The organism is Streptomyces sp. NPDC001508, assembly GCF_040298665.1.
Lineage (GTDB): Bacteria > Actinomycetota > Actinomycetes > Streptomycetales > Streptomycetaceae > Streptomyces.
In genome coordinates this window covers 1-115,343 of the sequence record NZ_JBEPAP010000015.1, presented here as the reverse complement: position 1 = coordinate 115,343, position 115,343 = coordinate 1, and the positions used below count along the sequence as shown (strand labels likewise).

The following is a 115,343-nucleotide window of genomic DNA, read 5'->3' as shown; positions in this document are numbered from 1 at the left end:
GGCGGGTGTGTTCGCGCGGCAGGTCCTCGACGGTGAGGAGGAGTCCCGCACGGACGCCACCCGCGAGGAACTCCAGGCCCTGGTCGACGCGGGAGAGCGGGCCAAGGACGTCTTCATCCGGTCCAACCTCCGCCTGGTGGTGGCGGTCGCCCGGCGCTACCCGCGCAGCGGCCTGCCGCTGCTGGACCTGATCCAGGAGGGCAACGCCGGCCTGGTGCGCGCGGTCGAGAAGTTCGACTACCGCAAGGGCTTCAAGTTCTCCACGTACGCGACATGGTGGATCCGCCAGGCGATCACCCGCTCGATCGCGGACCAGTCCCGCACCATCCGGCTGCCCGTCCACCTGGTCGAGGAACTGGGCCGCATCCGACGGGTGCAGCGCGAGTTCAACCGGGAGAACGGCCGCGACCCCGAGCCCGCGGAGATCGCCGCCGAGCTGGGTTCCACGGCGGAGCGCGTCACCGACGTGCTCGACTGGGCCCGCGACCCGGTCTCCCTGAACATGTCGGTGGACGACGAGGGCGAGACCCAGTTCGGCGATCTGCTGGAGGACACCTCGGCGGTCTCGCCGGAGCAGTCCGTCCTCACGCTGCTGCGCAGCGAGGGTCTCGACGAGCTGATCGGCCGCCTCGACGAGCGCACGGCCTCCATCATCAAGATGCGCTACGGCATAGAGGACGGCCGGGAGCGCACGCTGACCGAGGTCGGCAAGGAGCACGGCCTGACGCGTGAGCGCATCCGCCAGATCGAGAAGCACGCGCTGCTGGAGCTGAAGAAGCTGGCCCGCCAGACCGGTTTCGACGCGGCCGCGTGAGCGGCGGGAGCCCGAGGTGCGGGGCGCGCGGCTCCTTCGCCGCAGGCGCCGTGCGACCGCCGTCGCCTCCCGCGTGCGCCGGGTGGCGGAAGACCGCGCAAACATGGCTGTGTACCGTCGCTTCAACGCCCCGGACCCCGGGAACAAACCCTCCGGGCCCAGGAGTTGGGGATCGGGGGCCCGACTCCGCACCCCGCGGCCGGCCACAGTCCCCTGAGCCATGTCCCGACGCACTCCCCCCGGCGCCGGGACCTTCCCAGAGCCGGGCTTCGGCGCCTCCCCCCCCGGGCGCCGGAGCCCGGTTTCTTCTTGTCCCGGCCGGCGCGTCGCCCGCGGGCTGTCACGTTTCGTCTCGGCGCGTTTTTGGGTTAGGCGGGGTGGATGTCCGGGTGGGGTCGGCCGGTGGGCGGCGTTGATCTCTGGGCGAGGTGGGCCGGTGTGCGGGGCGGGCCTCCGGGCGGGGCGGACCGGTGGGCGGCGTAGATCTCCGGGCGGGTGGGCTGGTGGGCCGCAGGCGGTGGGTGGGGTGGATGTCCGGGCGGGGTGGGCTGGCGGGCGGGGCGGGCCTCCGGGCGGGGCGGACCGGTGGGCGGCGTAGATCTCCGGGCGAGGTGGGCTGGTGGGCCGCAGGCCGGTGGGTGGAGCGTGCTGGTGGGCCACCCCGTACCTGAACCACGGGGTGGCCCACCGAATGGCAGATTCTGCCACAGGGGCATAGCCTGCCGATGTGAGCATGGCCAGTCCCCTCGATCCCGGCCCCGACCAGGGGCTTTCCGGCCTGCCGGGAGCCGCTTCCGGCTCGTTGACCGAGCGCCGCAAGGCGGAGACCCGTAGGGAGATCGCCCGCGCGGCGGCCCGGCTCTTCGCCGGCCAGGGCCTGCGGGCTACCCGCGCCGAGGACATCGCCCAGGCCGCCGGTATCGCCCCGCGCACCTTCTACCGGTACTTCGCCACCAAGGAGGAGGCCGTCGCCCCGCTCTACGCGGCGGGCGCCCAGCGCTGGGCGGAAGCCGTCCGCACCGCTCCGGCCGACCTCCCGCTGCCCGCGGCCCTCGAACACGCCACCCGGTACGTCCTGACTCCGGGCAGCGGGGTCTCCGCCGCCTCCTGGGAGTGGGTCCGCACCCTGGTTCGCCTCACCCACACCAGCCCCGCCCTGCGCCGGGTGTGGGCCGAGGTGTGCCAGGCGGCGGAGCGGACACTGGCGGACGTCTTCGCGGCCCGACTGCGCCCGCCGGCCACCGATGCTGGGCGCGATGCTGGTCTTGGTGTGGGGTCCGGTGCTGGGCGCGATGCTGGTCTTGGTGGGGGGTCCGGTGCCGGGCGCGATGCTGGTCTTGGTGTGGGGTCCGGTGCTGGGCGCGATGCTGGTCTTGGTGGGGGGTCCGGTGCTGGGCGCGATGCTGGTCTTGGTGCGGGATCCGATGCCGGACCCGGCGCTGGTCTTGGTGCGGGATCCGGCTCTGCACCCGGTGCCGGACCAGGTGCCGGGCGTGACGCCGGGTCCGGTGCCGGAACCGACGCCCGCGGCGGCGCCGCGGCCTCCCCGGAACTGCGGTTCGGCGCGGCCGTGGCGAGTGCGGCGGTGCGGGTGGCCGTCGAGTCGTGGGCCGCGGGCTCGGCGGCGGCCTCGGGTGAGGAGGGCCCCGCGGCGCTCGCCCTGCGCAACCTGGGCGCACTGCACGGCTTCCCGTGGCCGAGGACGTGAGCCGGGTGGGCGGGCGTGCCGGCCGGGTGTCCGGCTGGAGTGAGTGCGGGGCCTGAACAGGTCCCGGGCCGCCGAGCGTTGTGGGGCCGTCTGCGGTCAGCCCGCGGCGCGCGTCAGCCGGGCCGCCAACTCCCGTACGCACTCGACGAGTTCCGGCGGCTCACGGACGGTGAACTCGGGCCCGACGAGGGCCAGCCGCAGTGCGAGCCAGTCCAGGGGCTCGCCGCTGGTGCCGCGTACGACACAGCCCCCGCCGTCGGCCGGCTCCGGCGTGCCGAGCCAGGCGGGCAGGCGCGTGGCGACGACGTCCGCCGGAGCGGCGAAGGCGACCACGAACCCGTACGTCTCCTGCCGCCGGTGGATCGACCGCCGCAGATACTCCGCCGCACCGCCCGTCGGCAGCTCGCGTGGAGTGAACCGTGTCCCGGTCGCGAACGGCTCGCCGACCCGGTCGACCCGGAACGTGCGCCAGTCGTCCCGGTCGAGGTCGTAGGCGACGAGGTACCACCGCCGCCCGGTCGACACCAGCCGGTACGGCTCCGTCAGCCGCCGCGACTGCGACCCGTCCCCGGCCCGGTAGGCGAACCGCAGCCGCTCCCGACCGGCCACCGCCGACGCCATCACGGTCAGCGTCTCCGGCGCGATGCTCGCCCCGTCCCCGCTGGTCAACGGGGTCGTCGCGGACTGCAGGGTGGAGACCCGGTGGCGCAGCCGGGACGGCAGCACCTGCTCCAGCTTGGCCAGCGCCCGCACCGACGCCTCGTCCACGCCCGCCACCGCGTGCCCGGCCCCGGCCCGCAGCCCGACCGCGATCGCCACCGTCTCCTCGTCGTCGAGCACCAGCGGCGGCATCGCCTTGCCCGCCACCAGCCGGTACCCGCCGTCCGCGCCCATGGTCGCCTGCACGGGATAGCCCAGCTCCCGCAGTCGGTCGATGTCCCGGCGGACCGTACGACGGGACACCCCCAGCCGCTCGGCCAGCTCGGCGCCGGGCCACTCGCGGGGTGTCTGGAGGAGGGAGAGCAACTGAAGGAGCCGGGCCGGGGTGTCCGTCGTCATGAGTCCTCCGCGGTCGTGAGCGCCGGCGGTGCGCCGCCGTCATGTCCGCGAGCATGCCGCAGAACTAGGACATGATCCGACCTACTTGCCCCCTAGCTTCCTCCGCATGACCTCCACCGGGACCCACCCCGCACCAAACACAGCGGTAAGCACGCCATCAGACACAGCACCAAGCTCGGCATCAGACACCGCACCAAGCTCGGCATCAAATACAGGACCAAGCACGGCATCAGACATGGCGCCGAGCACGGCACCGACCGCCGTACCGGCCGTCGCATCCGTCTCCGCTCGGCCCGCCGCGGGCGACCGCCGTCGCTGGTACGCGCTGGCGATCGTGATGACCGCGGCGTTCATGGACCTGGTCGACGTCACGATCGTCAACATCGCGATCCCGTCCATCCAGCGGGACGCCGGCGCCTCCTTCAGCCAGATCCAGTGGATAACCGCCGGTTACGCCCTCGCCTTCGCGGCCGGTCTGATCACCGGCGGACGCCTCGGTGACATCCACGGCCGCAAGCGGCTCTTCCTCGTCGGCATCGCCGGCTTCACGTTCGCGTCCGCGCTGTGCGGCTTCGCCGTGAACCCGGAGATGCTGGTCGCCTCCCGCATCCTCCAGGGCGCGATGGCGGCGCTGATGGTGCCGCAGGTCCTGTCGATCGTGCACGCCACCTTCCCGGCGCACGAACGCGGCAAGGTCTTCGGGCTCTTCGGCGCGATCGTCGGGCTGGGCGCCGTGTCCGGGCCGCTGCTCGGCGCGCTGCTGACCGAGTGGAACCTGTTCGGTCTGGAGTGGCGGCCCATCTTTCTGATCAATCTGCCGGTGGGTGTCGTGGCCTTCCTGCTGGGGCGGCGGTTCATCACGGAGTCACGCGCCCCGCGGGCCCTCAAACTGGACCTGGTCGGCGTCGCGCTGGTCACCCTGGGCCTGCTGATGCTGCTCTACCCGCTCACCCGCGGGCGTGAGCTGGGCTGGCCGCTGTGGGGTCATGCGTCGATGGCCGGCGCGCTCGTCGTCTTCGCGGCGCTGGTGGCCTACGAACGGCGCAAGGGCGCACGGGACGGCTCGCCGCTGGTCGAACTGTCGCTGTTCCGGGTGAAGAGCTTCGCGGCGGGCATCGCGGTGCAGACCGTGTTCGGGATCGCGCTCGGCGTCTTCTTCCTGGTGTGGACGCTGTATATGCAGACGGGCCTGGGCTGGAGCCCGCTGCGGGCCGGGCTGACCGGCGTGCCCTTCTCGATCGCCGTCTCCACCGCGGCCGGTCTCTCGGTGCAGAAGCTGGTGCCGCGCTTCGGCCGCGGGGTGCTCCAGGCGGGCGCGCTGGTGATGGGGCTCGGCGTGCTGCTCTATCTCGCGGAGTCGCAGCGGTACGGCCTCGGCATCGCCCCCTGGCAGATGGCGCTGCCGCTGGTGGTCATGGGCGTCGGCATGGGTCTGATCGTCGCCCCGCTGACGGACGCCGTCCTGTCCGAGGTGCCGCGCGAGCACGCCGGTTCGGCCTCCGGTCTGATCAACACCGTCCAGCAGATGGGCAACGCGCTCGGCCTCGGGCTGGTGTCGGTGGTGTTCTTCGGGGTGATCGACGACGGACTGACCCCCGCCCAGGTGGGCCCGGCCTTCGTGAACGCCTTCCAGCATGCGCTGGGCTGGGTGGCCGCCGTCCTGGGCGTCATCTTCCTGCTGATGTTCGCGCTGCCGCGGCGGCCGGCGCAGCACGTGGAAGGGGCCGAGACGGATCTCCCGGCGACGAAGGAGCCAGAACCGGCCCGGTGAACGCCGCCCACGGGCGACCCCCGCCACCCAGGACCCGGCGCCCGAGGCACCGGGTCCTTCGCACGCCACAACCACCCCTTCAAGCCCACGCCCCCGACCCCCACACCCACAAGCACGCACGCACCACGCCCGACGCCCGGCCCGCACCCTCGGGTTTCGGCCACCGTGTCCACGCCTGGCACCACGTCCGGCCCGCGGCCCCCACATCCGGCGCGCGGCCACCACCCTCGGGGCTCGGCCCCCGAGTCCACGTCCGGCACCAAGCCCGGCCTGCGGCCACTACGTCCGGCGCGCGGCTACCACTCTCGGGTTTCGGCCCCCGAGTCCACGTCCGGCACCAAGCCCGACGCCCGGCCACCACGTCCACGCCTGGCACCACGTCCGAAGCACCCGCCGGGCCTGGGGCATCCGCCGAGCCTGGGGGCGTGCGCTGAGTCGGGTGTGCGCTGAGTCGGAAGCGTGGGCTGAGTCGGGCCCCTGACCGAGTCGGGTCCGGGCCTGCGCCGAGTCCGGTGTGCCTGCCGGGTCCGGGGCGCGCGACGACTCCGGGCTCGACCCCCACCTCCGGTGTGCCCGCCAAACGCAGGGCGCCCGCCGAGTCGGGGCGTGCCAGGATGCGCGAGGGCTGCGCCGAGTTCGGGCTCGGCCGCCACGTCCGGCACGCCCGCCAAGCCGAGGGCGCCCGCCAAGTCGTCGGGTGTGCCTGCCGGTCTGGTGCGCCCGCCGGCCCTGGGGCGTGCGCCGAGTTCGGGGTGCCCGCCAAGTCCGGGGCGCCTGTCGAGTCTGGGGCGTGCGCCAATGTCGGAGCGCCCGCTGAGTCGGTGCGCCCGCCGCGTCTGGGGTGTGCGCGAGTCCCGAGCGTTTGCCGGGGCTGGGGCGTGCGCCAGGTCCGGGCTCGGCAGCCACGTTCGGCATGCCTGCCAGGTCTGGTGGGCCCGCCCAGTCGGGGGCGTGCCCGGATACGGGGCCTGCGCCAAGCCCGGTGCGCCCGCCGCGTCCGGGGCGTGCGCCGAGTCTGGAGCGCCCCCGGGCCCGGAGTGCCTGCCGAGGCCGGGCGCCCGCCGGGACCGGGGCGTGCGCCGAGTTCGGGCTCGGCCGCCACGTCCGGCACGCCCGCCAAGCCGAGGGCGCCCGCCAAGTCGTCGGGTGTGCCTGCCAAGTCTGGTGCGCCCGCCGGGTCCGGGTCTGCGCCGAGTCCGGTGTGCCTGCCGCGTCCGGGGCGTGCGCCGAGTCTGGAGCGCCCCCGGGCCCGGAGTGCCTGCCGAGGTCGGGCGCCCGCCAAGCCCGCGGCGCCTGGCGAGTCTGGGGTGTGCGCCAAGTTCGTAGCCCCTGCCGGGTTCGGGTCTGCGTTGCGTTCGGGGGCGTGTGTGGGTGCGGAAGTCTGTTCATGCCCGTTTGGGGTTTGAATCTGTTTACTATCCAGGGATCCGGACGTAGCCTTCAGGGCGAAACAACATGTTCGGGCAAGGTTCGGAGGCACGTGGGCATGTACGCACCGGAGCGGCAGCAGGAGATCCTGCGGCTGGCCCGTGAGGGCGGCCGAGTCGACGTGGTGTCGCTGGCCGAGGAGTTCCAGGTCACCGCGGAGACGATCCGCCGCGACCTGAAGGCCCTCGACCGGGCCGGCCTGCTGCGCAGGGTGCACGGCGGCGCCATCCCGGCCGGGCGCCTCGACTTCGAGCCGGACCTCACCGAGCGCGAGTCGACGGCCGCCGACGAGAAGGACCGCATCGCCAAGGCGGCCCTCGCCGAACTGCCGGCCGAGGGCACGCTGATCCTCGACGCCGGCACCACGGTGGCCCGGCTCGCCGCGGCCATCCCACTGGAGGCACAGCTCACGGTCGTCACGCACAGCCTGCCGATCGCGGCGCGCCTCGCCGACCATCCGGGCATCCAGCTCCATCTGGTCGGCGGGCGGGTCCGGCACCGTACCCGGGCCGCCGTGGACGCCTGGGCGCTGCGCGCCTACGGCGAGATCCGCGCCGACCTGCTGTTCGTCGCCGCCAACGGCTTCTCCACCGAGCACGGTCTGACCACCCCCGACCTCGCGGAGGCGGCGGTCAAGCGCACGGCGGTCGCCGCGGCCCGCCGCGTGGTCCTGCTCGCCGACTCCGCCAAGCACGGCCAGGAACACTTCGCCCGCTTCGGCGACCTGGGCGACGTGGACCTGCTGATCACCGACAGCGGGCTGAGCCCCGAGGACGCCGCCGCCATCGAGCGCGGCGGTACGGAAGTAGTGCGCGCATGATCCTCACCGTCACCCCCAACCCGTCCCTCGACCGCACCTACGAGGTCCCCGCGCTGGAGCGCGGCGAGGTCATCCGTGCCACCGGCGAGCGCATGGACCCCGGCGGCAAGGGCGTGAACGTCTCGCGCGCCGTGGCCGCCGCCGGACGCCGCACGGTCGCCGTGCTGCCCCTGGGCGGGGCACCGGGCGCGCTCGTCGCTGAACTGCTGGACGCGCAGGGCATCGAGGTCGCCCCGGTCCCGGTCGCCGGGGCCACCCGCTCGAACATCGCCCTCGCGGAGGCCGACGGGGTGCTCACGAAGATCAACGCACCCGGTCCCGAGCTGTCCGCGGCCGAGCAGGAACTGCTGCTGGAGACGGTGCGCGGGCAGTCCCGGCACGCGGACTGGATCGCCTGCTGCGGCAGCCTGCCGCGCGGACTCGCACCCGCCTGGTACGCCGACCTGGTCGCGCGGGCGCACGCCGTCGGCGCACGCATCGCGCTGGACACCTCCGGTCCGGCCCTGCTGGCGGCGCTGCGCGAGCGCCCGGACGTCGTGAAGCCGAACGCCGAGGAACTGGCGGAGGCCGTGGGACGCCCCCTGGCGACGGTCGGCGACGCGGTGAAGGCGGCCGAGGAACTGCGCGAGAGGGGCGCGCGGGCCGTGCTCGCGAGCCTCGGCGCCGACGGGCAGCTGCTCGTGGACGGTACGGGCGCCTGGTTCGGCAGCGCCCGCGTGGACGTCGTACGCAGCAATGTCGGCGCCGGTGACGCGTCCCTGGCCGGTTTCCTGATCGCGGGCGGCAGCGGCCCCGAGGCGCTGGCCTCCGCCGTCGCGCACGGCGCGGCGGCCGTCCAGCTGCCCGGCAGCGTGATGCCGACACCGGCCGACCTGGACCCGGCGGCGGTGACCCTCACGGAACGGCCCCCGACGGACCGCGAACTCATGGAGCCGGTGTGATGAGCGGCCGTACGACCCCCGCGCCGACCCACGCCCGCGAACCGGTCCGGAGCCGGCCCGGCGCTTCATCACCGACCGCGCCCACCCTCACCGCCCCCCACACCACCGCCGTCTCCGCCACCCTCGTCTCCACCTCTGCCGTCTCCGCCACCCTCGTCTCCACCTCTGCCGTCTCCGCCACCCTCGTCTCCACCTCTGCCGTCTCCACCACCCCCGTCCCCACCTCTGCCGTCTCCGCCACCCTCGTCTCCACCTCTGCCGTCTCCACCACCCCCGTCCCCACCTCTCCCGTCCACCCGACTCCCCGGGCGATACGCGAGCGAAGGAGCCCGCGATGAGCGACATGATCACCGCGGACCTGGTCGATCTCGACCTGTCCGCCGACACCAAGGAAGCGGCGGCACGCGCCCTCGCCGAGCGCATGGTGGCCCTGGGCCGGGTGACCGACCTGGAGGGCTTCCTCGCCGACGTGGCCGCCCGTGAGGCGCAGATGCCGACCGGCTTGGACGGCGGTATCGGCATCCCGCACTGCCGCAGCGAGCATGTCACCGAGCCGACGCTGGCCTTCGGGCGCAGCGCCGCCGGGATCGACTTCGGTGCGGCGGACGGTCCGGCCGACCTGATCTTCCTGATCGCGGCGCCGGCCGGTGCCGACGACGCCCACCTCACGATCCTGTCGTCGCTGGCCCGGCAACTGATGAACACCGAGTTCACGTCCGCGCTGCGGTCGGCGGCCGACCCGCGGACGGCGGCGGCGCTGATCCGCGGTGACAAGCTGCCGACGGCCGAGCCGACGCGGGCCGCGGAGGACACCGACGGGGTGACCGAGGCCGCCCGCGGCGCCGCCGCCGGTGGCGCGCACGGCTCCGAGGACACCGCTGTGGCGCCGCCGGCGGCCTCCGCCGGCGCCACAGCGGGCAGCACGGGCAGTGCGGTTGACCAGGACGCTCCCGCGTCGAACGCGTCGAACGCGTCGAACGCGTCGGACCAGGCCGCCGCGGACGGGGCTTCCGGCGTGGCGGGGCGACCGTTCCGGATCGTCGCCGTCACCTCCTGTCCGACCGGCATCGCCCACACCTACATGGCCGCCGAGTCGCTGGAGAACGCGGGCCGTGGGGCGGGCGTCGAGGTCGTCGTCGAGACACAGGGCTCGGCCGGTTTCACCCGGCTCGACCCGGCCGTGATCGCGGCGGCCGACGCCGTGATCTTCGCGCACGATGTGCCGGTCCGTGACAAGGACCGCTTCGCCGGCAAGCCGACCGTCGACGTCGGAGTGAAGGCGGGCATCAACCGCCCCGGTGAGCTGATCGCCGAGGTCCGTGACAAGGCCGAACGCGGCGAGGTGACGGCCGCCGCCGAGCCGGGCGGCACCCCGGTCGAGCGCTCCGGCGACTCCACCGAGGGCTACGCCACCAGGCTCCGCAAGTGGCTGATGTCCGGCGTCAGTTACATGGTCCCCTTCGTCGCCGCGGGCGGCCTGCTCATCGCCCTCGGCTTCGCGATCGGCGGCTACAAGATCAACAAGGCGCCCTCGGTCATGGACCACTTCGTGTGGACCCAGGCCGACAGCTGGGGCGCGCTGCTGTTCCAGATCGGCGGTGTGGCCTTCGGCTTCCTGGTCCCGGTGCTGGCCGGCTATATCGCCTACGGCATGGCGGACCGTCCCGGTCTCGTCCCCGGCTTCGTCGGCGGCTCCATCTCGCTGACCATCAACGCCGGCTTCCTCGGCGGCCTGGCGGCCGGTCTGATCGCCGGTGGCGTGGTGCTGGCGATCCAGAAGGTCCGGATCCCCACGGCGCTGCGCGGCATCATGCCGGTGGTGGTGATCCCGCTGATCTCCTCGGCGATCGTCGGATTCCTGATGTTCGTCGTGATCGGCAAGCCCATCGCCTCGGCGCAGAAGGGCATGACGGACTGGCTCAACGGCCTCAGCGGCGCCAACGCCGTCCTGCTGGGCGGCCTGCTCGGCCTGATGATGTGCTTCGACCTCGGCGGCCCGGTCAACAAGGTCGCCTACACCTTCGCCACGGCCGGCATCGCGGTCGCGAGCCCCAGCGACTCCGCCATGAAGATCATGGCCGCGGTGATGGCGGCCGGCATGGTGCCGCCGCTGGCGATGGCCCTGGCCACGACCGTGCGCGGCAGGCTCTTCACACCGACCGAGCGCGAGAACGGCAAGGCCGCCTGGGTGCTGGGCGCCTCCTTCATCTCGGAGGGCGCGATCCCGTTCGCGGCGGCGGACCCGCTGCGCGTCATCCCGTCCTCGATGGTCGGCGGCGCCGTCACCGGCGCCCTGTCGATGGCCTTCGGCGCCACCCTGCGCGCCCCGCACGGCGGCATCTTCGTGGTCCCGCTGATCGGCAACCCGCTGCTCTACCTGGTCGCCATCGCGGCCGGCGTGTGCGTCACGACGGCGCTGGTCGTCCTCCTCAAGGGGATGCGCAGGCCGGCCCCGGCGGGCACCGCGGAACCGGCCGCGAACCCGTCCACGGCACCGGCGCAGACGAAGCAGACGGTGGCCGCGTAGGCGCCGACGCGCCTACCTGTTTGGGGTGTTGTGAGTGATTCACGGCACCTGCGAGATAGATCACTGTCCGGGCCGTAAGGTCCGGACCGTGGTGTCTACTGGAGCGCATGCCTGATGACGTCTCGATCCTCGCGATGCTGGGCCTGACCCTGCTGGTCCTGGCAGCGGTCGCCTGGACGGCCGTGCTGGTGCTCTTGGTGCGCCGGGCCCGCTCCGGGGGCGCCGCCGAGCGTTCGGGCCACGCCCTGTCCGGGCTTCCGCGCCAGCGTCAGGCGGCCCCCCATCTGGAGGCCGTCGAACTCACCCCGGCGGAACAGGACGCGTTCGCGGGCCTGGTACGGCGGCTCGGCCGACGCTGACGAGCGCCGCGCGGCGCACCGGCCCGCCGGGCCCGGGCGCTCTCAGGCCCGGCGGGCCGCCCGGCGCTCCATGGCGGCGCGGGCCGCGTCCTGTGTGGCGTACACCTCGCACATGTGCCGTCTGTCGGGTGTCGCCGTGTGCTCGACCTCCCACAGGGACAGTTCACTGCCGTCGCACAGCAGGAACGCGTGCTCGTACAGCGCGTAGCCGAGTCTTGCCCCGTCGGCCCGCCCCGGGCGGCCGAAGGCCTGGGAGATCTGGTGCGCGAACGCCGTCGTGAGCAGCGCGGCCGTCTCCCGGTCCGGCCGGTCCGCGTTCTCCGCGCGGCGCAGCAGCCGGCGCGCATGGTCCGCGGAGTCGTCCGGGAGGTATGCGTGCCGCGGTGCCGGGACCGGCGGCAGCTGGACCAGCACCGGCAGCGCGAAGTCCGGGTCCTCCGACGGCAGCGGCAGCCGGGCGGTGGCGACGTGCAGCTCCTCTTCGTCCGCGTACACCTCGTGCTGGGGCTCGCTGCCGGGCGCGGTGTTGTGCACCAGCTCCCAGAGCGTGACCGCGGAGCCGTCCGTGAGCAGCCAGGTGTGCCGGTACGTCTCCCGGTGCAGGCCGGCGCTGTGGTGGGCGGAGTGCAGCGAACTGTCGTGCGCCAGCGCGCAGTCGAGCCGCTGTATCGCCTCGTCGGGCAGTTCGAAGGAGTTCAGGGCGCGGCCGAGGAGCCGCGCGAGGTGCTCCTCCGGAGACTCGGGCGACTCGGCGGCTTCGTACGCTGCCGTCTCGTACGGAACGCTCAAGGCTTCTCCCGGCGTTGCTGCATGTCACCTTGTGGGTGCATACCGTAGCCCCTCGACCGGGCATCATGCCCGGGAACCGAGAAAACGTACGCCACGAAAACGCGGGGGCGGCCGGGTAAGTTCCCGTGCAGCCCGATGTCCCGTCAAAAACCGCCGGTCGGAGGGCACTTGCCGCTCGGGTGGCGCCGCCCGCGATCCGCCGGCCCGCCGGCATGTTCCAGCCGCTGAGCCCGTCCTCGGGGCGGACGGTACGGTACGGCAGGCTCCACGGCACCGCGCCCTGCGCCCGCCCCGCGCCGGGCCGCCTACCGGGTGCCGTACAACTCCTCGTACGACGGCCATGCCCCGCCCGCTCCGGCCACCGGCTCCGCGGCCCGCAGAGCCTTCACGATTGCCCGCGTCACCATGTCGGCTCCGGCCGCGAGGATCTCGTTGAGCGCGAGCGGGTTCCCGGCGTCGAGCGGACGTTCCCCCGTGGCCAGCGCGAAGACCGTGTCCCCGTCGTTGAGCAGATGCACCGGCCGAACGGCCCGCGCGATGCCGTCGTGAGCGGTCCCCGCCACCTTCTGCGCCTGCGCCTTCGAGAGGTCCGCGTCGGTGGCGACCACGGCCAGCGTGGTGTTGAGCGGCGGCGCCTGGTTCCGCGCGGCGGCCTCGGCCAGGCGCCGGCCGGCGGCCTCGTGAACGCGCGCCTCCGGATACCTCACCCGCCCCTGGAACAACTCCCCGTAGAGCACACCCGTCCGCGGATCCAGCGCCGACCCCGCGGCGTTGGCCACCACCAGCGCGGCCACCGTGATCCCCGAGCCGAGGACCGTGCTCGCGGTGCCGACCCCGCCCTTGAGCTGCCCCACCACGGCGCCCGTACCCGCGCCCACGCACCCCTCGGGGACCGGCGCGCCAGGGGCGCTCGCCGCGGCGTCCTCGACCGCGGCGCGCCCCGTGGCAGCGTCCGGGCGCGCCCGGAAGTCGCCGCCCCGCCCGAGGTCGAAGACACAGGCGGCGGGCACCACCGGCACGACGTGTGCGGGGTCCGCCCCGACCCGCACTCCGCGCCCGCGTTCCTCCAGCCAGGCCATCACCCCGGACGCCGCGTCGAGGCCGTACGCGCTGCCGCCGGTGAGCACGACCGCCTCGACCGTGCGCACCAGGTTGCGAGGGTCCAGGGCGTCGGTCTCCTTGGTGCCGGGCCCGCCGCCCCGCACGTCCACGGCGGCCACGGCACCGCCCTCGGGGGCGAGGACGACCGTGGTCCCGGTGAGCTGTCCACCACCGGTGCGGGTCGCGTGACCCACCCGCAGCCCGGCGACGTCCGTCAATGCGTCAACTGTCATGCCGGCCAGTCTCCTACCGGAGACGAGCCCCCAGGACGCCGAGGTTACGGGCGGGCACGCTTGGGGGTTGTGGGACGGTGCGGATACGGGCGGGCGGCCGGGCAGATGGCGCCGGGCAGGGTGCCGGGCAGGGCATGCCGGCCGGTGGCTGCCTGGGGTGGCCGAGGGTCATACCCGGTACGTGCTGGGCTGGTCGGCGGGTGCGGCTGGGCCGCCGCCGGGCGTTGGCTGGGCCGGGTGCTCGGCCGGGTGCGGCCGGGTGTCGTTGCTCGGGGCAGGTGCGGCCGGGCCGGGGAGGGAGCTTGGTTCGCCGGGGTCGGGCGGCGGACGTGGCCCATGGCGTCAGGCAGTGGACGTAGCCCATGGCGTCAGATGCTGGACATAGCCCATGGCGTCAGATGCTGGACGTGGCTTGCGGGGGCGGGCAGTGGACGTGGCTCGCGGGGTCAGGCGGGGGAGGTGGCCTGTCTTGCCTTCCTTCCGGGTCCGTGTGGTGTGGCGCGGGCTGTCAGGGCGACTTCTGTCGTCACCGCCAAGGCGGCCACGATGCCCGCCGCGAGCACCGCCCAGTGGCTCAGGAAGGTGCAGCAGATCACCAGCAACGCCGTTATCGGCAGCACCAGTTGCTGGCCGATGCCCGCCTTGAAGTGGCGGGCGTGCAGGGCCCATACCGTCAGCAGGTACAGCGCCGTGGGCAGGGTGACGGCCGCCGAGGCGGACAGGGTCGACAGATGCGCCTTGCCCACCGCCTCCTCGACCGCAACTTCCAGTCCGGCGCCGATCGCGGCCGCCGAGGCGAGGATCACATAGTGGCCGTAGCCCCACAGGAACGCCTCTCTGCTGGAGCGCAGATGCCCGTGGATGGGCACCGCGAAGTAGATCCACCAGGCCGAGAAGACGATCAACAGGCCGCCGGCCGCGATCGGCAGGAGCGTGCTGAGGGCGCCGTGCTCGGCCCCGGCGGACTTCACGGCGACCGTGGCCGCGGCGATCGTCTCGCCGAGCACGATGATCGTGAACAGCCCGTACCGCTCGGCGATGTGATGCGGATGCCAGGTGGTGCTGTGGTGCCGCTCCGCGTACAGCGGCACGCACAGTTCCGCGATCACCATCACCAGGAACACCCAGGGGCGCGCGGGCGTCGGCAGCACCACCAGGCCGAGCCAGCCGACCTGGCAGAGCAGCACGCCGCCGGCGTATCTGAGGGCCGTGGTCCGCTCGGCGCCCTCCGCGGTGCTCGCGGCCCGCAGCCATTGCGCGACCATCGCCAGCCGCATGATCACGTAGCCGACCCAGACCGCGAGGTATTCATGATGCTCGAACGCCCGTGAGATCCCCGAGGCCAGGACCAGGACGCCGGCGATCTGGACGAGGGTGACGACGCGGTAGAGCGCATCGTCGTTGTCGTACGCCGAGGCGAACCAGGAGAAGTTCATCCAGGCCCACCAGATGGAGAAGAACAGCATCGCGTAGTTCAGGATGCCGTTGCCCGCGTGGCCCTCCGCCACCGCGTGCACCAGCTCGACGCCCGCCTGTGCGACGGCCACGACGAAACACAGATCGAAGAGGAGTTCGAGCGGCGTGGCGACGCGGTGCGGCTCACCGCGTCCACGGGCGGTGAGCCGGCGCAGTGGACGGGGTGGCTGCGGCACACCCGCGGAGGCGGGCGGCGGAGTGGAACTGGGCGTCATGCCTCTCAGCACAGCAGAAAACCTCACCGAAATCTTGTGGGCCAGTTCACCTGCGGGCACGGGTCCGGGGAACGGAGGGCCGGGCCCGTACCCTTGAGGCATGACCACCGCCCCCGCCCCCGAGCCGCGCGACCCCAGGGCCGCGCTCGTCTTCGACGACCCGCTCACCCAGCAGTCCTCGGACGACACGGACCGCGGCTGGGGCGAGACCGGTGACGCCGACGCCGCCGCCGACCTGAAGCGCTTCCTCGACGAGAAGCCCCCGCACCACCTGTGATGCGGACCCCGCGGGGCCGCTATCGCCCGTCGGGGCCCGAGGCGCGCTGTGCGACCAACGCGTCGCGGATCTCCTTGAGCACCTCCAGCTCGGTCACCTCGATGACCTCCCGCGTGCCCTCCCTGGCCTTCCTGCGGGCCTCCACCCGGGCCAGATACCTCGCCATGGGCAGCACCATCAGGAAGTAGACCACCGCGGCGGTGATCACGAAGCTCAGCGTGGCGCCGAGGACCGAGCCCCACATCAGCTGGATGCCGTCGGTGCCCGTGCACGACGAGCTGAGGCACGAGCTGTAGTGGTCGAGGTTCTGTGTGCCGATCGCCCCGACCAGCGGGTTGATGATCCCCTTCACCACCGAGTTGACGATGTTCGTGAAGGCGGCGCCGATGACCACCGCGACCGCCAGATCGACGACGTTGCCGCGCATCAGGAAGGCCTTGAAGCCCTGCCAGACGCTCGGTTCCTTCTTCTCGCTCACCTCGGGGACTCTCCTCGTGCGCACAGGGTGTGGAACAAAGCGCTCCGCAACCTACGGCACGATACGGCCATCCTGTCGAATTTCTTCCCTCGAACGAGCGACTTGACAGCGTGTCGTCAAGGCAATGTGTGCGCTGGTTCAGCACAGCGTCACCGCCAGCCGTGCCGTCGCGCTCGCCCCGACGAGGCGGGCCGCCGTGTCACGCGGCACCAGGAGCACGACGAGCGCCCCGCTCTCCGCGGCGCCGTCCAGGGGCTCCGGCAGTCTTGTCACCCGCGCCCCGCGCGCGAGCACGCGGGCCTCGCCGCCCGTGGCGGGATCCTGTGCGGCGACGACGTCGACCCGGTCACCGGGCCGCAGCAGCCGGACGGTGGCGGCATCGGCGATCCGTACCGGCGCCGTCACCGTCTCGACCGCGTCGGGCCGTCGTACGGGCTCGACCGCGGGGTGGCCGCGGGCCCGCTCGGTGCGGTGCGGATCCGTCGTGGCGCGCGGCCCGGCCGCCACGAGCGCGGCGGCGGTGACCGCGATGCCGGCCGCGACGGCGCGCCCGCGGTGCCGGACCAGCCGTTGCAGTCCGTACCGCCCGCCGCGCACCCGCACCGGCGGGAACTGAGGGATCTCGCAGGTGGCCGGCGCGTCGGTGCCCAGCGGGCGCGGGACGGGAAGCGGAGGCGGCAACGACGACGCGGGAGAGGGTGTGGGGAATGGCGGGGGAGAAGAAGCAGAGGAGGGAGGGGAAGGAGGGGAGGGAGGGGAAGGAGGGGACGGCTGGGAGAAGTGCGGGGGAGAGACGGACATGAGGACCACCACCTGCGGCGCGGAATCGGCTTGCGATGCCACGATGACGCCTCGCGCCGCCGCTCGCCGGAGCCGGTGGAAGACGGCCGGCCTGTGGACAACTCGCCCACCCGAACGTGAAGTTCCGGCTACGGCGACCCCACCCCGCACGCCTGCCGCAGTCCGCCCCCGCAACCGCCTACGGCAGTTCGAACCCCGGATCCATCCCACCCAGCGCGCCGGCGCACAGGCAGTCCCGTGCCGCGGTGTCCGGCAGCGCCGCCACCGCGTCGAACAGCACGCCCTGCAGCCGGTCCACATTGGCCGCGAACACCCGCAGCACCTCGTCATGCGAGACGCCCTCGCCGGTCTCCGCGCCCGCGTCGAGGTCGGTCACCAGCGTCAACGACGTGTAGCACAGCTCCAGTTCGCGGGCGAGCGCCGCCTCGGGGTGGCCGGTCATGCCCACCACCGACCAGCCCTGCGCCTGGTGCCACAGTGACTCGGCGCGGGTGGAGAACCGCGGGCCCTCCACCACGACCAGCGTGCCGCCGTCCACCGGCTCCCAGTCCCGGCCGCGGGCGGCTTTCAGCGCGGCGGCCCGCCCGGTGGGGCAGTAGGGGTCGGCCAGGGAGACATGCACCACGTTCGGCACGGTGCCGTCGGGCAGCGGCAGCCCGTCGAAGTACGTCTGTGCCCGCGACTTCGTGCGGTCCACGAACTGGTCCGGGACGAGCAGGGTGCCGGGCCCGTACTCGGGCCGCAGGCCGCCCACCGCGCACGGGCCGAGGACCTGGCGCACACCCACCGACCGCAGGGCCCAGAGATTGGCCCGGTAGTTGATGCGGTGGGGCGGCAGATGGTGGCCGCGGCCGTGCCGGGGCAGGAAGGCGACGCTCCGGCCGGCGATCTCGCCGAGGAAGAGGGAGTCACTGGGCGCGCCGTAGGGTGTGTCCACCTGGATCTCGGCCACGTCGTCGAGGAACGAGTAGAAGCCCGAGCCGCCTATTACGCCGATCTCTGCGTTCGCCATGACGAGCACACTAGCTCGCGGTGAAAACGCCGGGGAAGCGGCGCCGACCAGGGACGCCGAAGACCCCACCGCCGGGGGGCGGCGGGGTCTCGTGGGAGGAGTCTCAGGCGGCGGAGCTGCCGGTGGAGCTCGACGCGGACGCGGCCGACGAGGAGGACGCCGACGAAGACGACGACTTCGGGGAAGCCGACGACTTGGTGTCGGAGGAGGAGTCCGAGGAGCCGGACGCGGCGGGCTTGGCGCCGGGGCTGCTGCTCGAAGAGGAGCCGCGGCTGTCGTTCCGGTAGAAGCCCGAGCCCTTGAAGACAATGCCGACCGCCGAGAACACCTTCTTCAGGCGGCCACCGCAGTTGGGGCACTCGGTCAGGGCGTCGTCGGTGAATTTCTGCACCGCCTCAAGTCCCTCGCCGCACTCGGTGCACTGATACTGATAGGTGGGCACTGTCTTCCTCCTGGCACTCTCAGTCGTTGAGTGCTAACGACGGTCCATAGTGACGTATTCCCGTCGATCAGTCCACCGCGACCGGCGAGCGGTGACCGACGCCACGCGCGACGGTACGGTGCCGGGACGGCGGAACCAGCCGGGAACGCAGTGCCAGCAGGGTGACCAGGGCCAGCACGGTGCCGCCCAGCGGCACCAGGAATCCGGCGCCGTCCCACAGGCGGTCCTCCAGCTGACCGGCGACGGTGACCGCGGTCGCCTGGCCGAGCGCGACCGCGCCGGTCAGCCAGGTGAAGGCCTCGGTGCGGGCGCCGACCGCGACCAGGTCCTCCACCAGGGTGTAGCCGGTGATCAGGGCGGGCGCGATGCACATGCCGACCAGCAGGCCGAACCCGGCGAGCAGGAGCGCCGAATGGGCGGTCCACAGGGCGGCCGCGGTCAGTGCGAGGGCCGTGTAGCCGATCACGAGGCGGCGCTGCGGTGTGGCCTTCCAGGCGAGGGCGCCGCACACGACGCCGGAGAGCATGTTGCCCGCCGCGAAGGTGCCGTACAGGACGCCGTTCAGCCCGGGTTCGCCGATGGACTCGCTGAACGCGGCGAGCGAGACCTGCATGCCGCCGAAGACCGAGCCGATGCCGAGGAACGTCACGATCAGCACGCGCACACCGGGGACGAGCAGCGCGGACGCCTGCCGTACGCGCGCGTGGCCGCTCTTGGAAACCGGCGGCTGGGTGCTGCGGCGCGCGGCGAACAGCAGACCGCCGATGAGTGTCAGCGCGGCCTCCGTGACGAGGCCCGCGGCCGGGTCGACCGTCGTGCACAGGGCCGTGGCCAGCAGCGGGCCGACGACGAAGGTCAGCTCGTCCGTGACGGACTCGAAGGCGGCGGCGGTGGCCATCAGCGGGGAGCCCTGGAGTTTCGCGCCCCAGCGGGCGCGCACCATGGGGCCGATCTGCGGCACCGAGGCGCCGGTCGGCACGGCCGCCGCGAACAGGACCCACAGGGGTGCGTGCGCCAGGGCGAGCGCCGTCAGGGACAGGCCCGACAGCGCGTGCACCAGGACGCCGGGGACCAGCACGGCCCGCTGGCCGTAGCGGTCGGCGAGGCGCCCGCTGTAGGGGGCGAACAGCGCCATGGAGACGCCGGTGACGGCCGCGACGCCGCCCGCGGCACCGTACGAGCCGGTGGTGTGCCGCACGAGCAGCACGATGGAGAGGGTGAGCATCGCGAACGGCTGGCGCGCCGCGAAGCCGGGGAGCAGGAACGTCCAGGCGCCGCGCGTGCGCAGCAGTTGTCCGTATCCCGGGCGGGACGGTGTCGCCGGGTTCTCCGACGGCTCGGTGGTGACCGTGGACGCCACGGCCCGTGCCTTTCTGCCGCCTGGTAGCGCGACCCTTGCCGGGCCGTTCACCTCCGGAGCGCGCTCCTTCGGTTCACGCGCCTCGCGGGGCGCCGAGAGCTGTCCTCTTGCGCGGAACTGCGGTAGATGCCGACGCCCACACCTCGGGGCGTCCGGCCGCCATACGGTCGCGCCAGCTCTGCGTCAGACAGAGTTGGTTCGATCAGGGGTGCCTTCACCATACAGGGGTCGAGGGGGCGCACACCTGTGAAAGCGGGCACCACAAGGCACGTTCGCCTGGCATTGAGGAAGGTGTGAACCGTACGAAACGCGCCCTTAACGCACGCCCACCCCCTTCACGAGCACTCGGCTTCACGAGCACTCGGCACCCTTGGCGCCCCTCACCCCCTTGGCGCCCCCTCACCCCCCTTGGCGCCCCCTCACCCCCCTTGGCGCACCCTCACCCCCCTCGGCGCGCGCTCAGCGTCCCGCCTCCGCGCCGTTCGTGCCCAGCCATCCGGCGAGCTTGCCGCCCTGGGCGACCGCGCGCAGCCGGCGTTCCGCGGCGTCGCGGACGGGGTCGATGGTGACCACGAGCAGTTCGTCCCCGTGCCGCAGCACGGTCGTCGGCATCGGTACGAACGATTTCCCCTCGCGCACGACCAGGGTGACCCCGGCGCCGGCCGGCAGGCGCAGCTCGCCCACCTCGACGCCGTGCATCCGGGAACCCTCGGGGATCTCGAAGGACAGCAGATGCCCGCGCAGCCGCTCCAGGGGCGCCGATTCGATGCCGAGGTCGGCCGCCTCCGTTCCGTCGCCGAGCTTCAGTATGCGCGCGAGCCAGGGCAGCGTCGGCCCCTGGACCAGGGTGAAGACGACGACCAGGACGAAGACGAGGTTGAAGATGCGGCGGCTGCCCGCGACGCCGTTCACCATGGGGATCGTCGCCAGGATGATGGGCACGGCGCCGCGCAGCCCGGCCCAGGACATCAGGACCTGTTCCCGCCACGGCACCCGGAACGGCGCCAGGCTGAGCACCACGCTCAGTGGACGCGCGACCATGGTCAGCGCCAGGCCGATGACCAGGGCCGGCAGGAAGTCGTCGCCCAGGTCGTGCGGTGTGACCAGCAGTCCGAGCAGGACGAACATGCCGATCTGGGCGATCCAGCCGAGCCCTTCGGCGAAGCCGCGCGTGGCGGGCCAGTGGGGCAGCTTGGCGTTGCCGAGCACCATCGAGGCCAGATAGACCGCGAGGAAGCCGCTGCCGTGCGCCAGGGCGCCGGCCGCATAGGCGGTGACCGCGATCGCCATCACGGCGATCGGGTAGAGACCCGAGGCGGGCAGTGCCACGTGCCTGAGGCCCCAGGCGCCGAGCCAGCCCACCGCGAGCCCTATGGCCGCGCCGATGGCCAGCTCTAGGAGTATCTCGCCCAGCAGCACGTACCAGTGCTCGATCGGTCCCGCGGTGGAGAAGGCGATGACCAGGATGACCACTGGGGCGTCGTTGAAGCCCGACTCCGCCTCCAGTGTGCCCGTCACGCGCGCGGGGAGGGGGATTCTGCGCAGCACCGAGAAGACGGCCGCCGCGTCCGTCGAGGACACCACCGCCCCGATGATGAGGGCCTGCCGCCATTCCAGCCCGACCAGAAAGTGCGCGGCCGACGCCGTCACCCCGACGCTCACCGCGACGCCGCCCAGGGCCAGCGTGGAGGCCGCGGTCAGCGAGGGTCTGATCTCCTTCCACTTGGTGCCAAGACCGCCCTCGGCCAGGATCACGACCAGGGCCGCGTACCCGATGACCTGGGTCAGCTCGGTATCGCTGAAGTGGATCTTCGCGATGCCGTCCTGGCCCATGAGGATGCCGATCCCCAGGTAGACGAGCAGGCTGGGCAGCCCGCTGCGCGAAGAGATCCGGACCGCCGCCACGGCGATCAGCAGGACCAGGGAGCAGACGAGCAGGAGCTGGTTGAGGTGGTCGACAGTCAGCAGCGCATCCCTTCACCGGCTCGCGCGCGGGAGGCGCGACGCTCATGTACACGATCGAGGCTGCGGTACTCCGCACCCAACTACTTCATTACCTTACCTAACTCTTGACGCTTTCTTGACGCTGGGCAAGGCAAGATCGAACGTCCGTCCGCGTTGGTTCCCGACTCCGGGTCAAGTGCCGCACGGCCCTGCGCCTATGGTTGCTCCAGCGCTCATTCAAAGTCACAGCCCGACCTGCCGCTCGCGTTAGGACAGCAAGGACAGCGATGCCCCCCAACACCACCGCCACAGCGGCTGCCCGACCCGGCAAGTCCGGCAGGAAGAAGGGGCGCAGAGCCCGACTGATCGTGCTGGTGCTCGTCCTGGCCATCGTCGGCGGCGTCGCCTACGGGGCGTACTGGTCGATCAGCACCGTGCGCGCGTCCTTCCCGCAGACCACGGGGTCGATCACGCTCGACGGCCTGTCCGGACCGGTCGATGTGAAGCGGGACGGCTATGGCATCCCGCAGGTCTATGCCTCCTCCGACGAGGACCTGTTCATGGCGCAGGGCTACGTCCAGGCGCAGGACCGGTTCTACGAGATGGATGTGCGCCGCCACATGACGTCCGGGCGGCTGTCCGAGATGTTCGGCAAGGGCCAGGTCAAGAACGACGAGTTCCTGCGCACCCTGGGCTGGGACCGGGTGGCCGAGAAGGAGTACGACACCAAGCTGTCGGACTCCACGAAGAAGTACCTCCAGGCGTACGCCAAGGGTGTCAACGCCTACCTGGAGGGCAAGGACGGCAAGGACATCTCCCTGGAGTACGCGGCCCTCGGGTTCACCAACGACTACAAGCCCGAGAAGTGGACTCCGGTCGACTCCGTCTCCTGGCTCAAGGCGATGGCCTGGGATCTGCGCGGCAACATGCAGGACGAGATCGACCGCGCCCTGATGACCAGCCGCCTCGGCCCGCAGCAGATCAAGGACCTTTACCCGGAGTACCCCTACAGCCGCAACAAGGCGATCGTCCAGGAAGGCCAGTACGACGAGCTGACCCAGGCGTTCGAGCAGGGCGGCGGCACGAGCGGCACACAGGGCTCCACAGGCACGGGAACGGGCACCAGCACAGGAACGGGCGCGGGGACAGGAACGGGCACGACCGGCTCCACGGGTACGAACGGTTCGACCGGTACCTCCACGGCCGGATCGGGCCTCACAAGCCAGCTGTCGGGCCTCTACAACGTCCTGGACGACCTCCCCGCGGCCGTCGGCGTGAACGGCCAGGGCATCGGCTCCAACTCCTGGGTCGTGTCCGGCAAGTACACGATCACCGGCAAGCCACTGCTCGCCAACGACCCGCATCTGTCAGCCTCGCTGCCGTCGGTCTGGTACCAGATGGGCCTGCACTGCCGCACCGTCTCCGCCAAGTGCCAGTACGACGTGACCGGTTACACCTTCGCCGGCATGCCCGGCGTGATCATCGGCCACAACGGCGACATCGCCTGGGGCATGACCAACTCCGGTGTCGACGTCACCGACCTCTACCTGGAGAAGCTGACCGGCAGCGGCTACCTGTACGACGGCAAGGTCAGGCCCTTCACCACCCGCGAGGAGACCATCAAGGTCGCCGGCGGCAAGTCCAAGAAGATCGTCGTCCGTGAGACCAACAACGGGCCGCTGCTCTCGGACCGCGACGACGAACTGGTCAAGGTCGGCAGGAAGGCCACCGTCGACACCGCCGCCCCCGACCGCGGCGACGGCTACGGCATCGCCCTGAAGTGGACCGCCCTGGAGGCGGGCACCTCCATGGACGCCGTCTTCGCCATGGACCGGGCCGCGAACTGGGACGACTTCCGGTCCGCCGCCGCGCTGTTCGACGTGCCCTCGCAGAACCTGATCTACGCCGACACCCAGGGCCACATCGGCTACACGCTGCCCGGGAAGATCCCCACGCGCGCGGAGGGCGTCGACGGCTCCGTCCCGGCGCCGGGCTGGGACTCCAAGTACGCCTGGACCGGGTACATCAAGCAGGACGAACTGCCCTACGAGTTCGAGCCCGCGCGCGGCTACATCGTCACCGCCAACCAGGCAGTCGTCGACCAGGACAAGTACCACTACACGCTCACCGCCGACTGGGGCTACGGCACCCGCAGCCAGCGGATCACCGACCTGATCGAGTCCAAGATCAAGGGCGGCGGCAAGATCTCGACCGATGACATGCGCCAGATGCAGCTCGACAACAGCAGTGAGATCGCCAAGCTGCTCGTGCCTAAGCTGCTGAAGATCCATGTGAAGGACAAGGACGTCCGCGAGGCGCAGCGGCTGCTGGAGGGCTGGGACTACACCCAGGACGCCGATTCCGCGGCGGCGGCCTACTTCAACGCGGTCTGGCGCAACATCATCAAGCTCGCCTTCGGCAACAAGCTGCCCAAGGAGCTGCGCGTCAAGGGCCAGTGCCTGTGGGTCGCCAAGACCGACAGCACCGGTCCGGTGGACGACGACACCAAGGTGCGCGAGTGCGGCGAGCGGGACGCCGACCAGGCGCAGCCGGACGGCGGCGACCGCTGGTTCGAGGTGGTGCGCACCCTCATGGACAAGCCGGACAGCGACTGGTGGAAGACGCCGGCCTCCAGGACCGGCAACCGGCCCGAGGCGAACAACCGCGACGAGCTGTTCCGCCGCGCCATGATCGACGCGCGCTGGGAGCTGACCTCCAAGCTCGGCAAGGACATCGACACCTGGAGCTGGGGCCGGCTGCACCGGCTGTTCCTGAAGAACCAGACCCTGGGCACCGAGGGCCCCGGCGCCCTCCAGTACGTCCTCAACCGCGGCCCCTGGAAGCTCAGCGGCGGCGAGGCGACGGTCAACGCGACCGGCTGGAACGCCGCCGGCGGCTACGGGGTGGAGTGGGTGCCGTCCATGCGGATGGTGGTTAACCTCGACGACCTCGACAAGTCGAAGTGGATCAACCTCACGGGTGCGTCGGGGCACGCCTACAGCGCCCACTACACCGACCAGACCGACAAGTGGGCCAACGGCGAACTGCTGCCCTGGTCGTTCTCCGGTGCCGCGGTCGACAAGAGCACGAGCGACACCCTGGTGCTCAAGCCGTGACCCGCTGACAGCCGACCCGAAGGGGCCCTCCACGCGCGCGTGGAGGGCCCCTTTGCTCTGCGTTCCGGGGTGGCCGGGCCGTTCGCCCTGTCCCCCAAAGCCGCCGTCAGACGCCTGTGAACCGGCGCACGCCCGACGGTGTCACGACGGCGTGCACGGGCCGGTCGTGCGGCTGTGCCGGGAGGCGCTCGACGACCTCCGTGTCGTACAGGAGCACCACGAGGGCGGGGTGCGCGTCCGCGCGTTCCAGACGGGTCAGCACACGGTCGTAGGAGCCTCCGCCGCGGCCCAGGCGCGTTCCGCGCGCGTCCACCGCGAGCCCGGGCAGCAGCACCACGTCGGCACGTGTCACGGCGTCCGGACCCAGCCGGTCACCCGCGGGCTCGAACAGCGCCATCCGCCCGCCGTGCTGCACGCGCGCGAGGGAGCCCTGCCCGGCGTACGCGCCCCAGTCCAGATCGTGGTCCGGCAGCAGTGCGGGCAGCAGGACGCGGACGCCCCGCGCGTGCAGCGCGTCCAGCAGCGCCAGGGTGCCCGGCTCGCCGTCGACGGAGACGTACGCCGCCACCGTGTGCGCCCGGGCCAGCTCGGGCAGTTCCAGCGCGCGTTCGGCCAGCGCGGCGCCGGCCTCCCTGACGTCATCCGCCGTCAACCTGTTCCTCACCGTGAGGAACTCTCGCCGCAACGTGCGCTTGTCAGGCTCGGCCGGACGTCCTGCGTGATCCACGGTTCGTTCTCGCATCCTTCTTAATGTGCTCATATGAGAGCGAATTAACCGGAGCCACAGTTTCCGCACAAAGGCACCGGATAGGGTTGCGGGCATGACTGAGTCGCACCCCAGGATCAGCAAGGCTGTCATTCCCGCAGCAGGCCTCGGCACCCGGTTCCTGCCGGCCACGAAGGCCACTCCCAAGGAGATGCTGCCGGTCGTGGACAAGCCGGCGATCCAGTACGTGGTCGAGGAGGCCGTGTCGGCGGGGCTCGACGACGTCCTCATGATCACGGGACGCAACAAGCGCCCGCTGGAGGACCACTTCGACCGCAACTACGAACTGGAGTCGGCCCTGGAGAAGAAGGGCGACGCCGAACGGCTCGCCAAGGTCCAGGAGTCCAGCGACCTCGCGACGATGCACTACGTGCGCCAGGGCGACCCCCGGGGCCTCGGTCACGCCGTGCTGTGCGCCGCTCCGCACGTCGGCCACGAGCCCTTCGCGGTGCTCCTCGGCGACGACCTGATCGACCCGCGCGACCCGCTGCTGCAGCGCATGATCGAGGTCCAGGAACGGCATGGCGGCAGCGTGATCGCGCTCATGGAGGTCGCGCCCGAGCAGATCCACCTCTACGGCTGCGCGGCCGTCGAGACCACCGAGGACGGCGACGTCGTCAAGGTCACCGGCCTGGTCGAGAAGCCGGACACGGCGGACGCGCCGTCGCACTATGCGGTGATCGGCCGCTACGTCCTCGACCCGCACGTCTTCGGCATACTGCGGCAGACCGAGCCGGGCCGCGGCGGCGAGATCCAGCTGACCGACGCCCTCCAGCAACTCGCCCAGGACGAGAAGGTCGGCGGCCCCGTGCACGGCGTCGTCTTCAAGGGCCGCCGCTACGACACCGGCGACCGTGGCGACTACCTGCGTGCCATTGTCAGACTCGCATGCGAACGTGAAGACCTGGGCCCGGACTTCCGGACCTGGCTTCGCAGTTACGTAGCCGAGGAGATGTAGCGAGTTGAGCAGCGCCGCGACCCGCCCCGCCGACCCGGACCACCTGTGGACGGTGGACGAGCACCTGGAGGACGTCCTCACCACCGTCCGCCCCCTGGAGCCCATCGAACTGCAACTCCTCGACGCCCAGGGCTGTGTCCTCGTCGAGGATGTCACGGTGCCGGTCTCGCTGCCGCCGTTCGACAACAGTTCCATGGACGGGTACGCGGTGCGGGTCACGGACATCGCGGGCGCGAGCGAGGAGTTCCCGGCCGTCCTGGAGGTCGTCGGGGACGTCGCGGCCGGCGCGGCCGATCCGGTCCGGGTCGGCCCCGGCCAGGCCGCCCGCATCATGACCGGCGCCCCGCTGCCGCCCGGCGCGGAGGCCGTCGTCCCCGTGGAGTGGACCGACGGTGGTCTCGGCGAGGGCCCGGTGACCGGGATGCGCGCCCGCAGCCTGGCCCCGGAGGGCGCCACCGGGCATGTGCGCGTGCACCGCTCCGCCGAGCCACGCGCGCACGTGCGCGCCGAGGGCAGCGATGTGCGGGCCGGCGACCGCGCCCTCGCGGTCGGCACGGTCCTCGGCCCGTCGCAGATCGCGCTGCTGGCCGCCATCGGCCGCGGCACCGTACGCGTCCGCCCGCGCCCGCGCGTGGTCGTCCTGTCCACCGGCAGCGAACTCGTCCAGCCCGACGAACCGCTCGGCGGCGGCCAGATCTACGACTCCAACAGCTTCGCCCTCACCGCCGCCGCCCGCGACGCCGGCGCCATCGCCTACCGGGTGGGCGCCGTCGCCGACGACGCCGAGACGCTGCGCTCCGCGATCGAGGACCAACTGGTCCGCGCCGACCTGCTGGTCACCACGGGCGGCGTCAGCGTCGGGGCGTACGACGTCGTCAAGGAGGCGCTGTCGGACGTCGGTGACGCGGACGAGGCGGGCGGCGGCGTCGAGTTCCGCAAGCTGGCCATGCAGCCCGGCAAGCCCCAGGGCTTCGGCACCATCGGCCCCGACCACACGCCGCTGCTGGCCCTGCCCGGCAACCCCGTGTCGTCGTACGTCTCCTTCGAGGTGTTCGTCCGCCCCGCCATCCGCACCCTCATGGGGCTGACCGACGTCCACCGGCCCCGGATCCGGGCGACCCTCACGGCGGACGCGGCGCTCAGCTCTCCCGCGGGCCGCAGACAGTTCCTCCGGGGCACCTACGCCGACGGCAAGGTGACACCGGTGGGCGGCGCCGGATCCCACCTGGTCGCCGCCCTGGCGCACGCCGACGCGCTGATCGTCCTCCCCGAGGACGCGGAGTCCGTCGAACCCGGCTCCGAGGTCGAGGTGATCCCTCTCGGCTGAGCGGGCCCGGCACCCCGCCGGCGCTCGGCCCGGACGATCCCGTGACCGCCCCGGTCCCGCCCGGCCGGGCGGCCCAGGGACCACCTCGGTCCCACCCGGCGGGGCGGCCCACGGGCCCCCTCGGTCCCACCAGGCCCGATCGCCTCCATGACCACCTGTGTACCGCCCGGCCGGGCGGCCCCGGGACCCGGTCCTGCTCCGGTGCGCGCACCGAGTTGGCGGTACCGTGTCGCGCACGACACACCCGTGCGCCGCACCGCGCCGGGTCCCGACCGGGAGCGCCACACACCATGAGTACGCAGGACCGACTGACGCACATCGACGACGCGGGCGCGGCCCGTATGGTCGACGTATCCGGGAAGGATGTGACCGCGCGCACCGCCCGCGCCAGCGGCCGCGTCCTCGTCTCGCCCCGGGTGATCGAGCTGCTGCGCGGTGAGGGAGTCCCCAAGGGCGATGCCCTGGCCACCGCGCGCATCGCGGGCATCATGGGCGCCAAACGCACCCCGGACCTGATCCCGCTGTGCCACCCGCTGTCGGTGTCCGGTGTGAAACTGGACCTGTCGGTCGCGGACGACGCCGTCGAGATCGTGGCCACCGTGAAGACGACGGACCGCACGGGCGTCGAGATGGAGGCCCTCACCGCGGTGTCCGTGGCCGCCCTCACCGTGATCGACATGGTCAAGGCGGTCGACAAGGGAGCGGTCATCACGGACGTGCGGGTGGAGGAGAAGACGGGCGGCAAGTCGGGCGACTGGAGCAGGTCGTGACCGCCGGGGCCTACCGCGCGCTGGTCGTCACGGCCTCCAACCGCGCCGCCGCCGGCGTCTACGAGGACAAGGGCGGCCCGCTGATCGCCGACGCCCTGAAGGACCTCGGCTTCGCCGTCGAGGGCCCGCAGGTGGTCCCCGACGGGGACCCGGTGGCCGCCGCCCTGCGCGCCGCGGTCGACGCGGGCTACGACATCGTCGTCACCACCGGGGGCACCGGCATCTCGCCCACCGACCGCACCCCCGAGGCCACCCGCGCGGTCATCGACTACGAGGTGCCGGGCATCGCGGAGGCCGTGCGGGCGTTCGGCCGCGCGAAGGTGCCGACCGCGGCGCTCTCCCGGGGACTGGCCGGAGTGGCGGGCCGGACCCTGATCGTCAACCTGCCCGGGTCAAGCGGCGGGGTGAAGGACGGTCTGGCCGTCCTTGAGCCGCTGCTCGTCCACGCCGTCGACCAGATCCGTGGCGGTGACCACCCCCGGCGGGAGGCGGCGCCCCCGCCGGCCGGCCACGGTCGTTCCAGACACGGGGGTGCGAGCTGAACAGCCCATCCTGGCCCGTGGTGCTGGCGGACGGCGATGTCGTCCTCCGGCCCATAAGGCTGCGCGACCAGCGGACCTGGCGCGAGGTGAACCGACGCAACCGGGACTGGCTGCGCCCCTGGGAGGCGACCATTCCGCCGCCCACGCCCAGCGGGCTGATCACCCACCGGCCGACCTACCGCCAGATGGTCCGGCATCTGCGCTCCGAGGCGAACGCGGGCCGGATGCTGCCCTTCGTCATCGAGTTCCAGGGGCGTCTGGTGGGGCAGTTGACGGTCGCCGGGATCACCTGGGGGTCCATGTGCTCGGGACACATCGGTTACTGGGTGGACGAGGCGGTGGCCGGCCGCGGAGTGATGCCGACGGCCGTGGCGCTCGTGGTGGACCACTGTTTCCGCACCGTCGGCCTGCACCGCATCGAGGTCTGCATTCGCCCCGAGAACCGGCCCAGCCGCCGGGTCGTGGAGAAACTCGGATTCCGTGACGAGGGGCTGCGGCCGCGTTATCTGCACATCGACGGTGCCTGGCGCGACCACCTCGTCTTCGCGCTCACGGCGGAAGAGGTGCCCGAAGGGTTGCTCGCTCGCTGGCAGCGGACGCGAGCCCGGCGCAGGACGGACGACGGGAGCGCGCCGAACGGCCCGAGCGCCCCGCGGAATCCGCAGAACACTCCGGGGAATCCCGCGTAGCCGGAAATTGAATGCATGTTCGAAATTGATCGGCGGATGACCGACTCCGGGCATTGAAATGGCGGCAACGGCGGTCCGCTGATCGCATCAGTCGCAAAAAAAGCTGGAAATATCAGCTAGATCGTGCGACACACCGGCCCAATTGGCAGATGGCCTCATGCAAACCCCTCTACGGTGTGAGGCGTGAGCAGCAGCGGCCTCATCTACGCAGTCATCGTCGGGGCCTGGGCCGCCTACTTGGTGCCGATGTGGCTCCGTAGGCAGGACGAGCTGAACGAGGCCCGTCCGACGGAACGCTTCAGCACCGCCATCCGGCTGCTGTCCGGACGGGCGGGGATGGAGCGCCGATACGCCAAGGACCTGCGGTCGCGCTCCGCCCACGAGGGGGAGCCCGACACCGACGCACCCGGCGCCGTCACCGACTCGGTGGACGTCCGGGCCTTTGCCATGCCTCCGCTGCGCCGTCAGGCGCGCGCGCAGGCCGAACCGGAGGTGTCCGCCCCGGCGGCCAAGTCGCCGTCCGCCCCCGCGGTCAAGTCGCCGTCCGTCCCGGCGGCCAAAGCAGCGACGTCCGACCCCGCGGTCGACTCCCCTTCCGCCTCGGCGGCCAAGTCCCCGTCGGCGCCCGCGCGACAAGGTGTCCCGGCCGCGCGGCGCGCCCCCTCGGCGCAGGCCGCCGCGGCGCGCGCCCGGCGCTCGAAGGTGCTCGCGCGTCGTCGGCGCACCACGGTGATGCTCTTCCTCGCCTTCACGCTCGGCGCGATCGTCGCCGCCGTCGGCGGGCTCGCCTTCCTGTGGGCGCCCGGCGTGCCCGCCGTCATGCTCAGCGTGTACATCGCGTATCTGCGCACCCAGGAACGCCGCCGGTTCGCCTACCAGATGGACCGGCGCCGGGCCGAGGCCGCGGCGCAGCGGCTCAGGGAGCGCCAGCCGCGCCGGCGCGCGCCCCTGGACCCGGGCGCCACCGCCGACGAACCGGACGAGGGACCAGAACCGGAGACCGACCCCGGGCTCTCCGCGCTCGCCGCCGACCGACGTGCCCTCGTCGAGCAGACCGACCACGCCGAATGGGTCGACCAGCAGCGCGAACGGCAGCGCCGCCCCGGGCACGGCGACAGCTGGGACCCGGTGCCGGTACCGCTGCCCACGTATGTGACCGCGCCGGTCGCGCCCCGGGCCACGTCCGATGTGGACCTCGCGGCGCCCGATGCCTGGAGTTCCGCGCGCTCCAGCTCCGTGGTCCCCGAGCGGGAGCCGGAGCAGGCCGCGTCCGCGCCCGGTGCGACGGCGGAGGATCCGGCGCATGCCGAGGAGGACAAGCCGGCGGCGGACGGACGTACTGACGCGCGCCGGGCCGCCTCCGCCCGCAGGGCGCGCGAGCGCGGACGCACCCCGCTGTTCGACCAGTACGAGGACGGCGACCGGCCGCGCGCGGCCAACGAGTGACGAACGAGTGACGGCGGTGCCCGCGGCGGTCCGGGAAACCTTCCCGGACCGCCCCGAAACCCGGCCGCCGACCAGTCCGGGAACGGATTTCCAAGCACCCCGAGGGGGATGCTAAAGTTTCACTCGTTGCAAGGGCCTGTGGCGCAGTCCGGTAGCGCACCTCGTTCGCATCGAGGGGGTCTGGGGTTCAAATCCCCACAGGTCCACGCAGCTCAAAGCCCCGGTAGGGATCTCCCGACCGGGGCTTTGACGTGCCGTACAGCAGCGAAGTACAGCAACTACTTCGGATCTTGCTTCCCAAGGTGCTTGCCCAGCTTGCGCAGTGCCCGGCGGGTGGCCTCCGACGGGACGTGCGTGTACACCTCCATGGTTACCGCGATCTTGCTGTGCCGAAGGATCTGCATCGCCACACGAGGATGCACGTCCAGCGCGGCGAGCAGCGAGCCGCACGTGTGCCGGGTGTCGTGCAACCGGATCCGCCGGACGCCGGCGCGGCCCGATCGATCCTCGAACCGGCGGTTGAAGTTGCGCGGCTCGAACGGCGTGCCGTAGCGCGTGGTGAACACGAAGTCGTTGGCCGTCCACAGCTCCCCGGCCGCCTGCCTGGAGACCTCCTGTTCTTTCCTCCGCAGTTGGAGCGCAGTGACGCAGATCTCCGGAAGCGGGAGCGTCGCGGTCGACGCCTCGGTCTTGGTCTCGTCATGGATAAGGCGCCGGTTGATCCGCTGTAGCTGCATCTGCACCGTGATCTCTCCGGCGTCCAGGTTGACGTTCTCCCAGGTGAGGCCGAGCACCTCACCGCGCCGGAAGCCCAGGACCAGGATCAGCACGTATGCCGCGTACAGCGGATCATGGGCCGTGCTCGCCGCTTCGAGGAACTGCCGAGCTTCCTCGACCGACCACGGGTGCCGCTTCGTCTTCCGCGCCGACCGCACCTTGACCAGGCCCGCGACGTTCTTCGAGATCAGCTCTTCCGTCATCGCGTTGGTCAGAGCCGACCGCAGGACCGCGCGCGCATCCTGCACCGTGCGACGGGACGGGATCCGCTTGCAGCACTCGCCGGCCGCGCAGCAGCGCGGTGTGTCCCGCTTCGCATCCAGCCCCTGGGCGCAGCACTGGCACTGTTCCAAGAGGGCGTTCACCCAGCTCCGCACGTCCCGCACCGTGAGCTTGTCGAGCCGCTTCGAGCCCAGCCCCGGCACGATGTAGAGCCGGGTGTGCATCGCGTACGTCTCGGCCGTCTTGGGCTTCAGATCAGGCTCTACGACCTCCCGAAGCCACCGCGCGAGGTACTGCGCCAGAGTCGGCGAAGACGTGGCCACCGGCCCTTCCTTGGCCTCCGCGTGCAGTTTGATCCACTTGTGGTGGACCTCTTCGCGGGTCGGGCCGTACACGTACTTCCGCTTGCGCTTGCCCTCCGGGGTGTCGACCCAGACGTACGCGGCGAAGCCGTTCCGGTACGGGTAGATCGAGCCTTCACCGTTGCCCCGCTTGCCGCTCATGCTGACACCCCCTCAGATGCCGAGGTGACGCGCTGGATGTAGTCGTCCACCCATTCCGGCAGGATGCGCCGGTTGCGGCCGATCTTCACCGAGCGGATCTCTCCGGTGAGCACCAGCATCTTGGTCTTGGAGAGGCCGAAGCCGAGCATGGCCGCAACCTCCGCTGTGCTGTGCCACTTCGGCGTGATCACGGTCATGGTCATGCTGCGAGTTCCTCCCATTCGAGCTGGTCTTGCAGGGCTTCGCGTGCGGTCTCTCGGTTCAGGCGGATCTCCTTGGCGATCGTTGCGGCTAGCCAGGACTCTCCCGGCGTGTGGCCTTGTCCGGCGTAGGTCCAGTGGGCGAGCACGAGCGTGGAGCCCTCCGAGTCGTCGAGGTCTTCGGAGAGCCCGCATTCGCGGCGTTCCTGCCGGGCCCGGTAGTCGGCTCGCACCTGGCGCAGCGCGCTGAGGGTGGTGGAGTAGCGGCGGGACTTCGTGGAGAAGTGCCCGCGGAAGCCGAGCATGTGAGCCCAGCGCGCCAGCATTCGGTCCGGGTACGCGTCGTCCAGGTCCCAGCACGCTTCGATCAGGCGCCGGGTGTGCGCGGGCAACGGCAGCTTGTCCAGCTCCGAGATCTCCCCGATCCGGTGATCCACGGTCCCCGTGGTCTCAGCCGCCTTCGTGGCGTACTTCGCGACGTAGGACGCGACCGCCTGTTCCGTCAGCTCCTCTTGGCCCAGGGCGCCGATCGGTTGCACGTCGACCTGGGAGCCCCACCGCAGCACGCGGGCGGGGAAGTCCCCGGCGGCCGGGACCGGCACGGAGACCCGTCCGGCAGCAGCCCGGATCGCGTCGTCCAGGAGAGCCGTGGTGGCCCACGCCGGCGGGGAGGTATCGGGCCCGTCGGGACCGTCCAGGCGCACCACCGCGTGGAAGTGCACGGCGCCCCGCTTTTGGAACTCGGCGACCTTGCCGAAGGAGACCCGGCACACCTCCCTCATGGCCGACTGGGTCAGGCCCGCACGGGCAGCGATCTCACGAGGCAGGTAGATCGTGAACCGGCGCCACAGGTCCCCGGCGAAGTTGTTGAACAGCACCGCCCCGGCGTAGTCGTACCGGCCCGGCTCCAGCGCCGTCCCCAGCACCGGGTCACCCTCGCTGTGCGAGCTACCGCAGCGGCAGCGCCCAGAGTCCGGCCGGTTGTGCACGGGCCCGAACGACGGCGCGGTCAGGGTCGCGAAGACCCGGGGGTGATCCCGGACCACGGCGGAGACGCCCTTGTTCGCATCGCCGGTGATCCCGGCCCGGATCAGGTGATAGGTGTCGCCCGCGTAGGTCCAGGCGCAGGCAGGGCAACGGGAGGCCCGCCGGTTCCCGCACGCCACCCGCAGCATGCCGCCCGGCTCACTCTCGGTGCTGTAGGAGTACAGGACGTCATTGGTCGCGCGGTCGCGGGTGGTGGTCTGGCCCATGAGTCGGATCGGGTGGGAGCAGCCGCCCGTACGGCGGATCTGCTCTTGCCAGCGGTCGAAGCCGGGCGAGTTCGCCACCCGCAGCAGGTCGGCCATGGTCAGCGGGTCGGTGCCCAGAGAGGCCGCAGCACCGGCCACGGCCTCAGGGGCGACGGGGAACACCGTCACGCGGCACCGCCGTCCTGGCACATCGGGCACGGGCGGTAGCCCTCCTCGTACCAGCCGGATGCGTCATCGATGACCCAGTTGGCCCAGAGCTTGCCTGCGCCGTCGCACTTCGGGCACGGCCCGTCGATGACGATCGGAAGGTTCCGCGCGGCCAGGGCAACCGTGATCCACGAAACGGTGGTCGCTGCCATGGACTCAGCGGTGTCCAGGCGACGCTTCGAAGGGAACCGCGCCTTGTGGCGACGCTCGATCTCCGGAGTCGTCATGTCGCGCAGCCACAGCTTGCGGTGACCCGCCAGGAAGGACGCCCGCCGACGGATCTCTTCACGGCCGAGCCGAGCAACGCCCTGGGCGATCCAGTCGACCAGGTTCCAGTCCAACGGCCCCTGGTAGCGGTAGCGCATCGGCATGTCCGAGGCGTAGAGCGCAACCGCACGTTCCATGTTCGACAGCTCTTCGGCTAACGCGGTGACCGGGCCAGCCTGCGGAGCGTCCAGCGTTGCGGGCATGATGGAACTTCCCTTCACGGGGACGAGGGGGCGGCGGATCTGCTTGGCGGTAGGAGCGCCGCCCCCGGCGATACGACATGTACTGATTCCCGCCCTGTCGCAGCGGCGGGTACAGCTCTATAGTGTTCTAGAGCACCGACACCGTCAAGGGGTGTACTGAAGTGCTTTAGAACAGGAGCTGAAATCATGTCCGGAACATCGCCCGCTCTGCCGCCGTACCGGCGCATTGCCGCGCAGATCAAAGGGCAGATCGAGCGTGGCGAACTTCGTCCGGGCGACCGCATCCCGTCAGTCCGTGACATCGTCCGCGACGAAGGCGTGTCGGTTGCCACGGCAACCCGCGTCGCAGGGGTTCTGCGGGCAGAGGGGTATGCGGAGACCATCCAAGGGATTGGAACGGTGGCGCGTATGCCCAGCAAGATCACGACTGGTCCTGACCGACTCCAGCTCCAGCGGACTACCGGCAGCGGCTTCAGGCCCGGAGAGCGGGTCGAGATCGTCAGTGCCGATGTAGTCCCAGCGAGCGCCGAAGTGGCCGACGCACTCGGAGTCGAGGAGGGTAGTCCCGTAGTTCAGCGACGCCGGCGCTACCTGGACGAAGACGGAGTGATCGCACTCTCTACGTCCTGGTTGCCGAAGGAGCTGGGGGAAGCCGCCCCGGAGCTGACGTCAACGGGACCGTTGCCGAAGATGACGTTCGGTTTGATCGAAGATCGGACGGGGCGTCGAGCGGTCAAGCGGCGGGACGTTGTGTCTCTTCGCTCCGTACCCGAGGACGTCGCACCGCTCCTTGCCCTTGAAACCGGAACCCTGGCCCTGACCATGGCAAACACCTATTGGGACCAGTACGGTCAAGTCACCGAGTTTGCCCGTGACTTCATGGGGCCCGACCGTGAACTTGCTGCCGACTACGATCTTGAGTAGCGACCGGCAGGCGCAGCGGCTGTAGGCCCAGTTACGGGTTTCTCTACCTCATCAAGCCCCGCCGTTCCGGCGGGGAGGGTGATCCGTCCGCCACGGCCCGCAGGTCCAACGGAGCTCCCAGCCGTCGCGCACTCGGGAGAAACAAGACCCGACAGCACCACCATGGGACACATCAGCTCTCCCACGCTTCACGGCCCCCAGGGCTTGAGCCTCCACTCCCGGTCACCGGCCTACAGCGTCAGGGGACCTGGATGGGGGCTCTTGGCCTTCGGCCATCCGGTCGCGCTGGCCTGACGGCACCGGCCGCCGCCGCGCAGATCACTCCCCACGGGCCCGCACGCGGGCCGGCGCGGACCTCGGGGCTCGGGGCTTCGCTCCTGCCTTCGGCCCGCGCGCCCCGGCCCCGGCCCCGCGCCACACTCAACAACCCGGGGGTGATCACGCTTCACGCTCTGGCCCGCCTCGGGCCGATACACCGGACCAAGCCTGATCCCCATCCCTGTCACCACACCGCCAGGCTCGACCTGGAGAGACGGCACAGCCACACGGGACTTCACGCATGATCAGCCACGAACCCAAAAGACAGCCTGATCCAAAAGCAGGTGCGCGACGGCTGGGAGCTCCGTTGGACCTGCGGACCGTGGCGGGTGAGATCGTGGCTGGCTGGGGTGATCGACTCCGTGACTTTAGCCAGCCACTTTGGGGGGAGCCTCGCAGATCATGGCCCCAACGTCGTGCTTTAACGGGCAGGTCCACAGACTGCCCGACGCGCCATCAGCTTACGGGGCCATGATCACTCCCCCCAAAGCAGCTCCCGGCCAAAGTCACTCCATCGATCACGTGGGCAGGCTCATGATGTACGTGGTTTCACGTGAAACGTCGGATTCGATCAATTGGCTTGCGTATAGGGTGAGTTGAGGTGACCAGGTGGCGGGTCAGACCCGCTGCGGTACAGCACGGAAGTACAGCAACCGTGGCAACCGATCGCGACCGTTCGGAACCGCTACCATCCTCGTGAGCAGGGCGGGAGCCCTCAGCGACCTTCGTGCCTGTAGTTCGCATCGAGGGGGCCAGGGGTTCAAATCCCCTCAGGTCCACGCATCATGGAGCCCCAGTCGGCGGTGTCGGCTGGGGCTTCGGTGTGTCTAGAGGGGCTTCGCGTAGCAGTGGCTCGACTCGTGGTGGCGGTAGTAGCCGAACTTGACGCACGGCGTGTAGCCGCTGGAGACGTACAGGGCGATGGCCTCCGGCTGCTTGGTGCCCGTCTCCAGGACCATGCGGACGCGGCCGGCGGCGCGCGCGTCCTCCTCCAGGGCGGCCAGCAGGCGGCGGGCCAGGCCGCGACCGCGCATCTCCTCGATCACGAACATCCGCTTGAGTTCGGCGTCGCCGTCCTCGTTGCCCTCGCCGTTCTCGTCCTTGCTGCGCCAGCCGCCGGTGGCCACGGGCCGGTCGTACTCGTCGTAGGCGATCAGGTACAGGCCCCTCGGCGGGGTGAAGTCCGACGCGTCCAGGACCGTGGCGTCGCCGCCGTCGCCGTAGCGCAGGTGGTACTCGGCCTGGACCTCGTCGTTGAGCTTGACGGCGTCGGGGTGGTCGAAGGGAACGCGGCGTATATTCATGCTGGGCATCGTACTTCTATGCAGAGGGGGGACGGGGTCTCGTCCAGTGTGCCGGTATCGTGCCCTGGTGCTGACAGTGACCTCGGTGAATGTGAACGGGCTGCGGGCCGCGGCGAAGAAGGGCTTCGTGGCGTGGCTCGCCGGAACCTCCGCGGATGTGCTCTGTCTTCAGGAGGTGCGCGCCGAGCCGCAGCAACTGCCCGAGGATGTGCGGCAGCCGCACGGCTGGCATGTCGTGCACGCCCCGGCCGCCGCCAAGGGGCGCGCGGGCGTCTCCCTGTACACCCGGCGTGAACCCGACCGGGTCCAGGTCGGTTTCGGCTCGGCGGAGTTCGACGCGAGCGGGCGGTATGTCGAGGCCGACCTGCCCGGGGTCACCGTCGCCTCCCTCTATCTGCCCTCCGGAGAGGTGGGCACCGAACGGCAGGACGAGAAGGTCCGCTTCATGGGCGAATTCCTCGCCTACCTGAAGCGGTTGCGCGCCCGGGCCGCCGCCGACGGCCGTGAGGTCGTCGTCTGCGGCGACTGGAACATCGCCCACCACAACGCCGACCTCAAGAACTGGCGCGGCAACACCAAGAACTCGGGCTTCCTGCCGGAGGAACGGGAGTGGCTGGGCGCGGTCCTCGACCCCGCCGGCGGCGGTTACGTCGACGTCGTCCGCTCCCTGCATCCCGACGTCGAGGGCCCGTACTCCTGGTGGTCCTACCGCGGCCGTGCCTTCGACAACGACAGCGGATGGCGCATCGACTACCACGTCGCGACGCCGCAGCTCGCGTCCAGGGCCGTCAAGGGCTTCGTGGAGCGGGCGGCCACGCACGCCGAGCGCTGGTCGGACCACGCCCCGGTGACGGTCGTCTACGACCTCTAACCCGGCCCGCTCCTCCGTCAACTCCGTTTGCGCAGGCGTCTGTCCAGGGCCAGGGAGAACTCCGCTTCCAGGACGCTGCGGGCCAGGGGGCGCAGACGGTCGACGCCGTCCTCGGGGACGTGGCGCAGGACCAGTTCGGCGAACATGTCGGCCAGCGCGTCGGCGTGCTCGCGTACCCGCCCGCCCGCGGTCAGCACCTCGGCGAGCGGGATGCCCTCGCGGACCAGGGCGGACGACACGTCCAGCAGTCGGCGGCTGATGTGCACGAGTTCGTCGCCGTCGGTGCCCAGGTAACCCAGTTCCATGGCGGCGGCCAGGTTCTCCGGGGTGACGTCGCCCTCGAAACGGGCGGCGAGTTCCTGCGGGGTGAGGCGGACCGGCTCCTCCTCGCTGGGCCCTTCGACGCCGAGCAGATCGGCGACGTCCCGGCCGTGCTCGAAGGCCTCCGCCAGCTCGGCGATGCCGCTCAGGGTGTGGCCGCGCTCCAGCAGCGCCGCGATGGTGCGCAGCCGGGCCAGGTGGTGGTCGTCGTACCAGGCGATGCGGCCCTCGCGGCGGGGCGGCGGGATCAGCTTGCGTTCGCGGTAGAAGCGCAGGGTGCGCACCGTGATGCCGGCCAGTCGGGCCAGCTCCGCCATGCGGTACTCGCGGGGGCCTTCGTGCCGGTCGCCGCCGTGCCCGTCGCGCCGTCCACCGTCTGCTGCCACCTGCGCAGCCTAGGCCGTACCGCCGGTGACTTCCTTCTCGCGCCCCCTACCCAGCGGTACGCGGCTGCCCTACCCTCCCATTGCGCCAGTGTTCACTGGCGTAATCCGCTGCGATGCCTGGAGGCTGCGGGATGGCCGAGCACGAGCATGTACGGGTGGCGGTGATCGGGTCGGGATTCGGCGGGCTGGGCGCCGCCGTGCGGCTGCGCCGCGAGGGGATCACCGACTTCGTCGTCCTGGAACGGGCGGACGGCGTCGGCGGCGCGTGGCGGGACAACAGCTACCCCGGGTGCGCCTGCGACGTACCGTCCCACCTGTACTCCTTCTCCTTCGCGCCCCACCCCGAGTGGCCACGCACCTTCTCCGGACAGGAACACATCCGCGCCTATCTGGAGCAGGTCACCGACATCTTCCGGCTGCGCCCGCACCTGCGCTTCGACTCCGAGGTGAAGAGGGCGACCTGGGACGCGCGGCGGCTGCGCTGGCACATCGAGACCAGCGGCGGCCCGCTCTTCGCCGACGTCGTCGTCTCCGCCACCGGACCGCTGTCCGACCCTCAGATCCCCACCGTCCCCGGCCTCGACTCCTTCCCGGGCAAGGTCTTCCACTCGGCCCGCTGGGACCACGGCTACGACCTGCGCGGCCGGCGCGTCGCCGTGGTCGGCACGGGCGCCTCCGCGATCCAGATCGTGCCGTCCGTCCAGCCGCTCGTCTCCCGGCTCACCCTCTTCCAGCGCACCCCGCCGTGGGTGGTGCCGCGCGTCGACCGGGCCATCAGTGGCGTCGAACGCGGGCTGCACCGGCGGCTGCCGTTCACCGCACAGGTACGGCGCGGACTGCTGTGGGGCATCCGGGAGGCGCAGGTGCAGGCGTTCACCAAGCACTCCGACGAACTCGGCCTGGTCGAGCGGCTCGCCAAGCGCAATATCGCCCGCGCCGTCAAGGACCCCGCGCTGCGCGCCAAGCTCACCCCCGACTACCGGTTCGGCTGCAAGCGGATCCTGCTGTCCAGCTCCTACTACCCGGCCCTCGCCCGGCCGAATGTCGACGTGGTGGCCGGCGGGCTGAGCGAGGTCAGAGGTGCCACGGTCCTCGCCGCCGACGGCAGCGCGGCCGAGGTCGACGCGATCGTCTTCGCCACGGGATTCCATGTCACCGACATACCGATCGCCGAACGGGTCGTCGGGGCGGAGGGCAGGACGCTCGCGCAGTCCTGGAAGGACGGCATGCGGGCGCTGCGCGGGTCCTGCGCGCCCGGTTTCCCCAACTGGCTGACGATCATCGGGCCGAACACCGGTCTCGCGAACTCCTCCATGGTCCTGATCATCGAGTCCCAGCTGAACTATCTGGCCGACTTCCTGAGGCAGTTGGACGTGCTCGGCGGGCGGGCCGCCCTCGACGCCCGCCCGGGCGCCGTGCGCGCCTGGAACGAGCGGGTCCAGGAGCGGTTGAAGCGCACAGTGTGGAACACCGGCGGCTGCACCAGCTGGTACCTGGACGCGAGCGGCCGCAACACCACCGTCTGGCCCGGTACGACGACCGAGTTCCGGCGGGCCACCCGGCGGGTGGACCTCGCCGAGTACGAGGTCCTGCGGGTGTCCGCCCGTGCCGAGGCCCCGGCGGGGGTGGGGGCGTGAGCCGGCTGACGCGGCTGGCCGCGGGCCCCTACGCGCCGCCCGCGCCCGCCCGGGAGCCGACGCTTGTCTTTGCCGACGGCGCGCGGCCGCACGCCGAGGCGCACGGCCCGAACGACGCACCGCCGCTCCTCCTCGCCCACGGCTGGGTCTGCTCGACCGCCTTCTGGTGCGACCAGCGGGGCCACGGGCGCAGCCCGACGAGCCCCGTCTGCTCGCCCCGGGCGCCGGCGGACGACCCGGAGGCAGCGCTCGCCCACACGCTCGCGCCCGGCGAACGGGCGGTGATCGTAGGGCACTCCATGGGCGGCATGACCGTGCCGACGGCGACCGCGCGGCCCCGCTTCCGCGAGCACGCCCCCGCCATACTGCTGTGCGGCACGGGCAGTTCACGGCTCGTCGCCGAGGCCCGCGTGATTCCCATGCGCGCCGGGCGCGGGCGCACCTGGCTCACGGCGCGCGTCCTCGGCTCGCGCACCCCGCTCGGACCGGTCACGTCGATGGCCCGGCGGATCCTCAAGTACGCCACCACGGGCGCCGGTTACGCCCCGGCCATGGTGGAGGCGTGCGCGCGGATCGTGCACGCCTGCCCGTGCGGCGCCCGGCACGCCCGGTCGCCGGTGCTGAAGCGGCTCGATCTCCACGACGGCGTACGGGAATTGGCGGTGCCCACGGCGGTGATCGCGGGCCGTGCCGACCGGCCCACGGCGGTGATCGCGGGCCGTGCCGACCGGCTCACCCCGCCGGTGCACGCACGGGCCATCGCCGCCGCGCTGCCGCACCGCGCCGGTCTTACCGAACTGCCCGGCCTCGGGCACATGCCCCCCGTGGCGGCGGCCCCCGACCTGGTCACCGGGCGGATCCGGGAACTCGTCACGACCTGCCTCCGGCAGACGCGGAACACGACAGGCGCCGGGAGCACGACAGGCGCCGGGAGCACGACGGGGGCCGTAGAGACGGTGGGTGCCGTACGGACGGCGAGTGCCGTACAGGCGGTGGGTGCCGTAGACACGACAGGCGCCGTGGAGATGCCAGGTGCTGTTGACACGACAGGCGCCGTGGAGACAACTGGCGCCGTGGACGGGGCGGGTGCCGAGGACACGCGGGCCAAGGAGGACGCATGAGCAGGGTCGGCCTCGAAGGACAGGTCGCGGTCGTCACCGGAGCGGCGCGCGGCGTCGGCGCACTGCTCGCCCGCAAACTCTCCGCGCGCGGCGCGCAGGTGGCGCTGGTCGGGCTGGAGGCGGACGCGCTCAAGGACGTCGCCCGGCGGCTGCACGGCACGGGCGGCCACTGGTACGCCGATGTCACCGACCAGGAGGCGATGACCCGTGTCGCCGGCGAGGTCGAGGAGCGGTTCGGGAAGGTCGACATCGTCGTCGCCAACGCGGGCGTCGCCACCGGCGGCCCCTTCGCCGACTCCGACCCGGACGCCTGGCGGCGGGTGATCGAGGTCAATCTGATCGGCTCGGCGGTGACGGCCCGCGCGTTCCTGCCGGCGCTCACCGAGAGCCGCGGGTATCTGCTGCAGATCGCCTCGCTCGCCGCGATCACCCCGGCGCCGATGATGACGGCGTACTGCGCGTCCAAGTCGGGTGTGGAGGCGTACGCGCACAGCCTGCGCGCCGAGGTCGGCCACCAGGGGGTGCGGGTCGGGGTGGCCTATCTGTCCTGGACCGACACGGACATGGTGCGCGGCGCCGACCAGGACGCGGTCATGCGGGAGCTGCGGCAGCGGCTGCCGTGGCCGGCCGACAGGACCTATCCGCCGGGGCCCGCGGTGGACCGGATCGTCGCCGGGATCGAACGCCGGTCGAGCCATGTGTACGGGCAGTGGTGGCTGCGCGGGATGCAGGGCGTACGCGGCTGGCTGCCGGGGCTCATCGGAACGGTGGGCCAGCGCGAGATGCGGCGGTTCGCGCCCCGGCTCCAGGGGTTGCGCACGGGACTCGTCGGCGCGGGCGGTCAGGCCGACGAACAGGAGCGGGCTACGCACGGTAACTGATCGACATGCGCGCCGTGTCCGGCCATGTGAATCTGGTCGGGGCCCACTGAGGGCCCCAACCCCCCTCACCCTCACGGGAGTGAACCCACATGGGTATCAAGGACCAGTTCCAGGACAAGGCCAAGAACATGCGGGACCAGGCCGAGCAGAACATGCGGGAGAAGACCGGCCAGCGCGGTCAGCAGAAGTCCGGCAAGCCGCAGTCCGAGCGTGGCCGCCAGAACCCGCGGGACACGCACGACACCGAGCGTGAGATGCACGACCGCATGGACCAGGACTACGACGCCTGACGCCACGGTCGGCCATCGGCCACAAGGGGCGCCCCGGACGCGGGGCGCCCCTCCGCCTGCCCCGGCCCGCCTCGGTCGGGGACTTCTCGTGGCCGGCGTGGGGCTCAACTCCGGGTCTACGGCCTGCCTGTGGCGGGGTGGCAGCCGTTTGCGGCGGAGTGGTCATGGGCGGGGTGGCAGGGCCGGGCGGGAGCGGTCGGGGATCTCGCTGTGGTCGGGCGGGGTCGCCACGGGCCAGGTGTCCAGCAGATCCATGGCCAGCCGGATCGCCTCGTCCATCTCGACATGGCGGCCCTCGGCCCAGTCCAGGGGCGTGCGCAGGGACTCCACGTCCGGGGCGACGCCGTGGTTCTCCACGGACCAGCCGTACGCGTCGAACCAGGCCGCGTTCATCGGCACCGTGATCACCGTGCCGTCGCCCAGCCGGTGCCGCTCGGTGATGCCGACCACACCGCCCCAGGTGCGCTGACCGACCACCGGGCCCAGCTTCAGCAGCCGGATGGCGGCCGTGATCATGTCGCCGTCGGAGGAGGTCGCCTCGTCGGCGAGCGCCACGATCGGGCCGCGCGGCGCGTTCGACGCGTACGACACGGGCTGGGCGTCGCGGGTCAGATCCCAGCCGAGGATCGTCCGGGTCAGCTTCTCGACGACGAGTTCGCTGATGTGCCCGCCCGCGTTGCCGCGCACGTCCACCAGGAGCGCGGGCCGGGACACCTCCATGCGCACATCGCGGTTGAACTGGGCCCAGCCGGAGCCGCCCATGTCGGGGATGTGCAGATAGCCGCACCGGCCGCCGCTCAACTCCCGTACCACTTCACGGCGTTTGGCCACCCAGTCCTGATAGCGCAGCGGCCGTTCGTCGATCAGCGGGACGACGGCCACCCGCCGCGACCGCTCACCGGGGCCCGCCACGGGGCCGGTGGGGCCGGTCAGTTCGTCCCCGGCGGGGCAGTGGGCGAAGGTCAGCTCCACGGTCGTGCCGCCGGCGCCCGCCAGCAGCGGGTACGGGCCCGCCACCGGGTCCACCGGCCGCCCGTCCACATGCGTGAGCACGGCGCCCTCCCGGATACCGGTGCCGGCCAGCGGGGAGCGCGCCCGTGAGTCGGAGGAGTCACCGGGCAGGATCCGCTTGACCGTCCAGTGCCCGTCCCGGCAGACGAAGTTGGCGCCGAGCAGGCCCTGGTAGCGCTGGTAGTGGGGCGGGCCCTCGTTGCGGCGGGCCGGGGTGACATAGGCGTGGGAGGTGCCCAGTTCGCCCAGCACCTCGCGCAGCAGGTCCGCGAAGTCGTCCGGGGAGGCGACGCGTTCGACCAGCGGCCGGTACTGGTCGAGGACCGCGTCCCAGTCGATGCCGCACATCCCCGGGTCCCAGAAGTAGGCCCGGATGAGCCGGCCCGCCTCCGCGAAGGACTGGCGCCACTCGGCGGGCGGGTCGGCCTCGTGCAGGATGCGGCGCAGATCGATCCAGACCGTCGTGTCGGCGTCGCCGGGCTCGGTGGACGGTACGGCGTGCAGTTCGCCCTCGTCGACCACGACCAGCCGGGTGCCGTCGCCGCTGACCGTGAACCAGTCCAGATGGCCGACGAGTTCGGACCGCTTCGCCTTGGTGATGTCGAAGTGCTCCAGGGTCGGGCGTCCGCTGATGTCGGCCGGGTTGGCGAAGGTCTCGCCCAGCGCGCCCGAGATCGGCCAGCGCAGCCAGACCAGGCCGCCGCCCGCCACCGGGTGCAGCGCCGAGTACTTGGAGGCGGTCACCGGGAACGGGGTGACCCGGCTCTCCAGGCCCTCGACCTCGACGGTCACCGCGTTGCCGTCGCCGGGCCCGCCCTCGGCGGGGTCCAGGCCGCCGGCCGCCGGGCGTCCGTCCGGGTTCAGCGCGAACGGGGAGGGGGTGGCGGACGACAGCGGCACCAGGTAGGGGCGGCAGCCGAGCGGGAAGGACAGGTCACCGGTGTGCACGTCGTACACCGGGTCGAAGCCGCGCCAGGACAGGAACGCCAGGTAGCGGCCGTCCCGGGTGAACACCGGGTTCTCGTCCTCGAAGCGGCCGTCGGTGACGTCGACGATCAGCCGGTCCGCCTGCCCGGTTCCGGGGACGCGGGCCATCTTGATCTGCCGCAGCGAGCGTCCGATCCCCGGGTGCGACCAGGTCACCCAGGTCCCGTCCGGGGCGAACGCCAGGTCCTTCACCGGGCCGTTGACGGACCGGATCAGCTCGATGACCCCGCCACCCCCGGCCCCCATCCACGAGCCACCCCCGCCGTCCCCGGAATCCCCGGCGTCTCCAGCGTCCCCCGAGCCCCCGCCTTCCCCTTCCCCCAAGCCTCCAGCTTCCCCGGCGCCGCTAGCTATCCCGGAGCCCCCCGAGCCCCCGGTATCCCTCAAGTCCCCGGTGGGCTCGGCGGTTTCGGTGGTGTTGATGAGGAGCAGGCGTCCGTCGTGCGCGGCGACGGCGAGGCGTTCGCCCGAGGGGTCCGAGACCAGTTCCAGGACCCTGCCCAGCCCTTCGGGGGCCAGCCGGCGCGGTGCCTGGTCGCCGCTGGCCCTCGGCAGTCGGGCGATCTCGATCCGGTCCTCGCCCTCGGCGTCCGTGACGTAGGCGATCTGCCCGGTGGAGCCCAGCATCGCCGGCAGCCGGACCCGGACGCCCGGGGTGTCCGCGAGGGTGCGGGCCGGGCCGTCGCGGTGGGTGAGCCAGTACAGGCTGCCGCGCACGACGACGGCGCTGGCCCGTCCTGTCTCGTCGACCGAGACGCCGTCCACGTGCTGCGCGGCCGGGACCTGGTAGCGGCGGCGGCCGGCCCGCGGGCCGGACAGCCGCACGTCGAGCCGGCGCGGCACGGCGTGCGGCGACAGGTCGTCGACGAGCCACAGATCGCCCCCGCACTGGTACACCACCCGCGTCCCGTCGCCAGCGGCGTGCCGGGCGTAGAAGGCGTCGTGGTCGGAGTGGCGGCGCAGGTCGGAGCCGTCGTACGCGCAGGAGTAGAGGTTGCCGACGCCCTCGTGGTCGGAGAGGAAGGCGATCCGGCCGGCCACGAACATCGGGGAGTCCAGGTGGCCGCCGAGATCGGCGAGCAGCCGCCGGCCGTGCAGCCACAGCCGGCCCATGGCGCCGCCCCGGTACCGCTTCCAGCCGGCCGGTTCGTGCGGCGGGGTGCCGGTCAGCAGCAGGGTCCTGCGCTCGTCGGCGATGTCGGCGACCTGGATGTCGCTGACCGGGCCCCAGGGGAGTGTGCGGCCCGGGTCGCCGTCGGTGGAGACCTTGTAGGCCCAGGAGAAGTAGGAGAAGGGCTGGCCGTGGGAGGCGACGGCGAGGATGTCGGACGCGCCGTCCGGGCCGGGCGGCGTCCAGCCGCAGACCCGGGTGTCGGCGCTGCCCCAGTACGTCAACTGCCGCCCCGGTCCGCCCTCGACGTCGGCCAGGTGGATCTCGGGTACCAGGCTGTGCCAGGTCGTGTAGGCGATCCGGCGGCCGTCGGGGGCGAAGCGCGGGTGGCCGGTCTTGGCGCGGTCGACGGTGAGCCGCCGGGCGCGGCCCGGACCGTCGAGGGGGGCCAGCCACAGGTCGTCCTCGGCCACGAAGCACAGCAGGTCGCCGCTGAGGTGCGGCAGGCGCAGATAGCTCACCTCACCATGCTTTTCCGCCGTCTGCGCACGGGCAACTTATCCGGAACTGACGGACGTGACCCAGCGCACGTACGAAACCGTTTCGTTTCGATGACGGGGTGCGCTACATTCGTCTCGTACGACACCCTGTCGTTCGGAGCAGGAGGGCGAGAGATATGACTGGGGCATCCAGGGGCGCGGCGACGGCCGCTCCGGTGGAGCCGGTGCTCGCACCGGGGCGTCGCAGTCGGATCACCCCCGAGCGCGAGGCCGAGTTGTACGAGGCCGTGCTCGACCTGCTCCGGGAAGTCGGCTACGACGCCCTCACCATGGACGCCGTGGCCGCCCGCACCCGGTCCAGCAAGGCCACCCTCTACCGACAGTGGGGCGGCAAGGCCGAGCTGGTCGTGAAGGCCATCCGGCACAGCAAGCGGGGCAGCCTCGAAGAGATCGACACCGGATCGCTGCGGGGCGATCTACACGCCCTGGTGGCGGCCGACGACGACTGCGAGATCGAGCGGAACTCCGCCCTGATGCGCGGCATCGCCATGGCCATGCACAACAACCCGGATCTGCGCGAGGCGTTCCGCAACCAGCTCGTGGAACCCGAGATGAACGGATTCCACCAGGTGCTGCGGCGCGCCGTCGACCGCGGCGAGGTCCGCCCGGACTGCCCCGCGCTGGAATTCCTCGTGCACATGATGGTCGGCGGCCTGGCCACCCGAGCGCTGCTCGACGACCAGCCACCGACCCAGGCATTCCTCACGTCGTACGTCGACGCCGTGGTGCTCCCCGCCCTCGGCGTGTCCACCGACTGACCACCCCCCACCTTCCCAGCCCCACCTGACGTCACCGCTCACGTCGTCGGGCCGATCACCTCTGCCCCACGGGCCGATCAGCCCTGCCTCATGGGTCGCTCACCCCTGCCCCACGGGTCGATCACCCCTGCCCTGAAACACCCCACGACTGACCGGGAGTACGCCCTCGTGGCCACGTTCCTCTACAAACTGGGCTGGCTCGCCTTCAGGCGACGGCACTTCGTCGCCCTGATCTGGGTGGCGCTGCTGACCCTGGCGGGCATCGGCGCGGCCGGCGCGCCCGCGGCCGGCAACAGCTCCTTCTCCGTCCCCGGCACGGAGGCACAAAAGGCCTTCGACCTGCTGGAACAGCGCTTCCCCGGCATGAGCGCCGACGGCGCGACCGCCCGCGTCGTCTTCAAGGCGCCGAGCGGCGAGAAGATGACCGACAAGGACAACAAGGCCACCGTCGAGAAGACGGTGAAGGAGCTGGCGGACGGCTCCGAGGTCTCCTCCGTCGCCGACCCGTACACCGGCAAGGCGGTCAGCAAGGACGGCACGATCGCCTACGCGTCCGTGAAGTACAAGGTCTCCGGCATGGAGCTGGAGGACTCCTCACGCGATGCCCTCAACCAGGCCGCCGAGGACGCGCGGGACGCCGGGCTGACCGTGGAGATCGGCGGTGACGCGCTCAGCGCGACACCGGAGACCGGATCCAGCGAGGTCATCGGCATCGCGGTCGCCGCGGTCGTCCTCGTCATCACCTTCGGCTCGCTGCTCGCGGCCGGGCTCCCGCTGCTGACCGCGCTCATCGGCGTGGGCATCGGCGTCGCCACCATCACCGCACTGGCCAGCGCCCTCGACCTGGGCTCGACCACCTCCATCCTGGCGATGATGATCGGCCTCGCCGTCGGCATCGACTACGCGCTGTTCATCGTCTCCCGCTACCGCGCCGAACTCGCCGAGGGCCGCGAGCGCGAGGACGCCGCCGGGCGGGCCGTCGGCACCGCGGGCTCCGCGGTGGTCTTCGCGGGCCTCACCGTCGTGATCGCCCTGGTCGGTCTGTCCGTCGTCAACATCCCGATGCTGACGAAGATGGGCGTCGCGGCCGCCGGCACCGTCGCCGTGGCGGTGCTGATCGCCCTCACCATGATCCCGGCGCTGCTCGGCTACGCCGGCCGCAGGATCAAGCCGGCCGGCGAGAAGAGCAAGCTGCTCGGCGGCCGGCGCAAGGCCGAGCAGCCGCACAAGGCCGGCCGGCCGAACCTGGGCACCCGCTGGGCGAGCTTCGTCGTGCGGCGTCCGGTCGCCGTCCTGCTGCTGGGCATCGTCGGCCTCGGCGCCGCGGCGGTCCCGGCCACCTTCCTGGAACTGGGCCTGCCCGACGACGGCTCCCAGCCGACGTCCACCACCCAGCGCCGCGCCTACGACCTGCTCTCCGAGGGCTTCGGGCCCGGCTTCAACGGCCCGCTGATGGTCGTCGTCGACGCGCGCGACAGCGACCACCCGAAGGCCGCCTTCACCGAGGTCGGTGACCGGATCAAGGGCCTTGGGAACGTCGTCACGGTGACCCCGCCCGCGCCCAACGAGGCCGGTGACACCGCGACCATCACCGTGATCCCGGACTCCAAGCCGTCCTCCACCGGCACCGAGGACCTGGTGCACGCGATCCGGGACACCGGCGCCGACATCACCCGCAGCACCGACGCCACGGTGCTGGTCACCGGCTCGACGGCGATGAACATCGACGTCTCGCAGAAGCTGAACGACGCGCTGCTGCCCTATCTGACCCTTGTCGTCGGCCTCGCGTTCCTGCTGCTGATCGTGGTCTTCCGCTCCGTGCTCGTGCCGCTGAAGGCGGCCCTCGGCTTCCTGCTGAGCGTGCTGGCCGCCCTGGGCGCCGTCGTCGCCGTCTTCCAGTGGGGCTGGCTGTCCGGCCTGATGGGCGTCGAGGAGACCGGCCCGGTCATGTCGATGATGCCGATCTTCATGGTCGGTGTGGTCTTCGGCCTCGCCATGGACTACGAGGTGTTCCTGGTGACCCGGATGCGGGAGGCGTACGTCCACGGGGAGAAGCCGAACCAGGCCGTGGTGACCGGCTTCAGGCACGGCGCCCGGGTCGTCACGGCCGCCGCCGTGATCATGATGGCGGTCTTCGCCGGCTTCATCGGCTCCAGCGAGTCGATGGTGAAGATGATCGGCTTCGGTCTCGCGGTCGCCGTGTTCTTCGACGCCTTCATCGTGCGCATGGCGATCGTGCCGGCGGTGCTCGCCCTGCTCGGCAGGCGGGCCTGGTGGCTGCCCCGCTGGCTGGACCGTGTCCTGCCCAATGTGGACGTCGAGGGCGAGGGCCTGCGCGCCCTGGACGACGACCGGCCCCGGGACGAGGACCGGGAGCTGGTACGCGCCTGACGCGCATCGCCTGACACAGGAACCGGCCGGTGAGGGACCGTGGGGACGGGGCTGCCCTCACCGGCCTCCCTGTGTCCCGGGCGACGCCCGAACCTCGCGGGAGACGGCCCCGAATGCGTTCGCCCGCCGCCGCCCGTCCCGCTACGGTGCACCCATGCCCCCCACGACGCCGACAGCCGCCACTGACGCCGAGGGCTCCGGAGCCCACCCCCGGTTCGCCGCCGCCCTGGACGAACTGGGCCTCAACGACCTGCACGCGCGCATCCGGCGCTTCCCGGACGCGACCCGCACCGCGGCCGAGGCCGCCGCCGCGATCGGCTGCGAGCTGAGCCAGATCTGCAAGTCGCTGATCTTCGCTGTGGACCGGGAGCCGGTGCTGGTGCTCATGGACGGGGCGTCCCGGGTGGATGTCGAGCGGGTCCGGGCGGAACTGGGCGCGCGATCCGTCACCCGGGCCGAGGCCGAGGTCGTACGGGAGACCACCGGGTACGCCATCGGCGGAGTGCCGCCCTTCGGGCACCGGACGCGGACCCGGGTGCTCGCCGATCGCTCGCTGCTCGGCCACGACCTCGTGTGGGCGGCCGCCGGCACCCCGCACACCGTGTTCCCGATGGCCCCGAAGACGCTGATCGCGCATGCCGGCGGCACCCTGGTGGACGTACGCGAGCGCACCTCCTGACCGCCTCCGGCCCGCGGGGACGGCGAGCGTCAGTCCGGCTGCTCGTCGGGCACCCAGCGCAGCACGTCGCCGGGCTGGCAGTCGAGGGTGCGGCAGATCGCGTCGAGCGTCGTGAACCGCACCGCCTTCGCGCGTCCGTTCTTCAGTACGGCGATGTTGGCGGGCGTGATCCCGACGGCGGCGGCGAACTCGCCCACCGACAGCCTGCGCCTGGCGAGCTGCACATCGAGGTCCACGATGATGGCCATCAGATCACCTCGGCGATCTCGGTCTGCAGGTCCGTCGCCCTGCGCAGCAGGCTCCGCATGATCACGACGAGCATGGCGAACGCCGTCCCGACCCCGACGCAGGCCGTGGCGGCGCCCAGGGCGCCGATCACCTCCATGCCGTCGTCCGGTGAGGGGATGGAGGCCAGCGCCAGATGCCCGGTGACCCCGGCCGCCAGCAGCGTCGCCACGAGCGAGGCCCCGATGATGGTGTCGACCCACCGGAAGGCCAGCGGGGTGAAGATCGCGCCGCGCCGGACCATGGCGAGCAGCCGCCACACGGCGACCAGCGCGACCTGGACGCAGGCGACGCCGGCGATCGCCACCGTCACATAGGGGGCGGCGAACGGGCCGTACGGCGGGAACCGGTCGACCTCGTCGGCCGCCGTCGTCGGGATGACCACGATCTGGGCGAAGAGGCCGCCTAAGATCGCCGCGGCGATACCGGCCCGGAGGGCGGCTATGAAGAGACGATGCATCTGTCGATTGTCGATCGGAATCGATCGAAAATCAATCGACTGGTGTGTGTGTCGCACCGGAGCGGGAATCCGCGAGCAGGACGAACCTCCGACCTTCAGAACAGGAGCACGCATGACCGACAAGCTCACCGTGAGCGTTCTCGGTACGGGCATCATGGGCGCCGCGATGACCCGCAACATCGCCCGCGCCGGACACTCCGTCCGCGCCTGGAACCGCACCCGGGACAAGGCCCAGCCGCTGGCCTCCGAGGGTGTGCACATCGCCGCCGACCCGGCCGAGGCTGTGCACGGGGCCGACGTCGTGCTGACCATGCTGTACGACGGCGGCACGGCCCTGGAGGTCATGCGCGAGGCGGCACCCGCGCTGCGCTCCGGCGCCGTCTGGGCGCAGTCGACCACGGCCGGCCTCGACTCCGTCGCCGAACTCGCCGCGTTCGCCCGCGAGCACGGCCTCGTCTTCTACGACGCCCCCGTCCTCGGCACCCGGCAGCCCGCCGAGTCCGGGCAGCTCACCGTGCTGGCCGCCGGCCCCGAGGAGCACCGCGGCACGGTCGCGCCCGTCTTCGACGCGATCGGCGTACGGACCATGTGGACCGGCGACGACGGGGCCGAGGCCGGCGCGACCCGGCTGAAGCTCGTCGCCAACAGCTGGGTCCTCGCGGTCACCGCGGCCGGCGGGGAGGTCGTCGCTCTCGCCCAGGCGCTCGGCGTCGACCCGCACAGCTTCTTCGACCTGATCGCCGAGGGGCCGCTCGACATGGGGTATCTGCGGGCCAAGGCCGGGATGATCCTCGACGGGCAGCTGACGCCGGCACAGTTCGCGGTGAGCACCGCCGAGAAGGACGCGCGGCTGATCGTGCAGGCGGGGGAGCGCGGTCACGTACGCCTGGACGTCGCCGCCGCCACCGCCGAACGCCTCGCCCGCGCCGCCGCGCAGGGCCATGGCGACGAGGACATGGCCGCCGCGTACTTCGCGAGCTTCGACGGCGAGCCCAAGACGCGGTCCTGACGCGGTCCGGCGTGACGTCGCGGCGGGACGGGCGCACCCTGGAATCAGTGGTTCCGGAGGTGGTCCTCATGATGCACAGCACAGTGGGATGGCACGTCGAGATGGAGTTCCAGGAGGACGAACAGCACACGCGGGCGGCGGCCCTGGTGCGCTTGCCCGACGGCACGGAGGTGCGGGCGCACGGCCAGGCGAGCCGGCACCGCACCGACACCAATCAGCCGCGGGTCGGCGAGGAAATAGCGGGCGCCCGCGCCCTCAACGAACTGGCGATGCAACTACTGACCAAGGCCCACAACGAAATAGACACAGCCTCAGGCCACACGTCCCACCCCATCAACGTCTGACCAACAGCGCCCCGCAAGGGGCGCGGGGCTGAGTTGACGCGCGGCCCCGCCGCGCGGGCGCGCCCGGCCACGATGGCGCTGTAGACGAAGGCTGGCAGGTGCCCCCACCAAGGGGCGCGGGGTTGTATTGATGTGCGGCTCCGCCGCGTGGGCGCGCCCGGCCACGATGGCGCTGTAGACGAAGGCTGGCAGGTGCCCCCGCCAAGGGGCGCGGGGAACTGCGCGAGCCGCCACGATGGCGCCGCGGACGAGGGTCGGCAGGTGTCCCCACCACGGGGCGCGGGGTTGTATTGCTGTGCGGCTCCGCCGCGTGGGCGCGCCCGGCCACGATGGCGCGGCGGACGAAGGCGGCCTGGCGGGGCTCCGCCGCGTGGGCGCGCCCGGCCACGATGGCGCGGCGGACGAAGGCGGCCGGCGGGGCCCCGCAGGGGCCTGGCGCGCTCAGCCGTGATGGCGGTGCAGCCGACAGACTCGCTGTCCTCCGCGGAGCGCGCCGCTTACTCCCCGGCGAGAGCCGCCCGCAGTGCTCGTACCAGGGCCTGCGCGCGTGGGTTCGCCGTCACGCTCTGCCGGAAGCCGTTCGTCACATAGCCGAAGGCGATGCCCGACTCCGGGTCGGCGAAGCCGAGGGCGCCGCCGCGGCCGGGATGCCCGAAGGAGGCGGGGGAAAGCAGCGGCGAGGCCGTGCCGTGCAACATGTAGCCGAGGCCGAAGCGAGTGCCCACGACCAGTATGCGGTCGGGTCCGGCGGACCGTTCGCCGCGGGCCAGCTCCATGGTGCGCGGGGTGAACAGCCGTCGGCCGCCGTCCACCTCGCCGATCAGCGCCGCGTAGAACCGGGCCAGGCCGTCCGCGGTGGCGATGCCGTTGGAGGCGGGCAGGGCGGCGGCGCGGTAGCCGGGGTCGTTCTCGTCGGGCAGCGGGGTGATCGCGGCGAAGGCCCGCCGGGTCAGGGAGCCGGGGTCGGCGTACGCCTCGGCGACGGACCGCTTGGGGCGGGTCCGCAGCCCGCCGGCCGCTTCGGGGGCTTCGACGGGTCCGACCCGGCCCACGCGCGCGGCCTGCGCGTCCGGCAGCCCGAGCCACACGTCCGCGCCGGCCGGCCCGGCGATCTCGTCGGCGAGCCAGGCGCCGACGGGCCGGCCGGTGATCCGCCGTGCCAGTTCCCCGATGAGCCAGCTGTACGTCTGCGCGTGATAGCCGTGGTCCGTGCCCGGTTCCCACACGGGCGCCTGGGCCGCGACGGCCGCCGCGCCCAGCTCGGGATCGGCCGCCTGTGCGGGGGTGAGCGGGAGGTCAAGCACCGGGACGCCGGCGCGGTGCGCGAGCAGGTGCCACACCAGCGTGCGCTCCTTGCCCGCGGCCTTGTACTCCGGCCAGTACGCGCCCACCGGCGCCTCCAGGTCCAGCTCTCCGCGCTGGTGCAGCAGGAGCAGCACGGCCGCGACGACGCCCTTCGTGGCCGACCGTACGATCTGTGCGGTGCCGCGTTCCCAGGGCTCCGCCCCGGCCGCCCCGGCTGTCCCGGCTGTCCCGTTCAAGTCCTTGGTGCCGCCCCACAGGTCGACGACCCGGCGCCCGTACCGGTACACGGTGACCGCCGCGCCCCGCTCGCCCAGGTGCTCGAAGTTGCGCAGGAACGCCTCCCTGACCGGCTCGAAGCCCTCGGCTACTGTGCCGTTCACGTCCACGCCCGCACATCCCTTCGGCTCACCTTCGGCTGTGGGTGCAACATCCGCGGTCGGCCTGCGATTCCGGGGTCACCGCCGGGCTGTCGTCACCGACCGCGGGTCGAAGCCGAAGGGCAGCTCCAGGCGGTGGGCGCGCATCAGCGCGTCGTCGGAGAGGAGGTCCCCGGTCGGACCGTCCGCGGCGATCACGCCGTCGCTCAGGATCAGGGAGCGCGGGCACAGCTCCAGCGCGTACGGCAGGTCGTGGGTGACCATGAGGACGGTGACGTCCAGCGCGCGCAGGATGTCGGCGAGTTCCCGGCGGGAGGCCGGGTCGAGGTTGGAGGAGGGCTCGTCGAGGACCAAGATCTCCGGCTGCATCGCCAGCACGGTGGCGACGGCGACCCGGCGTCGCTGGCCGAACGAGAGATGGTGCGGGGGCCGGTCGGCGAAGTCCTGCATGCCCACCCGTTCCAGGGCCGTGCGCACCCGCCCCTGGAGCGCGGCGCCCTTCAGACCGGCCGCTGCGGGGCCGAACGCCACGTCCTCCCGCACGGTCGGCATGAACAGCTGGTCGTCGGGGTCCTGGAAGACGATGCCGACCTTCTGCCGGATCTCGGCCATGTGTTTCCTGCCGACCGGCAGTCCGGCCACGGTCACCGTCCCGGCCCCGCCGCTCAGGATGCCGTTGAGGTGCAGGACGAGGGTGGTCTTGCCGGCGCCGTTCGGGCCGAGCAGCGCGACCCGTTCGCCGCGGCCGATGCCGAAGTCCACGCCGAACAGGGCCTGGTGGCCGTCGGGGTAGGCGAAGGCGAGGCCGGAGACCTCCAGGGAAGGGGGGATCGAATCAGTGGTCACAGGGTCCATCCCAGCAGACAGACGACGAGCGCGGCGAACGGGAGGGTGAGGGCGTACGACCACTGGGCCCGGGACGCGGTCACCTCGTCGATGACCGGCATCGAGCCGGCGTACCCGCGGCTCACCATGGCCAGATGGACGCGTTCGCCGCGTTCGTAGGAGCGGATGAACAGCGCGCCGGCGGACTTGGCGAGCACGCCCCAGTGGCGCAGGCCCCGTGCCTCGAAGCCGCGTGACTCGCGGGCGATCCGCATGCGGCGCATCTCGTCGGTGATGACATCGCCGTAGCGGATCATGAACGACGCGATCTGGACCAGCAGCGGCGGCAGTTTCAGCCGTTGCAGCCCGAGCAGCAGTTCGCGCAGTTCGGTGGTGGCGGCCAGCAGCACCGAGGCGGCGACGCCCAGCGTGCCCTTGGCGAGCACGTTCCAGGCGCCCCACAGGCCGTGCACGCTCAGCGACAGGCCGAGGACGTCCACCCGCTCGCCCTCCGCCACGAACGGCATGAGCACCGCGAACGCGACGAACGGCACCTCGATCAGCAGGCGTTTGAGCAGGAAGCCGGCCGGGATCCGGGCGCGGTGGGCCACCGCCGTGAGCAGCACGGCGTACAGCCCGAACGCCCACACGGCCTCGCGCGGGGTGGAGACCACGACCACCACGAAGGCGAAGGCGGCGGCGAGCTTGGTGTGCGGCGGCAGCGCGTGCACGGGCGAGTGCCCGTGCCGGTACAGCCGATGGGTGTGCCCGGCCCCCATGTCAGACGTCCGTGCCCGCGGGGGAGACGTCCCGGGTGCGGCGCCTGCGCACCGCCCAGAAGACCGCGCTGCCCGCGACGGCGGTGGCGCCGACGCCGATCACACCGGCGAGGCCGCCGGAGAGCCGGGCGTCGGAGATGTCCTTGACGCCGTAGTCGGCGAGCGGTGAGTCGGCCGACGTGTGGTCCTCGGCCTTCTTGTCGATGCCGTGGTCGTGGGCGACCTTCTCCAGGCCGTCGGGGTCGGCGGAGGCGTAGAAGCTGACGAACCCGGCGAGCACGAGCGAGGTGACGAGTCCGGTGATCCACAGGGTGCGGCGCGAGGTCCGGGCGGCGGCCGGGACCGGGGCGGCCGGGGCGTCGACGAGTTCGCCGTTCACCCGCAGCTTCAGCGTCTGCCGCAGGCCCCGGGCCCCGTGCACGAGGTCCGGCCGTACGGCGATCACGGCGCCGACGGTGAGCGCGGTGATCACGGCCTCGCCGATCCCGATCAGCACATGGACGCCGATCATCGCGGTGGCGACCTTGCCGAGGGCCACGTCGGTGGTGCCGCCGATCGCGTAGATCAGGGTGAAGACGCAGGCGGCGGCCGGCACCGACACCAGCGCGGCGACGAAGGAGGAGACGGTGACCGAGCGCCGCCCGCCCGGCAGCACCGCGAGCAGGCCGCGGAAGACGGCGTACGCGACCACGGTGGTCACGATCGCCATGTCGGTGATGTTCACGCCGAGCGCGGTCAGGCCGCCGTCGGCGAACAGGATGCCCTGCATGAGCAGGACGACGGAGACGCAGAGCACTCCTGTGTAGGGGCCGACGAGTATCGCGGCGAGTGCCCCGCCGAGCAGATGGCCGCTGGTCCCGGCGGCGACCGGGAAGTTCAGCATCTGCACCGCGAAGATGAACGCGGCCACGAGACCGGCCAGCGGCGCGGTTTTCTCTCCCCCAAACTCGCGGCGCGCGCCGCGCAGGCTCACGGCGATGGCGCCGGCGGCGACCACGCCGGTGACGGCGGAGGTGGGCGCGTCGATGAATCCGTCAGGTACATGCACGCGCCGATTCTAGGCGCTTGTTGCGAATACCTTGCAAGAGCGAGGTTGTCGTTTATTGCACAGGTGAGATCGGCTCGCTTCCAATGAGCGCATTCTTGGAAATATGCGACATTGAAGAGGAGGCGGGTACTAGCGAATACATAGGATTTCTATCAGTAACGCCGCGTTAGGGGCCGTCTGATGTCCGTAGTCGAACAGTACGCACGAGCCCACATCGTCACGGACGAGGACATCCGCGAGGACGCCCCCGCCGTCCCCGTCATGCTGCGCTACGACCCCGAGGCGGATCCGAGGTCGGTGCGCGTCGGACTGCCCGATCCGCTGCCCGGACCCCATGAGTGGACGTTCGCACGCGCGCTGCTCGAACAGGGTCTGCGGGCGCCCGCCGAGAGCGGAGACGTCCGGGTGTGGCCCTGCGGCCGCGTCCAGGCCGTCGTGGAGTTCCACTCCGCGCACGGGGTCTCCGTGGTGCAGTTCGAGTCGAAGGCCCTGCTCCGGTTCCTGCGGCGCACCTACATGGCCGCCGAACCCGTGGCGCACAGAGCACTGAGCACTGAGCACAGAGCACAGAGCACAGAGCACAGAGCACTGAGCACTGAGCACAGAGCACTGAGCACAGAGCGCTGAGCACTCAGACAGCACTCTGAGCACTTCAGGGCACTGTGCACGGCGCCCCGGGCCCGGTCCCGGCGCCGCCTCAGCCGCCCGCCCGCAGCAGCGCCGCCACGATCGGTCCCGCCGTGTCGCCGCCGTGCCCGCCCGCCTGGACCACGCCCGCGGCGGCCAGGTCCCCGCGGTACGCCGTGAACCAGCCGTTCGGCTTCTTCTGCCCGTCGACCTCCGCCGACCCCGTCTTCGCGCCGTAGTCGGGGCCGAGTCCCGACATCGCCTGCGCCGCCGTACCGTACGCCGCGGTGTACTGCATCAGCTCGCGCAGCTGGGAGAGGGTGCCCGCGGACAGCGTGCGGGACGCGGTGGCCAGCTTGCGGTGGTCGACCGACGGGGAGACCAGATACGGCTGGTGGAAGACGCCCGCCTTCACCGTCGCGGCCACGGACGCCATGTTGAGCGGGTTCATGCGCACCCCGCCCTGGCCGATCAGCGAGGCCGCCATCTGCGCCGCCGACTGCACCGGCACCGAGCCGTCGAAGGTCGGCACGCCGATCGCCCAGTCGTTCCTGGACAGGCCGAACACCTGCTGGGCCTGCTTCGTCAGGTCGTCGTCGTCCAGCTTGCCCGCCTGGCTGATGAAGGCCGTGTTGCAGGAGCGCGCGAAGCTCGCCTTGAACGTGCCGCCCTTGATCTGGAAGTCGTCGTCGTTGTGGAACTTCCAGCCGCCGTACGTGAACGTCTTGGGGCAGGGGTGGGACTTGTCCGCGGCCGCCAGGTCCTTCTCGATGAGCAGCGACGACGTGATGACCTTCATCGTGGAGCCGGGGGCCAGCGAGCCCTGGAGGGCCGTGTTGAAGCCGCGGCTGGTGTTGGCCACCGCCAGGACCTCACCGGTCGAGGGCCGCAGCACCACCACCGAGGCGCGTTGCGACGAGGCGACCTGCCGCTCGGCCGCGGCCTGAAGGCTCGGGCTCAGCGTCGTCCGCACGGTGCCCGGCGTGCCCTTGCTCAGCTCCAGCAGCGTCTTGTCGGACAGCTTCGCCTTCTTCGACTCCTTGCCGCGGACCACCCGCAGTTCCACGCCCGCCTTGCCGCCCGCCAGCTTGCCGTACTTCTCGCGCAGCCCGTCCAGCACCGTGCCGAGGGACGGGTAGGCCGCCGTGGTCAGCTTCCCGCCGTCGCGGTCGAGCGCCGTGACCGGCGGAGTGCCGGACTCGCCGGTGACCAGCCTGTCGCCGTCCTTCAGATCGGGGTGCAGCACGGCGGCGTGCCAGCCGACCACCGGCTCGCCGTCGGAGGCGGAGCGCACCACCGTGAGCGCGCTGTCGTACGTCAGCGGCTTGCTCACGCCCTTGTAGGACACCGTGGCCCGCACGGAGAACGGGACCTCGGCACCGGTGCCGGTGCCCGGGGTGACCTTGACGTTCTTGAGGTGGGCGTCCTTGGTGTAGCCGGTGAGCAGCGCGGTGGCGGCGCTCGCGTCGTCCGTGGCGGCGGCGGCCCGCGCGACATCGCCCCGCTGCCACGCCGTCAGGAAGGCCGTGGCGGCGGTCCGCACCTCGGCCGCGGTCAACGGGCCGGTCTTCACCGCCTTGCCGTCCGCCGTCGCCGACGTCGACCGCGTCCGGTCCTCGGCCGCCGCGCCGCTGTCGTAGAGCGCGTACACCGCGACCCCGGCGCCGATGACGACGACGGCGCACATCCCGCCGAGCACGGCGGGTCTGTTCTTCCGTCGTTCGACGACGCGCCTTCTCTTGCCCACTGCCTCAGTTCCTCCGCGATTTCCCCAGGGTCCCCGTCACCCTCGTCGCCCCCGTGCTCCTCAACGACGGCCACCACCCTAGAGTCCCGTCCTGTACGGGTGACTTCAGCCACCTGTCCGTAGCACGGCTGCGACAATCGGTCCGGCCGCGTCGATGCCGTGGCCCGCGTCCTGGGCCATCGCCGCCGCCGCGATATCGCCCCGGTACCCGGTGAACCAGCTGTTGGACCTGGTCTGTCCGTCGACCTCCGCGGAACCGGTCTTCGCACCGATGTCGCCGCCGAGGCCGGCCATCACGCCGACCGCGGTGCCGCTGGTCGCGGTGCGGTTCATCATCGCGCGCAACTGCCCCACCGTGCCCGCGGGCAGCCCCCGCGCGCGGGCCGGTTCCCGGCCGTCGAGGCCGAGCGGCACGATCACCGGCTGCCGGAAGGCGCCCGTCATCGCGGTCGCCGTCACCGACGCCATGTTCAGCGGACTCATCTGGACCTGGCCCTGTCCGATGAGGGCGGCCGCCATGTCCGGGCCGCCGGTGGCCGGCACCGAGCCGTCGAAGGAGGGGATACCGGTCTGCCAGTCGTCCCGGCCGAGGCCGAAACGGTCCTCGGCCTCCCGGGTGAGCGAGTCGGTCTTCAGGTCGTCGGTGTACTTGATGAACGCCGTGTTGCAGGAGCGGGCGAAGCTCTCGGAGAGCGTCGCGTTCTGGTTCGGGGCGAGGCTCTCCAGGTTGCGGAAGGTCTGGCCCTCCCACATCGCGTCCGGGGTGCAGGGCGCGGGACCGTCGGCCGTGGTGATCCCGTTGTCGATGAGCGTGGCCGCGCTGATGATCTTCATGGTGGAGCCGGGGGCCAGCTTGCCGAGGAAGGCCGCGTTGAAGCCGTCCTCGCGGTGGTTGGCGACCGCCAGCACCTCGCCCGTACTCGGCCGCACCGCCACCACCGAGGACTCCGGGTACGTGCGCACCGCCGTCTCGGCCGCGGCCTGCGCGCTCGCGCTCAGCGTCGTCCGCAGCCGGCCGGCCCGGCCCTCGGCGAGGGTGAGCAGCGGGGTGTCGGCGGCGCCGTCGGCCTCGTGCCGGATCGCCAGCTCCACCCCGGGTCTGCCGCCCGCCTTCGCGCCGTACTTGTCGCGCAGCTCGTCCAGGATGGGGCCCAGGGACGGGTAGGCGTCCTTCGTCAGCACCTTTCCGTTGCGGTCCACCGCCTTGACGGGCGGGCTCGCGGACTCACCGGTCACCAGCGTGTCGCCGGGCCGCAGCTCGGGGTGTACGACGGAGGGCCGCCAGTCGACCAGCGCGCGGTGCGTGCTCCGGCCGCGCACGATCGTCACCTTGCTCTTGTAGGCGAGCGGTTGGGACTTCCCGTCGTACGACACCGTCGCCTCGACCGTGAAGGGCACGGTGGCGCCGGTCGCCGTGCCGGGCGTGATCCGTATGTGCGTGATGTGCGCGTCCTGCGCGTACGCCGTCAGCAGCGGCTCGGCGCCGGCCCTGTTGTCCGTGTACGAGGCCGCCGTCGCCGCCTCGCCCTTCTCCCAGGCGGCGAAGAACTTCCGCGTGGTCTCCCGCACTTCGGCGCCGGTGGGCGGCCCGGTCCGCACGGCCGCGGGACCGCCGCCCGTCCCCCCGCCGCCCTGCACGGCGGACACGATGTTGTACGTCCCGTACCCGGCCCCCGCCGCCAGCACGACGAACGCACCGCCCACGACGGCGGCCTTGGCCCCCCTGCGCATACTGCCGATCCCCTCCCCGTGGCCCCCGTGACCGTCCCCCGAACTGTAGGCGGCACCACGGTGCGGAGGTGAGAGATGTTGTCGGATGGTGTCCGAACGGAGATCGGTCCCGTATCGCCGGGAGCGGCTGAGCCCTCGCCCCTCTCAGACCCAGGTATCGAGCCACATCCGCGCCCGCCAGGAGTCGATGGGGATCGCGGTGCCCGTGTACAGGGGCCAGAAATAGATGAAGTTCCAGGCGATCAGGAGGACCAGGACGCCCGCGCCCGAGGCACCGATCACCCGGCGGGTGTCGGTGGCGCCGGGCGGGCCGACGATCGCGCCGACCAGCATCGCCACCGCCAGGCACAGGAACGGCACGAAGACGATGGCGTAGAAGAAGAAGATCGTGCGCTCCTGGTACATGAACCAGGGCAGATAGCCGGCGGCGATGCCGCAGGCGATGGCGCCCGCGCGCCAGTCGCGGCGGAACAGCCAGCGCCACAGGACGTACAGGATCGCGAAGCAGGCCGCCCACCACAGCAGGGGCGTGCCGAGCGCCAGGACCTCACGGGCGCACTTCTGGCCCGCGTCGGCCGGGCAGCCGGCTGCGCCGGGTGAGGGGGACTCGTAGAAGTACGAGACCGGGCGGCCCAGCACCAGCCAGCTCCAGGGGTTGGACTGGTAGGTGTGCGGCGACGACAGGCCGACGTGGAACTCGTACACCTCGTGCTCGTAGTGCCACAGGCTGCGCAGCCAGTCCGGCAGGAACGTCCAGTGGCCGCCCTTGCCGTCGGTCGCCGCCCAGTTGCGGAAGTAGCCGCCCGAGCCGTCCGCGGGGGACAGGATCCAGCCGATCCAGGAGACCAGGTACACGGCGATCGCCACCGGGACCGTGGCCAGGAACGTGATGCCCGTGTCGTACTTGAGCACCGCCTGATAAGGGTGCCGCGCCCCGGCCACCTTGCGGGCGCCGACGTCCCACAGCAGCGCCAGCACACAGAACGCCGCGAGGATGTACAGGGTGTTCCACTTGGTGCCGAAGGCCAGCCCGAGCATCAGGCCCGCCGCCCAGCGCCAGGGGCGCAGGCCGAGGCGGAGCGTGTCGGCGGTGTGCGCGTCCGGGCGGACCCGGCCGTCGGCGTCGGCGGGCAGCGCGGCGGCGAGCCGCGCCCGCGACCGGTCCCGGTCCACGACGAGACAGCCGAAGGCCGCGAGCACGAAGAACATCAGCACACCGTCGAGCAGCGAGGTGCGGCTCATCACGAAGTGCAGGCCGTCCACCGCCATCAGCGCGCCCGCCAGACAGCCGAGGAAGGCCGAACGGAAGATCCGGCGGCCGATGCGGCACAGCAGCAGCACGCTGAGCGTGCCCAGCAGGGCCGTCATGAACCGCCAGCCGAACGGGTCGAACCCGAAGATCAGCTCGCCGAGACCGATGACGTACTTGCCCACCGGCGGGTGCACCACATACGCCGCGTCCGTGGGGATGGTCAGATGCCCGCCCGACTGCAGGACCAGGTCGTTGGCGTTCTTGTCCCAGTTGACCTCGAAGCCGCGGTGGACGAGCGCCCAGGCGTCCTTCGCGTAGTACGTCTCGTCGAATATCACCGCCTTCGGGCTGCCCAGGTTCCAGAACCGCATCACGCCCGCCATCAGCGTCACCAGCAGCGGGCCGAGCCAGCCCGACCAGCGGGTGATCCGCCCGGCCAGGGCCGGCGGCACGCCCAGGGCGAGCCAGAGACGCGGGCTGGGCTCGGCGTACGGCGGCACCAGGCGGTCGCGGACGTCGCCGGGGCCGCCGGCCGTGGCCGGGCCCGCCGGATAGCCGAAGCGGCGCAGCCGCTGCAGCCACGACGGCCGCTGGTCGTGCGGGGCCTGGTCCTGCCGGGTGTCCGTGGAGGACGCGGTACTGGTCACCGCGCCATCGTAGGGAACCCTTCTGTGGGAGTCCCGCGCATGGGCGCTACGGGTCCGGATGCGCCCCCGTCCGTCCGCCCCTGGAAGGATGGGGGCGTGACTGGAACCCTTGTCTTGGCGGGCACCCCCATCGGCGACGTCGCGGACGCGCCGCCGCGGCTCGCGGCGGAACTGGCGGCCGCGGACGTCGTGGCCGCCGAGGACACCCGGCGGCTGCGCCGGCTGACGCAGGCGCTCGGCGTCACCACGAAGGGACGCGTGGTCTCCTACTTCGAGGGCAACGAGTCGGCCAGGACGCCCGAACTGATCGCCGAACTGACGGGCGGCGCCCGGGTGCTGCTGGTGACGGACGCCGGGATGCCGTCGGTCTCCGACCCGGGGTACCGGCTGGTCGCCGCCGCCGTCGCACAGGACATCCGGGTCACCGCGGTCCCCGGGCCGTCCGCCGTGCTCACCGCCCTCGCCCTGTCCGGGCTGCCCGTCGACCGGTTCTGCTTCGAGGGTTTCCTGCCGCGCAAGGCGGGCGAGCGGCTGTCCCGGCTGCGGGAGGTCGCCGACGAGCGGCGCACGCTGGTGTACTTCGAGGCGCCGCACCGCCTGGACGACACGCTCGCCGCGATGGCCGAGGTGTTCGGCGGGCAGCGCCGGGCCGCCGTCTGCCGGGAGCTGACCAAGACGTACGAGGAGGTGCGCCGCGGCCCGCTCGCCGAGCTGGCCCGGTGGGCGGCGGACGGGGTACGGGGCGAGATCACCGTCGTCGTCGAGGGCGCCCCCGAGCCCGGTCCCGAGGACCTCGGCGCCGATGAACTCGTGCGCCGGGTGCGGGTCCGCGAGGAGGCGGGGGAGCGGCGCAAGGAGGCGATCGCCGCGGTGGCGGTCGAGGCGGGGGTGGCGAAGCGGGTGGTGTTCGACGCGGTCGTCTCCGCGAAGCGCTCCGCTGGGTAGGGCCGGTTTTGCGGGGCGCGTTGGTGGGGGTTGGGGGGTGTTGCGGGGTGCGGGTTTGTGGGGGCTGATTGTGCAGTTCCCCGCGCCCCCAAAGAGCCAAAGGACGCCGTGGGGGTTGGGGGGTGTTGCGGGGTGCGGGTTGTGTGGGGTTGATCGCGCAGTTCCCCGCGCCCCCAAAAAGCCAAAGAGCGCCGCGCCGTGGGGGTTGGGGTGTGTTGTGGGGTGTGGGCTGTGTGTGGGGGGCTGATTGTGCAGTTCCCCGCGCCCCCAAAGAGCCAAAGGGCGCCGTGGGGGTTGGGGTGTGTTGTGGGGTGCGGGTTGTGTGGGGTTGATCGCGCAGTTCCCCGCGCCCCTAATACCAAAAACCGCGCAGTTCCCCGCGCTCCTAAAACCAAAAGCCGCGCAGTTCCCCGCGCTCCTGGGGGCGCTTTGCGTCCCATCTGGGAGTAAAGGGGGGGGGCGGTAAGGCAAAGGGGCGGGGGGCTTGGCCGGGTGGTGGGGCAAGGGAGGGCCAAATCGGGTCCAACACTCGACAGGGCTGGTGCATTCGGGTCGGCTGGAGGCGTCCACTGGTCGAAGGGTCAGGCGGACAAGAGGAGCAGCTGGCATGAGCGAGATCGCAGGGCAGACCGGCCTCCGCGGGGCGGCGACAGCCGTCGTTCACGAGTCGTATTCCTTCGCCTGCATGCGCTGCGGGCACGGCTGGGAGCAGTCGTACGAGATAGAGCACCACACGGACGCCGACGGCGCCGAGTTCGTCATGTATGTGGCGGACGGGCGGGTCGTCCCGTCACCGCTGAGCCGGCCCGTGTGCCAGAACTGCGACGGCCGCGTGGTGCGGATCATGCGGGCGGGGCAGGTCTCGTCGGTGCTCGGCGCGGCGCACGGCAACCGGCATCGCACGCCCCCGGCCGGACCGGTCGAGGTACCGGAGGTGCCGGCGGCGCGGACGGCCGAGCGGGAACCGGAGCACCCGCACCACCACTGGCACCTGTCCGATCTCCTCCATCCGTTCCAGCGCAAGGCGGGCTGACCGGCGCAGGGCTGACCGGCGCAGGTCAGGCCGGTGCAGGACGGGCCGGCCACGGCGGCATGCCCCTTTCGTAGGATCGGGGCATGCCTTCGAACGCCGACAAGAACGCGGCGCCGCCGCTCCCGGAACTCCTCCGGGTGCCGGTCGCCGACTCCCACACCCATCTCGACATGCAGTCCGGCACGGTCGAGGAGGGCCTTGCCAGGGCCGCGTCGGTGGGGGTGACGACGGTCGTCCAGGTCGGCTGCGACATCAAGGGCTCCCAGTGGGCCGCGGAGACCGCCGCGGCGTACGACGCCGTGCACGCGACCGTCGCCCTGCACCCCAACGAGGCCCCGCGCATCGTGCACGGGGACCCCGAGGGGTGGTCCCGGCAGGGCGCCCGGGAGGCGGGCGGTGACGCCGCCCTGGACGAGGCGCTCGCCGAGATCGACCGGCTGGCCGGGCTGCCGCAGGTCAAGGGCGTCGGCGAGACGGGACTCGACTACTTCCGCACCGGCCCCGAGGGCAAGGCGGCCCAGGAGCGGTCCTTCCGCGCCCATGTCGAGATCGCCAAGCGGCACGGCAAGGCCCTGGTCATCCACGACCGTGACGCGCACGCCGATGTGCTGCGCGTCCTCAAGGAGGAGGGCGCCCCCGAGCGCACCGTCTTCCACTGCTACTCGGGCGACGCCGCGATGGCCGATGTGTGCGCCCGCGAGGGCTACTTCATGTCCTTCGCCGGGAACGTCACCTTCAAGAACGCCCAGCATCTGCGCGACGCGCTCGCCGTCGCCCCGCTGGAACTGGTCCTGGTGGAGACGGACGCCCCGTTCCTCACTCCGGCGCCGTACCGCGGACGGCCCAACGCGCCCTACCTGGTTCCGGTGACGGTGCGGGCGATGGCCGCCGTGCGCGGCATCGACGAGGACACCCTGGCGGCGGCCCTGGGCGCGAACACGGCCCGCGCCTTCGCCTACTGACCGCCGCGTCACCTCTCCTCACCCTCGGTAGCCGTGCCGTTTTGGAGAGTGACGGGTGCTCCGCTAGGTTCTGGGGGCCTTTTGGACCCCTTCTGGCCCTCTGGAGCGTGTCGGTGTGAGCAATCCGCAGTACGAGACGTACGGGACGCATGGGACGTACCGGTATGGGGCGCACGAAACGTACGACTACGGGACGCAGGAGATGTACGGGCCCTACGGGACGTACCTCCAAGGCCCCGGCCCGACCCCGGCCCCGGCCCCGGCGGCGTACGGCACGTGGGAGATGCCTGTCACCGGCGGGGCGCACCGGGCCACCCACCCACCTGCCCACGAGCAGCCGCTGCTGCCGCGACAGGCGCCGGGCGGGCCCGGGACGGACCTGCGCGAGCCCGTCATGCGCCCCCGCTCGGACCGACGCGCCGCGCACCGGCGCCGGGCGCGCTACGCCCGGCGCCCGGAACCCGCGATGCGCCGGCTGGTGCCGCAGGCGCTGGTCGTCGCCTTTCTGGCCGGCGGCACCAGCGCGTTCGTCGCCAAGGACAAGGCGATCGAGCTGAACGTCGACGGGAAGTCGCGCACCCTGCACACCTTCGCCGACGACGTGACCGAACTGCTCGCCGAGGAAGGCGTGCCGGTGGGGGCGCACGACGTGGTCACGCCCGCTCGCGGCTCGGCGCTCAGCAGCGGCGACGAGATCGCGGTGCACTACGGGCGCCCCCTGCGGCTCACGATCGACGGCCAGCGGCGCGAGGTGTGGACGACGGCGCGCACCGTCGAGGACGCGCTCGGACAGCTCGGGGTGCGCGCGGAGGGTGCCTATCTGTCGGTCTCCCGCTCGCAGCCCATCGGCAACGCCGGGCTCACCCTCGACGTGCGCACCGAACGCGCGGTGACGGTCATCGCCGACGGCCGCGCCCGCACCGTCCGCACCAACGCGGCGACCGTCCGCGAGACGATCGAGCAGGCCGGGATCACCCTGCGCGGCCAGGACACCGTGTCCGTGCCGTCCGGCAGCTTCCCGCGGGACGGACAGACGGTGACCGTGCTGCGGGTGACCGGCTCCAAGGAGGTCCGCGAGGAGCCGATCCCGTTCCAGGTGCGCCGGACCAACGACCCCGCGCTGTTCCGGGGCATCGAGGTGGTCGACCGTGCCGGACAGCCGGGTGTGCGGCGTGTGACCTATCTCCTGCGGAGCGTCAACGGGGTCCGGCAAAAGCCCCGCCGGGAAAAGTCCCGGGTGGTGCGCGAGCCGCTCACCCAGCTCGTCCGGGTGGGCATCAAGCCGCCACCGCCCTCCGTCGCGGGCGCCGAGGGACTGAACTGGCGCGCCCTCGCGGCCTGCGAGTCCAGCGGGCGGCCCACCGCGGTGGACCCCTCGGGCACCTACGGCGGCCTCTACCAGTTCGACACGCACACCTGGCGCAGCCTGGGCGGCAAGGGACGCCCGCAGGACGCCTCGGCGGCGGAGCAGACGTACCGGGCCAAGAAGCTGTACGTGCGCCGGGGCACGAGCCCCTGGCCGCACTGCGGGTCACGCCTGTACGGGTGAGCGCGTGAGCGCTGGCGGCCTGGCGGACCGGGGGCCGCCCGAACGGGCCGTTGGCCAGCGCCGGCGGCCCCGCAGGACCGGGGGCAGGCGGACCGGGGGCCGCCCGAACGGGCGGTGGGCCAGGGGCCGGTCGCGGCCCCTTACCCTTGTGCCGTGAGCAGCCCAAACCCCGACGCCCTCCTCGGCCCCGCCGACATCCGTGAGCTGGCGGCAGCGCTGGGCGTGCGCCCGACCAAGCAGCGCGGCCAGAACTTCGTGATCGACGCGAACACGGTCCGCCGTATCGTCCGCACCGCCGGGGTCCGCCCCGACGATGTGGTCGTCGAGGTCGGGCCGGGTCTCGGCTCCCTCACCCTGGCCCTGCTGGAGGCCGCCGACCGGGTCACCGCCGTAGAGATCGACGATGTGCTGGCCGCCGCGCTGCCCGCCACGATCGCCGCGCGGATGCCCGAGCGCGCCGACCGGTTCGCGCTGGTCCACTCCGACGCCCTGGACGTCGCCGCGCTGCCCGGCCCCGCACCGACGGCGCTGGTCGCGAACCTGCCGTACAACGTGGCCGTGCCCGTGCTGCTGCACATGCTCGACACCTTCCCCGGGATCGAGCGGACCCTGGTGATGGTGCAGTCGGAGGTCGCGGACCGGCTCGCCGCCGCGCCCGGCTCAAAGGTGTACGGCGTCCCCTCCGTCAAGGCGAACTGGTACGCCGAGGTGAAACGGGCCGGGGCCATCGGGCGCAATGTCTTCTGGCCCGCGCCGAACGTGGACAGCGGGTTGGTCTCCCTGGTCCGGCGGGCCGAACCGGTCAAGACCACGGCGTCGAGACGGCAGGTCTTCGCGGTCGTCGACGCGGCGTTCGCGCAGCGCCGCAAGACCCTGCGGGCGGCACTCGCCGGATGGGCCGGTTCCGCGTCGGCCGCCGAGGCGGCCCTGGTCGCCGCCGGGGTCTCGCCGCAGGCACGCGGGGAGTCGCTGACCGTGGAGGAGTTCGCGCGGATCGCGGAGCACAAGGAGAGCAAGTGAGCGTCACGGTACGCGTACCGGCCAAGGTCAACGTCCAGCTCGCCGTGGGCGCCGCCAGGCCCGACGGCTTCCACGACCTGGCCAATGTCTTCCTCGCGGTCGGCCTGTACGACGAGGTCACCGTGACCCCGGCGGACGCACTGCGGGTCACCTGCGCAGGACCGGACGCCGATCAGGTCCCGCTCGACGGCACCAACCTCGCGGCGCGCGCCGCCGTCGCGCTCGCCGGGCGCCGTGGCATCGAGCCCACCGTGCACATCCATATCGCCAAGGACATCCCGGTGGCCGGTGGCATGGCGGGCGGCAGCGCGGACGGGGCGGGCGCGCTGCTGGCCTGCGACACGCTGTGGGGGACGGCCTCCTCGCAGGCCGAACTCCTTGACATCTGCGCCGAGTTGGGCAGCGATGTGCCGTTCAGCCTGCTCGGTGGGGCGGCCCTTGGCACCGGTCGCGGCGAGCGGTTGACGGCGCTCGACGTCGGCGGCGCCTTCCACTGGGTGTTCGCGATGGCCGGCCGGGGCCTGTCCACGCCGGCCGTCTTCCGTGAGTTCGACCGGCTCGCCGAGGGCCGTGACATTCCCGACCCGGTGGCCTCCCCGGACCTCCTGGACGCGCTCGCGAAGGGCGACCCGGACCTGCTGGCGGCCCGCGTCTCCAACGATCTCCAGCCCGCGGCCCTGTCCCTCTTCCCGGAACTGGCGGACACCCTGGCGGTGGGCCGCACGGCGGGCGCCCTCACGGCCCTGGTCTCCGGTTCGGGCCCGACCACGGCGTTCCTGGTCCGTGACCCCGGGGCGGCGGAGAGGGTGGCGCGGGCGCTGAGTACGTCCGGGACGTGCAGGACGGTGCGGACGTCCTCCGGACCGGCGGCGGGCGCGACGGTGGTCTGAGAACGGCCCCTTCAGAGTTCGTCGATCGCCGTCAGGTCGATGTCGATGGGGTAGGGCTTGTCGACCTTGATGCGGTCACGGTGCATGCCCATGTGCACATACGCCTTGGTGAGCGGATCGAGTTCGTAGACGTGAATGACAGGCCTGCCGCTCGTCCCGCTCGCCTCGACGCGCCAGAAGTTCGGGATCCCGGCAGCGGCGTACTTCTGCGGCTTGGTCGTGCGGTCACGGGACTCGGAATCGGGCGAGACGACTTCGACGGCCAGGAGTACGTCCTCGGCTCGGTAGCTCGTCTGTCCCGGCCCGGTGATCGCATCAGCCCGGATCACGCTCACGTCCGGTTCGGGGCCGTTGCGCTTGTCGAGGACCACGGTCATCTCCCGGCTGACCCTGAACTCGGCGGGCAGACCACTGCTGCGCAGGCCGAAGACGAGCAAGTCGACCATGTTGCCGTGGAAGCGGCGCTGCGGACTCACGAAGATCAGGCTCCCGTCGATCAGCTCGGTGTGCGGCGGGAGATCGGGCAGCGTGAACAGGTCGTCCACGGTGTAGCCGTCCTGCGGCGGCACCGGCCACTGCACGTGGTGCTCGACGGACTCGGCGGTCATGGTTCCTCCCATGGACGGGATCCTGCTGCCTGCCCCCCACGGTAGCCGCCGCATTCCGATTACGTCATCACAAAGAGTGACTGACCCCGCGCGCCCCGCCCGCGCCGCCGCAGGCCCTACGCTTGAAGGCTGATCGATCCCCGCGCACAGGAGTGAAATGGCCGTCAACCTGGTCAATGTCGAGAACGTCAGCAAGGTGTACGGCACGCGTGCGCTGCTGGACGGTGTCTCGCTCGGTGTGTCCGAAGGGGACCGGATCGGGGTCGTCGGACGCAACGGCGACGGCAAGACCACCCTCGTCCGGATGCTCGCCAAGCTGGAGGAGGCCGACACCGGGCGCATCACGCACTCCGGCGGGCTGCGGCTCGGCGTGCTCACACAGCATGACTCGCTCGACCCGGCGGCCACCGTGCGGCACGAGGTCATCGGGGACATGGCCGACCATGAGTGGGCGGGCGACGCCAAGGTCAGGGACGTGCTGACCGGCCTGTTCGGCGGGCTCGACCTGCCGGGCTTCCCGGCGGGCCTGGACACCGTCATCGGCCCGCTGTCCGGTGGCGAGCGGCGCCGTATCGCGCTCGCCAAGCTGCTCATCGAGCAGCAGGACCTGCTCGTCCTCGACGAGCCCACCAACCACCTCGATGTGGAGGGCATCGCCTGGCTGGCCGGGCATCTGCGGGAGCGGCGTTCGGCGCTGGTGTGCGTGACCCACGACCGCTGGTTCCTGGACCAGGTGTGCACCCGGATGTGGGACGTGCAGCGCGGCGCGGTCTACGAGTACGAGGGCGGCTACTCCGACTACGTCTTCGCCCGCGCCGAGCGCGAGCGCATCGCCGCCACCGAGGAGGTCAAGCGGCAGAACCTGGTCCGCAAGGAGCTGGCCTGGCTGCGGCGCGGCGCACCCGCCCGGACCTCCAAGCCGCGGTTCCGGGTCGAGGCCGCCAACGAGCTGATCAAGGACGTGCCGCCGCCCCGGGACAGCAGCGAGCTGATGAGGTTCGCCTCCTCGCGGCTCGGCAAGACCGTCTTCGACCTGGAGGACGTGAGCGTCCAGGCCGGTCCGAAGATGCTGCTCAAGCACGTCACCTGGCAGCTCGGCCCCGGCGACCGCATCGCCCTGGTCGGGGTCAACGGCGCCGGGAAGACGTCGCTGCTGCGGGCCATGGCGGACGCGGCGCGCACCGAAGGCGAGACACAGCCCGTGAGCGGCCGGATCGCCGTCGGCAAGACGGTCAGGCTCGCCTACCTCTCCCAGGAGGTCGCCGAACTCGACCCGTCCTGGCGGGTCCTTGAGGCCGTGCAGCAGGTGCGTGAGCGGGTCGACCTCGGCAAGGGGCGCGAGCTGACCGCGGGGCAGCTGTGCGAGACGTTCGGCTTCACCAAGGAGAAGCAGTGGACGCCGGTGGGCGATCTGTCGGGCGGTGAGCGGCGGCGGCTGCAACTGCTGCGGCTGCTCATGGACGAGCCCAACGTCCTTTTCCTGGACGAGCCCACCAACGACCTCGACATCGAGACCCTGACCCAGCTGGAGGACGTGCTCGACGGCTGGCCCGGCTCGATGATCGTCATCTCCCACGACCGGTTCTTCGTCGAGCGCACCACCGACCGGGTGTACGCGCTGCTCGGTGACGCCACGCTGCGGATGCTGCCGCGCGGTATCGACGAGTACCTGGAGCGGCGCCGGCGCATGGAGGAGGCCGTGGCCGCCGCGCCGAAGCCCGCGACGCCGGAGCGCAGCGCCGCCGACCAGCGGGCCGCGAAGAAGGAACTCCAGCGGATCGAGCGCCAGTTGGACCGTGTTTCGGAGAAGGAGACCAAGCTGCACACGCAGATCGCCGAGCATGCCACCGACTTCGCGAAGGTGGCCGAACTCGACGCTCAACTGCGCGACTTGGCGGCCGAGCGTGAGGAACTGGAGCTGCGCTGGCTGGAACTGGCGGATGACGCATAGCCGCGACGCCCGCGTTCGGTGGCGCGTTCGCGCTGTGCACGGGCCGGGCGCGAGGCAATCGCGAGGGTGGGGTGAAGGGGGCGTGAAGGCGCGTAACGGCGGCATCACGGGCGGGTCCTCCCTTGGGAACAGGGGTGGATCCGGCCAGGTCCGCGTTCGGGTCCGGGTGATAGAAAGGGCCGTCTGAGTACCGTCTGAGAACGACCTTGGGTCCATCGCGAACCTCAGGGCGTGGCTAAAAATCAGTGAACGAGGGGGAAGAGCGCTGATGACTCAGCCGCCCGACCAGCCGCCGCACGGCGGTTTCGGAGCACCGCAAGGACAGCCGCCGCAGGGCGGAGGATTCGGGGCTCCCGAGACCCCGCCCGCGCAGGGAGGTTTCGGCGCCGCCCAGGGCCCCCCGGGCACACCGCCCCCGCCCGCGCAGCCACCGCAGCAGCAGCCGGGTCCCTACGGTCAGCCGCAGCAGCCCGGCCCGTACGCCCAGCCGGGTCCCTACGCCCAGCCGGGCCCGTACGGACAGCAGCAGGGCCCGTACGGACAGCCGCCGCAGCCGGGCCCGTACGGACAGCAGCCCGGCTACGGCTACCCGCAGCAGCCGCAGTACCCCGGCGCGCCCGGCTCCCCGCCGCCCGGCGGCTCCTCCAGGAAGAAGACCGCGCTGATCGTCGGCGGGGCGGCGGTGGCGCTGCTCCTCGTCGGCGGCACCGTGTACGCGGTCAGCGGTGACGGCGGCGGCAAGAAGCCGGTCGCCGAGCGGTCCGACGACGCCAAGCCCTCGGCCTCCGCCTCCGGCCCGGCGGACCCCGGTGACGGCAGCGGAAACGGCGGCTCGGACCCGGAGGATCTCAACGAGGGCCGCCAGGCAGGCGAGTCCCGGGTGCTCTGGTACAAGTCGGCGCCCGACGCGCCCGGTTCCGGCGCCGACGCGCCCGGCATGTGGATCACCGGCAAGACGGCGGTGAAGGCCGCGTACAAGCAGGTCTTCGCCTACGACGTCGCCGACGGCAAGCCTTCCTGGGACCCGATCACCTTCCCGCAGAAGATCTGCGCGGTCACCCCGCACAAGACGGCCGACGACAAGGTCGTCGTGGCGTACATGAGCGGCTCCAGCGACCGCGCCAAGTGCAACCAGCTCCAGGCGATCGACCTCGACACCGGCAAGAAGGACTGGACCGGCACGGTCGCCGACGGCGCGCTGTTCGACAGCACCATCACCATCGAACTGACCCTCAGCGGCAAGACGCTGATGGTGGGCCGCTCGCAGTCCGGCACGGCGTACGACATGGACAGCGGCCGGAAGCTGTACGACAAGACCAAGTACGGCAACGCCTGCTTCCCGACCGCGTTCGCGGGCGGCACGAGCCGGCTGATCTCCGTGGCCTCCTGCGACGCCACCGGCAGCAACGAGCACGACGAGATCCAGGAACTCGACCCGGCCACCGGCAAGGTCAAGTGGACCCAGCCGGTCAAGAAGGGCTGGAAGGTCGCACGCGCCTACTCCGTCGACCCGCTCGTGGTCTATATGACCAACGAGGACAAGAAGGCCTGGAACATCTCCACCTTCACAGGCAGCGGCGGCTTCCGCTCGGAGGTCACGGTCGACGAGAAGTTCGCTCCCCAGTGCGGCTGGGCGATCCTCGCGCGTGAGCTGCAGGGCTGCACCGGTGTCGCCGTCGACGCCGACACGCTCTATCTGCCGACCGACGCCACCAGCGGTGCCAACGAGATCGTCGCGATCAGCCTCGCCGACGGCAAGGAGAAGTGGCGCGTCAAGTCCCCGGCGGACGAGTCGATGAAGCCGCTCAAGGCCGAGGGCGGACAACTCGTCGCCTATGTGCAGCCGTCGTACGACGCGGGCGGTCAGGTCGTGTCGATCCCGACCGCGGGCGCCGCCCACCAGCCGATCAAGCTGCTGCAGAACCCGCAGTCCACCGCGACCATCGAGAACGGCTTCTTCGACGGTGCCGTCGACTGGGTCGACGGCAGGTTCTACATCTCCTCCACCCGGCTCACCGGCAACGACGACTCGAAGGAGAAGCTGATGCTCGCCTTCGGCAAGTGAGCCCGGTCGTCTCCGGCGCGCACCGCGGCGCCGGAGAGCACCGCATTCCTTTCGCCGCCCCCTTCGCCGTCGCCGTCTTCGAGTGTTTCTCCGAGGTGTACCCGTCATGACCCAGCCGCCGCCCCCGCCCAACCAGCCGCCCCAGCAGGGCGGTTTCGGCCCGCCGCAGGGCCCGCCGCCGCAGCAGCCCGCACCGGGCGGCTTCGGCGCGCCCCAGCCGCCCGCGGGACCGCCGACGCCATCGGCCCCGCAGGGCCCGCCCGCGACCCCGCCGGGCTTCGGCAAGGCCCCGGAGCAGGGCCCCGGCCATCCGCAGCAGCCGCCGCAGGCGCCCCAGACCCCGCCGCCCCCGCCGCCCGGCTATGGCTACCCGCAGCCGCCGCAGCCCCCGCAGGGCGCGCCCCAGACACCCCCCGGCTATGGCTACCCCGGCCAGCAGCCGGGCCCGTACACCCAGCCGTACACCCAGCCCAACGCGTACGGCCCGCAGCCCGGTTACGGCTATCCGGGCCCGCCGGGCATGCCGCAGCAGCCGCAGCCCGGCCCGCCCGGCGGCCCCGCGAAGTCCAAGGCGCCGCTGATCATCATCGTGTCGGCGGTCGTCGCCATCGCGCTGATCGTCGTCGGCGGTCTCGTGTACGCCAAATCGTCCGGCGACGACTCCGGGAAGAAGGACACGGCCAACTCCAGCGGCGGCACCGGCGGCAAGGACGACAAGGGCGGCTCCGGCGGCACCGGCACCGGCGGCAAGGAGAAGGCGCCCGCCGACACCGCCTCCAAGGTCCTCTTCCAGGTTCCGCTGCCCTCGACCGACGACACGGTCGTCACCTCCGGTTCCTGGCTCACCGACAAGGTGTACGCCAAGAGCGGCATCGCCGAGATCGTCGGCTACGACCCCGTCAAGGGCAGCAAGCTGTGGACGGTCAAGCTGCCCGGCCCGGTGTGCCAGGCCACCGACCACATCACCTCGGACAACAAGACCGCGGTCGTCTTCCAGCCGCGGATGCCGAAGAAGGGCTCCACCGAGGGGTGCAGCCAGGTCGGGCTGATCGACCTCGACGCGGGGACCAAGCTCTGGACCAAGACGGTCAACTCCGGCGACCAGCCGATCAACTTCGATAACGTCACGATCGCCCAGAACACGGTCGCGGTCGGCAGCACCAGCGGTGGCGCCGCCTTCGACCTCTCCGGCAGGGTGCTGTGGCAGCCGAAGCCGACCGACACCTGCTACGACGCCGGGTACGGCGGCGGCGCCAAACTGGTCGCGGTCCGCAAGTGCGGCAGCTACGACAACCGTCAGCTGCACATCCAGACCGTCGACCCGAAGTCCGGGAAGGTGATCTCCGAGTACAAGATGACCGCGGGCATCGAGTACGCGGCGATCGTCTCGACCGACCCGCTGGTGGTGGCCGCCGACGTCGGCGACAGCGCCGGTGACGGCAGCGGCATCTCCGACTACTTCTCCATCGACAACAAGACCGGCAAGCTGCGTGCCAGGATCTCGGCGCCGGGCGAGGACTACGCCGGCCGCTGCGACGGCATCTCCCGGATCGAGTACTGCCGGCAGATCGTCGTCGGCGGCGACAAGCTGTATGTGCCGACCGAGGAGCACGACGGCAGCGGCCAGTACAGCAAGACCAACGAGATCGTCGCCTTCGACCTGGCCACCGGCAAGCAGACCGGCCAGCGCGGGGACGCCGGCGACGGCTACACGATCACCCCGCTGCGCATGGACGGCGCCAACCTGATCGCGTACAAGCGCCCGCCCTACGACAAGGGCGGCCAGATCGTCAGCCTCGACGGCAACTCCTTCAAGGAGACCAAGCTGCTGGAGAACCCGGCGACCAAGGCGGTGCGCGACGCGGAGACCGGCATGCTGCCGGACTACGCGGAGATCCGCTACGCGCAGGGCCGCCTGTACATGTCGGCGGTGTTCGCCCACAAGACCAACACCGCCTACGGCAAGGAGTATCTGGTGGTCGCGTTCGGCACCGGCGGCTGATCGCCGGCCCGCCCCGGCCCGACGGCCCCGCCCCCGCTCGTCGCACGGGGCGGGGCCGTGCGCATGCCGCCCACCACCCGCATGCCGGGAAAGCAAGAGATTCCTCCGATCCGGGGCACTTCTCATCGCTAGGGGCAGCGCAACGTCGAACAAGCGTGTAGCTTCCGGGGGCAATGAAGGACGAGGGGCCGGGGGCCCTCTGTCCATGTGGACCGATGGGCATCCATAGTGGGGGCTCCATGGGGGGGACTGGGGGGTTGCTGCTCTATGGGAGTGCGGCTCATGGTGGTGGACGACCACCGATTGCTCGCCGAGGCGCTGGCCTCGGCGCTGAAGCTGCGCGGGCACCGGGTGCTCGCCGCGGCGGCGCCGTCCGTGGGCGCGGCCGACCTGGTGATCAGCCGCGCGCCCGAGGTGTGCCTGCTGGGTACGGCGGCGCCGGCCGAGCCGGGCACCTTCGATCCGGTGGTGAAGATCAAGCGGGAGCGGCCGCAGGTCGCGGTCGTGGTCCTCGGCCCCGTGCCGTCGCCGCGCGGGATCGCCGCGGCCTTCGCGTCCGGCGCGTCCGGGTATGTGCGGCACGACGAGCGGATCGAGGGGGTCGAGCGGGCGATCATGAAGGCGCGGGCGGGGGAGGCGGCCGTCGCTCCGCAGCTGCTCCAGGGCGCCTTCGGTGACCTGCTCAATCCCGTCGCCCAACCCGACGACGAGGGCCGGCGGCTGCTGCAGATGCTCACCCCGCGCGAGGTGGAGGTACTGGTCCGGGTCGCGGACGGCGAGGACACCCGGCTGATCGCCGCCGGCATGGGCATCGCCCCGTCGACCGCCCGGACGCATGTCCAGCGGGTGCTGATGAAACTGGGCGTGGGCTCCCGCCTGGAGGCGGCGGCCCTGGCAGCCCGCACCGGCCTCCTGGACCACGCAACCCCCCACCCACCCCCGCACCCCTGATGACCGGACGGCCAGTAAGACGCCCGCCACGACAACGCCCACCCACGACACGGACATCCTGAGACCGCCGATCACCACCGGTTGCGAACCGCGCCCGCCGACAGAGCGGCCGCGTCCGCCTCGGCTGCCAGCGCTGCGCGCCACGCGCCCATGACAGAACCCTCGACGTGCGCCTCAGCCGGTGGTGGTGACGGTCACCGGTCGGAGCCGTGTCCGGTGGTGGTTGCCGTTCGGGTTCATCGGCGCGGGTCCGGCCGCTTGCGCGGTCGGTCCGGGGTCCGCACGCGAACGTGCGGACCCACTGACCGGCGCGCGGCACGCGCACGCGCCGCCGCGACGCGTGCGGGGCGCTCGGTCGGCGCCCGGGCCCCGGCTGTGCCCGGAGGGGGTGTCACTCGGGGTTGGTGGGGTTTTCGTCTGGGTTCGTCGGGGTGGGGGGCGGGGTGGGGCGGAGCCTTAGCCAGGCCAGGAAGAACAGGCCCAGGATCAGCATGCCCAGGCCGGTCCACAGATTGATGTTGACGCCCTCGGCCTTGTCGATGGCGGCCTGCGAGTCGGTGATGCCGACGATCGTGACGATGACGCCGTAGACGATGAACAGCCCGCCGATGATGCGGCGCAGGTCGAAGATGCGGGCGGCGGTCGCGGACTTCTGCTCCAGCTCGGTGACTTGGCGCTGGACGTCGTGCTCGGAGTACCCGGACTGCCCGGAGTGCTCGGTCATGGTTCAGACTCCCCTTCGGACGGCCGTCAGAACGAGAACGGGATGTAGCAGACGGCGGCCAGCACCACCGCGCCCCAGCCCAGCAGGGCCGGCCTGCGGTACCAGGCGTCGTCGCCGGCGGCGGGGGCCTCGGCCGTCCCCGGGGACCTGGTGCCGTACACCAGCCCCTGCAACTCCTCGGCCGGCTTCGGCTTGGTGAACAGCGACACGGCCACCATGACCACCGCACCGGCGACGAAGCCCGCGATCGCGGAGACGAAGTTGGCGCCCTGGTCGGAGGGGATGCCGATGATGTCCTTCTTGTACATCACAAAGTAGTTGACCATCGCGGTCACGGTCCCGGCGAGCAGGCCCCAGAAGCCGGACTTGGCGGACGCCCGCTTCCAGAACATGCCGACGATGAACACGACGAACATCGGCACGTTGAAGAAGGAGAACAGCGTCTGGAGGTAGCTCATGATGTTCGAGAACGAGGACGCCAGGAACGCCGTGCCGACGGATGCGAGGACGCCGATCGCCGTGATCAGCCGGCCGAAGCGGACGTAGTGGGCGTCCTCGCGGTCCTTGACCACGTACTTCGCCCAGATGTCGTTGGTGAACACGGTGTTGAAGGACGACACGTTGGCCGCCATACCGGCCATGAAGGCGGCCAGCAGACCGGTCACCGCGATGCCGAGCACGCCGTTGGGCAGCAACTCCTGCATCAGATAGGGGATGGCGTCGTTGTACTGCAGCCCCGACGCGGAGGTGCCGATGTTCGGCACGAGCGCGGCGGCCACCAGGCCCGGGATCATCACCAGGAAGACGATGAAGATCTTCGGGTACGCGGCGATCAGCGGGGTGCGCTGCGCGGCGGAGAGGTTCTTCGCGGACAGTGCCCGCTGCACCTCGGCGAAGTTGGTCGTCCAGTAGCCGAAGGACAGCACGAAGCCGAGGCCGAGCACGATGGTCAGCCAGTTGGCGCCGAGCGGGTTGCCGTGCCCGATGCCGGTGCCACCCCACGCGGTGGTGAAGTTGTCCCCGTGGGCCGCGGTGAGCTTGTCGGTCAGCCCGCCCCAGCCGCCGGCCTTCTTCAGACCGAGGATGGTGATCGGGATCAGGGCCGCCAGGATCACGAAGAACTGGAGGACCTCGTTGTAGATCGCGGAGGACAGACCGCCGAGCGTGATGTACGCCAGCACGAAGAAGCCGGCGACCACGATGGCCACCCACTGCGGCCAGCCCAGCAGTGCCTCGACGACGATCGCGAGCGCGTAGAGGTTCACGCCGGCGATCAGGATCGCGGCGAACGCGAACAGGATCGAACTCAGCAGGTGCGCCCACCGGTCGAAGCGCAGCAGCAGGAACTCGGGGACCGAGCGGACCTTGCTGCCGTAGTAGAAGGGCATCATCACCAGGCCGAGGAAGACCATGGCCGGGATGGCGCCGATCCAGTACCAGTGGACGGTGTAGGCGCCGTACTGGGCGCTGTTGGCCGCCATGCCGAGGATCTCGGTGGCGGCGAGGTTGGCGGAGATGAAGGCGAGACCGGTGATCCAGGCGGGCAGCGAGCGTCCGGAGAGAAAGAAATCGAGGCTGGTCCTGACCGAGCGCCGGGCGGCGAGACCGATGCCCAGGACGACGACGAAGTAGATCGCCAGGATCGTGTAGTCCAGCCAGTTGGTGGGGAGCCGTAGCTCCGCTGCCAGGTAGGTGGGGCTTTGTGTGGGGGTGTCCATACGTCCTCGCTTCGTTGCGCGAACTGGTCCGTAGCGGAACCTATGCCTCTGTATTCGGACGTTGAACAGTTCTGATGGTGTTCTTTGTTTGATTGTGATGAGCCATAAGGGCTGTCGGATTCTGATCTGTTATGTTTGGTTGTGTTGAGTGAGTGATGGGGTGCGGGCACAGAGGAGTCCGGTGTGAAGAAGACCTCGACCCGGCTGGCCGACGGTCGTGAGCTGATCCACTACGACCTGCGGGACGACGCGGTGCGCGGCGCGGTGGACCGCCGGCCGCTGGAGCGGACCGTGACGACCTCCGGGATCCGCCGCGACCCGCTGCTCGGCGACGCCGTCGCGGTCGCCTCGCACCGCCAGGGCCGCACCTACCACCCGCCCGCCGACGAATGCCCGCTGTGCCCCACCCGCGACGGCCGGCTGAGCGAGATCCCCGACTCCGCGTACGACGTCGTCGTCTTCGAGAACCGCTTCCCGTCGCTGGCCCAGGACTCCGGCCGCTGCGAGGTGGTCTGCTTCACCTCGGACCACGACGCCTCCTTCGCCGACCTGAGCGAGGACCAGGCGCGCCTCGTCCTGGACGCATGGACCGACCGGACCTCGGAACTGTCCCATCTGCCCTCCGTGGAGCAGGTGTTCTGCTTCGAGAACCGCGGCGAGGAGATCGGCGTGACGCTCGGGCACCCGCACGGTCAGATCTACGCCTACCCCTTCACCACCCCGCGCACCGCCCTGATGCTGCGCTCCCTTGCGACCCACAAGGAGGCGACCGGCGGCCAGAACCTCTTCGACGCCGTCCTGGAGTGTGAACTCGCCGACGAGCGGGTCGTCCTGGAGGGTGAACACTGGGCGGCCTTCGTGCCGTACGCGGCGCACTGGCCCTACGAGGTCCACCTGTACCCGAAGCGCCGCGTCCCCGATCTGCTCGGCCTCGACGAGCCGGCCCGCACAGAGTTTGCCCAGGTCTATCTGGAACTCTTGAAGCGCTTCGACCGGATCTTCGGCGAGGGCGAGCCCCCAACCCCCTACATCGCGGCCTGGCACCAGGCCCCGTTCGGCACGCTGGACGAGTTCGACGGTGTGACACGCGACGACTTCGCGCTGCACCTGGAGCTTTTCACCATCCGCCGGACATCGGGCAAGCTGAAGTTCCTCGCGGGTTCCGAGTCGGGCATGAGCGTGTTCATCAACGACGTGCCGCCGGAGCGCGCGGCCGAGCGACTGCGAGAGGTAGCGAGTTCATGAGCGGCAAGTATCTGGTCACCGGCGGCGCGGGCTATGTGGGCAGCGTGGTCGCCCAGCATCTGCTGGAGGCCGGTCACGAGGTCACCGTCCTCGACAACCTCTCCACCGGCTTCCGCGAGGGCGTCCCCGCCGGCGCCGCCTTCGTCGAGGGGGACGTCCGCGACGCCGCCAAGTGGCTCGACTCCTCCTACGACGGCGTCCTGCACTTCGCCGCCTTCTCCCAGGTCGGCGAGTCGGTGGTGCGGCCCGAGAAGTACTGGGACAACAACGTCGGCGGCACCATGGCGCTGCTCGGCGCCCTGCGCGAGGCGGGCGTCCGCACGCTGGTCTTCTCCTCCACGGCCGCCGCCTACGGCGAGCCGGAGCAGATCCCGATCGTGGAGAGCGCGCCGACGAAGCCGACCAACCCCTACGGCGCCACCAAGCTCGCCGTCGACCACATGATCACGGGCGAGGCGGCGGCCCACGGCCTCGGCGCCGTGTCCCTGCGCTACTTCAACGTGGCGGGCGCGTACGGCGCGTACGGCGAGCGGCACGCCCCCGAGTCGCACCTGATCCCGCTCGTCCTCCAGGTCGCCCAGGGCCGGCGCGACGCCATCTCGGTGTACGGCGACGACTACCCGACCCCGGACGGCACCTGCGTCCGCGACTACATCCACGTCGCCGACCTGGCCGAGGCCCATCTGCTGGCGCTCGGGGCCGCCACCCCGGGCGAGCATCTGATCTGCAACCTCGGCAACGGCAACGGCTTCTCGGTGCGCGAGGTCATCGAGACCGTCCGCCGGGTCACCGGCCATCCCGTCCCGGAGGTCGCCGCGCCGCGCCGCGCGGGCGACCCGGCGGTGCTGGTGGCCTCGGCGCGCACGGCGCGCGAAAAACTGGGCTGGAACCCGTCCCGCGCGGACCTCGCCGGGATCGTCGCGGACGCATGGGAGTTCGCGCAGGGCATCGTGGAGGAGCGGTAGTGGGGGCGCAGCGGGTGCGGGACGGCTTCGCCCGGCTGTACGGAGCCGAACCGGAGGGCGTCTGGTCGGCGCCCGGCCGGGTCAATCTGATCGGCGAGCACACCGATTACAACGACGGCTTCGTGATGCCGTTCGCGCTGCCGCACACGACCGTCGCGGCCGTCTCGCGCCGCACCGACGGCGTACTGCGGCTGCACTCGGCGAACACCGCGGGCGCCGCAGACACCGCGGGCGCCGCAGACACCGCGGGCGCCGCAGGCGGGGCCGTGGAACTCCGGCTCGATGCGCTGGTCCCGGAGTCGGACCGGAACTGGACGGCGTACCCCGCGGGCGTGTTCTGGGCCCTGCGCGAGGCGGGCCACCCGGTGACCGGCGCCGACATCCACCTGGCCTCGACGGTCCCGACGGGCGCCGGCCTGTCGTCGTCGGCGGCCCTGGAGGTGGTGGTCGCGCTCGCCCTGAACGACCTGTACGAACTCGGCCTCCAGCGCTGGCAGTTGGCCCGCCTGTGCCAGCGCGCCGAGAACGTCTACGTCGGCGCGCCCACCGGCATCATGGACCAGACCGCCGCCGCGTGCTGCACCGAGGGCCACGCCCTGTTCCTCGACACCCGCGACCTGTCCCAGCGGCAGATCCCCTTCGACCTGGCCGCCGAGGGCATGCGTCTGCTGGTCGTCGACACCCGGGTCACACACGCCCACAGCGACGGCGAGTACGGCAAGCGGCGGGCCGGCTGCGAGAAGGGCGCGGCCCTGCTCGGCGTGGACGCGCTGCGGGACGTGCCCTACGACGGGCTGGATGCCGCACTGGCCCGGCTCGGCGACGAGGAGGAGGTGCGCCGGCTGGTCCGCCACGTCGTCACCGAGGACCACCGGGTGGAGCGGGCCGTGTCCCTGCTGGAGTCGGGCGACACCCGCGCCATCGGCCCGGTCCTGACCGAGGGCCACGCCTCCCTGCGGGACGACTTCCGCATCTCCGGCCCCGAACTGGACCTCGTGGTCGACACGGCGCTGGAGGCGGGCGCGCTGGGCGCGCGGATGACCGGCGGCGGCTTCGGCGGCTCGGCGATCGTCCTGGCCGAGGCGAGCGACGCCGAAGCGATCACCAAGGCGGTCGAGGCCGCGTTCGCCGCGGCCGGCTTCACCGCACCGCGCACCTTCGAGGCGGTGCCCGCGGCCGGCGCCCGCCGTCTGGTGTGACCCGCGCTCAGCCCAGTCGCCTGGTCAGGGTGTACTCGGTGATCCCCGGCGGATAGTCGGGGATCACGCCCACCACCTCGTAGCCCTGCTTGCGGTAGAACTCCGGGGCCTGGAAGTCCCAGGTCTCCACACGGGCCGCCCGGCAGCCCCGGTCCTGCCCGGCCAGCCGCTCGGCCTCCGTGAGCAGCCGCGCGCCGAGGCCCGCCCCGCGGTGCCGGCCGTCGACCCACAGATAGGTCACATGCAGCCAGGCCGCCCAGGTGTGGCCGACCAGTCCGCCGGCCAGATCCCCCGCGGCGTCCACCGCCCAGACATGCAGGGGCACTTCGCGTGCGCCGGGCGTGCCGCGCAGGGCGGCCAGCACGGGGGACGCCGCCGTATTGGTGTCCCGCAGCCGGGAACGGAGCAGATCGCGTCGGGCCTTGTCGACTTCTGCCTCAATACGAAACATGCGGCACACCATAAACGCGCCGGGCGGCCAGTTCTGCAAATCGCCTTCCGCCGACGGCGCCCGGCCGTACTCTGATGAACGGTGCCGGTGGGGGCCGGTGCTGATCAGGGGGCGAGACAGGCGGGTACGACGCCCGCGGTGGGGGTAGCAGTGACTGCACGGCGGCGGCCGTGTGGCCGGCCCCGCCGACCACAGCGTCGTACCCGCGAGGTCGTCGTTCACCGGACCTTGGGGTGTCCCCTGCTCTTCGAGAGCGTGGGGAAGGGGGTTTCATGGTTCGTATCCGAGTCCTGGTCGTGGACGACCACCGCATCTTCGCCGAGTCGCTCGCCGCGGCCCTGGCCGCCGAGCCGGACGTGGAGGTCTCCGCGGCCGGCAGCGGTCCGGCGGCATTGCGCTGCCTGGAGCGGGCGGCCGGCGAGGGCCGCCGCTTCGACGTGCTGCTCGTCGACGCCGACCTGGGCGGTCATGTGCCCGGCGCCCGGCCCGCGGTGCCGGTGCAGGCGAGCAACGAAGAGGGGCTGGTGGACGGGATCTCGCTGGTCGCGGGCGTCCGTTCGGCGCACCCCGGCGTACGGACCGTGGTCCTCGCCGAGCGGGACGACCCGCGCCGCGCCGCCCTCGCGCTCCAGGCCGGTGCCTCCGGCTGGGTCGCCAAGGACTGCTCGCTGTCGCGGCTGCTCAACGTCATCCGGGGCGTCCTGCGCGACGAGACGCATCTGCCGCCCGCGCTGCTCACCGGCGTACTGCGCGAACTGACCGCCGCCCGCAAGCACCGCACCGAGAGCGAGCGGCTGGTCGAGTCGCTGACCCCGCGGGAGCGGGAGGTGCTGCGCTGCATGGTCGCCGGGCTCGGCCGCAAGGCGGTCGCCGAGCGGCTGTTCCTGTCCCCGCACACGGTGCGCACCCATATGCAGAACGTCCTCGGCAAGCTGGGCGTCCACTCCACCCTCGCCGCCGTCGCCCTGGCCCGCCGAGCCGGCGTCGGCCCGGCCGATCTGCGGCCCACCACCCGGCTCCCCCCGGAACAACCCAACACCGCCTGACCCCAGAGCCCGGCGCACCGATGCGCACGGCGGCAACCGACACGGCAACGGCCGCAACGAGGCCCCTACCGACTGGGCCGGAAGCATACGGGGGCAGGAGGCGACGGCACGTCCGGTCGGCCGGGGCCAGGGAACCCGACGCGTGTCGAGCCAGCGGCAGCGGGGCGCTCCCGTCGGGAGAGACCCGCCGCACGGGCCGCACCGACGACACCCGTGCACCGGTGGCCCGGCGCACCTGCGACACCGCCCGGACCTGCGACACCGCCCGGACCTGCGGCACCGGCAGCGCTGCGGCACCGGCAGCGCTGCGGCACCGGTGGCGCCGTGGCACCGGCGGCCTGGTGCATCGGTATCGCTGGGGTGCCGGTCGCGGTGGCGATGCCACTCGTACCGGCGGTACCGGCGGTGCCCGCCTGTGCGCTAGCCGGGGATGTTGTCGAAGGGGGCGGTCAGCCGGCGTAGCAGGGCGGCCAGTTCGCTGCGTTGGGCGTGGGAGAGTTCCGCGAGGATCGCCCGCTCCTGCTCCAGCAGGCCCGCCAGCGCCTGGTCCGCGCGCTCCTGGCCCTCCCGGGTGAGCCGGACCAGCACGCCGCGCCGGTCGCTGGGGTCGGGCAGCCGCTCGACCAGGCCCTTCTTGGCCAGCCGGTCGATGCGGTTCGTCATCGTGCCCGAGGTGACCAGGGTCTGGGTGAGCAGTTGACCGGGGGAGAGCTGATAGGGCGTGCCCGCCCGCCTGAGCGCGGTCAGCACATCGAACTCCCAGGGCTCCAGATGATGCTCGGCGAAGGCCAGCCGGCGTGCCCGGTCCAGATGCCGGGCCAGCCTGCTCACCCGGCTCAGCACCTCAAGCGGTTCCACGTCGAGGTCCGGGCGCTCCCGGCGCCAGGCCGCGACCAGCCGATCGACCTCGTCCTCCATGCCGATCAGTGTAGTGGTTGTGTCGACATGAAGTCTCTTGATGCCAAGTATCTTGACGTCAAGGTGTATTGGGGGTCAGAGTGGCGATCCCAACGGTGTACGACTCAGAGGAGCCCGCCATGTCCGCCGCGTCCCCCAGCTGGGACCCCGCCCAGTACCTGCGTCACGCCGGCCACCGCGCCCGCCCCTTCACCGACCTGCTGGCCCGCGTCCCCGACCCGCCCGCCGCCGCCCCGCGCATCGCCGACCTCGGCTGCGGCCCCGGCAACGTCACCCTCCTGCTCGCCGGCCGCTGGCCCGCCGCGCACATCACCGGGTACGACAACTCCCCGCAGATGCTCGCCGACGCCCAGGCGCACGCCGGTCGCACGCCCGGCGGCGGACGCCTCGACTTCGCCCACGCGGACGCCACCGACTGGGTGCCCGCCGAAACCTACGACCTGATCGTCTCCAACGCCGCCCTGCAATGGGTCCCCCGCCACCTGGACGCCTTCCCGGCCTGGCTGGACGCCCTCGCCCCCGGCGGCACCTTCGCCTTCCAGGTACCGCACAACATCGACGCGCCCCTGCACGCCCTGATGCGCGAACTCGCCGCCGCCCCCCGCTGGAAGGCCCGCCTCGCACACGTCCTGCGCCACGAGGACTCCGTGCACCTGCCCGCCGTCTACCTGGACCGCCTCACCCGCCTCGGCTGCACCGCCGACGTGTGGGAGACGACGTACTTCCACATCCTGACCGGCGAGGATCCCGTCCTCGACTGGGTCAAGGGCACCGGGCTGCGGCCCGTGCTCACCGCGCTCGCGGACGATCCAGAGGCCCGGGACGCGTTCCTCGGCGAGTACCGGGAGCTGCTGCGCAGGGCCTACCCGAGCGCCGAGTACGGCACCGTGCTGCCCTTCCGACGCCTGTTCACCGTGGCCACGAAGCAGCCCCGAGGCTGACCGTCGCATCCGGGTCGCAGGACCCGCCACGGGCCCACCGCACCGGCGTGCTCGCTATGACGGGCATCCCGAAAGGCCCGTACTCGCCGCACCGGGCGGCTGCCTATTCCGGGCCGGCGGCGTGCGGACCGCACCTCGGTGCCGAGGACGGCACCCCCTCGGCACACCAGACCCACCCCCGGCCGCGCACCACGCACATCGGGGCCCCACCGGACCGCCTCCCCGCCCACAGGATACGGCGGACAGCGCCCTGTCACCGAGTTCGGCGGTACGGCTTGGCTGGTCGGGGCCGTGCGGGCGGTGAAGCAGCTCCTGACGTACGTGGCGTCGGGGTCCTTCCCGTACGCGGTGGCCGAGGCGCTGGCCCTCTTCGCCGGGCATGACCGGCCCCGGTCGGGGGCTGTCGCGGCCCCCCGCCCGGCACGACGGCTCGCCGAACCACCGGCGCTGCCGCGCGGACCCCGGCGGCAACCGGCCGGAGTTCCCGGAGCCCGCCCGAGCCGCCGGCTAGGACTTGCGGTGGCCGATCAGCCGCGGTTTCGGTTCCAGGCCGTCCAGGCCGTGCCAGGCCAGATTCACCAGGTGCGCGGCCACCTCCGCCTTCTTCGGGCGGCGCACGTCCAGCCACCACTGCCCGGTCAGCGCCACCATGCCGACCAGGGCCTGCGCGTACAGCGGAGCCAGCTTCGGATCAAAACCGCGGCTCTTGAACTCGCGGCCCAGGATGTCCTCCACCTGCGTGGCGATATCCGAGATGAGAGACGCGAAGGAGCCCGTCGACTGCGGAATGGGAGAGTCACGGACCAGGATCCGGAAGCCGTCCGTGTACTCCTCGATGTAGTCCAGGAGCGCGAACGCGGCCTGCTCGCACAGCTCACGGGGATGCCCGGCCGTCAGCGAGCTGGTGACCATGTCCAGCAGACGCCGCATCTCACGGTCGACCACCACCGCGTACAACCCCTCCTTGCCGCCGAAGTGCTCGTAGACCACCGGCTTGGACACCCCGGCCTTTGCCGCGATCTCCTCCACCGAGGTGCCTTCGAAACCCTTCGCCGCGAAGAGGGTGCGACCGATCTCCAGCAGCTGCTGGCGGCGCTCGGCACCGGTCATACGGGTGCGACGCGCTCGCCGCGGCTTGTCAGGACTGGGAGTGCTGGAGTCGGTCGCCACGGCGTCAATCATGCCGTCTTCGCGGTCTCCGTCCCGCGCCGGGAGCCGTCTTCCCCGGTGTTGCGGCGCGAATCGATACGCGAGCGTGACGGCCAGCGCACATCGTGGGCCCAGCCGAGCAGCTCGAACCAGCGGATGATCCGCGCCGAGGAGTCCAGCTGGCCGCGCTCCACACCGTGCCGCGCCGACGTCGGATCGGCGTGGTGCAGGTTGTGCCAGGACTCCCCGCACGACAGGACCGCCAGCCACCACACGTTGCCCGAACGGTCCCGCGACTTGAAGGGCCGCTTGCCGACGGCGTGGCAGATCGAGTTGATCGACCAGGTCACATGGTGCAGCAGGGCCACCCGGACCAGGGACCCCCAGAAGAACGCCGTGCACGCGCCCCACCAGGACATCGTGACCAGGCCGCCGATCAGCGCGGGCAGCAGCAACGACATCATCGTCCACAGCACGAACTGGCGGGAGACCGCGCGGATGGCCCCGTCCTTGATCAGATCCGGCGCGTACTTTTCCTGCGGCGTCTGCTCCTCGTCGAACATCCAGCCGATGTGAGCCCACCACAGGCCCTTGAGCAGAGCGGGCACGGACTCCCCGTAGCGCCACGGGGAATGCGGGTCGCCGTCCGCGTCGGAGAACTTGTGGTGCTTGCGGTGATCGGCCACCCAGCGCACCAGGGGACCCTCGACCGCCAGCGACCCCATGATCGCCAGGGCGATCCGCAGAGGCCGCTTCGCCTTGAACGAACCGTGGGTGAAATACCGGTGGAAACCGATCGTGATGCCGTGGCAGCCGAGGAAGTAGAAGAACACCAGCAGGCCGACATCCAGCCAGCTGACCCCCCAGCCCCAGGCCAGCGGCACCGCCGCGACCAGCGCGAGGAAGGGGACGGTGATGAACAGCAGCAGCGTGATCTGCTCGATCGAGCGCTTCTGCTCGCCACCCAGCGTGGCGGACGGGAGAGACGGGTCGGTGGTCTTCTGGGCGTCGTCGATCACATCGGAACGGGTGGTCATGGGGCGTCCCTGGGGGGTCGAGGGTCGAGACGGGTACCGGGCCGCCGAAACCGCGGGAGACCGATCGGGCTTCCCTACGGTTCCGTAACCTACGGCGTCGTAAGTATGGCAGCGCCGCATGCGGCGACAAGAGCCCGCGAACCTGCGCGTCCGCATGGACACCTATCCTTGGAATCGGTCGGACAGCGCGGTCCGCTCTGATGTCTTCCCGGCTGTCCCGCCCGTATGCGGCCCACCCGCCGCGCGGCGGACCACCGGGTTCCTCCCGGATGATCCCACCCGTCGCCCACCACCGTCCTTCCAAAGAGTCGCTGACGCGACGCACCTCCGGATTACTGCAAGGAGCCGCACCTGTGAGCAGTGCCGACGATCAGACCACCACGACCAGCAGTGAGCTGCGCGCCGACATCCGGCGACTGGGTGACCTCCTCGGCGAGACCCTGGTCAGGCAGGAAGGCCCCGAACTGCTCGACCTGGTCGAGAGGGTCCGCCGCCTCACCCGCGAGGACGGCGAAGCCGCCGCCGAGCTGCTGCGCGGCACCGAACTGGAGACGGCCGCCAAGCTGGTGCGCGCCTTCTCCACCTACTTCCACCTCGCCAACGTCACCGAACAGGTCCACCGCGGGCGCGAACTGCGGGCCCGGCGCGCGGCCGAGGGCGGCCTGCTCGCCCGCACCGCAGACCGCCTCAAGGACGCCGACCCGGAGCACCTGCGGCAGACCGTCGAGCACCTGAACGTTCGCCCCGTGTTCACGGCGCACCCCACCGAAGCCGCGCGCCGCTCCGTCCTCACCAAGCTCCGGCGCATCGCCGCGCTCCTGGAGACCCCCGTCATCGAGGCCGACCGGCGCCGCCACGACACCCGGCTCGCCGAGAACATCGACCTCGTCTGGCAGACCGACGAACTGCGCGTCGTACGGCCCGAACCCGCCGACGAGGCCCGCAACGCCATCTACTACCTCGACGAACTGCACGCCGGCGCCGTCGGCGACGTCCTCGAGGACCTGACGGCCGAACTGGAACGCGTCGGCGTCCGCCTCCCCGACGACACCCGGCCGCTCACCTTCGGCACCTGGATCGGCGGCGACCGCGACGGCAACCCCAACGTCACCCCCGACGTCACCTGGGACGTCCTCATCCTCCAGCACGAACACGGCATCAACGACGCCCTGGAGATGATCGACGAACTACGCGGCTTCCTGTCCAACTCCATCCGCTACACCGGCGCCACCGAAGAACTGCTCCAGTCCCTCGGCACCGACCTGGAACTGCTGCCCGAGATCAGCCCCCGCTACAAGCGGCTCAACGCCGAGGAGCCCTACCGGCTCAAGGCCACCTGCGTCCGCCAGAAGCTCGTCAACACCAAGCAGCGACTGGCCACCGGCACCCCGCACGAAGCAGGCCGCGACTACCTCGGCACCGCCGAACTGCTCACCGACCTGCGCCTCATCCAGACCTCCCTCAGGGAACACCGCGGCGGCCTGTTCGCCGAAGGCCGCCTCGGCCGCAACATCCGCACCCTCGCCGCCTTCGGCCTCCAGCTCGCCACCATGGACGTACGCGAACACGCGGACGCCCACCACCACGCCCTCGGCCAGCTCTTCGACCGGCTCGGCGAGGAGTCCTGGCGCTACACCGACATGCCCCGCGAGTACCGGGCCAAGCTCCTCGCCAAGGAACTGCGCTCCCGCCGGCCGCTCGCACCCACCCCGGCGCCCGTGGACGCCGCCGGCGCGAAGACCCTCGGCGTCTTCCAGACCGTCAAGCGCGCCCTGGAGGTCTTCGGACCCGAGGTCGTCGAGTCGTACATCATCTCGATGTGCCAGGGCGCCGACGACGTCTTCGCCGCCGCCGTCCTCGCCCGCGAGGCCGGCCTGATCGACCTGCACGCCGGCTGGGCGAAGATCGGGATCGTGCCGCTGCTGGAGACCACCGACGAACTGAAGGCCGCCGACACCATCCTGGAGGACATGCTCTCCGACCCGTCCTACCGGCGGCTCGTCGCGCTGCGCGGGGACGTCCAGGAGGTCATGCTCGGCTACTCCGACTCCTCCAAGTTCGGCGGCATCACCACCAGCCAGTGGGAGATCCACCGCGCCCAGCGCCGGCTGCGCGACGTCGCCCACCGCTACGGGGTGCGGCTGCGCCTCTTCCACGGCCGCGGCGGCACCGTCGGCCGCGGCGGCGGCCCCTCCCACGACGCCATCCTCGCCCAGCCCTGGGGCACCCTCGAAGGCGAGATCAAGGTCACCGAACAGGGCGAGGTCATCTCCGACAAGTACCTCGTGCCCGCGCTGGCCCGGGAGAACCTGGAACTGACCGTCGCCGCCACCCTCCAGGCATCCGCCCTGCACACCGCCCCCCGGCAGTCCGTGGAGGCCCTCGCCCGCTGGGACGCCGCCATGGACGTCGTCTCCGACGCCGCGCACTCCGCCTACCGCAGACTCGTCGAGGACCCCGACCTGCCGGCCTACTTCTTCGCCTCCACCCCGGTCGACCAGCTCGCCGACCTGCACCTCGGCTCCCGGCCCTCGCGCCGCCCCGACTCCGGAGCCGGGCTCGACGGACTGCGCGCCATCCCCTGGGTGTTCGGCTGGACCCAGTCCCGGCAGATCGTCCCCGGCTGGTTCGGCGTCGGCTCCGGCCTCAAGGCCCTGCGCGAGGCCGGCCTCGACACCGTCCTCGCCGAAATGCACGAACAGTGGCACTTCTTCCGCAACTTCATCTCCAACGTGGAGATGACGCTCGCCAAGACCGATCTGCGGATCGCCCGCCATTACGTCGACACCCTGGTGCCCGACGAACTGCGGCACGTCTTCGACACCATCACCGCCGAACACGACCTGACGGTCCGCGAGGTCCTGCGGATCACCGGCGAGAACGAACTGCTCGACGCCCAGCCGGTGCTGAAGCAGACCTTCGCCATCCGCGACGCCTACCTCGACCCCATCTCCTACCTCCAGGTCACCCTCCTCAAGCGGCAACGCGACGCGGCCACCGCGGGCGAACAGCCCGACCCACTCCTGGCCCGCGCCCTGCTCCTCACCGTCAACGGCGTGGCAGCGGGCCTGCGCAACACCGGCTGAGAACGGGCACACCACACGACGGCGCCTCCGGCGGACTCCCCCCGAGCCGCAGGCGCCGCCGCGTGGCGGGGCCCGGGGCCCGGGCCCCGGGCGGGGCGGTGATGAGCTGAGCGACGCCGACCCCGGCCGGCCGCGTCGGATCGGTGATCGTCGCGGGGCCTGTGGGTCGGTGATCGTCGCGGGGCCTGGGGGCGGGTGTCGTCGCAGCGGGCCTACGCAGCACCACCTGACACCGCCCGCCCGCCCTGAAGGCGCCCCCAGCACGCTCTCCGTGAGCCGGGGGCGTCGTCGTGTGTCGGGGTTCGGCGACGCGGTCACCCCGCACGCCCTCCGCGAGTCAGGGGTGCTGTCGTGTGCGGCAGCAGTTGGTTCAGAGGGTGAGGAAGGCGGTGGTGAGGAGGGTGAGGCCGGCGCCGGCCAGCAGCCAGGCGAGGCGGCTGAGCCGCAGGCCGCCCGCGACCACCACCGAGGCCAGCAGCAGTGCGCCGCCCAGCGGCACCCAAGCGTTCAGGATCCCGGCCGGACCGGACCGTACGACCTCGTCGGTGCCCGGCTTGACCACCACCGCGTACGTCTGCCCCTTGCGCACCGCCACGCTCCGCGCGATGACCACCCGCTCACGGGCCTTCGCCCCCGCCGAGCCCGGCGTGAACGGCCCGGAACAGGTGTCCTGCGCACAACTCGTCACCTTGATCGTGCCGCTCTCCCGGCCCTTCGCCAGCATCACGTGCTGCGCGGTCCCCCAGGAACCCCACACACCCGCGATCAGGATCAGCACGGTGACCGCGCCCATCGCCGCGAGCCGGCCGAACCGCAGCGCGGCGACCGAGGTCTGACGGGACATGGCGGCTGTGGCGGGCATGGCCGGGATCATTGGCCATGGCTGTCCGATCGGTCAACTCGGCGGACGCCGACGGGCGGACAAGTCAGGAGTTGTACGAGCTTTGCGCCCGCTCCAGCCCCTCGATCACCAGACACTCCACCGCGTCCGCCGCACGATCCACGAAGTAGTCCAACTCCTTGCGCTCCGCCGACGAGAAGTCCTTCAGCACAAAGTCGGCCACCGGCATCCGCCCCGGAGGCCGCCCGATCCCGAACCGCACCCGGTGATACTCCGCCCCCATCGCCTTGCTGATCGACTTCAACCCGTTGTGCCCGTTGTCCCCGCCGCCCAGTTTGAGCCTGAGCACGCCGTAGTCGATGTCCAACTCGTCATGCACCGCCACGACATTCGCCACCGGCACCTTGTAGAAGTCCCGCAACGCGTTCACCGGGCCCCCCGACAGATTCATGTACGACATCGGCTTGGCGAGGACCACCCGCCGGTTCCCCGGACCGGGCGGACCCACCCGGCCCTCGACGACCTGCGCCTGCGCCTTCTGGGCCCGCTTGAACTTCCCCCCGATCCGCTCGGCGAGCAGGTCCACCACCATGAAACCGACGTTGTGCCGGTTCTTGGCGTACTCCGGCCCGGGATTCCCGAGCCCGACGATCAGCCAGGGGCCACTGGCGGGGGTGGTCACGTCCATGTCTCCTCGCAAGGCGATGCAGCCGCCGCTCCCCGGGGAAGCAGCGGCTGCACACCACTGTGGGCGGCCGTCCCGCACGCGCGGAACGCTGGGCACGGCCGACAGCACCGGACACCCGGCCAACGAGCGCCCGGCCCTGCCACGGCCGACGGTCCGTTCAGGCTCAGGCCTCGGCGGCCTCTTCGCCCTCGGCGGCCTCCCCCGGGGCCTCCTCGGCCTGCGCCGCCAGGACCTGCAGCACCACCGCGTCCTCGTCCACCGCCAGGGTCGAACCCGCCGGCAGCACGATGTCCTTGGCGTGGACGGACGCACCGGCCGCCAGGCCCTCCACGGACACCGTGACGGACTCGGGGATGTGGGTGGCCTCGGCCTCGACCGGCAGCGCGGCGAGCACATGCTCCAGCAGGTTGCCGCCCGGAGCCAGCTCACCCTCGGTGTGTACGGGAATCTCGACCGTGACCTTCTCGCCGCGCTTGACCAGCAGCAGGTCGACGTGCTCCAGGAAACCCTTCAGCGGGTCGCGCTGCACGGCCTTCGGAATCGCCAGCTCGTTGGACTTGCCGTCGATGTCCAGGGAGATCAGAACGTTCGGCGTACGCAGCGCCAGCAGCAGTTCGTGGCCCGGCAGGGTCAGGTGCAGCGGCTGCGAGCCGTGGCCGTACAGCACACCCGGAACCTTGTTGTCACGGCGGACACGGCGCGCGGCACCCTTGCCGAACTCGGTGCGCGTCTGGGCGGCGAGCTTCACCTCGGACATGATCACTCCTCGTAGAGGCGGACAGAAACGTGGTCACCCGGCCACGAACGGCCTGCTACGAAGAGCGCGTCGATAACGGACCGCCGCACCCCGTGGACAACGGGACACGGCCTCCCTCGCCGAGCAACTTCACAAGTGTACTCGGCGAAGAAGGCCGCACCCAAAAGGATCTTCAGCTCGATGCCGCCCCCGAAGGGACGCGGCGCGCCCCCACCGGCGGAGCGGCCTGAAGAAACCTCACTGCTCGTCGAAAAGACTCGTCACCGAGCCGTCCTCGAACACCTCACGCACCGCACGGGCGATCGTCGGAGCGATCGACAGAACAGTGATCTTGTCCAGATCCCGGCTCAGCTCGCCCGGCGTCGGCACCGTATTGGTGAACACGAACTCACCCACCCGCGAATTCTTCAACCGGTCCGCCGCCGGACCCGACAGCACACCATGCGTCGCCGTCACGATGACGTCCTCCGCACCATGCGCGAACAACGCGTCGGCCGCCGCACAGATCGTCCCACCGGTGTCGATCATGTCATCGACCAGCACACACACCCGGCCCTTGACCTCACCCACCACCTCGTGCACCGTCACCTGGTTCGCCACGTCCTTGTCACGCCGCTTGTGCACGATCGCCAGCGGCGCACCGAGCCGATCGCACCAGCGGTCGGCCACCCGGACCCGGCCCGCGTCCGGCGACACCACCGTCAGCTTGGCGCGATCCACCTTCGCACCCACATAGTCCGCGAGGAGCGGCAACGCGAAGAGATGGTCCACAGGACCGTCGAAGAAACCCTGGATCTGATCCGTGTGCAGGTCCACCGTCAGGATGCGGTCCGCACCCGCCGTCTTCATCAGATCCGCGATCAACCGCGCCGAGATCGGCTCACGCCCACGGTGCTTCTTGTCCTGACGCGCATAACCGTAGAACGGCACGATCACGGTGATGGAACGCGCCGACGCACGCTTCAACGCGTCGATCATGATCAACTGCTCCATGATCCACTTATTGATCGGAGCCGTATGGCTCTGGATCAGGAAACAGTCCGCACCACGCGCCGACTCCTGATACCGGACATAGATCTCGCCATTGGCGAAGTCGAAGGCCTTCGTCGGGACGACCCCGACACCCAGCTGGTGGGCGACCTCCTCGGCAAGCTCGGGGTGGGCGCGGCCGGAGAAGAACATCAACTTCTTCTCGCCGGTCGTCTTGATCCCGGTCACAGCACAGTCTCCTCAGAGGTGTCTCAGCCGTCGAGCGACCCCTCGGCAGAACATGAGAGGCCGACTCAGCTGGCGGGTGCGGATGTGCACTTATCACCGTACGCCGTGTTTCACGTACCCGTTTCCGGTCAGTCTTCGCCGCCGCCCGGCTCCGCCGCCGCCTCCGCGGCCCTCGCAGCGGCACTCCCCGGACGCTTACGCGCCACCCAGCCCTCGATATTCCGCTGCTGACCACGGGCCACAGCCAACGAACCGGGCGGCACATCCTTCGTGATCACAGACCCCGCCGCGGTATAGGCACCATCCCCCACCGTGACCGGCGCCACAAACATGTTGTCCGCACCGGTCCGGCAGTGCGAACCCACCGACGTGTGATGCTTGTCCTGGCCGTCGTAGTTCACAAACACACTCGCCGCACCGATATTCGTGTACTCACCGATCGTCGCGTCCCCCACATACGACAGGTGCGGAACCTTCGTGCCCTCCCCGATCACCGCGTTCTTCGTCTCCACATACGTGCCCACCTTCGACCTGGCACCAAGACGCGTACCCGGACGCAGATACGCGAACGGACCCACACTCGCCCCCGCACCGATCTGCGCCCGCTCCGCGACCGTCGTGTCCACCCGGGCACCGGCACCCACCCTGGTATCCGTCAACCGCGTGTTCGGCCCGACCTCAGCGCCCTCACCGATCAACGTCGCACCATGCAACTGCGTGCCCGGATGAACCACGGCATCCTGCTCGAACGACACCGTCACATCCACCCACGTCGTCGCCGGATCCACCACCGTGACACCGGCCAGCATGGCCCGCTCCAGCAACCGGTCGTTCAGGATCCGGCGCGCCTGCGCCAACTGCACGCGGTTGTTGATCCCCGCGATCTCCCGGTGATCGCCGGCGACCGAAGCACCGACCCGATGCCCCGCCTCCCGCAGAATCCCGAGCACATCCGTCAGATACTCCTCGCCCTGACTGTTGTTCGTCCGCAGCTTGCCCAGCGCCTGAGCGAGCAACTGCCCGTCGAAGGCGAACACACCCGAATTGATCTCCCGGACGGCACGCTGCGACTCGTCGGCGTCCTTGTGCTCCACGATCGCCGTCACGGCGCCGGAAGCATCGTCACGGACGATCCGCCCGTACCCCGTCGCATCCGGCACCTGAGCCGTCAGCACCGTCACCGCGTTGCCGTCGGCGTGATGGGTGTCGGTGAGCCGCCGCAGCGTCTCACCCGTGAGCAGCGGCGTGTCCCCGCAGACCACGACCACGGTTCCCTCGACGGCGCCGCCCAACTCCTCCACGGCCATGCGCACCGCGTGCCCCGTGCCGTTCTGCCGGTCCTGCACCGCCGTGCGCGCCTGCGGATCCAGCTCACCGAGGTGCGCGGTGACCTGCTCGCGCGCGTGACCCACGACGACGACCAGGTCCTGCGGCTTCAACTCGCGTGCGGCGGCGAGCACATGGCCGACCAGGGAACGGCCGCAGATCTGATGCAGGACCTTGGGTGTGGCCGACTTCATACGGGTGCCCTCACCCGCTGCGAGAACGACGACGGCTGCCGGGCGAATGGCGCTCACGGAGTTGCCCTTCGGCTTTGACGGGTGGGGGTGACACCCGCAGGATACCGGGGCGTTTCATGGACGACATGAGAGCGGGCCCTGACCACACCGGTCAGGGCCCGAACCTGGGTCTTGTGCGCTGTGGGCTCCCGGAGAAGGACTCGAACCCTCATTCAACGGACCAAAACCGTTTGTCCTACCTTTAGACGATCCGGGACGGTTGTCACGCTATGTCCGATTCCATTGATCGGCCTCGCGTGCAGAGTCCACTATGCCGTACCAGGCGCCCTCTACGCGACGGTACAAGTCGGCGCTCCCGAGGACGTAGATGATCAGGCAGCCGCGGTAGGTCTCCGAGGTGTTCTTCCGGCGCGTCTTCGGGTTGTGCTTCTTGAGGCTGGCTTTCTGGAAGGCGGAGGGCTCCGCGCCTACCAGCCCGGCCCAGAACTCCTCGGCGTCCAACACGTTGGCCGACTCATGGATGCTCAATCGAAACCGCAGGCGTTCGCGTTCCACGCCGAGCACTTCGAGCCAGCGTAGGAAGAGGATGATGACGTTCGGGTCGCTGTTGATGAACTGGAGCCTCTCGCGACGGCTGTACGACTTGTCCTTGGCGCCCTCGGCCCAGTAGAGGACCACCCCCGCCAGGAACAGCTCGCGGGTCGAGAGGTTGCCGATGGACTCGCGGGCGGCGCTCTTTGTGTGCTGCCGTTCCTCGTCGCGGATGCGGAGCCGCGCCTCCCAGCCCTTCCTGGCGATGGCCGCCGCTTCCTTGCGGCTGCGCCTGTGCTCCGGCCTCGGGAGATCACGCACCCACAGCGAGATCGAACTCTTCGAGCAGCCCAGCTCCAGTTGGATCTGGTCGTACGTCCGGCCCTGGAGGCGGAGTTCTCGCGCCTTGTCGCGCAGGTCGTCCTTGGCGTTCGGGCGCTTCGTCCATTCCGGGGGCGGCTCGCCCTCCAGGAGGCGGTTGAGGATGTCGTTGTTGTCGATGTGCAGTCGGTCGCGGATCTGGCGACGGCTGAGCCCTGCCCGCCGCAGTGCGACCGCCTGTTCGCGTAGGGCCTCGATGTCGGTGTATTTGCCGTGGGGGTGTGCCATGGGCATACCGTCCGGCCGGAATGGGTCGTTCCGGAGTCGAACGGGGATGGTTCACCAGTTCGAGGGATAGAGGGGGGTCTCGCAACGGTGTGCTCACGGACTGTGGTGTGATCGGGTAGGCAAAACTCACCCGATAAGCGGCCCCCGCCGCCCGTAGGCTGGACGCATGACCACGACGGGGGAAGACCGCACGACGGCCGTGACCGGGCCGTGGTGGTGGGCGAGGTGGCGCAGCGCACTGCTCGACGGCGGTCTCGCGGTGCTGTCGGCCGTGGAGTGCGCGGCGGAGGGCGTGCCGTTCGCACGGGATGCGGGGATCCCGGTGCCGGCCGGGATCGTGTTCGGTCTGCTGGCCGGTTCGGTGCTGGTGCTGCGCAGGAAGTGGCCGATCGCCGTGGTGCTCGTGGCGGTTGCGATCACGCCCGCCCAGATGGGTTTTCTGATGGGCATCGTCGGCCTGTACACCCTGGCCGCGGCCGAGCTGCCGCGCCGGATCATCGCGGCGCTGGCCGGTATGTCGTTCGTCGGGACGATGATCGTCACGTTTGTGCGGGTGCGGCAGGACACGGCGCGCGGGGATCTGACGCTCGGTGACTGGTTCGAGCCGTTCGCGTCCATCACCACGTCGCTCGGTGTGACCGCGCCTCCGGTGCTGCTGGGTCTGTATGTGGGTGCGCGGCGGCGGCTGATGGAGAGCTTGCGGGAGCGGGCGGACAGTCTGGAGCGTGAGCTGCAACTGCTGGCGGAGCGGGCCGAGGAGCGGGCCGAGTGGGCGCGTAACGAGGAGCGCACGCGGATCGCGCGGGAGATGCATGACGTGGTCGCGCATCGGGTGAGTCTGATGGTGGTGCATGCGGCGGCGTTGCAGGCGGTGGCGCGCAAGGATCCGGAGAAGGCCGTGAAGAACGCGGCGTTGGTCGGGGACATGGGGCGGCAGGCGTTGACGGAACTGCGGGAGATGCTGGGGGTGTTGCGGTCGGGGGACGGCGGGGTGCGGCGGGTGGAGCCGGTGCCGTTGGCCGCGGTGGAGGTGGCTGCCGCGGTGGCCGCGTCGCGGGCTGTGGTGGAGGAGGGTGTGGGGGAGGGGCCGTGTCTGTCGGAACTGGACGAGTTGATCGGGCAGTCGGCCGCGGCGGGCATGGTGGTGAATCTGTCGGTGGAGGGTGAGCATCGGTCGTATGCGCGGGAGATCGAGCAGACGGCGTACCGGGTGGTGCAGGAGGCGTTGACGAACGTGCACAAGCATGCGGCGGGTGCGAAGACGCATGTTCGGCTGGCGCATCGCGGTGCGGAGATCGCGATGCAGGTGGAGAACGAGCCGCCGCCCGAGCCGGGGTCGGCGTCGGCGGCGCGGCTGCCGTCCGGTGGCAACGGTCTGCTGGGGATGCGGGAGCGGGTGGTGGGGCTGGGTGGCGTTTTTGTGTCCGGTCCGACGGATGCGGGGGGTTTCAGGGTGTCTGCGGTGATTCCAGCGGTTTGATCGTCGGTGCCCGTGTGCCCGTGTGTCCCTGTGCCCGTGTGTCGGTGGGCGGATCGCGGCGCGCGTCGGGTGGCGGTTCGCGCCCGCCGGTGTCCGGGCGTTGATTGCCCGTGTGACCGGGCGCGGGTTGCCCCGTGTGTCCGACTGGGGCGGCCGTGCGTACGGGGCCGGGGCGGTTCGGGCGTGGTCGGTTCGGGTGTGCGGCCTGGGATGTCATCGGATCGGGCCGGGTCGGCCGGGGCGGCTGGTCGGGTGGGTCAGGCCGCGGTCAGACGGGTCGGCTGGGTGCCCGCGATGAGTGTGGTGAGGGCGCGGTCGATGTCCGGGCCGAGGTACCAGTCGCCGGTGTGGTCGAGGGTGTAGACGCGGCCTTCGGCATCGATGGCGAGCAGCGCGCCGGTGTCGGTCTCCTCGCCCAGCGGGCACAGTTCGGTGTCCAGGGCGCGGCCGAGGTCGCCGAGGGTGCGGGCGAGGTGCAGGCCGCGCAGTGGTTCGAGGTGCAGCGCGGCGGGTGCGATCTGACGGCCGGGTCCGGTGGGGGTGATGCGGAGTCCGCCGAATTCGGCCCAGGCCTCGACGGCCGCCGGGAAGACGGCGTGCCGGTGGCCGGCGGGCGAGATGTGGGCGCGCAGGGCGTCGGCCCAGATTTCGGCCTGTTTGATGTCCCAGTGTCCGGGCTGCCAGCCGGCGGCGCGCAGGGCGGCGTCGACGGGCACGGCGAAGCGAGTGGAGGTGGTGCGGTCGGTGTGCATCTGCCCTTCGTTCGTCGAGACCTTGCGGTGGTGCGGGTGGTTCCGGTCGTGCGGGTGTGGCGCGGGGAGGGTGTCCGGGAGGGGTACGGATGCCGGCCTCGGGGTGTTCAGTCGTCCGCCGTGGTCGGGGCGACGACGCGGACGCCGAAGTGGGCGCTCAGGGCGGTGCAGGCGCGGCACGGTGGGGCGAAGCTGCCGTGCAGGGGGTCGCCGTCCTCGCGTATCCGGCGCGTGGTGAGCTTGGCCTGCTTGAGGGCTTTGCGGGCTTCGCCGTTGGTCATCGGCTTGCGGGCGGCGCGCTTGCTGCGTGCGGCGTCGGCGGCGGCGATGTGCCGGGAGATGAGGATGGTCTCGGCGCAGCGGCCGGTGAAGCGGTCCCGCTGGTCGCTGGTGAGGGTGTCGAGGAAGTCCTGGACGAGTGGGTGCAGGGGCGGGGTCTGGTCGCCGCGGGCGGCGGTGCCGGTGAGGGTGGCGCCGCGTACGGACAGGGCGGCGGCGACGGTCGGCAGGATGCCGTCGCGTCGGTGGAGGAGGGCGGGCACCTGGGGTGATTCGGTGTGGCTCCAGCCGATGCGGGGGTCGCCGGACGGGCTGTCGGCTGAGCCGGCCCGCGCTGCGGCGCGGGCGTTCGCCTGCGGTCCCGTCTGCGTCGAGTTCATGATCGTCTTTTCCCTCCCGGGCGTCCCCCGAAGGACACAGAGTGCCAAATGCCGTGGCGGGTGCGGAAGCTGGGGCGGTGCGACACGCCCGGGTTTGGGCGGACTGTCACGGCGCGGTGACCTCTGGTCACGGAAGCGGAGGCCCGGTGACCGGTGTCCGTGTACCGCATAGGCTGTCGGCACCGCGATGGGCGCGGTCAACGCGTCGGTGACGTTGGAGAGACAGTCGGATACGGGTCGTGGCGTGCCGTGCGTGGTGCGGTGGCGGCTCGTACAGAGTGCCGCAGGGGGCAACCGCCATGACGACAGGTCGGCTCGGGCTTGGGGCACCACCCGGCCGCCAGGCCGGGGGACAAGCCGCGCCGCCGAACGCGGCCTATGCCGGGCAGGTCGTGCATTTCCCGGATCCGGTCCGGGCGGCGCGCCATCCGAGAGGGGTACGGGTCGACGAGCGCGGGTATCCCGACTTCTCGTCCTATGCGCGTGCGGCGGCGGAGATCGCCGATCCGCCGGAGGGTTTCGGCGTCGACGAACTGCGGCTGACGGACTATGTGTCGGCGAACGCGGCCCTGTCGGCGGCGGGGCACGAGTTGTGGGACACGGTTCCGGAGGTGGCCACGCCGCACGGCTGGACGTGGCATCACGTGGCGGGTTCGCGGCGGCTGGAACTGGTTCCGGTCGAGGTGAAGGCGCTGCTGCGGCACCACGGTGGGATCACCACGGCCCGTGTCGAGCAGGGCAAGCGGGGCACGCGGCCGTTGCAGGAGACACGTCCGGCGCACTTCGGGCTGCCGAAGTCGGGTGTGGCCGTGACGGAGCAGCAGGTGCAGGGGGTCGAGGAGGACCTGGGGTACCGGCTGCCCGGCGCGTACCGCTCGTTCCTGAAGGCGGCGGGTGGTTGTGCGCCGGTGGGCACGGCGTTGGACGCGGAGTTGGGGCTGCTGCTGGACCAGCCGTTCTTCACGGTGCGGGACGAGGCGGCGGTCAATGACCTGGTGTACGTGAACAAGTGCCTGCGGGACCATCTGACCAAGGATTACCTGGGTGTGTCGTTCGTGCAGGGCGGGCTGCTCGCGGTGAAGGTCAAGGGCGAGCGGACGGGTTCGGTGTGGTTCTGCGCTTATGACGACGCGCGGGACGTGGACCCGGCGTGGCCGCCGGCTGAGCGGGTGGCGCGGCTGCTGCTGCCGTGCGGTGAGGACTTCGACGTCTTTCTGTCGCGGCTGGCGGGCAGTCCGCCGGAGCTGGATACGGTGGCGAACCTGATGGTGGACGGCGGCTTCGCGCGTGCGGTGCCGGTGTCGTCGGCCGGGTCTGCGGGGGAGTGAGCTTTCGATGGTGACGTTTGCGCAGGCGCAGGAGCGCGCGGAGGAGTGGATCAACGGGGAGGTGCCCGCGTACCAGCATCGCGAGGTGCGGGTGCGGGAGTTCGAACTCGGCTTCGTGGTGTGGGGCGAGGACCGGGCGGAGGGTCCGCGTTCGGACGCGGGCGCGCAGCGGCTTGTGATCGCCCGGGACAGTGGTGAGGCCACGCTGTGGCCGGCGCTGCCGGTGGGTGAGGTGATCCGCCGGTACGAGGAGGAGTACGGCCGTGAGGCGGGCCTGGCCGAGGCGCCGCCGGCTCCTGCGGCGCGGGTGGATCTCAACCAGACGTCGTTCTTGCTGAGTCCTCCGGAGTGGCTTCAGGAGGCGGCCGACAAGCTGGGCATTCCGGATCGCCGGGCGGCGGGCGGCGGCGCGCTGCCCGAGACGCAGGCCGGGGTTCCGGTCCGGCCGCCCGCGTCCGATACGGCGTCGGGTGCGGCGCCGGGGAGCGGTTCCGGTGCTGCGTGGCCGGCCGCCGGGGGTGGTGCCGGGCAGGTGGCGTCCGGCGCGCCGGTGGGTGCGACGCCTTGGGCGGGCACGGACACCAACGCCGACGCGGGTGAGGACCGGTCGGTGCCGCTGCCGGCGACGGTGTTCTCGTCGCCGGTGGGCGACTCGGACGACGACACTTCGCCGCCCGCCGCCGCGCCGGACGCCAAGACGGCGCTGATGTCGGGCGGCAGCCAGTTGCCGCGCACGGCGGTCGCCCCGGCCATCGGCGACCCGAACGCGCCCGGCCCCCAGGCCCACACGCCTCCGCCCATGCCGGGCAGCATGCCTGCGCCTCCGCCGGGTGCGCCAGGGAGCGCGCCTGTGCCGGGCGCGCCGGGGAGCACGCCTCCGCCTGTCCCGGGTGGGTCGGGCAGCATGCCTGCGCCTCCGCCGGGTGGGCCGGGGAGCATGCCTGCGCCGGGTGGGCCGGGGAGCATGCCTGCGCCTCCGCCGGGTGCGCCGGGGAGCGCGCCTCCGCCCCAGCCGGGGGCGCTGGGGAGCACGCCTCCGCCCGTGCCGGGTGGGCCGGGGAGCATGCCTCCACCCCAGCCGGGTGGGCCGGGCAGCATGCCTCCACCTCAGCCGGGCAGTACGCCTCCGCCTCCGCCGGGTGTGCCCCCGTACGGGTATCCGCAGGGTGTGGGCGCCCCCGGCACCCCGGCTCCGGGTGGCGGGCCGGTCGCCCCGCCTTCTGCGCAGGGTCCCGCCACGCCGCCGCCTCCGGGATTCCCGCAGGGCAGCCCCCCGCCCCCGGGTGGTACTCCGCCGCCTGGATTCCCGCAGGGCAGTCCTCCGCCCCCCGCCCCCGCGGGGGACATCGCGGACGCCGCCACGAGCAAGGCCGCGCCGCCGCCGCGTCGTGGCACCGGCATGGGCACGCCGCCTCCGCCGCCGGGCGCTCCGGGCACCCCGGGCGTACGGCCGGGCAGCACGCCTCCGCCGGGTGGGCCCGGTACGCCGCCCGGCGGCTACGCACCGACGCAACTAGTGTCGTCGCTAGGCCCGGACCGACCCGGCGGCACCGGGCCCGGCGCCCCGAACCCGCCCGGCGCCCCGAACCCGCCCGGCGCCCCGAACCCGCCCGGCGCCCCGAACCCGCCGGGTGCCCCGGGTGACACCCCTCCCGGCAGCGTGCACCACGCGGCCACGGTGCTGGCCGACCCGAGCCAGATGGCGGGTGGCGGCACGGGCGGCGGCGCCCCGCGGCCCCCGGGCGTCCCCGGCGCGCCGAATCCGCCCGGCGCCCCGCGGCCCTCGGGTGGGCCTGGTGCGCCGAATCCGCCGGGTGTTCCGGGCGCGCCTCCCGTTGCCGGGGCCCCGCAGCCGCCTCCCGTGCACCACGCCGAGACCGTGCTGGCCGCGCCCCCGGTGGGCGGCCCCGGCACGCCTTTGCCGCCGCCCCACGGCGTACCCGGTGCGCCTGGTGCGCCGGGCGCTCCCGGTATGCCGCCGGGCGCCCCGCCGGCGCCGCCCGGCGCGGTCCCGCCGCCCGCGTACGGCTATCCGCAGCAGGCGCAGCCGACGGTCGGCCCGGGTTATCAGGCCGTACTGCGCTACCGCGCGCAGGACGGTTCCGAGCAGCAGCTGATCCGGCGCTCGGCGCCGGGCACGCCGCACCCGGAGTGGCAGATCTTCCACGAGCTGCGTGCCATGAACGTCCCCCCGGGCCAGGTGCTGGAACTGCACACGGAGCTGGAGTCCTGTGAACTGCCGGGCGCCTACTGCGCGCGGATGATCCGCGAGCAGTGGCCGCAGGCACGCATCACGAGCATCGCGCCGTACGGCACGGACCAGGCGAGCCGGCAGCAGGGCATGCAGCAACTGCTCGCGCACCAGGGCGAGTTGCATCAGGTGGCGGACGGCCCCGCGCGGCCGGCGCCGGTACGGGCGCCGCTGCCCCCGGTGCAGTCCGCGCCGCCGGTCCCGCCGGAGGGGCTCGCGCAGGAGCTGGCGGCGGCGTTCGGGCCGGGCGTGTTCCATTTCGAGCAGGCCGCGGTGTCCCGGCAGGGCGTGCCGCCGGTCGTGGCGCACACGCTGGTCGTGGCGGGGCTGCCGGTGGACATGGGTCCGTTCTTCTGGGCGCAGGCCCAGCCGGGCCGTCCGGTGCCGACGCTGGCGGAGCTGGCGCAGGAGCGCGGGGTGCAGCCCGCCTCGGACGCGGCTTCGTACCTGGTGATGGGCACCGACTTCGGCCGGGCGATCTGTGTGCAGTACGGCACGGCGAACATCGTGGCCGTGCCGGTGGAGGGGGGACCGGGCGGGGCGCCGGTACCGCCGCAGTTCGTGAACACCGGCCTGCCGGAGTTCGCGCGCTGTCTGGCGCTGCTCGGCCGGATGTGGCGGCTGCGGTACGGCCTCAACCAGGAGCAGGCGGGCCGCTGGACCGTGGATTTCCAGGCCCAGCTCGCCTCCCTGGACCCGGCGGCGCTCGGTTCGCCGGAGAGCTGGTGGTCGGTGCTGCTGGAGCAGATGTGGGACGGCCTGTTGTAGCGGCGCGCTGCTGAGCCCTGGGGGTCGGGTCCGGTCGAGTGATCGGACCCGGCCCCCTTTGCGTGTCACGGACGCTTACCCCCGATTCATCCTGATCTGCGCGAAACCATCATTTCGTGTGTGTCCGGCGGAGAGGAGTTCCAGGATGAACAGGGCATCGGTGCCATCGCACGGCTTCCTCACCGTCCGCGGGCGCGGCTACCGCCCCGAGCAGGTGGACGCGTATGCGGCGGCGCTCTCCAGGGAGCGGGACGCCGCGTGGGAGCGGGCCGCGCGGCTGACCGTACTCGCCCGGGACATGGAGGCGGAGGTGGAGCGGCTGCGTGAGACGGTCGCGCGGCTCGCTCCGCAGACGTACGAGACGCTCGGGGAGAACGCGTGCCTGATCTTCCAGCTGGCGCAGGAGGAGGCGGCGGCCCTGCGGGAGTGCGTTCGGGGCGTGGTGCGGGAGGAGGCGGCACGGGCCGAGGAGTGGGCGCTCGGCGTGCGCCGGGCGGCCGAGGAGGAGGCGGACATCGTGCGCGCGGAGGCCGAGGAGCGCGCCCGCCGACGGCTCCTCGCGGCGCAGGCCGAGGCGGACGAGGTTCGTGTCGGGGCCCGGCGTGCGGTGAAGGAGTGGCGCGGTGAGGCCCTTGCGGCGCTGCGGGAGCTGCGGCAGCGGACCGCGGTGATGCTCGCCGAGCAGGCCAAGGAGCATGCGGCGCGGTGGGCGGGGGAGGACCAGGCGGAGCTTGAGCGGGCGGCGGCGCGGGAGATCAGGGTCACCGAGGCCGTGGCCCGGGCCGAGGCCGCGCTGGCCGCGGCGCAGCAGGAGGCCGGGGAGGCGCGGGAGGCGGCCCGGTGGTGCCAGGACGAGGCACACGCGCGTGCCGCCGAGATCCTGGCCGAGGCGCGGGTGCGGGAGGAGCAGATCGCGTGCGAGACCGAGCGGGTGCTGCGCGAGCACAGCGAGGTGTGGGACGACATGCAGGCGCAGATGGACTGTGTGCGCGACAGCCTCAGCTCCCTGACCGGGCGTACCGCCTGGGAGTGACCCGGCCGCACTGCGCCGCGAGGCGTCCGGCGTCGGGCCGTACCCCCGAGCGGTGCCACGTCACATCCTCGCTGTCAGTCGTTCAGTACGGGGAAGCGGCGCGGTGCGAGGAGCAGCAGGGCCAGGAAGGCCAGGGCCGCCGCACAGGCCGCTCCGAGGTACACCGCGTGCACCGCTTCGGCGATGGCGTGCCGGGTGGTTTCCGCGGCGGTGCCGGAGTCCAGGGAGCGGGTCACCGTGTCCAGGTCGCCCGCGCCGCCCAGCCGGGCGGCCAGCACGCCGTTGGCGACCGCGCCGAACACGGCGGCGCCGACGGTCTGGCCGGTCTGGCGGCAGAACAGCACGGAGGCGGTGGCCGTGCCGCGTTCCGCCCAGCCGACCGTGGACTGGACGCCGACGATCAGCGGCAGTTGGAACAGGCCGAGCGCGGCGCCGAGGAGCAGCATCAGCAGCGTCGGCTGCCATGCCGCGCCCGGGTAGGGCAGGAACGGGAACGCGAACAGGATCAGCGTCGCCGTGCCGATGCCGAGCAGCGCGGTGTCGCGAAAGCCGATGCGCCGGTACACGTGCTGGCTCAGCGCCGCGGACACCGGCCAGGTCAGGGTCCACACGGAGAGCACGAATCCGGCGGTCACCGGGGCGAGGCCGAGCACCGACTGCGCGTAGGTCGGCAGGAACACGGTGGGCGCCACCATCAGCAGGCCGAGCGCGCCCAGCGCGACGTTGACCGCCGCGATCGTACGGCGTCGCCACACCCAGCCGGGGATGATCGGCTCCGCCGCCCGGCGCTCCACCCACACCACGACCGCGACCAGGGCGAGGCCCGTGGCGAACAGGATGAGTGACGGCGCGGACAGCCACGCCCACGCCACTCCGCCCTGCACCAGCGCGGTCAGCAGTGCCCCGCCGCACGCGAACACCGCGAGCGCGCCCGCCCAGTCGATGCGCGGGGGCGTGCGCGGCTCGCGTGCGGGTTCGTGGAGGTGACGGACGATCAGCCACAGGGCCGCCGCGCCGATGGGCAGGTTGATCAGGAAGATCCACCGCCAGTTGGCGTAGGCCGCCAGGACTCCGCCGAGCCCGGGGCCGGCGACCGCCGACACCGCCCACACCGTGGACAGCTTGGACTGGATCTTGGGGCGTTCCCCCAGCGGGTACAGATCGGCCGCGAGGGTCTGCACCGTGCCCTGCAGCGCCCCGCCGCCCAGGCCCTGCACGATGCGGAACGCGATCAGCGCCCCCATGTTCCAGGCGAGCGCGCACAGCAGCGAGCCGGCCAGGAAGACGGCCGCGCCCGCGACCAGGACCGGCTTGCGGCCGAAGGTGTCGGAGAGCTTGCCGTAGACGGGGAGGGTGACGGTGACGGCGAGCAGATAGCCGGAGAACAGCCAGGAGAAGACGGAGAAGCCGCCGAGGTCGCCGACGATCTGCGGGACGGCCGTGGAGACGACGGTGGAGTCGAGCGCCGCCAGTGCCATCGCGAGCATCAGCGCGGCGACCACCGCGCCCCGGCGGCTCGACCCGGCCTGCTGAGCGGCGTCCCGTATCACGGGTTCCGTGCTGCCCACCGCGTTCCCCCTGACTGGTTTCCCTGTGCATCCATCCGGCGTCCCACAGCTTCCCACTTGACCCTGACGCGGCGGGAGGGTGGAGGCTTCCTTGGCCGGAGGGTGGACGCGACCCCGAGAAGGCGTCCACCCGGCGGTGGACGGCCCCTAGGGGTACCTCCGTACTGAGGCCCGGTCAAGGTTCGTCCCGGCGGAGGACGAGAGTCGCCCGCCGTCGTCCTTAACCTTGCTTTACGCCGCTGGGGGGCGGCTCGCCGCACGGCAGGGGTGGGGTTTTCCCCAGGAGAAGACGGGGCTGTGCACCAGCGCGCGAGGTCCCTGCCGGCCATGAGACTCATCGACGTACCGTTTCGCGCCACACAAGCGCAAACCGACATAGGAGATTTACCGTGACATCGGCTGTGACCATTCCCAGGCACGGGGGTACTGGAGGGCGTACGGCCGTTGCCGCGCGGGCGCGGCAGGTCGTCAAGGCGTACGGCTCCGGGGAGACCCGGGTCGTCGCCCTCGACCACGTCGACGTGGACATCGCCCGCGGCCAGTTCACCGCGATCATGGGCCCCTCGGGGTCCGGCAAGTCCACCCTGATGCACTGCCTCGCCGGCCTCGACACGGTCACCGGCGGGCAGATCTACCTGGACGAGACCGAGATCACCGGCCTGAAGGACAAGAAGCTCACCCAACTGCGCCGGGACCGGATCGGGTTCATCTTCCAGGCGTTCAACCTGCTGCCGACGCTGAACGCGCTCGAGAACATCACCCTGCCCATGGACATCGCCGGGCGCAAACCCGACAAGGCGTGGCTGGACCAGGTCGTGGAGACGGTCGGCCTGGCCGGACGGCTCAAGCACCGGCCCACCCAGCTCTCCGGCGGACAGCAGCAGCGGGTCGCCGTAGCCCGGGCGCTGGCCGCCCGCCCCGAGATCATCTTCGGTGACGAGCCGACCGGGAACCTCGACTCCCGGGCGGGCGCCGAGGTGCTGGGCTTCCTGCGCCGGTCGGTCGACGAACTGGGCCAGACCATCGTGATGGTCACCCATGACCCGGTGGCCGCCTCGTACGCGGACCGGGTCCTCTACCTCGCCGACGGCCGCATCGTCGACGAGATGCACCAGCCGACCGCCGATCAGGTCCTCGACCGGATGAAGGACTTCGACGCCCGGGGGCGCACGTCATGACCGTCCTGAAGACGTCGCTGCGCAACTTCTTCGCGCACAAGGGACGCATGGCGCTGTCGGCGGTCGCCGTCCTGCTGTCGGTCGCGTTCGTGTGCGGCACGCTGGTGTTCACCGACACCATGAACACGACCTTCGACAAGCTGTTCTCGGTCACCGCGTCCGATGTCACCGTCTCGCCCAAGGACGCCAAGAGCGAGGAGACCCCGCAGAACGGCGTGCCGTTGTCGCTGCCCGCCGCCACGCTGGACCGGGCCAAGACCGCGGACGGCGTCAAGTCGGCCGAGGGCGCGGTCAGTTCGATGAGCGTGACCGTGGTGGACAAGGACAACGAGAGCGTGGGCTCCACCACCGGCGCGCCCACCATCGCGGGCAACTGGACGGGCAACGACCTGCGTTCCATGGAGATCACCTCCGGGCACGCCCCGCGCGGGCCGACCGAGACGATGGTCGACGCCGACACCGCCGACAAGCACCACCTGAAGCTCGGCGACGAACTGCGCACCATCACACAGCGGGGTGACTTCACCGCCCGGATCGTCGGCATCGCCACCTTCAAGGTGACCAACCCCGGCGCCGCCGTCGTCTACTTCGACACCCCCACCGCCCAGCGCCATCTGCTCGGCAGCACCGGCCGCTACACCCAGATCAACGTCACCGCCGCGGCCGGCGTCTCCGACGCGCGGCTCAAGCAGAACGTCGCACGCGCGCTCGGCGGGTCGTACAAGTTCCAGACGGCCAAGGAGAACGCCGACGAGAACCGCAAGGACGTCGGCTCCTTCATGGACGTCATCAAGTACGCCATGCTCGGCTTCGCCGGGATCGCGTTCCTGGTCGGCATCTTCCTGATCATCAACACCTTCTCGATGCTGGTCGCCCAGCGCACCCGCGAGATCGGCCTGATGCGGGCCATCGGCTCCTCCCGCCGACAGGTCAACCGGTCGGTGCTGGTCGAGGCGCTGCTGCTCGGCTTCGTCGGCTCCGTCCTCGGCGTCGGCGCCGGCGTCGGCATCGCGGTCGGCCTGATGAAGCTCATGGGTGCGGCGGGCATGGAACTGTCCACCCAGGACCTGACCGTCAAGGCCACCACCCCGGTGGTGGGCCTGGTGCTCGGCGTGGTCGTCACCGTGCTGGCCGCCTATCTGCCGGCCCGGCGCGCCGGCAAGGTCTCCCCGATGGCCGCGCTGCGCGACGCCGGCACACCGGCCGACGGCCGGGCGGGCCTGGTACGCGGCCTGATCGGCCTGGTGCTCACCGGCGCCGGCGGCGCCGCCCTGTACGCGGCGGCCACCGCCGACAAGGCGAGCGACGGCGCGCTCGTCCTCGGCCTGGGCATCGTGCTGACCCTGATCGGCTTCGTCGTCATCGGCCCGCTGCTGGCCGGCGGCGTGGTCCGGGTGATCAGCGCGGTGCTGCTGCGGGCCTTCGGACCGGTCGGCCGCATGGCCGAACGCAACGCCCTGCGCAACCCGCGGCGCACCGGAGCCACCGGCGCCGCCCTGATGATCGGCCTCGCGCTGGTCGCCTGCCTGTCGGTGGTCGGCTCCTCCATGGTCGCCTCCGCCACCAGCGAACTGGACAAGTCGGTCGGCGCGGACTTCATCGTCGAGGGCAACCAGCCGATCGTCCCGCAGGCGGAGAAGGCCATGGAGCAGGCCCCGGGCCTGGCCCACGTCACCCGCTACAAGGCTCTTGACGCCACCCTCACCTCGCCCGACGGCAAGGTCGACGACTCCGGCATCACGGCCGCGGATCCGACGTACGCCGACGACCTGCGCCGCCCGACCACCGAGGGCACCCTGAAGGACGCCTATGGCACCGACGCGATGTCGGTGGGCTCCGACTACGCCAAGAAGCACGAGGTGCGGGTCGGTGACACCCTCACCGTCGCCTTCAAGGGCGGCCGCACCGCCCGGCTGAAGGTGGCCGCGATCACCGACGACTCCACCGCGATCGACCAGGGCGCCCGCTACACCTCCATCGCCACGATGGAGAAGTACCTGCCCAAGAGCCAGATCCCGCCGAGCGTGATCATGTTCGCGAAGGCGGAGAAGGGCCAGGAGAAGCAGGCGTACGCGGCCCTGAAGAGCGCGCTGAAGAAGTACCCGACCTACCAGGTCAGGGACCAGACCGACTACAAGCAGGAGCTGAAGGACCAGGTCGGCCAGCTGCTGAACATGGTCTACGGCCTGCTCGCCCTGGCGATCATCGTCGCGGTGCTGGGCGTGGTGAACACCCTGGCGCTTTCGGTGGTCGAACGGACCCGGGAGATCGGCCTGATGCGGGCCATCGGCCTGTCCCGCCGCCAGCTGCGTCGCATGATCCGCATGGAGTCCGTGGTCATCGCCCTGTTCGGCGCCCTCCTCGGCCTCGGCCTGGGCATGGGCTGGGGCGCCACCGCCCAGAAGCTGCTCGCCCTGGAGGGCCTGGGTGTCCTGGACATCCCCTGGCCGACGATCATCGGTGTCTTCATCGGCTCCGCCTTCGTGGGCCTGTTCGCCGCCCTGGTCCCGGCGTTCCGCGCGGGCCGGATGAACGTACTGAACGCGATCGCCACGGAGTAGCGATGTAGCGATGTAGCGATCTCAAGGCCGCCGCAGACGGGGGTTGCGGGGGAAGGGCCCGGTGCCGGGGAGTGCGAGAACTCCCCGGCACCGGGCCCCTCGTCGTCCAGCGCTACGGCCGAAGTGGAGGACCGTGACGGTGACGGTCCTCTCGGTGATCTCGTACGGGATGCGGTACCGCCCGACGCGCATCCGGCGCAGATCGCGCGATCCGTATGCGGTGGCGCCCGGCGGCCGGGGTTCGGAAGCGAGGCGATCGGTGGCGGCGAACACCTGGCGTCAGCCGTCCGGATCCTCGGCCAGGAACTTGGCCGCCGTATCGAGGGCCGGTTCGTCCTACAGGACCGTGTAGTTCACGGGCGGTCCGACCCGAGGCGTGCGCGCGCCTCGTCCTGCGGGCCGGCGACGACCTCGCCGCCGGCCTGCCGGGCTCGGTACCGGGCCGACGCCAGTTGATCCTCCAGGTCCGCAAGCCGGGCCTCCAGCTCGGCCGACCAGTGTCACGTCGCTCGCTCTCGCGGGTGAACGTCACTCGGGCGTCGTAGGCTGGACACGCCCCGGCCCGCACAGCGTGTCGGGTGATTCGCGTTGCCCACCCAGGACGGACACCCCCTCCATGAGCCTGCACGGTCTGCTCGACGCCGTCGTCAAGGACGCCGCACTCGCGGAAGCGATCAAGGCGGCGGCCGACGGCAACCGCACCCACGTCGACCTGGTCGGCCCCCCGGCGGCCCGCCCCTTCGCGATCGCCGCCCTGGCCCGCGAGACCGGCCGCCCCGTGCTCGCCGTGACGGCCACGGGCCGCGAGGCCGAGGACCTGGCCGCCGCGCTGCGCACGCTGCTGCCACCGGAGGGCGTCGTGGAGTACCCCTCCTGGGAGACCCTTCCGCACGAGCGGCTCAGCCCGCGCAGCGACACCGTCGGCCGCCGCCTCGCCGTGCTGCGCCGCCTCGCCCACCCCAGCCCCGACGACCCGGAGACCGGCCCGGTCTCCGTTGTCGTCGCCCCCGTGCGCTCCGTGCTCCAGCCGCAGGTCAAGGGCCTCGGCGACCTGGAACCGGTGTCCTTGAGGAGCGGCCGGAGCGCCGACCTGAACGAGATCGTGGACGCCCTCGGCGCCGCCGCCTACGCGCGCGTGGAGCTGGTCGAGAAGCGCGGCGAGTTCGCGGTGCGCGGCGGCATCCTCGATGTGTTCCCGCCCACCGAGGAGCACCCCCTGCGCGTCGAGTTCTGGGGTGACGACATCGAGGAGATCCGCTACTTCAAGGTCGCCGACCAGCGCTCCCTGGAGGTCGCCGAACACGGCCTGTGGGCACCGCCCTGCCGCGAGCTGCTGCTCACGGACGACGTACGCACGCGTGCGCGTACCCTCGCCGAGGAACACCCCGAGCTGGGCGAACTGCTCGGGAAGATCGCCGAGGGCATCGCGGTCGAGGGCATGGAGTCCCTGGCCCCCGTCCTGGTCGACGACATGGAGCTGCTGCTCGACGTGCTGCCCGCGCGCGCCATGACCGTCGTCTGCGACCCGGAGCGGGTCCGCACGCGTGCCGCCGACCTCGTCGCCACCTCGCAGGAGTTCCTCCAGGCGTCCTGGGCGGCCACCGCCGGCGGCGGAGACGCCCCCATCGACGTCGGTGCGGCCTCCCTGTGGTCCCTCGCGGACATCCGGGACCGGGCCCGCGAGCTGGGCGTGATGTGGTGGTCGGTGTCCCCGTTCGCCGTCGACGAGTCGCTGACATCGGCCGCTGACGCGGCGGGGGACGGCGACACCCTCAAGCTGGGCATGCACGCGCCGGAGACCTACCGCGGCGACACCGCCAAGGCGCTCGCCGACACCAAGGGCTGGCTCGCCGACGGCTGGCGCACCGTCTTCGTCACCGAGGGCCACGGACCGGCCTCCCGCACGGTCGAGGTGCTCGGCAACGAGGGCGTCGCGGCCCGCCTGGAGGCCGACCTCGGGCAGATCGCGCCGTCCGTCGTACATGTGGCCTGCGGCTCGATCGACTACGGCTTCGTGGACCCGGTGCTGCGGCTCGCCGTGCTCACCGAGACCGATCTGTCCGGGCAGAAGGCCGCCGGCAAGGACGGCGCCCGCATGCCCGCCCGCCGCCGCAAGACCATCGACCCGCTGACCCTGGAGACGGGCGACTACATCGTCCACGAGCAGCACGGCGTCGGCCGCTACATCGAGATGGTGCAGCGCACCGTGCAGGGCGCCACCCGCGAGTACCTGGTGGTCGAGTACGCCCCCGCCAAGCGCGGCCAGCCCGGTGACCGCCTCTACATCCCCACCGACCAGCTGGAGCAGATCACCAAGTACGTCGGCGGCGAGGCACCCACCCTGCACCGCCTGGGCGGCGCGGACTGGACGAAGACCAAGGCACGCGCCAAGAAGGCCGTCAAGGAGATCGCCGCCGACCTGATCAAGCTCTACAGCGCGCGGATGGCCGCACCCGGGCACGCCTTCGGCGGGGACACCCCCTGGCAGCGCGAACTGGAGGACGCCTTCCCCTACGCCGAGACCCCCGACCAGCTGACCACGATCTCCGAGGTCAAGGAAGACATGGAGAAGTCGGTCCCGATGGACCGCCTGATCTGCGGCGACGTCGGCTACGGCAAGACGGAGATCGCGGTGCGGGCCGCCTTCAAGGCGGTACAGGACGGCAAGCAGGTCGCGGTGCTCGTACCGACCACACTGCTGGTGCAGCAGCACTTCGGGACGTTCGGCGAACGCTACGCGCAGTTCCCGGTGAATGTGCGCGCCCTGTCCCGCTTCCAGACCGACACCGAGGCCAAGGCGGTCCTGGAGGGCCTGCGGGACGGCTCCGTGGACGTCGTCATCGGCACCCACCGCCTCTTCTCCGCCGAGACCAAGTTCAAGGACCTCGGCCTGGTCATCGTCGACGAGGAGCAGCGCTTCGGCGTCGAGCACAAGGAGCAGCTGAAGAAGCTGCGGGCCAACGTCGACGTTCTGACGATGTCCGCGACCCCGATCCCGCGGACCCTGGAGATGGCGGTCACCGGCATCCGCGAGATGTCCACGATCACCACCCCGCCGGAGGAACGGCACCCGGTGCTGACCTTCGTCGGGCCCTACGAGCAGAAGCAGATCGGCGCCGCGATCCGCCGTGAACTGCTGCGCGAGGGCCAGGTCTTCTACATCCACAACCGGGTCGATTCGATCGACCGGGCCGCCGCCCGGCTGCGCGAGATCGTCCCCGAGGCACGCATCGCCACCGCGCACGGCCAGATGTCGGAGTCGACGCTGGAACAGGTCGTCGTCGACTTCTGGGAGAAGCGGTTCGACGTGCTGGTGTCCACGACGATCGTCGAGTCCGGCATCGACATCTCCAACGCCAACACCCTGATCGTGGAGCGCGGCGACACCTTCGGCCTGTCCCAGCTGCACCAGCTGCGCGGCCGCGTGGGCCGGAGCAGGGAGCGGGGATACGCGTACTTCCTCTACCCCCCGGAGAAGCCGCTGACGGAGACCGCGCACGAACGGCTCGCGACCATCGCCCAGCACACCGAGATGGGCGCCGGCATGTATGTCGCGATGAAGGACCTGGAGATCCGCGGCGCCGGGAACCTGCTCGGCGGCGAGCAGTCCGGCCACATCGCGGGCGTCGGCTTCGACCTGTACGTCCGCATGGTGGGCGAGGCCGTCGCCGACTACCGGCGGCAGCTGGAGACCGGCGCGATCGAGGAGGAGCCGCCGCTGGAGGTCAAGATCGAGCTGCCCGTCGACGCGCATGTCCCGCACGACTACGCGCCCGGCGAGCGGCTGCGCCTCCAGGCGTACCGGTCCATCGCCTCCGCCAACTCGGAGGCGGACATCACCTCCGTACGCGAGGAACTGGTCGACCGCTACGGCAAGTTGCCGGAACCGGTGGAGAACCTGCTGCTGGTGGCCGGCCTGCGGATGCTGGCGCGGGCGTGCGGGGTCGGCGAGATCGTCCTCCAGGGCAACAACGTCCGTTTCGCACCGGTGGAGTTGCGCGAGTCGCAGGAGCTGCGGCTCAAGCGGCTGTACCCGGGGACGGTCATCAAACCGGCCGTCCACCAGATCCTGGTCCCCCGTCCGAAGACGGCGAAGGTGGGCGGCAAGCCGCTGGTCGGCCGCGAACTGCTGTCGTGGGTCGGCGAGTTCCTGGCCACTATCCTGGGCTCATAACGACCCGCTGCTCCGGTCCGCCGTTCCGGTCCGCCGCCCGGTGGGGGGCGGTGGTGGGGTTGGTGGTCGGCGGGGTGTGGGTGGGCTGCTCGGTGGTGGGGTTGGTGGTCGGCGGGGTGTGGGTGGGCTGCTCGGTGGTGGGGTTGGTGGTCGGCGGGGTGTGGGTGGGCTGCTCGGTGGTGGGG

General features: G+C 71.7%; 94 protein-coding genes, 2 tRNA genes and 2 pseudogenes (1 of these 98 running past the window's edge). 52 read left to right on the top strand and 46 right to left on the bottom strand.

What is annotated here, in order from left to right:
* A protein-coding gene (locus ABT245_RS16775; protein WP_351734132.1) for a sigma-70 family RNA polymerase sigma factor crosses the window boundary here: on the top strand, nt 1–814 show its 3' portion. 209 nt of this gene lie to the left of the window's left edge; 814 of the gene's 1,023 nt are visible here — the last part of the coding sequence; its start codon lies off the left edge, out of view; it ends in the stop codon at nt 812–814.
* Nucleotides 815–1,547: 733 nt separating this feature from the next.
* Nucleotides 1,548–2,042: pseudogene (locus ABT245_RS16770) on the top strand (TetR family transcriptional regulator); the annotation flags it as partial.
* Nucleotides 2,043–2,618: 576 nt separating this feature from the next.
* Here ABT245_RS16770 and ABT245_RS16765 read toward each other — a convergent pair.
* The gene (locus ABT245_RS16765; RefSeq protein WP_351734130.1) at nt 2,619–3,581 is read right to left on the bottom strand and encodes a helix-turn-helix transcriptional regulator; all 963 of its coding nucleotides are present in this window, start codon (nt 3,579–3,581) and stop codon (nt 2,619–2,621) included.
* Between the two features lie 235 nt (nt 3,582–3,816).
* Here ABT245_RS16765 and ABT245_RS16760 point away from each other — a divergent pair, with 235 nt between their 5' ends.
* The 6 genes from ABT245_RS16760 (at nt 3,817) to ABT245_RS16735 (ending at nt 11,427) form a co-directional block, all read left to right on the top strand.
* A complete protein-coding gene (locus tag ABT245_RS16760) occupies nt 3,817–5,352 on the top strand; it encodes an MFS transporter (protein WP_351734128.1) in 1,536 nt (511 codons plus the stop codon).
* A gap of 1,486 nt (nt 5,353–6,838) precedes the next feature.
* Entirely contained in the window at nt 6,839–7,600 is a 762-nt protein-coding gene (locus tag ABT245_RS16755) for a DeoR/GlpR family DNA-binding transcription regulator (protein WP_351734198.1), read from the top strand.
* A complete protein-coding gene (gene pfkB, locus ABT245_RS16750) occupies nt 7,597–8,541 on the top strand; it encodes a 1-phosphofructokinase (RefSeq protein ID WP_351734126.1) in 945 nt (314 codons plus the stop codon). Before ABT245_RS16755 ends, pfkB begins: the two co-directional genes overlap by 4 nt.
* The gene (locus ABT245_RS16745) at nt 8,541–8,879 is read left to right on the top strand and encodes a hypothetical protein (RefSeq protein ID WP_351734124.1); all 339 of its coding nucleotides are present in this window, start codon (nt 8,541–8,543) and stop codon (nt 8,877–8,879) included. Before pfkB ends, ABT245_RS16745 begins: the two co-directional genes overlap by 1 nt.
* A complete protein-coding gene (locus ABT245_RS16740) occupies nt 8,876–11,068 on the top strand; it encodes a PTS fructose transporter subunit IIABC (RefSeq protein ID WP_351734122.1) in 2,193 nt (730 codons plus the stop codon). The genes ABT245_RS16745 and ABT245_RS16740 overlap by 4 nt, the downstream gene beginning before the upstream one ends.
* Before the next feature lie 107 nt (nt 11,069–11,175).
* Nucleotides 11,176–11,427, top strand: a complete 252-nt coding sequence (locus tag ABT245_RS16735) for a hypothetical protein (protein ID WP_351734120.1) — start codon at nt 11,176–11,178, stop codon at nt 11,425–11,427.
* Between the two features lie 42 nt (nt 11,428–11,469).
* Here ABT245_RS16735 and ABT245_RS16730 read toward each other — a convergent pair whose 3' ends face one another.
* The 3 genes from ABT245_RS16730 to ABT245_RS16720 form a co-directional block, all read right to left on the bottom strand.
* The gene (locus tag ABT245_RS16730; protein WP_351734118.1) at nt 11,470–12,216 is read right to left on the bottom strand and encodes a DUF6227 family protein; all 747 of its coding nucleotides are present in this window, start codon (nt 12,214–12,216) and stop codon (nt 11,470–11,472) included.
* Nucleotides 12,217–12,521: 305 nt separating this feature from the next.
* Entirely contained in the window at nt 12,522–13,550 is a 1,029-nt protein-coding gene (locus ABT245_RS16725; protein WP_351734116.1) for a P1 family peptidase, read from the bottom strand.
* 446 nt (nt 13,551–13,996) lie between these two features.
* Nucleotides 13,997–15,241, bottom strand: coding sequence for a low temperature requirement protein A (locus ABT245_RS16720; RefSeq protein ID WP_351734114.1), 1,245 nt, complete (start codon nt 15,239–15,241; stop codon nt 13,997–13,999).
* A gap of 100 nt (nt 15,242–15,341) precedes the next feature.
* On the opposite strand from ABT245_RS16720, the gene ABT245_RS16715 reads away from it, so the two are divergent.
* Nucleotides 15,342–15,518, top strand: a complete 177-nt coding sequence (locus ABT245_RS16715; protein ID WP_351734112.1) for a hypothetical protein — start codon at nt 15,342–15,344, stop codon at nt 15,516–15,518.
* A gap of 19 nt (nt 15,519–15,537) precedes the next feature.
* Here ABT245_RS16715 and mscL read toward each other — a convergent pair whose 3' ends face one another.
* The 6 genes from mscL to ABT245_RS16685 form a co-directional block, all read right to left on the bottom strand.
* Nucleotides 15,538–15,996, bottom strand: a complete 459-nt coding sequence (gene mscL, locus ABT245_RS16710) for a large conductance mechanosensitive channel protein MscL (RefSeq protein ID WP_351734110.1) — start codon at nt 15,994–15,996, stop codon at nt 15,538–15,540.
* Nucleotides 15,997–16,134: 138 nt separating this feature from the next.
* Complete coding sequence (locus ABT245_RS16705) at nt 16,135–16,677, bottom strand: CpaB family protein (protein WP_351734108.1); 543 nt, start codon at nt 16,675–16,677, stop codon at nt 16,135–16,137.
* A gap of 298 nt (nt 16,678–16,975) precedes the next feature.
* Nucleotides 16,976–17,809: an S-methyl-5'-thioadenosine phosphorylase gene (locus tag ABT245_RS16700; protein WP_351734106.1), complete on the bottom strand. Its 834-nt coding sequence runs from the start codon at nt 17,807–17,809 to the stop codon at nt 16,976–16,978.
* 103 nt (nt 17,810–17,912) lie between these two features.
* Nucleotides 17,913–18,251, bottom strand: coding sequence for an FmdB family zinc ribbon protein (locus ABT245_RS16695; RefSeq protein ID WP_351734104.1), 339 nt, complete (start codon nt 18,249–18,251; stop codon nt 17,913–17,915).
* Nucleotides 18,252–18,318: 67 nt separating this feature from the next.
* Nucleotides 18,319–19,611 (bottom strand): MFS transporter, encoded by a 1,293-nt coding sequence (locus tag ABT245_RS16690; protein WP_351734102.1) that lies wholly within the window; start codon nt 19,609–19,611, stop codon nt 18,319–18,321.
* Nucleotides 19,612–20,070: 459 nt separating this feature from the next.
* The gene (locus ABT245_RS16685) at nt 20,071–21,579 is read right to left on the bottom strand and encodes a potassium/proton antiporter (RefSeq protein ID WP_351734196.1); all 1,509 of its coding nucleotides are present in this window, start codon (nt 21,577–21,579) and stop codon (nt 20,071–20,073) included.
* A 263-nt stretch (nt 21,580–21,842) separates the two neighbouring features.
* On the opposite strand from ABT245_RS16685, the gene ABT245_RS16680 reads away from it, so the two are divergent.
* Nucleotides 21,843–24,671, top strand: a complete 2,829-nt coding sequence (locus ABT245_RS16680) for a penicillin acylase family protein (RefSeq protein WP_351734100.1) — start codon at nt 21,843–21,845, stop codon at nt 24,669–24,671.
* 106 nt (nt 24,672–24,777) lie between these two features.
* Here the strand turns inward: ABT245_RS16680 and ABT245_RS16675 are convergent, their stop codons facing one another.
* A complete protein-coding gene (locus ABT245_RS16675; protein ID WP_351734098.1) occupies nt 24,778–25,413 on the bottom strand; it encodes a 5-formyltetrahydrofolate cyclo-ligase in 636 nt (211 codons plus the stop codon).
* 79 nt (nt 25,414–25,492) lie between these two features.
* On the opposite strand from ABT245_RS16675, the gene galU reads away from it, so the two are divergent.
* The 7 genes from galU to ABT245_RS16640 all read left to right on the top strand — a co-directional run bounded on the left by galU (nt 25,493) and on the right by ABT245_RS16640 (nt 31,375).
* Nucleotides 25,493–26,395, top strand: coding sequence for a UTP--glucose-1-phosphate uridylyltransferase GalU (gene galU, locus ABT245_RS16670; RefSeq protein WP_351734096.1), 903 nt, complete (start codon nt 25,493–25,495; stop codon nt 26,393–26,395).
* A 4-nt stretch (nt 26,396–26,399) separates the two neighbouring features.
* Nucleotides 26,400–27,722 (top strand): molybdotransferase-like divisome protein Glp, encoded by a 1,323-nt coding sequence (gene glp / locus ABT245_RS16665; RefSeq protein WP_351734094.1) that lies wholly within the window; start codon nt 26,400–26,402, stop codon nt 27,720–27,722.
* Between the two features lie 290 nt (nt 27,723–28,012).
* On the top strand, nt 28,013–28,492 hold the full coding sequence (moaC, locus tag ABT245_RS16660; protein ID WP_351734092.1) for a cyclic pyranopterin monophosphate synthase MoaC: 480 nt from the start codon (nt 28,013–28,015) through the stop codon (nt 28,490–28,492).
* Nucleotides 28,489–29,034: a MogA/MoaB family molybdenum cofactor biosynthesis protein gene (locus ABT245_RS16655; protein WP_351734090.1), complete on the top strand. Its 546-nt coding sequence runs from the start codon at nt 28,489–28,491 to the stop codon at nt 29,032–29,034. The genes moaC and ABT245_RS16655 overlap by 4 nt, the downstream gene beginning before the upstream one ends.
* A 17-nt stretch (nt 29,035–29,051) precedes the next feature.
* A complete protein-coding gene (locus ABT245_RS16650; RefSeq protein WP_351734088.1) occupies nt 29,052–29,723 on the top strand; it encodes a GNAT family N-acetyltransferase in 672 nt (223 codons plus the stop codon).
* Between the two features lie 183 nt (nt 29,724–29,906).
* Entirely contained in the window at nt 29,907–31,169 is a 1,263-nt protein-coding gene (gene sepX, locus ABT245_RS16645; protein WP_351734086.1) for a divisome protein SepX/GlpR, read from the top strand.
* Between the two features lie 132 nt (nt 31,170–31,301).
* A tRNA-Ala gene (locus tag ABT245_RS16640) sits at nt 31,302–31,375 on the top strand.
* 72 nt (nt 31,376–31,447) lie between these two features.
* Here the strand turns inward: ABT245_RS16640 and ABT245_RS16635 are convergent.
* Genes ABT245_RS16635 through ABT245_RS16620 form a run of 4 tightly spaced genes read right to left on the bottom strand, consistent with a single transcriptional unit; the run spans nt 31,448 to nt 34,801 of the window.
* A complete protein-coding gene (locus ABT245_RS16635; protein WP_351734084.1) occupies nt 31,448–32,671 on the bottom strand; it encodes a site-specific integrase in 1,224 nt (407 codons plus the stop codon).
* Nucleotides 32,668–32,874 carry a helix-turn-helix domain-containing protein gene (locus ABT245_RS16630; RefSeq protein WP_351734082.1) on the bottom strand — a complete coding sequence of 69 codons (207 nt, stop codon included), beginning with the start codon at nt 32,872–32,874 and terminating at the stop codon, nt 32,668–32,670. The genes ABT245_RS16635 and ABT245_RS16630 overlap by 4 nt, the downstream gene beginning before the upstream one ends.
* Nucleotides 32,871–34,262, bottom strand: coding sequence for a replication initiator protein RepSA (gene repSA / locus ABT245_RS16625; protein WP_502982139.1), 1,392 nt, complete (start codon nt 34,260–34,262; stop codon nt 32,871–32,873). The genes ABT245_RS16630 and repSA overlap by 4 nt, the downstream gene beginning before the upstream one ends.
* Nucleotides 34,263–34,288: 26 nt before the next feature.
* Complete coding sequence (locus tag ABT245_RS16620; RefSeq protein ID WP_351734078.1) at nt 34,289–34,801, bottom strand: hypothetical protein; 513 nt, start codon at nt 34,799–34,801, stop codon at nt 34,289–34,291.
* Between the two features lie 186 nt (nt 34,802–34,987).
* Here ABT245_RS16620 and ABT245_RS16615 point away from each other — a divergent pair, with 186 nt between their 5' ends.
* Nucleotides 34,988–35,725, top strand: coding sequence for a GntR family transcriptional regulator (locus tag ABT245_RS16615; protein WP_351734076.1), 738 nt, complete (start codon nt 34,988–34,990; stop codon nt 35,723–35,725).
* Nucleotides 35,726–36,870: 1,145 nt separating this feature from the next.
* Here ABT245_RS16615 and ABT245_RS16610 read toward each other — a convergent pair.
* On the bottom strand, nt 36,871–37,347 hold the full coding sequence (locus ABT245_RS16610) for a GNAT family N-acetyltransferase (protein ID WP_351734074.1): 477 nt from the start codon (nt 37,345–37,347) through the stop codon (nt 36,871–36,873).
* Nucleotides 37,348–37,414: 67 nt separating this feature from the next.
* On the opposite strand from ABT245_RS16610, the gene ABT245_RS16605 reads away from it, so the two are divergent.
* Nucleotides 37,415–38,218, top strand: coding sequence for an exodeoxyribonuclease III (locus ABT245_RS16605; RefSeq protein ID WP_351734072.1), 804 nt, complete (start codon nt 37,415–37,417; stop codon nt 38,216–38,218).
* 17 nt (nt 38,219–38,235) lie between these two features.
* Here the strand turns inward: ABT245_RS16605 and ABT245_RS16600 are convergent, their stop codons facing one another.
* Nucleotides 38,236–38,856, bottom strand: a complete 621-nt coding sequence (locus ABT245_RS16600) for a MerR family transcriptional regulator (RefSeq protein WP_351734194.1) — start codon at nt 38,854–38,856, stop codon at nt 38,236–38,238.
* A gap of 200 nt (nt 38,857–39,056) precedes the next feature.
* Here ABT245_RS16600 and ABT245_RS16595 point away from each other — a divergent pair, with 200 nt between their 5' ends.
* The 4 genes from ABT245_RS16595 (at nt 39,057) to ABT245_RS16580 (ending at nt 42,854) form a co-directional block, all read left to right on the top strand.
* Complete coding sequence (locus tag ABT245_RS16595) at nt 39,057–40,562, top strand: flavin-containing monooxygenase (protein ID WP_351734070.1); 1,506 nt, start codon at nt 39,057–39,059, stop codon at nt 40,560–40,562.
* Complete coding sequence (locus ABT245_RS16590) at nt 40,559–41,683, top strand: alpha/beta fold hydrolase (protein ID WP_351734068.1); 1,125 nt, start codon at nt 40,559–40,561, stop codon at nt 41,681–41,683. Before ABT245_RS16595 ends, ABT245_RS16590 begins: the two co-directional genes overlap by 4 nt.
* Entirely contained in the window at nt 41,680–42,564 is an 885-nt protein-coding gene (locus tag ABT245_RS16585; protein WP_351734066.1) for an SDR family oxidoreductase, read from the top strand. Before ABT245_RS16590 ends, ABT245_RS16585 begins: the two co-directional genes overlap by 4 nt.
* Before the next feature lie 89 nt (nt 42,565–42,653).
* Nucleotides 42,654–42,854, top strand: coding sequence for a hypothetical protein (locus ABT245_RS16580; protein WP_351734064.1), 201 nt, complete (start codon nt 42,654–42,656; stop codon nt 42,852–42,854).
* A gap of 162 nt (nt 42,855–43,016) precedes the next feature.
* Here the strand turns inward: ABT245_RS16580 and ABT245_RS16575 are convergent, their stop codons facing one another.
* On the bottom strand, nt 43,017–46,484 hold the full coding sequence (locus tag ABT245_RS16575) for a S41 family peptidase (RefSeq protein ID WP_351734062.1): 3,468 nt from the start codon (nt 46,482–46,484) through the stop codon (nt 43,017–43,019).
* 155 nt (nt 46,485–46,639) lie between these two features.
* Here ABT245_RS16575 and ABT245_RS16570 point away from each other — a divergent pair, with 155 nt between their 5' ends.
* From ABT245_RS16570 to ABT245_RS16560, 3 genes are all read left to right on the top strand, one after another.
* Nucleotides 46,640–47,281 carry a TetR/AcrR family transcriptional regulator gene (locus ABT245_RS16570; protein ID WP_351734060.1) on the top strand — a complete coding sequence of 214 codons (642 nt, stop codon included), beginning with the start codon at nt 46,640–46,642 and terminating at the stop codon, nt 47,279–47,281.
* A 168-nt stretch (nt 47,282–47,449) separates the two neighbouring features.
* The gene (locus tag ABT245_RS16565) at nt 47,450–49,672 is read left to right on the top strand and encodes an MMPL family transporter (protein WP_351734192.1); all 2,223 of its coding nucleotides are present in this window, start codon (nt 47,450–47,452) and stop codon (nt 49,670–49,672) included.
* A gap of 154 nt (nt 49,673–49,826) precedes the next feature.
* The gene (locus tag ABT245_RS16560) at nt 49,827–50,351 is read left to right on the top strand and encodes a YbaK/EbsC family protein (protein ID WP_351734058.1); all 525 of its coding nucleotides are present in this window, start codon (nt 49,827–49,829) and stop codon (nt 50,349–50,351) included.
* Nucleotides 50,352–50,380: 29 nt separating this feature from the next.
* Here ABT245_RS16560 and ABT245_RS16555 read toward each other — a convergent pair whose 3' ends face one another.
* Nucleotides 50,381–50,599: a helix-turn-helix domain-containing protein gene (locus tag ABT245_RS16555; protein WP_351734056.1), complete on the bottom strand. Its 219-nt coding sequence runs from the start codon at nt 50,597–50,599 to the stop codon at nt 50,381–50,383.
* On the bottom strand, nt 50,599–51,096 hold the full coding sequence (locus ABT245_RS16550) for a DUF2975 domain-containing protein (protein ID WP_351734054.1): 498 nt from the start codon (nt 51,094–51,096) through the stop codon (nt 50,599–50,601). Before ABT245_RS16550 ends, ABT245_RS16555 begins: the two co-directional genes overlap by 1 nt.
* A 112-nt stretch (nt 51,097–51,208) precedes the next feature.
* On the opposite strand from ABT245_RS16550, the gene ABT245_RS16545 reads away from it, so the two are divergent.
* Nucleotides 51,209–52,105: an NAD(P)-dependent oxidoreductase gene (locus ABT245_RS16545; protein ID WP_351734052.1), complete on the top strand. Its 897-nt coding sequence runs from the start codon at nt 51,209–51,211 to the stop codon at nt 52,103–52,105.
* Between the two features lie 68 nt (nt 52,106–52,173).
* Complete coding sequence (locus tag ABT245_RS16540; RefSeq protein WP_351734050.1) at nt 52,174–52,449, top strand: DUF1876 domain-containing protein; 276 nt, start codon at nt 52,174–52,176, stop codon at nt 52,447–52,449.
* 497 nt (nt 52,450–52,946) lie between these two features.
* Here the strand turns inward: ABT245_RS16540 and ABT245_RS16535 are convergent, their stop codons facing one another.
* The 4 genes from ABT245_RS16535 to ABT245_RS16520 all read right to left on the bottom strand — a co-directional run bounded on the left by ABT245_RS16535 (nt 52,947) and on the right by ABT245_RS16520 (nt 56,783).
* Nucleotides 52,947–54,140, bottom strand: coding sequence for a serine hydrolase domain-containing protein (locus ABT245_RS16535; protein ID WP_351734048.1), 1,194 nt, complete (start codon nt 54,138–54,140; stop codon nt 52,947–52,949).
* Nucleotides 54,141–54,209: 69 nt separating this feature from the next.
* On the bottom strand, nt 54,210–54,986 hold the full coding sequence (locus tag ABT245_RS16530) for an energy-coupling factor ABC transporter ATP-binding protein (protein WP_351734046.1): 777 nt from the start codon (nt 54,984–54,986) through the stop codon (nt 54,210–54,212).
* A complete protein-coding gene (cbiQ, locus tag ABT245_RS16525) occupies nt 54,974–55,735 on the bottom strand; it encodes a cobalt ECF transporter T component CbiQ (RefSeq protein ID WP_351734044.1) in 762 nt (253 codons plus the stop codon). Before cbiQ ends, ABT245_RS16530 begins: the two co-directional genes overlap by 13 nt.
* A gap of 1 nt (nt 55,736) precedes the next feature.
* Nucleotides 55,737–56,783, bottom strand: a complete 1,047-nt coding sequence (locus ABT245_RS16520; protein ID WP_351734042.1) for an energy-coupling factor ABC transporter permease — start codon at nt 56,781–56,783, stop codon at nt 55,737–55,739.
* Between the two features lie 180 nt (nt 56,784–56,963).
* On the opposite strand from ABT245_RS16520, the pseudogene ABT245_RS16515 reads away from it, so the two are divergent.
* Nucleotides 56,964–57,317, top strand: a pseudogene (locus tag ABT245_RS16515) (SsgA family sporulation/cell division regulator); the annotation flags it as partial.
* A gap of 163 nt (nt 57,318–57,480) precedes the next feature.
* On the opposite strand, the gene ABT245_RS16510 reads toward ABT245_RS16515, so the two are convergent.
* The 3 genes from ABT245_RS16510 to ABT245_RS16500 all read right to left on the bottom strand — a co-directional run bounded on the left by ABT245_RS16510 (nt 57,481) and on the right by ABT245_RS16500 (nt 62,787).
* Nucleotides 57,481–59,157: a penicillin-binding transpeptidase domain-containing protein gene (locus ABT245_RS16510; protein ID WP_351734040.1), complete on the bottom strand. Its 1,677-nt coding sequence runs from the start codon at nt 59,155–59,157 to the stop codon at nt 57,481–57,483.
* 105 nt (nt 59,158–59,262) lie between these two features.
* Complete coding sequence (locus ABT245_RS16505; RefSeq protein WP_351734038.1) at nt 59,263–60,888, bottom strand: penicillin-binding transpeptidase domain-containing protein; 1,626 nt, start codon at nt 60,886–60,888, stop codon at nt 59,263–59,265.
* A gap of 144 nt (nt 60,889–61,032) precedes the next feature.
* On the bottom strand, nt 61,033–62,787 hold the full coding sequence (locus ABT245_RS16500; RefSeq protein WP_351734036.1) for a dolichyl-phosphate-mannose--protein mannosyltransferase: 1,755 nt from the start codon (nt 62,785–62,787) through the stop codon (nt 61,033–61,035).
* A 96-nt stretch (nt 62,788–62,883) separates the two neighbouring features.
* On the opposite strand from ABT245_RS16500, the gene rsmI reads away from it, so the two are divergent.
* From rsmI to ABT245_RS16470, 6 genes are all read left to right on the top strand, one after another.
* On the top strand, nt 62,884–63,732 hold the full coding sequence (rsmI, locus tag ABT245_RS16495) for a 16S rRNA (cytidine(1402)-2'-O)-methyltransferase (protein WP_351734034.1): 849 nt from the start codon (nt 62,884–62,886) through the stop codon (nt 63,730–63,732).
* Nucleotides 63,733–64,339: 607 nt separating this feature from the next.
* Nucleotides 64,340–64,765 (top strand): hypothetical protein, encoded by a 426-nt coding sequence (locus tag ABT245_RS16490; protein WP_351734032.1) that lies wholly within the window; start codon nt 64,340–64,342, stop codon nt 64,763–64,765.
* Between the two features lie 83 nt (nt 64,766–64,848).
* Nucleotides 64,849–65,727: a TatD family hydrolase gene (locus tag ABT245_RS16485; protein ID WP_351734030.1), complete on the top strand. Its 879-nt coding sequence runs from the start codon at nt 64,849–64,851 to the stop codon at nt 65,725–65,727.
* A gap of 115 nt (nt 65,728–65,842) precedes the next feature.
* Nucleotides 65,843–67,276: a resuscitation-promoting factor gene (locus ABT245_RS16480; protein ID WP_351734028.1), complete on the top strand. Its 1,434-nt coding sequence runs from the start codon at nt 65,843–65,845 to the stop codon at nt 67,274–67,276.
* Nucleotides 67,277–67,429: 153 nt separating this feature from the next.
* Nucleotides 67,430–68,296 carry a 16S rRNA (adenine(1518)-N(6)/adenine(1519)-N(6))-dimethyltransferase RsmA gene (rsmA, locus tag ABT245_RS16475; protein ID WP_351734026.1) on the top strand — a complete coding sequence of 289 codons (867 nt, stop codon included), beginning with the start codon at nt 67,430–67,432 and terminating at the stop codon, nt 68,294–68,296.
* Nucleotides 68,293–69,186, top strand: coding sequence for a 4-(cytidine 5'-diphospho)-2-C-methyl-D-erythritol kinase (locus tag ABT245_RS16470; RefSeq protein WP_351734024.1), 894 nt, complete (start codon nt 68,293–68,295; stop codon nt 69,184–69,186). The genes rsmA and ABT245_RS16470 overlap by 4 nt, the downstream gene beginning before the upstream one ends.
* Nucleotides 69,187–69,197: 11 nt before the next feature.
* Here ABT245_RS16470 and ABT245_RS16465 read toward each other — a convergent pair whose 3' ends face one another.
* Entirely contained in the window at nt 69,198–69,794 is a 597-nt protein-coding gene (locus tag ABT245_RS16465; RefSeq protein ID WP_351734190.1) for a Uma2 family endonuclease, read from the bottom strand.
* A 157-nt stretch (nt 69,795–69,951) separates the two neighbouring features.
* Between ABT245_RS16465 and ABT245_RS16460 the strand changes: the two genes are divergently transcribed.
* The 4 genes from ABT245_RS16460 to ABT245_RS16445 all read left to right on the top strand — a co-directional run bounded on the left by ABT245_RS16460 (nt 69,952) and on the right by ABT245_RS16445 (nt 76,763).
* A complete protein-coding gene (locus tag ABT245_RS16460; RefSeq protein WP_351734022.1) occupies nt 69,952–71,745 on the top strand; it encodes an ABC-F family ATP-binding cassette domain-containing protein in 1,794 nt (597 codons plus the stop codon).
* Between the two features lie 268 nt (nt 71,746–72,013).
* Nucleotides 72,014–73,810 carry an outer membrane protein assembly factor BamB family protein gene (locus ABT245_RS16455; RefSeq protein ID WP_351734020.1) on the top strand — a complete coding sequence of 599 codons (1,797 nt, stop codon included), beginning with the start codon at nt 72,014–72,016 and terminating at the stop codon, nt 73,808–73,810.
* A gap of 106 nt (nt 73,811–73,916) precedes the next feature.
* Nucleotides 73,917–75,812 carry an outer membrane protein assembly factor BamB family protein gene (locus ABT245_RS16450; RefSeq protein WP_351734018.1) on the top strand — a complete coding sequence of 632 codons (1,896 nt, stop codon included), beginning with the start codon at nt 73,917–73,919 and terminating at the stop codon, nt 75,810–75,812.
* Nucleotides 75,813–76,079: 267 nt separating this feature from the next.
* Nucleotides 76,080–76,763, top strand: coding sequence for a helix-turn-helix transcriptional regulator (locus ABT245_RS16445; RefSeq protein ID WP_351734016.1), 684 nt, complete (start codon nt 76,080–76,082; stop codon nt 76,761–76,763).
* A 391-nt stretch (nt 76,764–77,154) separates the two neighbouring features.
* Here ABT245_RS16445 and ABT245_RS16440 read toward each other — a convergent pair whose 3' ends face one another.
* Nucleotides 77,155–77,487, bottom strand: coding sequence for a hypothetical protein (locus ABT245_RS16440; RefSeq protein WP_351734014.1), 333 nt, complete (start codon nt 77,485–77,487; stop codon nt 77,155–77,157).
* A 26-nt stretch (nt 77,488–77,513) separates the two neighbouring features.
* A complete protein-coding gene (locus ABT245_RS16435; RefSeq protein WP_351734012.1) occupies nt 77,514–79,205 on the bottom strand; it encodes a sodium:solute symporter family protein in 1,692 nt (563 codons plus the stop codon).
* A 183-nt stretch (nt 79,206–79,388) separates the two neighbouring features.
* Here ABT245_RS16435 and galT point away from each other — a divergent pair, with 183 nt between their 5' ends.
* Genes galT through galK form a run of 3 tightly spaced genes read left to right on the top strand, consistent with a single transcriptional unit; the run spans nt 79,389 to nt 82,614 of the window.
* Entirely contained in the window at nt 79,389–80,450 is a 1,062-nt protein-coding gene (gene galT / locus ABT245_RS16430) for a galactose-1-phosphate uridylyltransferase (RefSeq protein ID WP_351734010.1), read from the top strand.
* Nucleotides 80,447–81,415, top strand: a complete 969-nt coding sequence (gene galE / locus ABT245_RS16425; protein ID WP_351734008.1) for a UDP-glucose 4-epimerase GalE — start codon at nt 80,447–80,449, stop codon at nt 81,413–81,415. Before galT ends, galE begins: the two co-directional genes overlap by 4 nt.
* A complete protein-coding gene (gene galK / locus ABT245_RS16420; RefSeq protein WP_351734006.1) occupies nt 81,415–82,614 on the top strand; it encodes a galactokinase in 1,200 nt (399 codons plus the stop codon). Before galE ends, galK begins: the two co-directional genes overlap by 1 nt.
* A gap of 7 nt (nt 82,615–82,621) precedes the next feature.
* Here the strand turns inward: galK and ABT245_RS16415 are convergent, their stop codons facing one another.
* Nucleotides 82,622–83,077 (bottom strand): GNAT family N-acetyltransferase, encoded by a 456-nt coding sequence (locus ABT245_RS16415; protein WP_351734188.1) that lies wholly within the window; start codon nt 83,075–83,077, stop codon nt 82,622–82,624.
* A gap of 260 nt (nt 83,078–83,337) precedes the next feature.
* Between ABT245_RS16415 and ABT245_RS16410 the strand changes: the two genes are divergently transcribed.
* Nucleotides 83,338–84,111 carry a LuxR C-terminal-related transcriptional regulator gene (locus ABT245_RS16410; RefSeq protein ID WP_351734004.1) on the top strand — a complete coding sequence of 258 codons (774 nt, stop codon included), beginning with the start codon at nt 83,338–83,340 and terminating at the stop codon, nt 84,109–84,111.
* A 420-nt stretch (nt 84,112–84,531) separates the two neighbouring features.
* Here ABT245_RS16410 and ABT245_RS16405 read toward each other — a convergent pair whose 3' ends face one another.
* Nucleotides 84,532–85,029, bottom strand: a complete 498-nt coding sequence (locus ABT245_RS16405) for a MarR family winged helix-turn-helix transcriptional regulator (protein ID WP_351734002.1) — start codon at nt 85,027–85,029, stop codon at nt 84,532–84,534.
* Between the two features lie 119 nt (nt 85,030–85,148).
* Here ABT245_RS16405 and ABT245_RS16400 point away from each other — a divergent pair, with 119 nt between their 5' ends.
* On the top strand, nt 85,149–85,970 hold the full coding sequence (locus tag ABT245_RS16400; protein WP_351734000.1) for a trans-aconitate 2-methyltransferase: 822 nt from the start codon (nt 85,149–85,151) through the stop codon (nt 85,968–85,970).
* A 507-nt stretch (nt 85,971–86,477) separates the two neighbouring features.
* On the opposite strand, the gene ABT245_RS16395 is transcribed toward ABT245_RS16400, so the two are convergent.
* Together ABT245_RS16395 and ABT245_RS16390 are read right to left on the bottom strand one after the other, a co-directional pair.
* Complete coding sequence (locus ABT245_RS16395; RefSeq protein ID WP_351733998.1) at nt 86,478–87,152, bottom strand: TetR family transcriptional regulator; 675 nt, start codon at nt 87,150–87,152, stop codon at nt 86,478–86,480.
* A complete protein-coding gene (locus ABT245_RS16390) occupies nt 87,149–88,156 on the bottom strand; it encodes an acyl-CoA desaturase (RefSeq protein WP_351733996.1) in 1,008 nt (335 codons plus the stop codon). Before ABT245_RS16390 ends, ABT245_RS16395 begins: the two co-directional genes overlap by 4 nt.
* A gap of 353 nt (nt 88,157–88,509) precedes the next feature.
* On the opposite strand from ABT245_RS16390, the gene ppc reads away from it, so the two are divergent.
* Nucleotides 88,510–91,242, top strand: coding sequence for a phosphoenolpyruvate carboxylase (gene ppc, locus ABT245_RS16385; protein ID WP_351733994.1), 2,733 nt, complete (start codon nt 88,510–88,512; stop codon nt 91,240–91,242).
* A gap of 370 nt (nt 91,243–91,612) precedes the next feature.
* Here the strand turns inward: ppc and ABT245_RS16380 are convergent, their stop codons facing one another.
* The 7 genes from ABT245_RS16380 to ABT245_RS16350 form a co-directional block, all read right to left on the bottom strand.
* Nucleotides 91,613–92,104: a hypothetical protein gene (locus tag ABT245_RS16380; RefSeq protein ID WP_351733992.1), complete on the bottom strand. Its 492-nt coding sequence runs from the start codon at nt 92,102–92,104 to the stop codon at nt 91,613–91,615.
* A 64-nt stretch (nt 92,105–92,168) separates the two neighbouring features.
* Nucleotides 92,169–92,771 carry an aminoacyl-tRNA hydrolase gene (pth, locus tag ABT245_RS16375; protein WP_351733990.1) on the bottom strand — a complete coding sequence of 201 codons (603 nt, stop codon included), beginning with the start codon at nt 92,769–92,771 and terminating at the stop codon, nt 92,169–92,171.
* A gap of 163 nt (nt 92,772–92,934) precedes the next feature.
* A complete protein-coding gene (locus tag ABT245_RS16370) occupies nt 92,935–93,528 on the bottom strand; it encodes a 50S ribosomal protein L25/general stress protein Ctc (RefSeq protein ID WP_351733988.1) in 594 nt (197 codons plus the stop codon).
* 237 nt (nt 93,529–93,765) lie between these two features.
* Nucleotides 93,766–94,746 carry a ribose-phosphate diphosphokinase gene (locus ABT245_RS16365; protein WP_351733986.1) on the bottom strand — a complete coding sequence of 327 codons (981 nt, stop codon included), beginning with the start codon at nt 94,744–94,746 and terminating at the stop codon, nt 93,766–93,768.
* 128 nt (nt 94,747–94,874) lie between these two features.
* A complete protein-coding gene (glmU, locus tag ABT245_RS16360) occupies nt 94,875–96,323 on the bottom strand; it encodes a bifunctional UDP-N-acetylglucosamine diphosphorylase/glucosamine-1-phosphate N-acetyltransferase GlmU (RefSeq protein WP_351733984.1) in 1,449 nt (482 codons plus the stop codon).
* Between the two features lie 128 nt (nt 96,324–96,451).
* Nucleotides 96,452–96,522: transfer RNA gene (locus ABT245_RS16355), tRNA-Gln, on the bottom strand.
* Between the two features lie 11 nt (nt 96,523–96,533).
* Nucleotides 96,534–97,406, bottom strand: coding sequence for a hypothetical protein (locus ABT245_RS16350; protein WP_351733982.1), 873 nt, complete (start codon nt 97,404–97,406; stop codon nt 96,534–96,536).
* A gap of 166 nt (nt 97,407–97,572) precedes the next feature.
* On the opposite strand from ABT245_RS16350, the gene ABT245_RS16345 reads away from it, so the two are divergent.
* On the top strand, nt 97,573–98,886 hold the full coding sequence (locus tag ABT245_RS16345; RefSeq protein WP_351733980.1) for a sensor histidine kinase: 1,314 nt from the start codon (nt 97,573–97,575) through the stop codon (nt 98,884–98,886).
* Nucleotides 98,887–99,143: 257 nt separating this feature from the next.
* On the opposite strand, the gene ABT245_RS16340 is transcribed toward ABT245_RS16345, so the two are convergent.
* On the bottom strand, nt 99,144–99,638 hold the full coding sequence (locus ABT245_RS16340) for an SUKH-3 domain-containing protein (RefSeq protein WP_351733978.1): 495 nt from the start codon (nt 99,636–99,638) through the stop codon (nt 99,144–99,146).
* A 107-nt stretch (nt 99,639–99,745) separates the two neighbouring features.
* Entirely contained in the window at nt 99,746–100,297 is a 552-nt protein-coding gene (locus tag ABT245_RS16335) for a YwqJ-related putative deaminase (RefSeq protein WP_351733976.1), read from the bottom strand.
* A 299-nt stretch (nt 100,298–100,596) separates the two neighbouring features.
* Between ABT245_RS16335 and ABT245_RS16330 the strand changes: the two genes are divergently transcribed.
* The 3 genes from ABT245_RS16330 (at nt 100,597) to ABT245_RS16320 (ending at nt 105,677) form a co-directional block, all read left to right on the top strand.
* Entirely contained in the window at nt 100,597–101,625 is a 1,029-nt protein-coding gene (locus ABT245_RS16330) for an SMI1/KNR4 family protein (protein WP_351733974.1), read from the top strand.
* A 7-nt stretch (nt 101,626–101,632) separates the two neighbouring features.
* Nucleotides 101,633–104,644 carry an SUKH-4 family immunity protein gene (locus ABT245_RS16325; RefSeq protein WP_351733972.1) on the top strand — a complete coding sequence of 1,004 codons (3,012 nt, stop codon included), beginning with the start codon at nt 101,633–101,635 and terminating at the stop codon, nt 104,642–104,644.
* A gap of 145 nt (nt 104,645–104,789) precedes the next feature.
* Nucleotides 104,790–105,677 (top strand): coiled-coil domain-containing protein, encoded by an 888-nt coding sequence (locus ABT245_RS16320; RefSeq protein WP_351733970.1) that lies wholly within the window; start codon nt 104,790–104,792, stop codon nt 105,675–105,677.
* A gap of 74 nt (nt 105,678–105,751) precedes the next feature.
* Here the strand turns inward: ABT245_RS16320 and ABT245_RS16315 are convergent, their stop codons facing one another.
* Nucleotides 105,752–107,245, bottom strand: coding sequence for an MFS transporter (locus ABT245_RS16315; protein WP_351733968.1), 1,494 nt, complete (start codon nt 107,243–107,245; stop codon nt 105,752–105,754).
* Nucleotides 107,246–107,634: 389 nt separating this feature from the next.
* Here ABT245_RS16315 and ABT245_RS16310 point away from each other — a divergent pair, with 389 nt between their 5' ends.
* Complete coding sequence (locus ABT245_RS16310) at nt 107,635–108,423, top strand: ABC transporter ATP-binding protein (protein ID WP_351733966.1); 789 nt, start codon at nt 107,635–107,637, stop codon at nt 108,421–108,423.
* Entirely contained in the window at nt 108,420–110,984 is a 2,565-nt protein-coding gene (locus ABT245_RS16305) for an ABC transporter permease (RefSeq protein WP_351733964.1), read from the top strand. The genes ABT245_RS16310 and ABT245_RS16305 overlap by 4 nt, the downstream gene beginning before the upstream one ends.
* A 21-nt stretch (nt 110,985–111,005) precedes the next feature.
* On the opposite strand, the gene ABT245_RS16300 is transcribed toward ABT245_RS16305, so the two are convergent.
* On the bottom strand, nt 111,006–111,257 hold the full coding sequence (locus tag ABT245_RS16300; protein ID WP_351733962.1) for a type II toxin-antitoxin system RelE family toxin: 252 nt from the start codon (nt 111,255–111,257) through the stop codon (nt 111,006–111,008).
* 343 nt (nt 111,258–111,600) lie between these two features.
* Between ABT245_RS16300 and mfd the strand changes: the two genes are divergently transcribed.
* On the top strand, nt 111,601–115,158 hold the full coding sequence (gene mfd, locus ABT245_RS16295) for a transcription-repair coupling factor (RefSeq protein WP_351733960.1): 3,558 nt from the start codon (nt 111,601–111,603) through the stop codon (nt 115,156–115,158).
* Here the strand turns inward: mfd and ABT245_RS16290 are convergent.
* The coding region (locus ABT245_RS16290; RefSeq protein WP_351733958.1) for a hypothetical protein at nt 115,142–115,343 on the bottom strand (202 nt) is incomplete at its 5' end. The two genes, mfd and ABT245_RS16290, sit on opposite strands and share 17 nt — an antisense overlap.

Coding starts and splice junctions, on each gene's coding strand:
- ABT245_RS16765 (WP_351734130.1), bottom strand. CDS start 3,581: ATGACGACGGACACCCCGGCCCGGCTCCTTCAGTTGCTCTCCCTCCTC.
- ABT245_RS16760 (WP_351734128.1), top strand. CDS start 3,817: ATGGCGCCGAGCACGGCACCGACCGCCGTACCGGCCGTCGCATCCGTC.
- ABT245_RS16755 (WP_351734198.1), top strand. CDS start 6,839: ATGTACGCACCGGAGCGGCAGCAGGAGATCCTGCGGCTGGCCCGTGAG.
- pfkB (WP_351734126.1), top strand. CDS start 7,597: ATGATCCTCACCGTCACCCCCAACCCGTCCCTCGACCGCACCTACGAG.
- ABT245_RS16745 (WP_351734124.1), top strand. CDS start 8,541: ATGAGCGGCCGTACGACCCCCGCGCCGACCCACGCCCGCGAACCGGTC.
- ABT245_RS16740 (WP_351734122.1), top strand. CDS start 8,876: ATGAGCGACATGATCACCGCGGACCTGGTCGATCTCGACCTGTCCGCC.
- ABT245_RS16735 (WP_351734120.1), top strand. CDS start 11,176: ATGCCTGATGACGTCTCGATCCTCGCGATGCTGGGCCTGACCCTGCTG.
- ABT245_RS16725 (WP_351734116.1), bottom strand. CDS start 13,550: ATGACAGTTGACGCATTGACGGACGTCGCCGGGCTGCGGGTGGGTCAC.
- ABT245_RS16720 (WP_351734114.1), bottom strand. CDS start 15,241: ATGACGCCCAGTTCCACTCCGCCGCCCGCCTCCGCGGGTGTGCCGCAG.
- ABT245_RS16715 (WP_351734112.1), top strand. CDS start 15,342: ATGACCACCGCCCCCGCCCCCGAGCCGCGCGACCCCAGGGCCGCGCTC.
- ABT245_RS16700 (WP_351734106.1), bottom strand. CDS start 17,809: ATGGCGAACGCAGAGATCGGCGTAATAGGCGGCTCGGGCTTCTACTCG.
- ABT245_RS16680 (WP_351734100.1), top strand. CDS start 21,843: ATGCCCCCCAACACCACCGCCACAGCGGCTGCCCGACCCGGCAAGTCC.
- ABT245_RS16675 (WP_351734098.1), bottom strand. CDS start 25,413: ATGCGAGAACGAACCGTGGATCACGCAGGACGTCCGGCCGAGCCTGAC.
- galU (WP_351734096.1), top strand. CDS start 25,493: ATGACTGAGTCGCACCCCAGGATCAGCAAGGCTGTCATTCCCGCAGCA.
- moaC (WP_351734092.1), top strand. CDS start 28,013: ATGAGTACGCAGGACCGACTGACGCACATCGACGACGCGGGCGCGGCC.
- ABT245_RS16635 (WP_351734084.1), bottom strand. CDS start 32,671: ATGAGCGGCAAGCGGGGCAACGGTGAAGGCTCGATCTACCCGTACCGG.
- ABT245_RS16630 (WP_351734082.1), bottom strand. CDS start 32,874: ATGACCATGACCGTGATCACGCCGAAGTGGCACAGCACAGCGGAGGTT.
- ABT245_RS16620 (WP_351734078.1), bottom strand. CDS start 34,801: ATGCCCGCAACGCTGGACGCTCCGCAGGCTGGCCCGGTCACCGCGTTA.
- ABT245_RS16615 (WP_351734076.1), top strand. CDS start 34,988: ATGTCCGGAACATCGCCCGCTCTGCCGCCGTACCGGCGCATTGCCGCG.
- ABT245_RS16610 (WP_351734074.1), bottom strand. CDS start 37,347: ATGAATATACGCCGCGTTCCCTTCGACCACCCCGACGCCGTCAAGCTC.
- ABT245_RS16600 (WP_351734194.1), bottom strand. CDS start 38,856: ATGGCGGAGCTGGCCCGACTGGCCGGCATCACGGTGCGCACCCTGCGC.
- ABT245_RS16595 (WP_351734070.1), top strand. CDS start 39,057: ATGGCCGAGCACGAGCATGTACGGGTGGCGGTGATCGGGTCGGGATTC.
- ABT245_RS16585 (WP_351734066.1), top strand. CDS start 41,680: ATGAGCAGGGTCGGCCTCGAAGGACAGGTCGCGGTCGTCACCGGAGCG.
- ABT245_RS16580 (WP_351734064.1), top strand. CDS start 42,654: ATGGGTATCAAGGACCAGTTCCAGGACAAGGCCAAGAACATGCGGGAC.
- ABT245_RS16570 (WP_351734060.1), top strand. CDS start 46,640: ATGACTGGGGCATCCAGGGGCGCGGCGACGGCCGCTCCGGTGGAGCCG.
- ABT245_RS16560 (WP_351734058.1), top strand. CDS start 49,827: ATGCCCCCCACGACGCCGACAGCCGCCACTGACGCCGAGGGCTCCGGA.
- ABT245_RS16555 (WP_351734056.1), bottom strand. CDS start 50,599: ATGGCCATCATCGTGGACCTCGATGTGCAGCTCGCCAGGCGCAGGCTG.
- ABT245_RS16550 (WP_351734054.1), bottom strand. CDS start 51,096: ATGCATCGTCTCTTCATAGCCGCCCTCCGGGCCGGTATCGCCGCGGCG.
- ABT245_RS16545 (WP_351734052.1), top strand. CDS start 51,209: ATGACCGACAAGCTCACCGTGAGCGTTCTCGGTACGGGCATCATGGGC.
- ABT245_RS16540 (WP_351734050.1), top strand. CDS start 52,174: ATGATGCACAGCACAGTGGGATGGCACGTCGAGATGGAGTTCCAGGAG.
- ABT245_RS16530 (WP_351734046.1), bottom strand. CDS start 54,986: ATGGACCCTGTGACCACTGATTCGATCCCCCCTTCCCTGGAGGTCTCC.
- cbiQ (WP_351734044.1), bottom strand. CDS start 55,735: ATGGGGGCCGGGCACACCCATCGGCTGTACCGGCACGGGCACTCGCCC.
- ABT245_RS16505 (WP_351734038.1), bottom strand. CDS start 60,888: ATGCGCAGGGGGGCCAAGGCCGCCGTCGTGGGCGGTGCGTTCGTCGTG.
- ABT245_RS16490 (WP_351734032.1), top strand. CDS start 64,340: ATGAGCGAGATCGCAGGGCAGACCGGCCTCCGCGGGGCGGCGACAGCC.
- ABT245_RS16485 (WP_351734030.1), top strand. CDS start 64,849: ATGCCTTCGAACGCCGACAAGAACGCGGCGCCGCCGCTCCCGGAACTC.
- ABT245_RS16465 (WP_351734190.1), bottom strand. CDS start 69,794: ATGACCGCCGAGTCCGTCGAGCACCACGTGCAGTGGCCGGTGCCGCCG.
- ABT245_RS16460 (WP_351734022.1), top strand. CDS start 69,952: ATGGCCGTCAACCTGGTCAATGTCGAGAACGTCAGCAAGGTGTACGGC.
- ABT245_RS16455 (WP_351734020.1), top strand. CDS start 72,014: ATGACTCAGCCGCCCGACCAGCCGCCGCACGGCGGTTTCGGAGCACCG.
- ABT245_RS16450 (WP_351734018.1), top strand. CDS start 73,917: ATGACCCAGCCGCCGCCCCCGCCCAACCAGCCGCCCCAGCAGGGCGGT.
- ABT245_RS16445 (WP_351734016.1), top strand. CDS start 76,080: ATGGGAGTGCGGCTCATGGTGGTGGACGACCACCGATTGCTCGCCGAG.
- ABT245_RS16440 (WP_351734014.1), bottom strand. CDS start 77,487: ATGACCGAGCACTCCGGGCAGTCCGGGTACTCCGAGCACGACGTCCAG.
- ABT245_RS16435 (WP_351734012.1), bottom strand. CDS start 79,205: ATGGACACCCCCACACAAAGCCCCACCTACCTGGCAGCGGAGCTACGG.
- galE (WP_351734008.1), top strand. CDS start 80,447: ATGAGCGGCAAGTATCTGGTCACCGGCGGCGCGGGCTATGTGGGCAGC.
- ABT245_RS16415 (WP_351734188.1), bottom strand. CDS start 83,077: ATGGTGTGCCGCATGTTTCGTATTGAGGCAGAAGTCGACAAGGCCCGA.
- ABT245_RS16410 (WP_351734004.1), top strand. CDS start 83,338: ATGGTTCGTATCCGAGTCCTGGTCGTGGACGACCACCGCATCTTCGCC.
- ABT245_RS16405 (WP_351734002.1), bottom strand. CDS start 85,029: ATGGAGGACGAGGTCGATCGGCTGGTCGCGGCCTGGCGCCGGGAGCGC.
- ABT245_RS16400 (WP_351734000.1), top strand. CDS start 85,149: ATGTCCGCCGCGTCCCCCAGCTGGGACCCCGCCCAGTACCTGCGTCAC.
- ABT245_RS16395 (WP_351733998.1), bottom strand. CDS start 87,152: ATGATTGACGCCGTGGCGACCGACTCCAGCACTCCCAGTCCTGACAAG.
- ABT245_RS16390 (WP_351733996.1), bottom strand. CDS start 88,156: ATGACCACCCGTTCCGATGTGATCGACGACGCCCAGAAGACCACCGAC.
- ABT245_RS16380 (WP_351733992.1), bottom strand. CDS start 92,104: ATGCCCGCCACAGCCGCCATGTCCCGTCAGACCTCGGTCGCCGCGCTG.
- pth (WP_351733990.1), bottom strand. CDS start 92,771: ATGGACGTGACCACCCCCGCCAGTGGCCCCTGGCTGATCGTCGGGCTC.
- ABT245_RS16370 (WP_351733988.1), bottom strand. CDS start 93,528: ATGTCCGAGGTGAAGCTCGCCGCCCAGACGCGCACCGAGTTCGGCAAG.
- ABT245_RS16350 (WP_351733982.1), bottom strand. CDS start 97,406: ATGGCACACCCCCACGGCAAATACACCGACATCGAGGCCCTACGCGAA.
- ABT245_RS16345 (WP_351733980.1), top strand. CDS start 97,573: ATGACCACGACGGGGGAAGACCGCACGACGGCCGTGACCGGGCCGTGG.
- ABT245_RS16340 (WP_351733978.1), bottom strand. CDS start 99,638: ATGCACACCGACCGCACCACCTCCACTCGCTTCGCCGTGCCCGTCGAC.
- ABT245_RS16335 (WP_351733976.1), bottom strand. CDS start 100,297: ATGAACTCGACGCAGACGGGACCGCAGGCGAACGCCCGCGCCGCAGCG.
- ABT245_RS16330 (WP_351733974.1), top strand. CDS start 100,597: ATGACGACAGGTCGGCTCGGGCTTGGGGCACCACCCGGCCGCCAGGCC.
- ABT245_RS16325 (WP_351733972.1), top strand. CDS start 101,633: ATGGTGACGTTTGCGCAGGCGCAGGAGCGCGCGGAGGAGTGGATCAAC.
- ABT245_RS16320 (WP_351733970.1), top strand. CDS start 104,790: ATGAACAGGGCATCGGTGCCATCGCACGGCTTCCTCACCGTCCGCGGG.
- ABT245_RS16305 (WP_351733964.1), top strand. CDS start 108,420: ATGACCGTCCTGAAGACGTCGCTGCGCAACTTCTTCGCGCACAAGGGA.
- mfd (WP_351733960.1), top strand. CDS start 111,601: ATGAGCCTGCACGGTCTGCTCGACGCCGTCGTCAAGGACGCCGCACTC.